104 protein-coding genes and 1 riboswitch (2 of these 105 cut by a window edge) are annotated in these 113195 nt (G+C 66.3%); of the genes, 42 read left to right on the top strand and 62 right to left on the bottom strand.

The window, feature by feature from the left end; all coding sequences use genetic code 11:
* Positions 1-994 carry the 3' portion of a glycosyltransferase gene (locus AC5P9F_RS13120; RefSeq protein WP_164225689.1) on the top strand. Its footprint begins 305 nt before the window's first position, so the window shows 994 of its 1299 coding nt (coding positions 306-1299); its start codon lies off the left edge, out of view; the stop codon is at positions 992-994.
* A 22-nt stretch (positions 995-1016) separates the two neighbouring features.
* Here the strand turns inward: AC5P9F_RS13120 and AC5P9F_RS13115 are convergent, their stop codons facing one another.
* From AC5P9F_RS13115 to AC5P9F_RS13080, 8 genes are all read right to left on the bottom strand, one after another.
* Positions 1017-1649 (bottom strand): CoA transferase subunit B, encoded by a 633-nt coding sequence (locus AC5P9F_RS13115; protein WP_100438857.1) that lies wholly within the window; start codon positions 1647-1649, stop codon positions 1017-1019.
* 1 nt (position 1650) lies between these two features.
* Positions 1651-2382: a CoA transferase subunit A gene (locus AC5P9F_RS13110; RefSeq protein WP_005407996.1), complete on the bottom strand. Its 732-nt coding sequence runs from the start codon at positions 2380-2382 to the stop codon at positions 1651-1653.
* A 96-nt stretch (positions 2383-2478) separates the two neighbouring features.
* The gene (locus AC5P9F_RS13105; protein ID WP_164225688.1) at positions 2479-3684 is read right to left on the bottom strand and encodes a hypothetical protein; all 1206 of its coding nucleotides are present in this window, start codon (positions 3682-3684) and stop codon (positions 2479-2481) included.
* Positions 3659-4084 carry a hypothetical protein gene (locus AC5P9F_RS13100; protein ID WP_088430849.1) on the bottom strand — a complete coding sequence of 142 codons (426 nt, stop codon included), beginning with the start codon at positions 4082-4084 and terminating at the stop codon, positions 3659-3661. The genes AC5P9F_RS13105 and AC5P9F_RS13100 overlap by 26 nt, the downstream gene beginning before the upstream one ends.
* 51 nt (positions 4085-4135) lie before the next feature.
* Positions 4136-4735, bottom strand: coding sequence for a hypothetical protein (locus AC5P9F_RS13095; RefSeq protein ID WP_005407993.1), 600 nt, complete (start codon positions 4733-4735; stop codon positions 4136-4138).
* Positions 4732-5136, bottom strand: coding sequence for a GtrA family protein (locus tag AC5P9F_RS13090; RefSeq protein WP_100438856.1), 405 nt, complete (start codon positions 5134-5136; stop codon positions 4732-4734). The genes AC5P9F_RS13095 and AC5P9F_RS13090 overlap by 4 nt, the downstream gene beginning before the upstream one ends.
* Positions 5114-6058: a glycosyltransferase gene (locus AC5P9F_RS13085; protein ID WP_111173909.1), complete on the bottom strand. Its 945-nt coding sequence runs from the start codon at positions 6056-6058 to the stop codon at positions 5114-5116. The genes AC5P9F_RS13090 and AC5P9F_RS13085 overlap by 23 nt, the downstream gene beginning before the upstream one ends.
* A 10-nt stretch (positions 6059-6068) precedes the next feature.
* A complete protein-coding gene (locus AC5P9F_RS13080; RefSeq protein ID WP_231914688.1) occupies positions 6069-7130 on the bottom strand; it encodes a UDP-glucuronic acid decarboxylase family protein in 1062 nt (353 codons plus the stop codon).
* Between the two features lie 128 nt (positions 7131-7258).
* Between AC5P9F_RS13080 and AC5P9F_RS13075 the strand changes: the two genes are divergently transcribed.
* The 3 genes from AC5P9F_RS13075 to AC5P9F_RS13065 all read left to right on the top strand — a co-directional run bounded on the left by AC5P9F_RS13075 (position 7259) and on the right by AC5P9F_RS13065 (position 11129).
* Positions 7259-8605, top strand: a complete 1347-nt coding sequence (locus tag AC5P9F_RS13075; protein ID WP_164225687.1) for a phosphohexomutase domain-containing protein — start codon at positions 7259-7261, stop codon at positions 8603-8605.
* A gap of 11 nt (positions 8606-8616) precedes the next feature.
* The gene (locus AC5P9F_RS13070; RefSeq protein ID WP_111197611.1) at positions 8617-10020 is read left to right on the top strand and encodes a mannose-1-phosphate guanylyltransferase/mannose-6-phosphate isomerase; all 1404 of its coding nucleotides are present in this window, start codon (positions 8617-8619) and stop codon (positions 10018-10020) included.
* A 122-nt stretch (positions 10021-10142) separates the two neighbouring features.
* Entirely contained in the window at positions 10143-11129 is a 987-nt protein-coding gene (locus AC5P9F_RS13065; protein WP_111686844.1) for an acyltransferase family protein, read from the top strand.
* A gap of 64 nt (positions 11130-11193) precedes the next feature.
* On the opposite strand, the gene rfbD is transcribed toward AC5P9F_RS13065, so the two are convergent.
* Genes rfbD through AC5P9F_RS13035 form a run of 6 tightly spaced genes read right to left on the bottom strand, consistent with a single transcriptional unit; the run spans position 11194 to position 16003 of the window.
* Complete coding sequence (rfbD, locus tag AC5P9F_RS13060; protein WP_133050801.1) at positions 11194-12111, bottom strand: dTDP-4-dehydrorhamnose reductase; 918 nt, start codon at positions 12109-12111, stop codon at positions 11194-11196.
* On the bottom strand, positions 12108-12665 hold the full coding sequence (gene rfbC / locus AC5P9F_RS13055) for a dTDP-4-dehydrorhamnose 3,5-epimerase (RefSeq protein WP_111197619.1): 558 nt from the start codon (positions 12663-12665) through the stop codon (positions 12108-12110). The genes rfbD and rfbC overlap by 4 nt, the downstream gene beginning before the upstream one ends.
* Entirely contained in the window at positions 12662-13549 is an 888-nt protein-coding gene (rfbA, locus tag AC5P9F_RS13050; RefSeq protein ID WP_111197621.1) for a glucose-1-phosphate thymidylyltransferase RfbA, read from the bottom strand. Before rfbA ends, rfbC begins: the two co-directional genes overlap by 4 nt.
* Positions 13550-13563: 14 nt before the next feature.
* Complete coding sequence (gene rfbB / locus AC5P9F_RS13045; RefSeq protein WP_111197656.1) at positions 13564-14619, bottom strand: dTDP-glucose 4,6-dehydratase; 1056 nt, start codon at positions 14617-14619, stop codon at positions 13564-13566.
* A gap of 51 nt (positions 14620-14670) precedes the next feature.
* Positions 14671-15387, bottom strand: coding sequence for a hypothetical protein (locus AC5P9F_RS13040; protein WP_111197623.1), 717 nt, complete (start codon positions 15385-15387; stop codon positions 14671-14673).
* The gene (locus AC5P9F_RS13035) at positions 15338-16003 is read right to left on the bottom strand and encodes a hypothetical protein (RefSeq protein ID WP_133050802.1); all 666 of its coding nucleotides are present in this window, start codon (positions 16001-16003) and stop codon (positions 15338-15340) included. Before AC5P9F_RS13035 ends, AC5P9F_RS13040 begins: the two co-directional genes overlap by 50 nt.
* A 156-nt stretch (positions 16004-16159) precedes the next feature.
* Here AC5P9F_RS13035 and AC5P9F_RS13030 point away from each other — a divergent pair, with 156 nt between their 5' ends.
* The 6 genes from AC5P9F_RS13030 to wecB all read left to right on the top strand — a co-directional run bounded on the left by AC5P9F_RS13030 (position 16160) and on the right by wecB (position 22884).
* Positions 16160-17587 carry a UbiA family prenyltransferase gene (locus tag AC5P9F_RS13030; protein WP_111197627.1) on the top strand — a complete coding sequence of 476 codons (1428 nt, stop codon included), beginning with the start codon at positions 16160-16162 and terminating at the stop codon, positions 17585-17587.
* 55 nt (positions 17588-17642) lie between these two features.
* The gene (locus AC5P9F_RS13025; RefSeq protein WP_133050804.1) at positions 17643-18017 is read left to right on the top strand and encodes an SMR family transporter; all 375 of its coding nucleotides are present in this window, start codon (positions 17643-17645) and stop codon (positions 18015-18017) included.
* Positions 18018-18166: 149 nt separating this feature from the next.
* Positions 18167-19876, top strand: coding sequence for a hypothetical protein (locus tag AC5P9F_RS13020; RefSeq protein WP_133050805.1), 1710 nt, complete (start codon positions 18167-18169; stop codon positions 19874-19876).
* 120 nt (positions 19877-19996) lie between these two features.
* Positions 19997-20743, top strand: a complete 747-nt coding sequence (locus AC5P9F_RS13015) for an electron transfer flavoprotein subunit beta/FixA family protein (RefSeq protein WP_099529965.1) — start codon at positions 19997-19999, stop codon at positions 20741-20743.
* Complete coding sequence (locus tag AC5P9F_RS13010) at positions 20743-21681, top strand: electron transfer flavoprotein subunit alpha/FixB family protein (RefSeq protein WP_111197638.1); 939 nt, start codon at positions 20743-20745, stop codon at positions 21679-21681. The genes AC5P9F_RS13015 and AC5P9F_RS13010 overlap by 1 nt, the downstream gene beginning before the upstream one ends.
* A gap of 60 nt (positions 21682-21741) precedes the next feature.
* The gene (wecB, locus tag AC5P9F_RS13005) at positions 21742-22884 is read left to right on the top strand and encodes a non-hydrolyzing UDP-N-acetylglucosamine 2-epimerase (protein WP_315974368.1); all 1143 of its coding nucleotides are present in this window, start codon (positions 21742-21744) and stop codon (positions 22882-22884) included.
* Between the two features lie 172 nt (positions 22885-23056).
* On the opposite strand, the gene AC5P9F_RS13000 is transcribed toward wecB, so the two are convergent.
* From AC5P9F_RS13000 to AC5P9F_RS12960, 9 genes are all read right to left on the bottom strand, one after another.
* Entirely contained in the window at positions 23057-24349 is a 1293-nt protein-coding gene (locus tag AC5P9F_RS13000; protein WP_111197643.1) for a glycosyltransferase, read from the bottom strand.
* Positions 24350-24424: 75 nt separating this feature from the next.
* Positions 24425-27583 carry a glycosyltransferase gene (locus AC5P9F_RS12995; protein ID WP_133050806.1) on the bottom strand — a complete coding sequence of 1053 codons (3159 nt, stop codon included), beginning with the start codon at positions 27581-27583 and terminating at the stop codon, positions 24425-24427.
* The gene (locus AC5P9F_RS12990; RefSeq protein ID WP_111197647.1) at positions 27576-28916 is read right to left on the bottom strand and encodes an ABC transporter ATP-binding protein; all 1341 of its coding nucleotides are present in this window, start codon (positions 28914-28916) and stop codon (positions 27576-27578) included. The genes AC5P9F_RS12995 and AC5P9F_RS12990 overlap by 8 nt, the downstream gene beginning before the upstream one ends.
* Positions 28916-29722 (bottom strand): ABC transporter permease, encoded by an 807-nt coding sequence (locus tag AC5P9F_RS12985; RefSeq protein ID WP_133050807.1) that lies wholly within the window; start codon positions 29720-29722, stop codon positions 28916-28918. The genes AC5P9F_RS12990 and AC5P9F_RS12985 overlap by 1 nt, the downstream gene beginning before the upstream one ends.
* Positions 29719-30888 carry a cystathionine gamma-synthase gene (locus tag AC5P9F_RS12980; RefSeq protein WP_164225494.1) on the bottom strand — a complete coding sequence of 390 codons (1170 nt, stop codon included), beginning with the start codon at positions 30886-30888 and terminating at the stop codon, positions 29719-29721. The genes AC5P9F_RS12985 and AC5P9F_RS12980 overlap by 4 nt, the downstream gene beginning before the upstream one ends.
* Positions 30889-31011: 123 nt before the next feature.
* Positions 31012-32382 (bottom strand): pyridoxal-phosphate dependent enzyme, encoded by a 1371-nt coding sequence (locus tag AC5P9F_RS12975; protein ID WP_005407965.1) that lies wholly within the window; start codon positions 32380-32382, stop codon positions 31012-31014.
* A gap of 300 nt (positions 32383-32682) precedes the next feature.
* Positions 32683-32919 carry an HP1242/YdcH family protein gene (locus AC5P9F_RS12970; protein WP_005407964.1) on the bottom strand — a complete coding sequence of 79 codons (237 nt, stop codon included), beginning with the start codon at positions 32917-32919 and terminating at the stop codon, positions 32683-32685.
* A gap of 324 nt (positions 32920-33243) precedes the next feature.
* Positions 33244-34128, bottom strand: coding sequence for an OmpA family protein (locus tag AC5P9F_RS12965; protein WP_005407962.1), 885 nt, complete (start codon positions 34126-34128; stop codon positions 33244-33246).
* Positions 34125-34490: a DUF4398 domain-containing protein gene (locus tag AC5P9F_RS12960; protein ID WP_005407961.1), complete on the bottom strand. Its 366-nt coding sequence runs from the start codon at positions 34488-34490 to the stop codon at positions 34125-34127. The genes AC5P9F_RS12965 and AC5P9F_RS12960 overlap by 4 nt, the downstream gene beginning before the upstream one ends.
* A 121-nt stretch (positions 34491-34611) precedes the next feature.
* On the opposite strand from AC5P9F_RS12960, the gene AC5P9F_RS12955 reads away from it, so the two are divergent.
* The 3 genes from AC5P9F_RS12955 (at position 34612) to AC5P9F_RS12945 (ending at position 38594) form a co-directional block, all read left to right on the top strand.
* A complete protein-coding gene (locus tag AC5P9F_RS12955) occupies positions 34612-35739 on the top strand; it encodes a PilT/PilU family type 4a pilus ATPase (RefSeq protein WP_004141526.1) in 1128 nt (375 codons plus the stop codon).
* Positions 35740-35869: 130 nt separating this feature from the next.
* Positions 35870-37153, top strand: coding sequence for a putative DNA modification/repair radical SAM protein (locus AC5P9F_RS12950; protein WP_012479051.1), 1284 nt, complete (start codon positions 35870-35872; stop codon positions 37151-37153).
* Positions 37134-38594 carry a UdgX family uracil-DNA binding protein gene (locus AC5P9F_RS12945; RefSeq protein WP_099484603.1) on the top strand — a complete coding sequence of 487 codons (1461 nt, stop codon included), beginning with the start codon at positions 37134-37136 and terminating at the stop codon, positions 38592-38594. Before AC5P9F_RS12950 ends, AC5P9F_RS12945 begins: the two co-directional genes overlap by 20 nt.
* Before the next feature lie 44 nt (positions 38595-38638).
* Here AC5P9F_RS12945 and maiA read toward each other — a convergent pair whose 3' ends face one another.
* Positions 38639-39307 (bottom strand): maleylacetoacetate isomerase, encoded by a 669-nt coding sequence (maiA, locus tag AC5P9F_RS12940; RefSeq protein WP_099523666.1) that lies wholly within the window; start codon positions 39305-39307, stop codon positions 38639-38641.
* A 14-nt stretch (positions 39308-39321) separates the two neighbouring features.
* Positions 39322-40311 (bottom strand): fumarylacetoacetate hydrolase family protein, encoded by a 990-nt coding sequence (locus AC5P9F_RS12935; protein ID WP_005407957.1) that lies wholly within the window; start codon positions 40309-40311, stop codon positions 39322-39324.
* A 962-nt stretch (positions 40312-41273) separates the two neighbouring features.
* Here AC5P9F_RS12935 and AC5P9F_RS12930 point away from each other — a divergent pair.
* Entirely contained in the window at positions 41274-42686 is a 1413-nt protein-coding gene (locus AC5P9F_RS12930) for a DEAD/DEAH box helicase (RefSeq protein ID WP_005412154.1), read from the top strand.
* A gap of 565 nt (positions 42687-43251) precedes the next feature.
* On the opposite strand, the gene AC5P9F_RS12925 is transcribed toward AC5P9F_RS12930, so the two are convergent.
* Entirely contained in the window at positions 43252-45846 is a 2595-nt protein-coding gene (locus AC5P9F_RS12925) for a M14 family zinc carboxypeptidase (RefSeq protein ID WP_274850036.1), read from the bottom strand.
* Positions 45847-45920: 74 nt separating this feature from the next.
* Positions 45921-48560, bottom strand: a complete 2640-nt coding sequence (locus AC5P9F_RS12920; RefSeq protein ID WP_024957081.1) for a TonB-dependent receptor plug domain-containing protein — start codon at positions 48558-48560, stop codon at positions 45921-45923.
* A gap of 192 nt (positions 48561-48752) precedes the next feature.
* Here AC5P9F_RS12920 and queD point away from each other — a divergent pair, with 192 nt between their 5' ends.
* Both queD and AC5P9F_RS12910 read left to right on the top strand, forming a co-directional pair.
* Complete coding sequence (queD, locus tag AC5P9F_RS12915) at positions 48753-49115, top strand: 6-carboxytetrahydropterin synthase QueD (RefSeq protein ID WP_005407953.1); 363 nt, start codon at positions 48753-48755, stop codon at positions 49113-49115.
* 117 nt (positions 49116-49232) lie between these two features.
* Positions 49233-49580: a phasin family protein gene (locus tag AC5P9F_RS12910; RefSeq protein WP_005407952.1), complete on the top strand. Its 348-nt coding sequence runs from the start codon at positions 49233-49235 to the stop codon at positions 49578-49580.
* 773 nt (positions 49581-50353) lie between these two features.
* On the opposite strand, the gene asnB is transcribed toward AC5P9F_RS12910, so the two are convergent.
* Positions 50354-52255: an asparagine synthase (glutamine-hydrolyzing) gene (gene asnB / locus AC5P9F_RS12905; protein WP_043033911.1), complete on the bottom strand. Its 1902-nt coding sequence runs from the start codon at positions 52253-52255 to the stop codon at positions 50354-50356.
* Between the two features lie 350 nt (positions 52256-52605).
* Here asnB and AC5P9F_RS12900 point away from each other — a divergent pair, with 350 nt between their 5' ends.
* Both AC5P9F_RS12900 and AC5P9F_RS12895 read left to right on the top strand, forming a co-directional pair.
* Positions 52606-53295: a winged helix-turn-helix domain-containing protein gene (locus tag AC5P9F_RS12900; RefSeq protein WP_005407950.1), complete on the top strand. Its 690-nt coding sequence runs from the start codon at positions 52606-52608 to the stop codon at positions 53293-53295.
* Positions 53292-54638 carry an ATP-binding protein gene (locus AC5P9F_RS12895; protein WP_043033912.1) on the top strand — a complete coding sequence of 449 codons (1347 nt, stop codon included), beginning with the start codon at positions 53292-53294 and terminating at the stop codon, positions 54636-54638. Before AC5P9F_RS12900 ends, AC5P9F_RS12895 begins: the two co-directional genes overlap by 4 nt.
* Here AC5P9F_RS12895 and AC5P9F_RS12890 read toward each other — a convergent pair.
* Positions 54635-56104: a sensor histidine kinase gene (locus AC5P9F_RS12890; protein WP_308679880.1), complete on the bottom strand. Its 1470-nt coding sequence runs from the start codon at positions 56102-56104 to the stop codon at positions 54635-54637. The two genes, AC5P9F_RS12895 and AC5P9F_RS12890, sit on opposite strands and share 4 nt — an antisense overlap.
* Entirely contained in the window at positions 56101-56820 is a 720-nt protein-coding gene (locus AC5P9F_RS12885) for a response regulator transcription factor (protein ID WP_005407947.1), read from the bottom strand. Before AC5P9F_RS12885 ends, AC5P9F_RS12890 begins: the two co-directional genes overlap by 4 nt.
* Before the next feature lie 144 nt (positions 56821-56964).
* On the opposite strand from AC5P9F_RS12885, the gene msrB (AC5P9F_RS12880) reads away from it, so the two are divergent.
* The 4 genes from msrB (AC5P9F_RS12880) (at position 56965) to AC5P9F_RS12865 (ending at position 61765) form a co-directional block, all read left to right on the top strand.
* On the top strand, positions 56965-57540 hold the full coding sequence (msrB, locus tag AC5P9F_RS12880) for a peptide-methionine (R)-S-oxide reductase MsrB (protein ID WP_005407946.1): 576 nt from the start codon (positions 56965-56967) through the stop codon (positions 57538-57540).
* 2 nt (positions 57541-57542) lie between these two features.
* Entirely contained in the window at positions 57543-59309 is a 1767-nt protein-coding gene (locus AC5P9F_RS12875) for a cytochrome c biogenesis protein DipZ (RefSeq protein WP_100438831.1), read from the top strand.
* Between the two features lie 14 nt (positions 59310-59323).
* The gene (gene msrA, locus AC5P9F_RS12870) at positions 59324-60061 is read left to right on the top strand and encodes a peptide-methionine (S)-S-oxide reductase MsrA (RefSeq protein ID WP_099561304.1); all 738 of its coding nucleotides are present in this window, start codon (positions 59324-59326) and stop codon (positions 60059-60061) included.
* Positions 60062-60316: 255 nt separating this feature from the next.
* Positions 60317-61765: an aminotransferase-like domain-containing protein gene (locus tag AC5P9F_RS12865; protein WP_044569479.1), complete on the top strand. Its 1449-nt coding sequence runs from the start codon at positions 60317-60319 to the stop codon at positions 61763-61765.
* Between the two features lie 75 nt (positions 61766-61840).
* On the opposite strand, the gene bioD is transcribed toward AC5P9F_RS12865, so the two are convergent.
* Positions 61841-62524, bottom strand: coding sequence for a dethiobiotin synthase (bioD, locus tag AC5P9F_RS12860; RefSeq protein WP_012479040.1), 684 nt, complete (start codon positions 62522-62524; stop codon positions 61841-61843).
* 68 nt (positions 62525-62592) lie between these two features.
* On the opposite strand from bioD, the gene AC5P9F_RS12855 reads away from it, so the two are divergent.
* Together AC5P9F_RS12855 and AC5P9F_RS12850 are read left to right on the top strand one after the other, a co-directional pair.
* Positions 62593-63075 carry a GAF domain-containing protein gene (locus AC5P9F_RS12855; protein WP_005407940.1) on the top strand — a complete coding sequence of 161 codons (483 nt, stop codon included), beginning with the start codon at positions 62593-62595 and terminating at the stop codon, positions 63073-63075.
* The gene (locus AC5P9F_RS12850; RefSeq protein WP_012479039.1) at positions 63072-63434 is read left to right on the top strand and encodes a TfoX/Sxy family protein; all 363 of its coding nucleotides are present in this window, start codon (positions 63072-63074) and stop codon (positions 63432-63434) included. Before AC5P9F_RS12855 ends, AC5P9F_RS12850 begins: the two co-directional genes overlap by 4 nt.
* 91 nt (positions 63435-63525) lie before the next feature.
* On the opposite strand, the gene AC5P9F_RS12845 is transcribed toward AC5P9F_RS12850, so the two are convergent.
* A complete protein-coding gene (locus tag AC5P9F_RS12845) occupies positions 63526-64104 on the bottom strand; it encodes a histidine phosphatase family protein (protein WP_005407938.1) in 579 nt (192 codons plus the stop codon).
* Between the two features lie 143 nt (positions 64105-64247).
* Positions 64248-64470, top strand: a riboswitch (cobalamin riboswitch).
* Between the two features lie 115 nt (positions 64471-64585).
* Here AC5P9F_RS12845 and btuB point away from each other — a divergent pair.
* Positions 64586-66427 (top strand): TonB-dependent vitamin B12 receptor, encoded by a 1842-nt coding sequence (btuB, locus tag AC5P9F_RS12840; protein WP_012479038.1) that lies wholly within the window; start codon positions 64586-64588, stop codon positions 66425-66427.
* A gap of 100 nt (positions 66428-66527) precedes the next feature.
* On the opposite strand, the gene gph is transcribed toward btuB, so the two are convergent.
* From gph to AC5P9F_RS12825, 3 genes are all read right to left on the bottom strand, one after another.
* Positions 66528-67184: a phosphoglycolate phosphatase gene (gph, locus tag AC5P9F_RS12835; protein WP_024957092.1), complete on the bottom strand. Its 657-nt coding sequence runs from the start codon at positions 67182-67184 to the stop codon at positions 66528-66530.
* A gap of 65 nt (positions 67185-67249) precedes the next feature.
* The gene (locus tag AC5P9F_RS12830) at positions 67250-68041 is read right to left on the bottom strand and encodes a class I SAM-dependent methyltransferase (protein WP_012479036.1); all 792 of its coding nucleotides are present in this window, start codon (positions 68039-68041) and stop codon (positions 67250-67252) included.
* Positions 68038-68967, bottom strand: a complete 930-nt coding sequence (locus AC5P9F_RS12825; protein ID WP_012479035.1) for a LysR family transcriptional regulator — start codon at positions 68965-68967, stop codon at positions 68038-68040. The genes AC5P9F_RS12830 and AC5P9F_RS12825 overlap by 4 nt, the downstream gene beginning before the upstream one ends.
* Positions 68968-69075: 108 nt before the next feature.
* Between AC5P9F_RS12825 and AC5P9F_RS12820 the strand changes: the two genes are divergently transcribed.
* Positions 69076-69714, top strand: coding sequence for an NAD(P)-dependent oxidoreductase (locus AC5P9F_RS12820; protein WP_012479034.1), 639 nt, complete (start codon positions 69076-69078; stop codon positions 69712-69714).
* A gap of 161 nt (positions 69715-69875) precedes the next feature.
* The gene (locus AC5P9F_RS12815) at positions 69876-70787 is read left to right on the top strand and encodes an MBL fold metallo-hydrolase (RefSeq protein ID WP_111189398.1); all 912 of its coding nucleotides are present in this window, start codon (positions 69876-69878) and stop codon (positions 70785-70787) included.
* 313 nt (positions 70788-71100) lie between these two features.
* Here AC5P9F_RS12815 and dinB read toward each other — a convergent pair whose 3' ends face one another.
* A complete protein-coding gene (gene dinB / locus AC5P9F_RS12810; RefSeq protein ID WP_111188501.1) occupies positions 71101-72195 on the bottom strand; it encodes a DNA polymerase IV in 1095 nt (364 codons plus the stop codon).
* A gap of 190 nt (positions 72196-72385) precedes the next feature.
* Here dinB and fabA point away from each other — a divergent pair, with 190 nt between their 5' ends.
* Positions 72386-72901, top strand: coding sequence for a 3-hydroxyacyl-[acyl-carrier-protein] dehydratase FabA (gene fabA, locus AC5P9F_RS12805; RefSeq protein WP_005407930.1), 516 nt, complete (start codon positions 72386-72388; stop codon positions 72899-72901).
* Positions 72901-74109, top strand: coding sequence for a beta-ketoacyl-ACP synthase I (fabB, locus tag AC5P9F_RS12800; protein ID WP_012479031.1), 1209 nt, complete (start codon positions 72901-72903; stop codon positions 74107-74109). Before fabA ends, fabB begins: the two co-directional genes overlap by 1 nt.
* 114 nt (positions 74110-74223) lie before the next feature.
* Here the strand turns inward: fabB and AC5P9F_RS12795 are convergent, their stop codons facing one another.
* From AC5P9F_RS12795 to AC5P9F_RS12785, 3 genes are read right to left on the bottom strand one after another with little or no spacing between them, the layout of a single operon-like run.
* Positions 74224-74907, bottom strand: a complete 684-nt coding sequence (locus AC5P9F_RS12795) for an HAD family hydrolase (protein WP_043033919.1) — start codon at positions 74905-74907, stop codon at positions 74224-74226.
* Entirely contained in the window at positions 74904-75605 is a 702-nt protein-coding gene (locus AC5P9F_RS12790; protein WP_065184145.1) for a pseudouridine synthase, read from the bottom strand. The genes AC5P9F_RS12795 and AC5P9F_RS12790 overlap by 4 nt, the downstream gene beginning before the upstream one ends.
* Complete coding sequence (locus tag AC5P9F_RS12785; protein ID WP_043033920.1) at positions 75602-76666, bottom strand: class I SAM-dependent methyltransferase; 1065 nt, start codon at positions 76664-76666, stop codon at positions 75602-75604. Before AC5P9F_RS12785 ends, AC5P9F_RS12790 begins: the two co-directional genes overlap by 4 nt.
* A gap of 156 nt (positions 76667-76822) precedes the next feature.
* Here AC5P9F_RS12785 and AC5P9F_RS12780 point away from each other — a divergent pair, with 156 nt between their 5' ends.
* Positions 76823-77086: a hypothetical protein gene (locus AC5P9F_RS12780; protein WP_005407925.1), complete on the top strand. Its 264-nt coding sequence runs from the start codon at positions 76823-76825 to the stop codon at positions 77084-77086.
* 82 nt (positions 77087-77168) lie between these two features.
* On the opposite strand, the gene AC5P9F_RS12775 is transcribed toward AC5P9F_RS12780, so the two are convergent.
* Both AC5P9F_RS12775 and AC5P9F_RS12770 read right to left on the bottom strand, forming a co-directional pair.
* On the bottom strand, positions 77169-77459 hold the full coding sequence (locus AC5P9F_RS12775; RefSeq protein WP_024957100.1) for a DUF3247 family protein: 291 nt from the start codon (positions 77457-77459) through the stop codon (positions 77169-77171).
* Between the two features lie 43 nt (positions 77460-77502).
* Positions 77503-79491 carry a hybrid sensor histidine kinase/response regulator gene (locus AC5P9F_RS12770; protein WP_049442177.1) on the bottom strand — a complete coding sequence of 663 codons (1989 nt, stop codon included), beginning with the start codon at positions 79489-79491 and terminating at the stop codon, positions 77503-77505.
* Positions 79492-79735: 244 nt separating this feature from the next.
* Between AC5P9F_RS12770 and AC5P9F_RS12765 the strand changes: the two genes are divergently transcribed.
* Positions 79736-80299, top strand: coding sequence for a DUF3016 domain-containing protein (locus AC5P9F_RS12765; RefSeq protein ID WP_012479027.1), 564 nt, complete (start codon positions 79736-79738; stop codon positions 80297-80299).
* Positions 80300-80480: 181 nt separating this feature from the next.
* On the opposite strand, the gene alr is transcribed toward AC5P9F_RS12765, so the two are convergent.
* A complete protein-coding gene (gene alr, locus AC5P9F_RS12760) occupies positions 80481-81548 on the bottom strand; it encodes an alanine racemase (protein ID WP_099524723.1) in 1068 nt (355 codons plus the stop codon).
* Positions 81527-82831, bottom strand: a complete 1305-nt coding sequence (locus tag AC5P9F_RS12755; protein WP_005412127.1) for a D-amino acid dehydrogenase — start codon at positions 82829-82831, stop codon at positions 81527-81529. Before AC5P9F_RS12755 ends, alr begins: the two co-directional genes overlap by 22 nt.
* A gap of 149 nt (positions 82832-82980) precedes the next feature.
* On the opposite strand from AC5P9F_RS12755, the gene AC5P9F_RS12750 reads away from it, so the two are divergent.
* Entirely contained in the window at positions 82981-83460 is a 480-nt protein-coding gene (locus AC5P9F_RS12750) for an Lrp/AsnC ligand binding domain-containing protein (RefSeq protein WP_005407919.1), read from the top strand.
* A gap of 114 nt (positions 83461-83574) precedes the next feature.
* Here AC5P9F_RS12750 and AC5P9F_RS12745 read toward each other — a convergent pair whose 3' ends face one another.
* Both AC5P9F_RS12745 and AC5P9F_RS12740 read right to left on the bottom strand, forming a co-directional pair.
* Positions 83575-83751 (bottom strand): hypothetical protein, encoded by a 177-nt coding sequence (locus AC5P9F_RS12745; RefSeq protein WP_033833709.1) that lies wholly within the window; start codon positions 83749-83751, stop codon positions 83575-83577.
* Positions 83752-83895: 144 nt separating this feature from the next.
* Complete coding sequence (locus tag AC5P9F_RS12740) at positions 83896-84273, bottom strand: hypothetical protein (RefSeq protein ID WP_044569474.1); 378 nt, start codon at positions 84271-84273, stop codon at positions 83896-83898.
* Positions 84274-84413: 140 nt separating this feature from the next.
* Here AC5P9F_RS12740 and msrB (AC5P9F_RS12735) point away from each other — a divergent pair, with 140 nt between their 5' ends.
* The 5 genes from msrB (AC5P9F_RS12735) (at position 84414) to AC5P9F_RS12715 (ending at position 87693) form a co-directional block, all read left to right on the top strand.
* Positions 84414-84881: a peptide-methionine (R)-S-oxide reductase MsrB gene (gene msrB, locus AC5P9F_RS12735; protein WP_005412124.1), complete on the top strand. Its 468-nt coding sequence runs from the start codon at positions 84414-84416 to the stop codon at positions 84879-84881.
* 91 nt (positions 84882-84972) lie between these two features.
* Complete coding sequence (motA, locus tag AC5P9F_RS12730; protein WP_005407915.1) at positions 84973-85827, top strand: flagellar motor stator protein MotA; 855 nt, start codon at positions 84973-84975, stop codon at positions 85825-85827.
* A 3-nt stretch (positions 85828-85830) separates the two neighbouring features.
* Positions 85831-86769, top strand: coding sequence for a flagellar motor protein MotB (motB, locus tag AC5P9F_RS12725; protein WP_005412123.1), 939 nt, complete (start codon positions 85831-85833; stop codon positions 86767-86769).
* 128 nt (positions 86770-86897) lie between these two features.
* The gene (locus tag AC5P9F_RS12720; protein ID WP_274850034.1) at positions 86898-87404 is read left to right on the top strand and encodes a hypothetical protein; all 507 of its coding nucleotides are present in this window, start codon (positions 86898-86900) and stop codon (positions 87402-87404) included.
* 13 nt (positions 87405-87417) lie between these two features.
* Positions 87418-87693, top strand: coding sequence for a DUF4031 domain-containing protein (locus tag AC5P9F_RS12715; RefSeq protein WP_005412122.1), 276 nt, complete (start codon positions 87418-87420; stop codon positions 87691-87693).
* A 219-nt stretch (positions 87694-87912) separates the two neighbouring features.
* On the opposite strand, the gene AC5P9F_RS12710 is transcribed toward AC5P9F_RS12715, so the two are convergent.
* Entirely contained in the window at positions 87913-88455 is a 543-nt protein-coding gene (locus tag AC5P9F_RS12710) for a DUF6630 family protein (RefSeq protein ID WP_005407911.1), read from the bottom strand.
* 90 nt (positions 88456-88545) lie between these two features.
* On the opposite strand from AC5P9F_RS12710, the gene AC5P9F_RS12705 reads away from it, so the two are divergent.
* Positions 88546-88794 (top strand): DUF3297 family protein, encoded by a 249-nt coding sequence (locus AC5P9F_RS12705; RefSeq protein ID WP_005415112.1) that lies wholly within the window; start codon positions 88546-88548, stop codon positions 88792-88794.
* Positions 88795-88893: 99 nt separating this feature from the next.
* Here the strand turns inward: AC5P9F_RS12705 and AC5P9F_RS12700 are convergent, their stop codons facing one another.
* From AC5P9F_RS12700 to AC5P9F_RS12690, 3 genes are all read right to left on the bottom strand, one after another.
* Entirely contained in the window at positions 88894-90543 is a 1650-nt protein-coding gene (locus tag AC5P9F_RS12700; RefSeq protein WP_005407909.1) for a Na+/H+ antiporter, read from the bottom strand.
* 117 nt (positions 90544-90660) lie between these two features.
* Positions 90661-91449 (bottom strand): dioxygenase family protein, encoded by a 789-nt coding sequence (locus AC5P9F_RS12695; protein ID WP_005407908.1) that lies wholly within the window; start codon positions 91447-91449, stop codon positions 90661-90663.
* Positions 91450-91480: 31 nt separating this feature from the next.
* Entirely contained in the window at positions 91481-91891 is a 411-nt protein-coding gene (locus tag AC5P9F_RS12690; protein ID WP_005407907.1) for a DoxX family protein, read from the bottom strand.
* A 96-nt stretch (positions 91892-91987) separates the two neighbouring features.
* On the opposite strand from AC5P9F_RS12690, the gene AC5P9F_RS12685 reads away from it, so the two are divergent.
* A complete protein-coding gene (locus AC5P9F_RS12685; RefSeq protein WP_043033928.1) occupies positions 91988-92869 on the top strand; it encodes a LysR family transcriptional regulator in 882 nt (293 codons plus the stop codon).
* Between the two features lie 94 nt (positions 92870-92963).
* Here the strand turns inward: AC5P9F_RS12685 and AC5P9F_RS12680 are convergent, their stop codons facing one another.
* Complete coding sequence (locus tag AC5P9F_RS12680; protein ID WP_061201496.1) at positions 92964-96026, bottom strand: bifunctional diguanylate cyclase/phosphodiesterase; 3063 nt, start codon at positions 96024-96026, stop codon at positions 92964-92966.
* 176 nt (positions 96027-96202) lie between these two features.
* On the opposite strand from AC5P9F_RS12680, the gene AC5P9F_RS12675 reads away from it, so the two are divergent.
* Positions 96203-98314: a M13 family metallopeptidase gene (locus tag AC5P9F_RS12675; protein ID WP_005407904.1), complete on the top strand. Its 2112-nt coding sequence runs from the start codon at positions 96203-96205 to the stop codon at positions 98312-98314.
* A gap of 150 nt (positions 98315-98464) precedes the next feature.
* Here the strand turns inward: AC5P9F_RS12675 and AC5P9F_RS12670 are convergent, their stop codons facing one another.
* Both AC5P9F_RS12670 and AC5P9F_RS12665 read right to left on the bottom strand, forming a co-directional pair.
* Entirely contained in the window at positions 98465-99637 is a 1173-nt protein-coding gene (locus tag AC5P9F_RS12670; protein WP_043033929.1) for an MFS transporter, read from the bottom strand.
* On the bottom strand, positions 99634-100845 hold the full coding sequence (locus AC5P9F_RS12665; RefSeq protein ID WP_043033930.1) for an MFS transporter: 1212 nt from the start codon (positions 100843-100845) through the stop codon (positions 99634-99636). Before AC5P9F_RS12665 ends, AC5P9F_RS12670 begins: the two co-directional genes overlap by 4 nt.
* 133 nt (positions 100846-100978) lie before the next feature.
* Between AC5P9F_RS12665 and AC5P9F_RS12660 the strand changes: the two genes are divergently transcribed.
* Positions 100979-101566: a TetR/AcrR family transcriptional regulator gene (locus tag AC5P9F_RS12660; RefSeq protein WP_005407901.1), complete on the top strand. Its 588-nt coding sequence runs from the start codon at positions 100979-100981 to the stop codon at positions 101564-101566.
* A gap of 178 nt (positions 101567-101744) precedes the next feature.
* On the opposite strand, the gene AC5P9F_RS12655 is transcribed toward AC5P9F_RS12660, so the two are convergent.
* Positions 101745-102674, bottom strand: coding sequence for an oxygenase MpaB family protein (locus AC5P9F_RS12655; RefSeq protein WP_043033931.1), 930 nt, complete (start codon positions 102672-102674; stop codon positions 101745-101747).
* 309 nt (positions 102675-102983) lie between these two features.
* Between AC5P9F_RS12655 and AC5P9F_RS12650 the strand changes: the two genes are divergently transcribed.
* Positions 102984-103598 carry a hypothetical protein gene (locus AC5P9F_RS12650; RefSeq protein ID WP_005407899.1) on the top strand — a complete coding sequence of 205 codons (615 nt, stop codon included), beginning with the start codon at positions 102984-102986 and terminating at the stop codon, positions 103596-103598.
* Between the two features lie 39 nt (positions 103599-103637).
* On the opposite strand, the gene AC5P9F_RS12645 is transcribed toward AC5P9F_RS12650, so the two are convergent.
* From AC5P9F_RS12645 to AC5P9F_RS12605, 9 genes are all read right to left on the bottom strand, one after another.
* Positions 103638-103982, bottom strand: a complete 345-nt coding sequence (locus tag AC5P9F_RS12645) for a hypothetical protein (RefSeq protein WP_043033932.1) — start codon at positions 103980-103982, stop codon at positions 103638-103640.
* Between the two features lie 34 nt (positions 103983-104016).
* The gene (locus AC5P9F_RS12640) at positions 104017-104787 is read right to left on the bottom strand and encodes a LytR/AlgR family response regulator transcription factor (RefSeq protein ID WP_043033933.1); all 771 of its coding nucleotides are present in this window, start codon (positions 104785-104787) and stop codon (positions 104017-104019) included.
* A complete protein-coding gene (locus AC5P9F_RS12635; protein WP_043033934.1) occupies positions 104777-106036 on the bottom strand; it encodes a sensor histidine kinase in 1260 nt (419 codons plus the stop codon). The genes AC5P9F_RS12640 and AC5P9F_RS12635 overlap by 11 nt, the downstream gene beginning before the upstream one ends.
* A 212-nt stretch (positions 106037-106248) precedes the next feature.
* Positions 106249-107898 carry a M28 family metallopeptidase gene (locus AC5P9F_RS12630; RefSeq protein ID WP_043033935.1) on the bottom strand — a complete coding sequence of 550 codons (1650 nt, stop codon included), beginning with the start codon at positions 107896-107898 and terminating at the stop codon, positions 106249-106251.
* Between the two features lie 342 nt (positions 107899-108240).
* The gene (locus AC5P9F_RS12625; protein ID WP_032966398.1) at positions 108241-109887 is read right to left on the bottom strand and encodes a CsgG/HfaB family protein; all 1647 of its coding nucleotides are present in this window, start codon (positions 109885-109887) and stop codon (positions 108241-108243) included.
* A 16-nt stretch (positions 109888-109903) separates the two neighbouring features.
* Entirely contained in the window at positions 109904-110581 is a 678-nt protein-coding gene (locus AC5P9F_RS12620) for a hypothetical protein (protein WP_049395636.1), read from the bottom strand.
* Positions 110582-110678: 97 nt separating this feature from the next.
* Complete coding sequence (locus AC5P9F_RS12615) at positions 110679-111779, bottom strand: hypothetical protein (protein WP_005407892.1); 1101 nt, start codon at positions 111777-111779, stop codon at positions 110679-110681.
* Positions 111770-112966, bottom strand: coding sequence for a hypothetical protein (locus AC5P9F_RS12610; RefSeq protein ID WP_100443128.1), 1197 nt, complete (start codon positions 112964-112966; stop codon positions 111770-111772). Before AC5P9F_RS12610 ends, AC5P9F_RS12615 begins: the two co-directional genes overlap by 10 nt.
* Positions 112967-113073: 107 nt before the next feature.
* Positions 113074-113195, bottom strand: partial view of an RNA polymerase sigma factor gene (locus AC5P9F_RS12605; protein ID WP_049395632.1) — the 3' portion only. It continues 1141 nt past the right edge of the window; 122 of the gene's 1263 nt are visible here — the last part of the coding sequence; its start codon lies off the right edge, out of view — the gene reads right to left on this strand; the stop codon is at positions 113074-113076.

The raw sequence follows: 113195 nt of genomic DNA, 5'->3' as shown, positions 1-113195 counted from the left end.
GCTGGGATGGCAACCGGTGTTCATGCCGGACAATGGTGTCATCAGTGCCGAAAGTCGCGCTTTCCTCGACACACTGGGCGTGGACCTGATCGGCATCGCAGGCAGCCCCCGTCTCGACCAGTGGCTGCGTGTGCACGGCCAGCAGCTGCGTGCCACCTTGCTCAGCCGCCACCATGTGGCGGCAGCCCACATCGGGCTGATCCGCGATTACGCCGTCGGCAAGGTGATCTTCGACACCGTGGACCTGCACCATGTGCGTGAGCAGCGTGCTGCGGACCTGCGCCAAGACCCGGACCTGCAGCGTCAGGCCGCACGCACGCGGCAAAGCGAGTTCGCCCTGATCAACGCCAGCGACACGACGCTGGTGGTCAGCCAGACCGAGCTGGAGATGCTGCAGGCGCAACTGCCCGGCAGCGACATCCGGCTGCTGTCCAACATCCATGACGTGCACGGCGGCAAACGCAGTTTCGGGGACACCGCTGACCTGTACTTCGTGGGGGGCTATGCCCATCAGCCCAACCAGGAAGCGCTGGAATGGCTGGTCGGCGAGATCCATCCCCGCATCCGTGCGCAGCGCCCGGAGATCGTCCTGCACCTGATCGGAGAGATTCCGGAAGACGTGGCGGCGCGCTACGCCGGCAACGGCGTCATCGTCCACGGCCACGTGGCATCACTGCAGCCCTTCCTGTCGCGTTGCAGGATCGCGCTCGCCCCGCTGCTCTCCGGTGCAGGCGTGAAAGGCAAGGTCAATGAGGCCATGAGCCACGGTGTTCCGGTGGTGGCCACGCCCATTGCTGCCGAAGGCATGTTCCTGATCGACGGTCAGAATGCACTGATCGCGGCAGATACCGAGGCGTTCAGCAACGCCGTCCTGCGCCTGTACTCGAATGAGGCGTTGTGGTCCCACATCTCCGAACAGGGCTACCACAACATCCGCGAGCACTTCTCCAGCGATGCAGCGCGCAGGAGTCTGGAAGCACTCCTGCGCGACTGATCACTCCGGCGCGAACGCCGATTCAACCTCGGGCGAACGCCACGCCGGTTTTTTCCTTCAGTTCGTCATCGCTGACACCCGGCGCCGCTTCTACCAGCACCAGACCAGCATCGGTGACGTCAAACACGGCCAGGTCGGTGATGATGCGGTCGACCACGCCGACGCCGGTCAGCGGCAGCGTGCATTCGGCCAGGATCTTGTGCTCGCCGTTCTTGGCGGTGTGCTCCATCAGCACCACCACGCGCTGCACCCCGGCCACCAGGTCCATCGCGCCGCCCATGCCCTTGACCATCTTGCCGGGCACCATCCAGTTGGCCAGGTCGCCCTTGTCGGTGACCTGCATGGCACCGAGGATGGCCAGGTTGACGTGGCCACCGCGGATCATCGCGAAGCTGTCGTGGCTGCCGAAATAGCTGGCACCGGCACGCGCGGTGACGGTCTGCTTGCCGGCATTGATCAGGTCCGCGTCGATTTCGGCTTCGGTCGGGAACGGGCCGATACCGAGCAGGCCGTTCTCCGACTGCAGCCACACGTCCACGCCTTCAGGGATGTGGTTGGCGACCAGGGTCGGCAGGCCGATGCCCAGGTTCACGTACGCTCCATCGGTCAGTTCGCGGGCGGCGCGTGCCGCCATCTCGTCACGGGTCCACGCCATGTCAGTTGCCCTCCGCGCGGATGGTGCGCTGTTCGATGCGTTTTTCAGGATGTGCGTTGTGCACGATGCGGTGCACGTAGATGCCCGGCAGGTGCACCTGGTCCGGATCGATGGCGCCAACCGGCACGATCTCCTCGACCTCGGCGATGCAGACCTTGCCGGCCATCGCACAGGCCGGGTTGAAATTCCGAGCGGTCTTGCGGAACACCAGGTTGCCGGCCCCGTCGGCCTTCCACGCCTTGACCAGCGCCACGTCGGCGCGCAGCGCGGTTTCCATCACGTAGTGCTTGCCGTCGAACTCGCGGGTTTCCTTGCCCTCGGCCACCACAGTGCCGTAGCCGGTGGCAGTGAAGAACGCCGGGATGCCTGCACCGCCGGCACGCAGGCGTTCGGCCAGGGTGCCTTGCGGGTTGAATTCCAGCTCGAGCTCGCCGGCCAGGAACTGCCGCTCGAACTCCTTGTTCTCACCCACGTAGGACGAGATCATCTTCTTGATCTGCCGGGTTTCCAGCAGTTGGCCGAGGCCGAAACCATCAACGCCGGCATTGTTGGAGATCACGGTCAGGCCCTTGGCACCACTGTCGCGCAGCGCGGCGATCAATGCCTCGGGAATGCCACACAGGCCGAAGCCGCCCACGGCCAGCGTCTGGCCATCGGCGACCACCCCTTGCAGGGCCTCCGCCGCACTGGCGAAGCGCTTGCTGCGCTTGCCGGTGGAAGTCACGTGTTCCATTTCTACAGCCCCACACGGGAAGAATGAGCGCATTCTAGCGCTACGACCGCATACGGCTGGGATGCGCCGCAGCATGACGCCACGGCGCGTTGCGCCTCAGCGCGTGCCCGGGATCTTCGCGGTGGCGCGATGTTCCAGCGCCAGCAACACCGCAAACCCCAGCAGCAGTGTCACCGGCATGCGGACACGGTCGACACTGGTGCGCAGGTGCCAGTCCAGGTCATGCGGCGTCCCCAGGTAGACCAGGAACAGCACCGCTGCGTACGCCAGCGCCGCCAGCACGGCGGCCGATGCCGCCGGAACCCGCAGCACCGGACGCCAGAGCACCGCCAGCACCAGCAGCGGCACCAGCACCCACACATCCAGCAGCAGGCGCCCGACGATCGGCTTGGCACCGCCCTCGCTGCCAAGCCGCGCCAACAGCTGCGCCTTCATGTCGCTTCCCGCCAGGTCATTGGCAACCCCTGCCTGCCCGACGGCCAGCTTCCATGCCAGCAGTGGCAGCAGGGCCACAACCGCGGCCAGGAGGATGCGCCAGCCCAGGCGACGCTCACGCAGCACGCCTTCGCCCAGCACCACGGCCGTCAACAGAGCCGCAAGCACCGCACCCTCGTTCTTCAACATCGACAGCACGGCCACCAGCAGGGTGAATGCGACCAGCTCTCGACCACCACCATGCTTCCCGGACATGCGGTGACGCACCGCTGTCGCCACGGTAGCGACGGCATAGACCGCCACCAGCGGATCCATGTAGCCGTTGATCAGCATGTCACGCCCCAGGCGCAGCAGCAGCACTGCGAACAGCACCCCGCACCAGCGCCATCGGAAACTCGGGGCAATCAGCAGCAGTGCCGGCAGCAGCAGCAGCGATGCCACCGCCTTGGGCAGCAGTTCGTTCCAGTGCCCGGCCAAACCTGCTGCACTGGCCATCAACAACGGAGCCAGTGCGGGATAGTCGTTGTGGCTCCACGGCGCGTAATCATCCAGCTGGGCGTACAACGTGCCCTCCAGGTAGATCCGCTTGGCATGGAAGAGCCAGATCGAACGCGGGTCCCAGCCATCGGTGGGGCTTCCCAGCGCGATCAACACCAGCACCAGAACGGCCAGGACCAGAGGCGCGGTACGCAGGTCACGCACGGCTGGCAGGGCGAGCAGCGCGCTGAGCACGACCGTGCCGAATGCCACCTGCGCCGGCCAGCCCGCCAGGCCTACGGCGGCCAGGCCATAGCAGACAAGAATGGAGACCAGCATGGCCAGCGCCGCACGGCGCCCTGGTTCAGCGGCAGTCGGCAAGAACGACATCTCCGCTCCTCCCCTGGACGTGGCACTGGTCAACCAGCGGATCACCGGCCCTCAGCAGGCGCTGTGGGGTATCGGTATCGCTGAACCGGACCGGATACAGCGCCTCCCACATGCGTTGCTGGATCAAGGGATCGTCCTTCAGCCCCTGCCCGAGCGAAAGCAGCGAAGGCGCGATCGGCTGCGCGCGCACCAGATCACGTGCATCCACCACCTCACGTGGTACGGATGCGTCGAATCCCGCGTCCTCAGCGAAGGCCTGGCGCAGCAGCGACGTCTGATAGTCCGATCGCTTGGCGACCGATACGAGGGAAGCGCCCAACAGCAGCACCAGGATCCCGGCAATCGCCAGATCCCGGCGCGTAGTGCGCAGGGGGGAAGAGGTGGGGGTCATGTCATCCATGAAACGTTTCAAGGAACCAACGGAAAAACCAATGCGCCAGCAGCACCCAGGCTATTGGCAACGGTAGTCGGACGGCATCCGGCTGTCGCGGAAAGGATCAGTGAGCGCATCGGTGTACTGCCCCATCAGCAGGCGGTGGGTCGGCAGCAGGTTCTGCCGGTAGAAGCGGCCGAACGATGCGAGGCGCTCGCCGCGCGCGGTCAACCGCACACAACCATCATGGATCTGCACGGTTCCGGACTGCAGCTGCTCGGTCAGGCGCACTTCCACCAGGTGATGCTCGCGGACGTACTCTTCAGTGAACACCTGGCGGAACGCGTCTTCGCGTATCCCACCGCCACGCTGTTGCAGTTTCTCCAGGATGTAGAAGGACAGCGAGCGGTCGATGACGGTCGGGACCGAGATCGCGAACACGTAGCCTCCCAGCAACCAGATGGCGGCCAGCTGGATCAGCTCGAGGCGGCTGAAATCCCTGAACCACTTCAATGCATACAGGCCCGCAAACACCACCACCACTGCGATCACCGCGTCGAGGATGCTGGCATACAGCACCACGTTCACGCGGAACTGGCGCATGTGGACGTAGTAGACCAGCAGCAGGGCGGCAATGAATGCAAGGGTTGCCAGCGCGGCACGCAGATATTTGTTCATTTGAACACCAGGAACTTGTTGGCGACGAAGCTGACGGCCATCTGCATTCCGGTCGCCAGCACGAACCCTGCGCGGTAGTCCAGGCCCCATCGATCGGCCCAGACGTACATCACCAGCGCATGCAGGACGGCGATCGCGGCGTAGATCAGCAGGAACAGCGAGCCCTGCCGCGCCAGGCTGCCCTGCCTGCCATGGAAAACGAAGTAGCGGCTGCCGAGGAACGACACAGTGATGCCAAAGACCGCTGCAATCGCGTTGGCCATCGCGGCCAGCGGGACGTGCAGCACCTCGATGTTGAAGTGCAGCACTCCATAGTGCACCGCGGTGGCGACCAGGCCATTGATCACGTAGCGGACGGCCTGTCCGCCCAGCGCATCCTTAGCCACTGCGACGGCCGGCATGCAGGACCTCGTCAACGAATTCGCGATAGCTGCCCACGCTCATGACGCCACCGCCGCGCATCATCCCCGACAACATCAGGATGATCAGCGTCAGTGCCGCGGTCTGCAGGAACACCAGCACCAGGATGCCGAATGCCAGCGAGAACCAGCCCTGTGATGCAAAGCCCAGCATCTTCAGCCCGGTGGCGACGATGCCGCCGATGATCGACAGTGCCGCCACCATGGTGCAGGCGATGCCCACGCGTACCAGCACATCCTCGGCAAACACCATCAGTGCACGGAATCCGTGCAGGGCCAGGCCGACGAAGTTCATCTTGCTGCGGCCGGCATAGCGCGGACCACGATCCAGCGCACAGGTCTGCACGCGCAGCTTCGAGCCCAGCACGCAGGCGGCAACGTGGATCCACAGCTCCTGCATCGATGCCAACCGGCGCACCGCCGGCATCTTCGCCGCCATGAAGTTGCCGAAGCTGATCTGGCGCCCGCTGAGCAGCGAGAACAGCAGCTTGTAGACGATGTAGAACGACTTGAACTTCAGCGATTCGACCCGGCTGCGACGGCTGGCCACCACCACGTCGACATCGGCCGATTCCAGGCCCGCCACCAGCTCGGTGATGCTCTCCGGCGTATCCTCGCCATCGGAATCCATCACCACGACAATGTCATTGCCATCGAAGTGCTCGGCCACATAGCCCAGGCCGATGGCGATCGCACGCTGATGCCCGACATTGCGACGCAGGCGGATCACCACGCCCTCCAGCCCCGAAGCCTCAATGGCGCTGATCGGCAATGGCTGCCGCACCGAGCCGTCGTCCACGGCCACCACATAGGTGTCCGGACCCTGGGTGCGGGCGAGCTCGACGAAAAGCTTCGAGGAGGCTTCCAGGTCCTCGTAGACCGGCATCACCACGATCTTGCGCATCGTCGCCACCTCAGGCCTGCAAGCGATGGCGGAAATAGGCGATGGTCTCCTTCAGGCCGTCCTCCAGGCCGACCTTGGGCTCCCAGCCCAGATCCGCTTTGGCCAGGCTGATATCCGGCTGGCGTTGGCGTGGATCATCCGAGGGGAGCGGACGGTACTCGATCTTCGACGCGCCGCCGACCAGACGGAGCACGGTCTCGGCCAGTTCCAGCATGGTGTACTCGGACGGATTGCCGATATTGATCGGACCGGTGAGATCAGCCGGCGAGTCCATCAGCCGCAACATGCCCTCGATCAGGTCATCGACATAGCAGAAGCTGCGCGTCTGGCTGCCATCGCCATAGATGGTGATCGGCTCGCCCTTCAGCGCCTGCACGATGAAGTTGCTGACCACCCGGCCGTCATTGGGATGCATGCGCGGACCATACGTGTTGAAGATGCGCATGACCTTGATCTCCAACTGGTGCTGGCGCCAGTAGTCGAAGAACAGCGTTTCGGCGCAACGCTTGCCCTCGTCATAGCAGCTGCGGATGCCGATCGGGTTGACCCGGCCCCAGTAGCCTTCCACCTGCGGGTGGATTTCCGGATCGCCGTACACCTCGCTGGTGCTGGCCTGCAGGATGCGCGCGCGCAGGCGCTTGGCCAGGCCGAGCATATTGATCGCCCCATGCACGCTGGTCTTGGTGGTCTGCACCGGGTCCTGCTGGTAGTGGATCGGTGACGCCGGGCAGGCCAGGTTGAAGATCCGGTCCACTTCCACATAGAGCGGGAACGTCACGTCATGGCGCATGAGCTCGAACCGTGGGTGGCCCAGCAGCCCATCCACGTTCGCCTTGCTGCCGGTGTAGAAGTTGTCCACGCAGAGGACGTCATGGCCGCCCGCGATGAGCCGATCGCACAGATGCGACCCAAGGAAGCCCGCGCCTCCGGTCACCAGCACGCGTTTCTGATCGTGAGTGAATTTCAAAGCAAACCTCGATCCTTCTGGAACAGCAGGCCAATTGGCGATGGCCACGCGGGCCATGTCCTCGGTCGTCAGCGCGCAATTGTATGCGAACTGCCTGCTGGCCATGGCCCATGGACGGGGAATCGGCCGGCCCCACTCCCACCCAACGCTATTGGCCGGGCGCCCCTGGCTCACCGGCCGTTTGCAGACCCTCCCGCTATAATCGGGTTTCTCTATCCGGATGGACTGGTTCGATGCCCCTGCCCGCCTTCAAGGCCTATGACATCCGTGGCCGCGTGCCCGAGGAACTGAACGAAGACCTGGCCCGCCGCATTGGTCTTGCACTGGCCGCCCAGCTCGCACCGGGCCCGGTGGTGCTGGGCCATGACGTGCGCCTGACCAGCCCGGCGCTGCAGGACGCACTGGCGGCCGGCCTGCGCGGCACCGGCCGGGAAGTGATCGACATCGGCCTGTGCGGCACCGAGGAGGTCTATTTCCAGACCGACCACCTGGGTGCGGCCGGCGGCGTGATGGTGACCGCCAGCCACAACCCGATGGACTACAACGGCATGAAGCTGGTGAAGGAGAACGCGCGGCCGATCAGTTCGGATACCGGCCTGTTCGCGATCTCCGATGCGGTCGCCGCCGACACCGCCGAGGCCCAGCCGCCGCGTGCCGGCCAGGTCGCCCAGCATGACAAGAGCGCCTACATCCAGCACCTGCTGAGCTACGTCGATGCCAGCAAACTGAAGCCGCTGAAGCTGGTGGTCAATGCCGGCAATGGCGGCGCCGGCGCCATCGTCGACCTGCTGGCACCGCACCTGCCGTTCGAGTTCATCCGCATCTGCCACGAGCCGGACGGCAGCTTCCCTAACGGCATTCCCAACCCGCTGCTGCCGGAGAACCGCGCCGCCACCGCCGACGCAGTGCGCGAACACGGTGCCGACTTCGGCATCGCCTGGGACGGTGACTTCGACCGTTGCTTCTTCTTCGACCACAGCGGCCGCTTCATCGAGGGCTACTACCTGGTCGGCCTGCTGGCCAAGGCGATCCTGGCGCGCCATCCCGGCGGCAGGATCGTGCATGACCCGCGCCTGGTCTGGAACACTGTGGACATGGTCGAGCAGGCCGGCGGTGTCGCGGTGCAGTGCAAGAGCGGGCATGCGTTCATCAAGGAAAAGATGCGGGCCGAGGATGCCGTGTATGGCGGCGAGATGAGCGCCCATCACTACTTCCGCGAATTCGCCTACGCCGACTCCGGGATGATTCCGTGGCTGCTGATCGCCCAGCTGGTCTCCGAAAGTGGCCGTTCGCTGGCCGACTGGGTGGAAGACCGGATGGCCGCCTATCCGTGCAGCGGCGAGATCAACTTCAAGGTGGACGATGCCAAGGCCACAGTGGCGCGCGTGATGGAGCACTTCGCGGCGCAATCGCCCAGGCTGGACCACACCGATGGCATCAGTGCCGACTTCGGCGACTGGCGCTTCAACCTGCGCAGCTCCAACACCGAACCGCTGCTGCGCTTGAACGTCGAAGCGCGCGGTGACGCTGCGTTGATGCAGGCGCGCACCGACGAAATTTCCCGTCTGATCCAGCAGTAACCGAGGCCCGCATGAGCAGCATCCAGCCCGTCATCCTGTCCGGCGGATCCGGTACCCGCCTGTGGCCGCTTTCGCGCGAGGCCTACCCGAAGCAGTTCCTGCCACTGGCCGGCGAGCTGACGATGCTGCAGGCCACCTGGCAACGCGTCGCCCCACTGGCGGCGCGTGGCCCGCTGGTGATTGCCAACGAGGAACACCGCTTCGTTGCCGCCGAACAGCTGCAGCAGGTCGGCACCGAACCGGCCGCGATCATCCTTGAACCGGTGGGCCGCAATACCGCACCGGCCATCGCCGTGGCTGCGCTGGAAGCCACCCGGGACGGCGCCGACGCGCTGCTGCTGGTGCTGCCCTCCGATCATGTGATCACCGACGAGGTGGCCTTCCGCAACGCGGTGCAGGCCGCCGCCAGTGCCGCTGAAGCCGGCAAGCTGGTCACGTTCGGCATCGTGCCGACCGGCCCGGAAACCGGCTACGGCTATATCAAGACTGCCAACGGCCAGGGCCTGCGTGCCGTCGAACGCTTCGTCGAAAAGCCCGACCTGGAGACCGCCACCGGCTACGTCAGCAGCGGCCAGTACTACTGGAACAGCGGCATGTTCCTGTTCAAGGCGTCGCGTTACCTGCAGGAGCTGGAGCGCTTCCAGCCGGAAATGCTGGCCCGCAGCCGCCAGGCCTGGCAGCAGGCGCGCCGCGATGCCGACTTCACCCGCCTGGACAGGGATGCCTTCACGGCGGTGCCGTCGGACTCGATCGACTACGCGGTGATGGAGAAGACTGCCGATGCAGTCGTGATCCCGCTGGATGCCGGTTGGAACGACGTCGGTTCGTGGACCGCGCTGCGCGATGTCTCGCAGCAGGACGGCGACGGCAACGCCCATCAGGGCGATGTGATCGCCATCGACTGCCGCAACACCTATGCCTATGCGCAGCGCCTGGTGGCCATGGTCGGCCTCGATGACGTGATCGTGGTCGAGACCGACGATGCGGTGCTGGTCGGCAAGGCCGACCGCATGCAGGAGGTCAAGACGATAGTGGCGAAGCTGAAGGCTGAAGGCCGCAGCGAAGCCACCTGGCACCGCAAAGTGTATCGCCCCTGGGGCGCCTACGATTCGATCGACAACGGCGAGCGTTTCCAGGTCAAGCGGATCACGGTCAAGCCCGGCGGTACGCTCAGCCTGCAGATGCATCACCACCGCGCCGAGCACTGGATCGTGGTCAGCGGCACCGCCGAAGTGACCCGTGGCAGCGAGGTGATCCTGCTCAGCGAGAACCAGAGCACCTACATCCCGCTGGGCGTGACCCACCGCCTGCGCAACCCGGGCAAACTGCCGCTGGAACTGATTGAAGTACAGTCGGGCAGTTACCTGGGCGAGGATGACATCGTGCGCTTCGAAGATACCTACGGGCGGAGTTGACCGGTTTTCCAGGGAACTACAGCGGCAGAACTGCTGGAAGATGCCAGCATCTGCCGCGTTTGTGTTTGATCAAGGTTCACCTATGATATTGCCCTCGGCCGAGCGGCCAAGGGGCAATACGAATGAACAAGGCTGGCACACTGCAATCACTTCAGGCGCTCCGAGGCGTGGGTGCCGTCGCGGTGGTGATCTACCATGCGCTGTCGATACACCCGTTCCTGAATTTCCGGGCGGGTGCCGCGGGCGTCGACCTGTTCTTCGTCATCAGCGGTATCGTCATGTGCCTTTCGCTGAGGCCAGAGACCACCGCACTGGACTTCATGAAGCGCCGGGTGATTCGTGTTGTGCCCATGTATTGGATTGCGACGACGCTGGCAGCAGCGTACTTCTACATTCGCTATCCGGACATTCCACCTTCCACCATACACATCGTGCGTTCCTACCTGTTCGCGCCGCCGCCCGAAGGCTTCGGTATGCCCGTCCTTTACCCGGGGTGGACGCTGAACTTCGAAATGTTCTTCTACGCGGTGTTGTCCGTGATGCTTGTAACCAGGCGCATGGCGATTCCGCTGGCCGCCTGCCTCCTGGTCGTTCTCAGCAGTGTCGGGAGCGTCATCCCCTCGCTCAGCAAGATCTATTACTTCAATCCAATCATCCTGGAGTTTGCAGCGGGCATGGTGATCGGCCTGGCCATCAAAGCAGGTTATCGACCCAGGCTGATGGAAGGCAGCGTCTACCTGATCGGCGCACTGGTCCTGATCGTGGTGCACAATCACTACCGCTCGGAGGGCGTCCTTCCCTGGCTGCTGCCCAGCATTCTGCTGATTGTCGGCTCGCTTGCATTTGAGACATCGAAGGTCGTCACGCATCGCTTCACGCAGTTGATCGGCGAAGCCAGCTACTCGATCTATCTGTTCCACGCACTGGCCATCTGGCTCACCACCTGGATCTGGCGTGGGACGCCGCAGGCTGGGGCGGTTCTGTTTGCAATCGCGCTCTCGGTAGTAATGGGTGTGGCCGCGTACTACACCCTCGAAAAGCCCCTGCTAAACCTGATGCTTCGCCGCAGGAAGTCCAGCGCGAAGAAGTCGCTGGAAGGCCACGCCTGAGCCCGGGATGGGGCAGCGACTACCGACCGTCCAGGACCGCTGCGAGCCCCATGCTGCCTGCCACTCAGGAGGGGCAAGCGGTATGCGACCGTTGCAGCTCCACCATCACCCGCTTCAGGCCGTCCTGCCATTCCGGCAACTCGATGCCGAAATCCTGCTGCAGCCTGCGGTTGTCCAGCACCGACCAGGCCGGGCGCTGGGCCGGGGTCGGATACGCCGAGCTGGGAATCGCCTCGACGACGGGCACCTTCGGCAATACGCCGGTGGCCAGTGCCTCGGCAAAGATCGCCTCGGCAAAGCCGTGCCAGCTGGTCTGGCCGCTGGCGGTCAGGTGCCAGGTGCCCGACAGATGGCGCGGATGCTGCAGCGCCTGCACGGTGACGTCGGCGATCAGCGCCGCCGGCGTGGGCGTCCCGATCTGGTCGTCCACCACCCGCACCTGATCGCGCTCGGCGCCAACGCGGAGCATGGTGCGCAGGAAGTTCGTGCCATGCGCGGCATACACCCACGCCGTACGGAAGATCAGATGGCGTCCTCCCGCGGCACGCACTGCGTCCTCGCCATCGCGCTTGCTGGTGCCGTAGACCCCCAGCGGGGCTGTCGGCGCATCCTCACGGTAAGGTGTGGTGCCCTGGCCATCGAACACGTAGTCGGTGGAGTAATGCACGAACGGCACACCCTTCGCCGCGCACCAGCGTGCGATCACACCTGGCGCCTGCGCATTGGCCGCAAAGGCCGCGTCGACCTCCTGTTCGGCACGATCGACCGCCGTATAGGCGGCCGCGTTGACCACGATCGATGGCTGCAGACGGTCGAGCAATGCAGGCAGGCTGTCGGGCTCGGCGAAATCAGCGGTTTCACAGGCACGGCCATCGGGCAGCACGCCGCTACGGGTGGTCACCGCCACGTTGCCCAGCGGCGCCAGCGCGCGCAGCAGCTCCTGGCCAAGCTGGCCGTTGCCGCCGAACAGCAGGACGGTCATGGCACGTAGACCGGCAGGCGATCTTCGGCGATGTCGCTCAGGAAGGGCGCATGCTCGTCCTTCGCCGACAGGATCGGGCTGCCCAGCGGCCAGTCCACGCCGATGTCCGCATCATTCCAGCGCACGCCGGCATCGAAATCCTTGAGGTACACCTCGGTGCACAGGTAGCTGAACACCGCGCGCTCGGACAGCACCGCAAAGCCATGGGCGAAGCCTTCCGGAATCCAGAACTGCCTCCTGTTCTCCGCGCTGAGCATGACCGCCGCCCACCGGCCGAAGCTCGGCGAACCGCGGCGGATGTCCACGGCAACGTCATAGACCTCGCCCTCGAGCACGCTCACCAGCTTGCCCTGCGGGCGCGGCCACTGGTAATGCAGGCCGCGCAGCACGCCCTGTGCGGAGGTCGAGACGTTGCTCTGCACGAAGCGGTCCGGCAGCCCCTGCGCGGCGAAACGCTCGGCATTCCAGGTCTCGAAGAAGCAGCCACGGGCATCGCCGAACACCGCCGGCTCGATCACCACGCAGCCGGGCAGATCGGTTTCAATCACTTTCACGGAACCACTCCACGCAGGGCGAGCTTGTGCAGGTACTGGCCATAGCCATTCTTGATCAGCGGTGCAGCCAATGCCTCCAACTGCGCAGCGTCGATCCAGCCCTTGCCGAACGCGATCTCCTCCGGGCAACACACCTGCAGGCCCTGCCGGGTCTGGATGGTCTCGATGAAGTTGGATGCTTCCAACAGTGACTGGTGGGTGCCGGTGTCGAGCCAGGCATAGCCACGTCCCAGCGGCTCGAGGTGCAGGCGCCCCTGCTCCAGGTATCGGCGGTTGAGATCGGTGATCTCCAGCTCGCCGCGGGCCGAGGGCTTCAGCTCGGCAGCGTAGTCACAGGCGTGGGAATCATAGAAATACAGGCCGGTCACCGCGTAGTTCGAGCGCGGATTCAGCGGCTTCTCGACAAGGCCGACCACCTTGCCACTGCCGTCGAATTCGGCCACGCCGTAACGCTCGGGGTCGTTGACCCAGTAACCGAACACCGTCGCTCCCTGATCGCGCGCATCGGCACGCCGCAGCATTTCGCTCAGCCCGTGGCCGTGGAAGATGTTGTCCCCCAGCACCAGGCAGCTCGGCTTGCCGGCAACGAAATCGCGGCCGATCAGGTAGGCCTGGGCCAGGCCATCGGGGCTGGGCTGCACGGCATACTGGATGTCCATGCCCCACTGCGAACCATCGCCCAGCAGTTGCCGGAACAGCACCTGTTCGTGCGGAGTGTTGATGATCAGCACCTCACGGATGCCCGCCAGCATCAGCACGCTGAGCGGGTAGTAGATCATCGGCTTGTCATACACCGGCAGCAGCTGCTTGCTGACACCCTGGGTGATCGGGTACAGCCGGGTGCCGGAACCACCGGCGAGAATGATGCCCTTGCGCTGGGTCATGTCGTCTCCTGGACTCAGGCCGCCGTACCGATGCGCTGCAGGCGATAGCTGCCATCCAGCACCCCGTTGACCCAGGCCTGGTTGTCCAGGTACCAGTCAACGGTGCGGGTGATGCCCTGCTCGAAGGTGTAGGCCGGCTCCCAGCCCAGGTCGTTCTTCAGCTTGGACGCATCGATCGCATAGCGGCGGTCATGTCCGGGGCGGTCGGCCACGTGGGTGATCTGGCTGCTGCGCGGCTGGCCGTCTGCACGCGGGCGACGCTGGTCCAGCAGCGCGCAGATCGCGTGCACCACCTCGATGTTCTGCCTCTCCGAATTGCCGCCCACGTTGTAGGTCTCGCCCACCTTGCCGTTGGCCAGCACGGTGCGGATCGCTTCGCAGTGATCGGACACGAACAGCCAGTCGCGTACCTGCCTGCCGTCGCCGTACACCGGCAACGGCTCGCCGGCCAGCGCCTTGGCGATCACCAGCGGGATCAGCTTCTCGGGGAAGTGGTACGGGCCATAGTTGTTTGAGCAATGGGTGGTCAGCACCGGCAGCCCATACGTGTGGTGGAAAGCGCGGACCAGGTGGTCCGAAGCTGCCTTCGACGCCGAGTACGGTGAATTCGGTGCGTACTGCGAGGTTTCGCTGAACGAGCCGGTCTCACCGAGGGTGCCGTACACCTCGTCGGTGGACACGTGCAGGAAGCGGAAGGCGGTCGCCTGCGTGGCCGGCAGCGCCTTCCAGTAATCGCGCACCGCCTCCAGCAGGCCCAGGGTGCCGACCACGTTGGTCTGGATGAAGGCACCCGGGCCATCGATGGAACGGTCGACATGACTTTCCGCGGCGAAGTTCAGCACCGCCTCCGGCTGGTGCTCGGCCAGCAGCCGGCTGACCAGGGCGCGGTCACCGATATCCCCCTGCACGAATACATGGCGGGCATCACCCTCCAGGCTGGACAGGGTCTTCAGGTTGCCGGCATAGGACAGGATATCGAGGTTGACGATCTTCACCCCTCGGGCAACCGCCTCAAGGACAAAATTGCCGCCGATGAAACCGGCACCGCCGGTGACGAGCCAGGTAGGCACCATCCACTCTCCAGGTTCAGGGGACGCGCGCGTCCGGACCCGGCAGCGCTCTCAGGAGGTAGAGGATACCTTCCCGAAGCCGGCTCCTGCGTGACCGGCCCCTGCCCGGATCGCAGTCCCGCTGCCACTGGATCGTCCACCTGCCAGGATCAACATCGCCGGAACAAGCGGAATCAGGTAGCGGCCCTGCCCCTCGAACAAGGCGATGGACAGCGCGCCCAGCACCACCGTGCCCAGCGCCATCAACTGGGTCAGCGTGAGCTGCTGCACCTGTGGCAGCAGCTGCAACGCCCCAAACACCGCAAGAAGTACCAACATGAGGTTCAGCCCTCCGACAAGCCATTCGAGCCAGCGGGGCGCACCTCCGAAATCGATGAGCGGCCAGTACATCAGCGTCGCCGGATCAAGGCTGGTTTCCAGTCGCAGCATGGCCAGGTGCAGCGCCTGCCCAGGATGCTGGCGCATCCAGCCCAACGCCACGGAACGTGCGACACCGTCTGCAGCAGGCGTCCACTGCAGGATCTTGGCATCCTCATCGCCCTCGCTGAAGAACGACATGGGAACCCCAGCCTCGCCCTGGAAGCGTTGCCGGTCATGATCAGACAATGGCACCTGACTCAGCGGCATCCAGTTCCCGGTCTGATTCAGCGCGTTGTTGTTGACCAACAGCACGTACCCGCTGTTGGCACTTACCGGGACGACACGATCGAACAGCCGCTCATTGCGCATGATCCAGGGCAGCAGGAGAACCACGAACGCAACCAGCATCACCAGGCAGCTCCGCATCCGGCTTCAGCCCCCCCCTGCCCAGCAGGACACCGATCACCAACCCGACAGGCAGCGGCAGCAGTTGCGGGCGATTCAATGCGACCAGAGCCAGGACAATGCCAAGCAGCGCTGGCATTGCGGCACGCATCGGCAGTGTCGTCAGCGCAAAAGCGAGGACCGCCAGGAATATGGCAAGCGTTTCGGTACCCAGCAACCCCGTATAGGCCACCAGCGCTGGATGGAAAGCCAGCACCTCCAGGCTGGCCATTTGCCATCCTGGACGCATGCCCGTCCTGAGGCAGGCCCAGGCCCAGAGCGCCAGAGTTGACGCCGACAGGAGCAGATTCAATGCCTTGGCCGCGATGATATGCACGCCGAACAACGACAGCCATGCGCCCAACAGACCGGGATACAGCGGTGGCTGCGAGATGAATGGGGCACCCGATACCGAGAGTCCGCTCCCGTTCGCGACATTCGTTGCCACCTCCATATACCGGGCAAAATCCGAAATTGGCACGACCGGAACAACCACCAGAAACACCACGCGCAGGAGAACACCTGCGACACAAAGCAGCGTCAGGCTGGCGGACAAAGACGGACGGAGGACGGGTGACATGCTAGAGCTGGGCTGGCGCCGCACAAGCGGCGGTATGGAGGGCGGGTCGTCAGGCAACAGGCCCGCCCGTGTTGGCTGCGACACCAGCAGCTATACTTTGGCGCGAGTTCAGGCACTCCCGAGCCTGAAGCATACAGGGAACCCGGCGGATTTCGAATGCAACGAACTGATCACGCGCTTTGCGTAGACCTGGATGGCACTTTGTTGCGATCGGACCTGCTGTACGAGTCGCTTCTGACCCTGCTGGCCGGCAATCCCCTGTACGTTTTCCTGCTGCCGTTCTGGCTGCTCCGGGGCAAGGCCGCACTCAAGCGCGAGATCGCATCCCGGGTCACTTTGCCAGTGGAATGGCTCCCGTACGATGAGCGGGTGCTCGATTTGCTGCGGACCACTCAACAGAGACCCCGCGTGCTTTGCTCGGCATCCGATCAGCGTCTGGTAGAGGCCATCGCGCTGCACCTGGGACTGTTCGACGAGGTCATGGCCAGCGATGGGCGGCGAAATCTCGCCGGTCCCCACAAGGCCGAGGCGCTGAACGCTCGCTTTGGCGCGGGCGGCTACGATTACATAGGCAATGCCAAGGTGGATCTGCACGTCTGGAAGCACGCTGAAGGTGCCTACGTCACAAACGCGGGCAACAGCCTCGCTACGGCGGCAGCCGGGGTCACCACGGTCCTTGGCCATTGGCCCGACCAGGGCGGCGGCCTGCGCAGCTGGATCAAAGCCCTGCGGATCTATCAGTGGGCGAAGAATCTTCTTGTACTCGTCCCGCTGCTGACCGCACATCGCTTCTTCGATCCGACATCACTGTTTGAGGCAGCGGTTGCCTTCTTCGCTTTCGGGCTGTGTGCATCAGGTGTTTACCTGCTCAACGACCTGCTCGATCTCACCCCGGATCGGCAGCACGCGCGCAAGCGCAAGCGCCCCTTCGCAGCCGGCGATCTGCCTCTGCTGCATGGCCTGCTGGCGGCTCCGCTGCTGACCCTGGCCGGATTCGCCCTGGCGCTGTGGAACAGCCCGGCATTCGCACTGGTACTGCTGGTTTACTACGTGATGACCCTGATGTATTCGTTTGTTCTCAAACGAATCGTAATGATCGACGTGGTCATGCTTGCCGCGCTCTATACCATTCGCATCATCGGCGGTGCGGTCGCCATAGGCGCCGAACTGTCGTTCTGGCTGCTGGCTTTCTCCATGTTCATTTTCCTCAGCCTCGCATTGGTCAAGCGCTACACCGAGTTGGCCGTGATGTCCGGCTCGGGAAAGCAGAAAGTCGCGGGGCGTGGCTACGATGTATCGGATCTACCGTTGATCCAGTCTCTTGGAGCTGCGGCTGGCTACATCGGCATTCTGGTGTTTGCCCTCTACATCAACAGTCCTGACAGCTTGGAGCTGTATCGCAATCCGCGTGTCCTGTGGCTCCTTTGTCCGGTCCTGCTGTACTGGATCAGCCGGGTCTGGATCATCGCCCATCGCGGCGGTATGCATGACGATCCAATCGTGTTCGCTGCGCGGGATCGTGTCAGCCTGATCGTTGCGCTGGTTTCGATCCTCATCGTCGCTGGCGCCACGATCGCCTGGTAATCGAAAGTCGTCTGTCACGCCCGTTCTTCAATTCAGCTCCCACCGGACACGAAGCATGTACCTGGCCTACATCCCCGCCATCCTGCTTTCCGTTGCACTCAATGCAACCGCGCAGATCCTGCTTCGCCAGGGCATGGCCAAGCTGGCGCTGGTTACCGGCGACGGACTGCTTCCTCTGGCGCTGAGCGGAATCAGGATCGTGTTGAATCCTTGGGTATTCTCAGGGCTGTCGTGCTTTGCGGCGAGCCTCGTGCTCTGGATGTACGTGCTGTCCAAGGTACAGGTCAGCTTCGCCTATCCATTCAACAGCGTCGGCTACGTCATTGTTGTCGCAGCGGCGTACTTTTTCTTCCGCGAGCCAATCAGCGCCATGAAGCTCGCGGGCGTCGGACTGATCTGTCTCGGCGTTTTCCTCGTCACCAGGAGCTGATTCTGCGACCTGCCGGAGCATTTGCTTTGGCTGCCCCTCCTCGCCCAGCATTCCATGGGCAGGCCGCAGAAAACGGCTCCCGCACGACGTATCACCGCTCTACCGATCGCGATTGCGGGTGATGCCGCGTCAACAAGCCAGAGATCACAGTGAACATGCAGAATCAGAACACTGCCACCCAGACCGGGGTGGTCATGGGCATCGACGCGCAGAGCCTCTCCGCAAGCATTGTCGGATTGATCCTGACGATCGTGGGAGCCAAGGCAATCGCCGTCTACTTTGCCGCTCCCATCATGTTGTTTCTGCTTCCGGCCGCCGTATTGATCGGCATGTACATGTGCAAGCCAGCACGTGGCCGGACGACATCCGTCGCCATTGCAACTGCATTGCTCATTGCTGCAGCACTAGTCTCGAACGGGATTCCCGATCCAACCTGGGACGGGAACATGTACCACAAGGTGGCAATGGTCGCCCTGCATGACGGATGGAATCCCTGGAGCTTCCCTGAACTCAGCGACTGGATGAAAACCCAAACCGGCTTGGAATACAGCAACTCGGTGTGGGATAGCAACATCGCTGATTCCTGGATCAGCCACTACCCGAATGCGTCATGGCTGTTTGGTGCCGCCATGATGGATTACGGTTTCGGCTGGGAATCTGCAAAGGCGATTAGCCTGCTGCTGGCTGTAGCCGTCACTTTCTACAGCGTATCCGTATTCCGCCAATGGATCACTTCAACTTGGATGAGCGGCCTGCTGGCTGCTGCTGTCGTGCTCTGCCAGCCTCTGCTGGCACAGGCCGGCACCAACTATGTTGATGGCATGACGTACGCGCTGTGCGCACTGATTCTTCTTGCCTTGCTTGATCGCAATCGCGGCTCCGCGGTCAGGACAGTAGTCTGGTGCAGCCTGATCCTGTTGGCCGGACTCAAGTTCACCGGCGCGCTGTATGGGGCCCTGCTCGCAGTTCCCTTTGTCCTGGTCTTCCGCCCGCGCATCCGCGAGATGGCAATCTGGGGGGTCATCGGCATCGGTATTCTTTCCCATCCCTACCTGAATCACGTGGTTTCCGGCCTGCCTGTTGGCTACCCAGTAACTTCAGGCGACCAGATCCTGGCCGGGCAGGCGGAAAAGGCGATGCTTGCCCAGTCGCGCCCGCACTCGTTGATGACCTCCCTTCTTTCGAAAGCATCGAACAGCCTTGAGATGCCAGGCCTGAAGGTTCCCGGCACGATCCATTCGGGCGAGATCCTCATTTCGGGTTCTCCCGATACCCGCTATTCTGGATTCGGTCCCCTGTTCTCGCTTGCGTTGCTGCTTGGCCTGGTCGCCAGCATCGCTGCGACCATTGAAGCGTGGCGCCAACGGGATCTGCGCGCCATCTGGCGTTTGCTGGCCTGCATCGCATATGTGCTCGTGTTGACATTGATCCACGCAGCGCCTTGGTGGGCTCGCTACGTGCCCTTCCTCCAGTTCGGCCTGGTGATCGCGCTCCTGGTCGGAATGCGTGCACGCGCGGGTTGGATCAGGGGGTTCGCCGTTGCCGGATGCTTCGTCCTGCTCGTCAACGGTCTGCTCGTCGGCGTGGGTATTGGCGGCTATCTGGGCCGCCTTTCCGTGAAGCAGGGGTTGGCCACGGATCGGCAGATCGTGCATCGCCATGCCCGTGGCGAAAGCGTAATCATCCGATCCCCCAGCTTCATCGCCTTCCCTGCCATCTATCACGGTCGCGAGAATCTCGGCCTTGAGCGGATCGAGTACATCCCCGTTACCCTTGATCAGCTCAACTGCGGTGGCCACGAGGAACTGGGCACCTGGATTGGGCTGGCGAAGTTCTGCCGTGGAGACAAGGCCCCCTGACCCCTCCATACGCATTCGCATGGTCCATCAAGGCCAGTTAGAATCGGGGTCCCACCCCCCGAACCGGTTGCTGTTCCAGGACCGGATGTTCTCCCTGTTTAGTGAAGGACCCCGTACCAGATGAAAATCCTCGTCGCGTACAAGCGCGTGGTGGACTACAACGTCCGCATTCAGGTCAAGCCGGACGGTTCCGGCGTGGTCACCGACGGCGTCAAGCTGTCCCCCAACCCCTTCGATGAAATCGCGCTGGAAGAAGCCCTGCGCCTGCGCGACAAAGGCATCGCCACGGAAGTGGTGGTCGCCACCATCGCCCCGGCCGACGCCCAGGCGCACCTGCGCAACGGCCTGGCCATGGGCGCCAACCGCGCCATCCACGTGGTGACCGACCAGGCCATCCAGCCGCTGACCGCCTCGCGCACCCTGCTGAAGCTGATCGAGAAGGAACAGCCGGACCTGGTGATCCTGGGCAAGCAGGCCATCGACGACGACGCCAACCAGACCGGCCAGATGCTGGCCACGCTGTGGGGCCGTCCGCAGGCGACCTTCGCCAGCAAGCTTGAGATCGCCGACGGCAAGGCTACGGTGACCCGTGAAGTCGACGCCGGCCTGGAAACGCTGGAAGTGGACCTGCCGGCGGTGGTCACCACCGACCTGCGCCTGAACGAGCCACGCTTCATCAAGCTGCCGGACATCATGAAGGCCAAGGCCAAGCCGCTGGAGACCCTGCAGCTGGCCGACCTCGGCGTTGAAGCCGCCGACACCTTCAAGACCACCCAGTACGCTGCTCCGTCCAAGCGCAACAAGGGTGTGATGGTCAAGGACGCGGCCGAACTGGTGGCCGCACTCAAGCAGAAGGGGCTGCTGTAATGAGCAAGATTCTCGTCATCGCCGAACACCACGAAGGCAAGCTCAACGCCGCCACCGCCAAGACCGTCAGCGCCGCCGCCGCCATCAGCGGTGCCAGCATCGACGTGGTGGTGCTGGCCGCCGATCCGGCTGCCGTCGCCGCTGAAGCCGCGAAGATCAGTGGCGTCTCCAAGGTCCTGACCGTGGCCAACGCCGCCAACGCGCAGGCCATCGCCCAGGTGCTGGCACCGCAGATCGCGCAGCTGGCCAAGGGCTACACCCACGTGTTCGGCCCGTCGACCACCTTCGGCAAGGACCTGATGCCGTGCGTGGCCGCCCTGCTCGGCGTCAACCAGGTCTCCGACCTGATGACCGTCGAAGGCAGCCACACCTTCAAGCGTCCGATCTACGCCGGCAACGCGATCATCACCGTGGAAGCCCCGGCCGACAAGATCGTGGTCGCCACCGTGCGCGCCGCGTCGTGGCCGGAAGCCGCCCAGGGCGGTAGTGCCGCCGTTGAAACGGCCAGCATCGACGCCGCGCTGCCGACCCACACCCGCTTCATCGGCCTGGCCGCCGGTGCCAGCGACCGCCCGGACCTGCAGAGCGCCAAGCGCGTGGTCTCCGGTGGCCGTGGTGTCGGTTCGGAAGAGAACTTCAAAGTCATCTTCCAGCTGGCCGACAAGCTGGGTGCCGCCGTCGGTGCCTCGCGTGCGGCGGTCGATGCCGGCTACGTTCCCAGCGACCTGCAGGTCGGCCAGACCGGCAAGATCATCGCGCCGGAACTGTATGTGGCCGTCGGCATCAGCGGTGCCATCCAGCACCTGACCGGCATCAAGGATGCCGGCACCATCGTCGCGATCAACAAGGACGGCGACGCGCCGATCTTCGAGATCGCCGACATCGGCCTGGTGGGAGATCTGTTCGCGATCCTGCCGGAGCTGGAAAAGGCACTTTGACGTGCACCTGCCGCTGGCTCCGGCCAGCGGCACTGTCCCTCTGAATCCAAGCAGGTAATCGTGAGTACTCCCTACAAGAAGGTAATGGTTGTTTTCGGCACCCGCCCGGAAGCCATCAAGATGGCCCCGGTAGTGGAAGCGCTGAAGGCCCGGCCTGAGATCGAGACAATTGTCGCGGTTACCGCGCAGCATCGGCAGATGCTCGATCAGGTCATGGACCTGTTCGGTATCACGCCGGACGTCGACCTCAACGTGATGGAACCTGGCCAGGCCCTGGCGGGCCTGTTCGCCAAGATCCTGACCGGCATGACCGCGGTGATCGCCGAGCACAAGCCTGACCTGGTGCTGGTGCATGGTGATACCAGCACCACGCTGGCCAGTGCGCTGGCCGCCTTCTACAACCGCGTAGCCGTAGGCCATGTGGAAGCGGGCCTGCGCACCGGTGACATCTATGCACCGTGGCCCGAAGAGGCCAATCGCCGCCTGACCGGGCCGCTGACCCGCCTGCATTTTGCACCGACCACCCGCTCGCGTGACAACCTGCTGGCCGAAGGCACTTCGAGCAGCGATGTCCACGTGACCGGCAACACCGTGATCGATGCCCTGCTCACTGTCGCCGACAAGCTGAAGCACGACACCGCGCTGATTGAATCGATGCGGGCCCGCTTCCCGTTCCTCGACGCCTCCAAGCGCCTGGTGCTGGTGACCGGCCATCGCCGCGAGAACTTCGGCAGCGGCTTCGAGAGCATCTGCGAGGCGCTGAAGGTGCTGGCCGCTCGCGGCGATACGCAGATTGTCTATCCGGTCCACCTCAATCCGAACGTGCAGGGACCGGTCAACCGGATCCTCGCCGATGCCCCGGGCGTGTTCCTGATCGAGCCGCAGGATTACCTGCCGTTCGTGTACCTGATGACCCAGTCGACGCTGATCATCACCGACTCCGGTGGCGTGCAGGAAGAGGCGCCGTCGCTGGGCAAGCCGGTGCTGGTGATGCGCGACACCACCGAACGCCCGGAAGCCGTTGATGCGGGCACAGTGCGGCTGGTGGGCACCGATGCCCAGCGCATTGTCGAGGAAGCCAATACGTTGCTCGACGACAGCCTGGCATACCAGCAGATGTCACGAGCGCACAACCCATATGGCGATGGCCTGGCCAGCAAGCGCATCGCAGACATCATCTGCGGAGCTGCATCGCAGTCCTAAGCGAGCCCCCAATCGCTGCGCAATCCTTGATTGCGCAGCGATGTTGCACGGACGCCGATCATCGATCGCGCCTTGAGCGCCCACGGCAGCCTCGCACTGAAACTCGCGACCATGGTGATGCCGACATGCAAACGAGCATTCCCGTGGCCGCCCGTGCCGCTGGCGGCCGGATCTAGCGGCCAGCGTGGGTGCAAACGTCCCGTTGGACACTGGTACAGACAGCACTCAGTTGCTGCCCGAGACTACGCCAGCTGTACTTCTCGAACGAGTCGGCGCCAACAACAAGGCCATCTTCCAGCTTGGCTTGCTTCTTCATGGATATGAGGTCACCGAGCAAGCTGGCTATATCCGAAGCACACGCATCCACGACGTAACCGCAACGCTCGGCGGAGATAAGCGCCGCCGCGGCATCCCCCGCATCCGAACGGATATGTAGGATGGGCCGTCCACTTCCCATGTACTCGAGCACCTTGCCAGGCACTTGGGTCATTCCGGCGTTCCCGATGCTGACCAGCAGATCCGCCCCCCTCTGCAACCGCAGCGCATCCGCATGCGGCAGGGCACCCAGCCATGAGCAGTTGCCGCGGCCGCCATCCAGGAACTCCTGTACATGGCGAGGAAGCTCCGGTGCCGCCATCACAAGCGCGCACTCCTGGACCTGCGCAACCGCACGCAGCAGCGGCATTGGATCGCGGAAGGGATAGAAGCGCCCGGTATAGACCAGGCGCAGCACATTGTCTTCGACTCGTTCCTCATCAGCCGCGCCGGGTTGCGGATCGAAACCCTGCGGGATGACGTGCAGTTCTGCGGTAGCGCCATGCCGCTCCTCGAAAAGCCTTGCAGTCGCGGCCGATGTCAAAACCACTGCAGCGGATTGCTGGCACAACTCGCGCTCAAGACGCAAGGCGCGCGCGTGCCAACGCCGCGTGGTGTAGGTAGCAAGAATCGGATCCCCCAACTCAGAGACCAATGCCACCCCGGTTTCGCCGGCAAATCGCATCGCTGCCATTACCCCAGCCGCCGGCTCATGCGATCCGATGATCAGATCCGGCACGCCCGCACGCGCGACAAGCGCGCGCGCGCGCCGCAACGCGCCCTTCACCCAAAGCGATCGCGAATCCGGGAACAGCAACAGATCGGTCATTCTCCGGATGGAATGGATGCACTTCCCCTTCCAGTTCAGCCCCTTGTGTGCACGAACCGGAGCACTCGCCTGCGGGCTGGCGATCTGCTCTGCCCGCCCCTGCTTCAACCGGACGACGAGACCGTCGATGCCACCAGGATTGACCCGGTGTACTGCAACACCATCAAGCAGTTCGAATGGTAGCGCGGACGTCGGCCCCATCGCAGTGATGACATCCACCTCATGGCCACAGGCCACCAGTTCCCGCATCAAGCGGGAAACACGAAGTGCCTGCGGCGCATCCGAAGGAAGAAACTCATAGCTGAATACAAGAATGCGCATTGTTGCTTCCGACACCAACCACGTCGACCTGCGGCAATGACCCGCCAACCCGCTCAGGATTGGCGGCGCCAGGAATCACCCATGAAGCGGGACATTGAAGAAGTAGTTCGGGCGATGCGCCCACTTTTCCTTGAAGTAGCGCGAATTTTTCAGGAACAACGCGGCGTAGCTCTCGGAACCGGCGCTGGCCGCGGTGGTCTGATGGGGCTGGTGCCGAAGCCCCTGCAGATCGCGATAGGCCAGATAGTACCCAGCATTCAGTACACCAAAGGAAATATCCGTATCCTCGAAGCAGGTCGGATCGTATGCCTCATCGAAACCACCTACCGCATCGAAGGTCACCCTGCGCAGAAACATCCCGCCGGAGCCCAAGTAGGCGATGTCGGTCCTGTAACCCAGCTCACGATACTCGGGCGTAAGCGTTGCGCGGGCCGGAAGATAATCAGCAATAGGCCCCCCCACGCTTTCAGTTCCGCCACTGAACCAACCAGCGGCCCATCCAACCGCGCCGATACGGGAGTTGCCCGCCAGAATCGACAATGCCTCCTCAAAGGTGCCACGGCTCGTCAACCACTGATCCGAATCGAAGAAGGCAATCATCGACCCGCTCGCATGCTGCACGCCCAGGTTGCGGCCGGAGCTGCATCCGTTCTTCGAGTTCCTGACCACCAGCACGTCGGGGAACAGGGATTCAACCAGCTCGGCGCCACCATCGGTGCTGGCATTGTCGACAACAATGATCTCCCGGAGATAGTCCTGGCCATGGAGCCTGAGGCTGGAAATGCAGCGCTCGATGATCCGGGCATTGTTGTGGATCAACACAATCGCACTGGTGTCCTTGCCAAACTGACGCGGAGGCACGATCGCATCGGCACGGGCCGCCCAGGAATTTCTCATCAGGAAGCTGTCCACCTTGGCGGGGTCTGCCCGCAGTTCGGTCGCGCACAGCTCTGCGAAATGCTGTCCGTCGCGAGCAACGAACACGTTCGGGTAGCCGTCCAGTTCCGGGAGCGCATTGGCGATAACCGGAACCCCCATGGCAAGGTACTCGAATACCTTGATCGGAGACACCGCATCGGAAATATGACCTGGAATGAATGGCAGCAATGCCGCGTCGCAGTGACGAAGATAGGCGGGCAGCTCATCGATGTTCTTGCCCCCGAGGAAGTGAACATTCGGGGCCACCGTTCGACCAGCAGGCGCATCACCGATCAGATAGATATTGGCAGCCGGCCCGACGCGGCTCGCCGCCAGGCTGATGGCATCCCAATCGAACCATTCGCCGTAGAGAGAGCCAAAGTAAAGCAAAGAACGCTTGTCCGGGTCGATCTCTGCCGGCCGGGCGTATTCCTTGTAGGAATCGAAAATACGTTCATTTGCAGCATTGGGCAGATAGAGCGCGTCGCTTCGCCCGGCGACTACAAGCTTGTCCCTCAGTACTTTGGCGGTACCAACAACCACTTCGCTTTCAGTGATGTATCGCGACATCACCGCCTCATCAAACCAATCCCCGCCCAGGGAGCTGTCCCAGGCATCGATCAGCTCGAAAACGCGCCGTCCCCCCACTTCGCCGAAATGATCGAAGTACGGCATGAAGCCCTTGTGCGGCATCTCAAACACAGCTACGTCGTTGGGTGAAATCTCACCCACCACGTCCTTGAAAGAAATCCTGTCCAGGAAGAGATGGGTCAAGCCGTCAGTCGTGAACGTACTTTCGACCGGAGCCCCCCCCTCCCATTTGCGGTAGGCATACACGTATGTCACGCGCTCACCGCGCTCAAGCAGAACACGGGTCAGCTGGGCCGCACGCTGTCCGCCACCGATGTCGTCGAACGGCACACCGGTAAAGACGAAGATCCGACGATCCGCCTTCATTGCAGGATTCAGATCGTCCAGCGTCTTCTTGACCTCCACCAATTCAGACCGGAGGTGATCAAAACGACCATGCGATCCCTGCAGGCTGGTTGATATCGGCAGCTCGGGCGCGTCAGCCTGGCCACGGAACCTGGCCATCACCCTTCGCAGCGGGCCGGTAAGCCGCCAGCTCTTGCTGGTACGGATCTGCTCTATCTGTCGAGCCAACTCATCGCGTTGTGCGGTGATATCAGACGCATACGACGAAAGGTCCTTGGCAAGATCGGCCGCACGGCGGATCGATGCACGGGTGTGTGCAACGTCTGCACCGGTATCGACCAGCTGAGCTCGCGACTCCGCCGAGGCGCCCTGCTTCGGCAGGGTCTCAGGAACCGGCAAATCAGGGGTCTTCGACTCAACAATCGGCAGTTCCGGTTCAGATGCCGGCGGCTCCGGTTCAGGCGCCGGCTCATGGACTGCCGCCACCGGCTGGTGGGCCAAAGCCTCCGCCTTGGATACCGCTTCCTGCAGAGCTTCAACTTCCAGGCTCAATCGATCCCGCTCTTCGATCCTGGCCATGGCGACGCTCTTCTCGTAGCTGACGCGCCCCTCAAGCTCGGCGATCATGAGACGCTGCTGCACCGACTGCTGACGTTCCTGGATCAGTGCGTTGATGAGCGCAGCCTCCCCTTCGTTCTGAACGTCCGGGCGCAAAGCTACCGGTGCGGCGATGTGCCCCAGCTTGAGCCTGGTCGCGAGTGGCGCATCGTTGCGAAGATAGACCAGCAGAATCTGCTTTCCGGCCCATTCCGTTTCAGGAATTGAAGAACCATCTACGATTCGATGATATGCGAGGAAGAAATCGCCATCGAGACGGAACGGAATGTTGCCAGCCTCGAAGGTATAGAAATGCTCCTCGATCCTCAGGTATTCCTCATATGGGATCAACAGAATGACACCCATCTTCGCGACGCTCGACACCGCGTCGAGCATTTTCCACGGCGTGTGGAAATGCTCCAACGTGTTGGAGCTGAAGACAAAATCCCACTGCCGGTCGACATCTGCGTCAGCGACATCGAAGCACTGGAAATCAATATTCGGGTAGTGGAGTGTGGCGTCCTCAATGGCTGCAGGCGAGAAGTCACAGCCACTCACGACCGCGCCGTCAATGGACTGGGCCAGCACATCGGTTCCATCGCCGAGCGCACAACCCCAATCGAGAAGGGTCAGCCGGTCCGACGCAAGTGACCATTTCAGCCAGTCAGGCAGGAGACCGACACCCAGGCGTGCAAAAAAACGGCTCTGCTCCCTGCCACGCCGTTCGGCCCAGTTTTCCTTGAAACGCTCGTCCCAATATTCCTTGTCATTCACATCAGACATTTGTGAATTTCTCCTGCTTGACTGTAATGGTTGCCGGGATATTGAAGACCCCGAAGCGCCGGACCCGACTGGTGACCGCGAAGTAATGTGCTCCTTCGACGTACTCGAAGTACTGGATCGCTTCGATGGTTCGATCTTCCAAAGCGAGTACCAGGAGGTACTTGCCCTCGGTCAAGCGATTCACGAATTCAAAGCCGACCTCGACCTCGCCAGCACGGCCGGAGAACAGCATCGGATTCTCATCGTGGGTCGACACCACGAACAAGTCGGTACCCCGCAGATCTTTTACCGACATCGACAGCGCCACATTGGCCGGGTCAACCTGTTCGGGCAGACGGATTCTTATCCGCACCCGAAGCGTATCGCCATACTCGACCACCTTGGCGATTCTTCCATCGACACCCTCGAATGACCATGAGGGAATTGACCCGACATTCGAGCCCCAATGGCTGATCGGCGCCAACCGGGTCTCGCCTGGAAGCAAGCCTGGTGCCAGATCCTGCGCAGCGGCTTCAACGGGCGGCGCAATCCCCTGATCCACCGGTTCGAGCTGCGGGTCGCTTTGAGTCTCTGCGGAAACCGGCGCTACCGACTCATCGGTATCTTCGAACATCTTCTCCATGTAGCGCGATGTCACACCAAAGACATCGCCAAGAGCAACCATCTTGCCGGAATCAAGCCAAAGGGCACGATCGCAGAGCGTTCGCACGATACCTACGTCATGACTTACGAAGAGCAGCGTGCAGCCTCTCTCTCGCAGTGACCTGATCCGCTTGATGCACTTGGCAGAGAATCTCGCATCACCGACGGCAAGAGCTTCGTCCACGATGAGGATCTCCGGATCGACATGCGATGCAACTGCGAATGCAAGCCGCACGAACATTCCGCTCGAGTACGTCTTGACCGGCTCCTCCAGGAATCGGCCAATCTCCGCGAAAGATACGATTTCATCAAAGCGTGCTTCAGTTTCCGCTCGCGTCAGCCCGAGCAACGCGGAGTTCATGAACACGTTGTCCCGACCTGTGAACTCCGGATCGAAGCCAGCCCCCAGTTCAAGCAAGCTGGCGATTCGCCCGCGGGTGCTTACCGTGCCTTCGCTTGGCTCGATGACACCACAGACCAGCTGCAGCAGGGTGCTCTTGCCACTGCCGTTGCGGCCAATGATGCCGACGGATTCTCCGCGATCCACGGAAAAATTGAGATTGCGAAGCGCCCAGAACTGATCGGTAGCGGGTGGCTTTCGATTGAAAAATTTCGCTCGGAACTGCGCTCCCGGTGAAGGCTTCAACGGATAGGCTTTTCCAAGTCCCTCAGCAGAAAGAACGAATGACATCAGATTGCGTCCGCGAAGCCAGATCTCATCCGGCGGAAGAACAGATAGCCAAGCGTCATGACGACCGCTGCAATGAGAAGATGAAGAGGGTAATGCAACAGATCCAGTTTTTCTGGCCACAACAGCAGCGCACGCGAAGACTCGATGGCGTAGCTCAAAGGATTGAACTGCATTACCTGCCTCAGGACCGGAGGAACGCTGGCCATCGGATAGAAGATCGGCGACAGAAACATCAATGCAATGTTGAACGTTCCAACAACCTGGTCAGTGTCGCGGAAGTACGCGCCCAAGGTGGCCAGGATCCAGCAGATTCCCAGCGTGATCATCATCAAGGGCAGCCAGACAAGGGGCAGCAGAAGCACTGCATATGGCAAGGCGCCCTTGATGCAGATGTAGAACACAACCCAAACCAGCAGCGCGATCATCGCGTGATAGGCGGCACTTCCCAGCGAAACCCCTGGAAGAATGGCGAGCGGGAAAACGGCCTTCTTCACCAGGTTGGAATGGGATCGCATCGAGGAGGCAGCCGATGCGAAAGATTCCGTGATGAACAGGTAAGGAATCTTCCCCAGGAACAGGATCAGGACATAGTCCCAAGGACTGGCGATCGACGGCCACCGCGGTTGAAAGATCAATCCAAACACAACGGTATAAATGCCGATCATCATCACCGGCTGGATGATTGCCCACAACATCCCGCCTGCCGTTGATTTGTAGCGCCGTTCAATATCACGCCGAACCATCTGGCTGTAGAGATAGTAGAGCTGTGAGTACCGTCCAGCTGCCGGAGAAGCCTGGGTGCTCACAGCGCCCTCTCCAAATCCACCTGCAGATCCCCCAGATCCTCCACCCCCACGCTCAGCCTTACCAGCGCATCGCTGATACCCAGCTGTTCCCGCCGCGCGACCGGAATCGAGGCATGCGTCATCACCGCCGGATGGTTCACCAGGCTCTCCACACCGCCCAGCGACTCGGCCAGGGTGAACAGCTCGGTCTTCTCGCAGAAGCGCTTGGCCGCCTCGAAACCGCCCTTGAGCACGATCGAGACGATGCCGCCGTAGCCGGCCATCTGCCTGCCCGCCAGCTCATGCTGCGGGTGCGACGGCAGGCCCGGGTAGATCACCTTCTCCACCGCGGGGTGCTTGTCCAGCCACTGGGCCAGGGCCAGTGCGTTGGCGCAGTGCGCCTTCATGCGCAGCGGCAGGGTCTTCAGGCCACGCAGGGCCAGGAAGCTGTCGAACGGGCCCTGCACGCCACCCACCGAGTTCTGCAGGAAGGCCATCTGCTCGGCCAGTTCGGCGTTGTCGCCGACCACGACCATGCCGCCGACCATGTCCGAGTGACCGTTGAGGTACTTGGTGGCCGAATGCAGGACCAGGTCCGCACCCAGCTCCAGCGGACGCTGCAGCATCGGCGAGGCGAAGGTGTTGTCGACCACCACGATCAGGCCATGGCGCTTGGCGATGGCGGCCACCGCGGCGATGTCGACGATCTTCAGCATCGGATTGGTCGGGGTCTCGATCCACACCATCTTCGTCTTCGGCGTGATCGAGGCTTCGAATGCCGCCAGATCGGTCAGGTCGACGAAGCTGAAATCCAGCCCGGCGGTGCGGCGACGCACGCGCTCGAACAGGCGGAAGCTGCCGCCATAGATATCGTCCATCGCCACCACGTGGCTGCCGGCATCCAGCAGTTCAATCACGGTCGAGCTGGCCGCCATGCCCGAGGCGAAGGCAAAGCCACGTGTACCGCCTTCCAGCGACGCCACGCAACGCTCATAGGCGAAGCGGGTCGGGTTGTGGGTACGCGAGTACTCGAAGCCCTGGTGCTCGCCCGGGCTGGACTGCGCATAGGTCGAGGTGGCGTAGATCGGCGGCATCACCGCGCCGGTGCTGGGGTCGGGCGATTGGCCGCCGTGGATGGCCAGCGTGGCCAGGGCCAGGGCGCGATCCTGGGAAGTAGCGTTGGACATGTTCTTTCCTGAGGGGCGCCGACACGCGGCGCCATCGAAGGTGCGGAAGTCTACCAGCGCGGCCTTAACGACCTTTGACGCGGATAAACCGGGATTCAGCAGCGAACGTCTGCGATCAACGGCTTACTGCACGCGACGGCGCAGATAGTTCAGCAGGTCGATACGGGTGATCAGGCCCAGGAAAGCGTTGCCGTCCATCACGATCGCCACCTGGCCGCGGTCGAACACCGGCAGCAGCGCCTCGATCGGTGACTTCACGTCCAGCCGGTCCAGCTTGCTGACCATCGCCGTGGCGACGGTGTCGCGGAAGCGCGCTTCGTCACCATAGACGTGCAGCAGCACGTCGCTTTCGTCGACGATGCCGACCAGCTGGTCACCGTCCATCACCGGCAGCTGCGACACGTCGTACAGCTTCATGCGCTGGTAGGCGGTGGTGAGCAGGTCGTTCGGGCCGATCACCACGGTGTCGCGCTGGCCGTACGGGCGCAGGATCAGGTCGCGCAGGTCACCGTGCTGCGGGCGCTCCAGGAAGCCGTTGTCCAGCATCCAGTAGTCGTTGTACATCTTCGACAGGTACTTGTTGCCGGTATCGCAGACCAGTACCAGCACCTTCTTCGGCGTGGTCTGCTCCTTGCAGTACTTCAGCGCAGCGGCCAGCAGGGTGCCGGTGGACGAGCCACCGAGGATGCCTTCCTTGCCCAACAGCTCGCGCGCGGTGTGGAAGCTCTCGGCATCGCTGATGGCGTAAGCCTTCTTGACGCGGCTGAAGTCGGAGATCGACGGTAGGAAGTCCTCGCCGATGCCCTCCACCAGCCAGCTGCCCGACTTGTCGTTGAGCACGCCGTCATTGATGTATTCGGCCAGGATCGAGCCGACCGGATCGGCCAGCACCAGCTCGGTCTTCGGCGACAGCTTGGCGAAGGCACGCGACAGGCCGGTCATGGTGCCGGAGCTGCCGCAGCCGAACACGATGGCGTCGAGGTCGCCGCCCATCTGCTCCAGGATCTCCGGGCCGGTACCGAATTCATGCGCGGCCGGGTTGTCCGGGTTGCCGAACTGGTTGATGAAGTAGGCGCCCGGGGTCTGCTCGGCGATGGTCTTGGCCAGGTCCTGGTAGTACTCCGGATGGCCCTTGGCCACGTCCGAGCGGGTCAGGCGGACTTCGGCGCCCATCGCCTTCAGGTTGAAGATCTTCTCGCGGCTCATCTTGTCGGGAACGACCAGGATCAGCTTGTAACCCTTCTGCTGCGCGACCAAAGCCAGGCCCAGCCCGGTGTTGCCGGCGGTACCCTCGACCAGGGTCGCACCCGGCTTCAGGTCGCCGCGCTGCTCCGCCGCCTCGATCATCGACAGGCCGATGCGATCCTTGATCGATCCACCCGGGTTGGCGCTTTCGAGCTTCAGGTAGAGCTCGCAGACGCCGGTGTCCAGGCGCTGGGCCTTGACGATCGGGGTCTGGCCGATGAGTTCGAGGACGGAAGAATGAATGGGCATTCGGAGGACTTTCGGTTCGCGCCGCAGGGGGCCGGACCGATGATTATCCGTCGGATGGCGATGAATGTCAGGTCGGCGCGGAGACGGGCCGCAAGCCCGCAGAAAGAGATGCGGACGGCCCCGGATCGACGAGGAGACCGGTACCGCCCGCATCGGTGAGTTGTGCCTGCAGGCCAAGGCACCACCGCCTGTGGTGCCTTGGCGCGGCCGCCTCATCGGCGGTGCCGCGATGCCGGGGCAGGAGCGCCCGGCGGGGCCATCGATGGCCGGGTCACGCCGTTCCGGGCGTGACGGGGTGCGTCAAAGCGTGGGGGACGTCGTTGGGAGCGGTGTTTCGTACATTCGCAGAAGTCGTTGCTTGGCCAGCAGCTTCTCGCGCTTCATGCGACCCAGGGTGACATCATCGATCGGGAGTACACCCAACTCCGCGTCCATGCACTTCTTGTTCAACTTGCGGTGCTGGTCATGGAGCGCCCTGAACTCCGGATCACGCGCGCGACGTGCGTCGATCTCGCTCTGGGGCTGATCTTCAAACATGATGGACCTCCTTCGACAGATACACGAACGCCCCGGCCGCAAGGCACGGGGCGTTGTTCATGGAGGAGCGCCGGTCGATGGCCACCTGGACGCCTGCAACGACCTGCGGCACTGGCCTGCGCACGTCGATCTGCTGCGGTTCGCGCCCTGCTTGCATCGGCCCGGCCCTCCCATCGTCCGGTCCGCGGCATTGCGTCCCGGACGATTGACCCTACGCCTGCTCAAGGCGGGGTACAAGACCCCTGCGGCAAAAAGACCGAACCCCGCCGGGGCGGGGTTCAGGCTGAATGCTCATCACAACGAAAAACAAACAATATCAAGCAATTACGGGGCGATGATGACCTCGGCTGAACGTGCCTGGGTGGAGGCCGCCTTCTTGCCGGCAAGCTGGATCCGGTTGCTCGCGACACCCGCCGCAACCAGGGCATCGCGCAAGGCCTCGGCACGCTTCTGGCCTACGCCGTTGGCACTGTCGTAAGCCTCGATGCGCAGGCGGCCCTTCTTGCCGATGTTCAGGTATTCGGCCAACGCCTTGGCCTGGTTACGGGCGCCGCCGGACAGGCTGGAGGCGCCAGCGGCAAACGCATCGCCACGGAAGGTGAAGACCTCGCCGCGGCCATCGAACTTCGAGCCCGGCAGCTTCTGACCGGACACCAGCTCGGCTTCCTCGCGGGCCAGCTTGGCGGCGTTCTGCTGGGCGGCGCTGAGGCGCTGCTGCTGCTTGCCGGCGACGCTGGTCAGGGCGTTCTCGGCGTCCTGGCGGGCCAGGGTCTCGGCCTCGGCGGCCTGGCGCAGGCGTTCAGCCTCCTCGGCCTGCATCTGTGCCTGCATGCGCAGCTGTTCGGCCTCCTGGCGGGCACGCGCGGCATCGCGGCGGCTGGCCTCGATCAGCAGGTCGCTGCGGGTCCGCTCCAGGCGGTCGACCTCGCGGGCGGCCAGCGCGGTACGCACGGCCGTCTCGGCGATCTCCACCCGGCGCTCGGCCAGGTAGGTGGCCAGCTCCTGGTCGCGGCGCTTGGCCTTGTCCAGGGTGGCGATGGCCTGCTGGGCCTGCATGCGCTCGAAGGCGCCCAGCTCAGCGGTATCCGGGTTGGCCTGGATGGCCATCAGGCGCTGGCTCAGCTGCGCCACCATCGGGTTGTCGGCGGCCACGGCCAGGGTCGGCAGCGCCAGCAGCGCGGCCAGGGTTGCGGCAGTCATCGGCTTCACCGGCGATCCTCCCCGGTCGACAGCTGGCGTTGCAGCTGGTTGACCTCGTTGCGGCGCAGCTGCAGCTGCGCGGTCACGGTGGCTTCCTCGCTGCGCACGCGGGCCAGGTCGGCATCGGCGGCGGCACGCAGGGCCATGGCTGGGGCATTCTTGCGCTCGCGGCGGTCGCCGGCGGCGCGCTGGGCCTGCTCCAGCCCCTGCCGGGCCAGCCCGATCAGGTCCGGGGCGTACTGGTCGGCATCGGCCTGGGTGGCCTTGTCGACCGCCTGCCGGGCCTGGGCCAGTTCCATCGCGCCATCCTGCGCCCAGGCGGGGGCAGACAGTGCGAATGCAAACGCCATCACATACAGGCTGTGGCGCATTCGTGCGAAGCTAAGTCGTTTCATTGGGGAGGCCGTACCGGTTGTCGGTTCACGGCCATTGTCGTCAAGCCGACACCGTGCTGGCAACGGGCGTCGGCCGTTTCGTTGGGGAAAATTCGCAATGGATATCGGCTACTTCCTGAAGCTGATGACCGAAAAGAACGCTTCGGACATGTTTCTGACCACCGGGGCACCGGTCTACATCAAGATCGAGGGGAAGCTCTATCCGCTGGGCAACACCGGCCTGCCGCCGGGCATGGTCAAGAAGATCGCCTACTCGCTGATGGACGAAGGCCAGGTGCCGCAGTTCGAGCGCGAGCTGGAACTCAACATGGCCATCGCCCTGCCCGATGCCGGTCGCTTCCGCGTCAATGTGTTCAAGCAGCGCGGCGAAGTGGGCATGGTCATCCGTGCCATCCGCAGCCGGATTCCGAGCATCGAGGAGCTGAACCTGCCGCAGGTGCTGAAGGACGTCATCATGACCCCGCGCGGGCTGGTACTGGTGGTGGGGTCCACCGGTTCCGGCAAGTCCACCTCGCTGGCGTCGATGATCGACCACCGCAACAGCACCACCACCGGTCACATCCTCACCATCGAAGACCCGATCGAGTACCTGCACAAGCACAAGATGTCGATCGTCAACCAGCGCGAGGTCGGGCTGGATACCCATGCCTTCCACAACGCGCTGAAGAACGCGATGCGTGAAGCGCCGGACGTGATCCTGATCGGTGAAATCCTGGATGCGGAGACGATGGAGGCGGCGATCGCCTTTGCCGAAACCGGCCACCTGTGCCTGGCCACCCTGCACTCCAACAACGCCGACCAGACCATCGAGCGCATCCTCAACTTCTTCCCGGAAAGCGCGCACAAGAACGTGCTGATGAACCTGGCGCTGAACCTGCGTGCGGTGATCAGCCAGCGCCTGGTGAAGAACAAGGAAGGCCGTCGCCTGCCGGCCACCGAAGTGCTGCTCAACACGCCGATGATCCGCGACCTGCTGCGTCGCGGCCAGGTGCACGAGATCAAGGCGGCGATGGAAGCATCGCTGGAAGAGGGCATGGAGAGTTTCGACCAGTGCCTGTTCCGGCTGGCCAAGGCCGGCACCATCGAGCAGGAGGAAGCGCTGCGCGCGGCCGACTCGCGCGATGGCCTGGCGCTGAAGTTCCGCCTGTCCGAAGGCAGCAGCGGCGAGCATGACCCGTACGCGGATTTCTCGGCCGGCGCACCCAGCATCACCCACGGCTTCTGACCGCACGAAAAAGGGGACGCAGGGGATTAAGTCGTATATGCACTTACGACTTGATCCCCTCCGTCCCCTTTTCCTGAAGAATTCAGGGGCCGTCTCATCCAATGAGACCCCTCATCCGTAGGTTTCCTCAATGGAAACCATCCGCAAGCTGGCCATTCTGGCCGATGCCGCCAAATACGACGCCTCCTGCGCCTCCAGCGGCTCGGGCAAGCGCGATTCGCGCGCCAGCGGCGGTATCGGCAGCACCGAGGGCATGGGCATCTGCCACAGCTATACGCCCGATGGCCGCTGCGTATCGCTGCTGAAGATCCTGCTGACCAACTTCTGCGTCTACGACTGCGCCTATTGCGTCAATCGCGTGTCCAGCAATGTGCCACGCGCGCGCTTCAGCGTGGACGAGGTGGTCACGCTCACCCTGGACTTCTACAAGCGCAACTACATCGAGGGCCTGTTCCTCTCCAGCGGCATCATCCGCAATGCGGACTACACCATGGAGCAGATGGTGGAGGTGGCCCGGCAACTGCGCGAAGAACACCGCTACGCCGGCTACATCCACCTCAAGACCATTCCCGAGGCCTCGCCGGAACTGCTGGCCAGCGCCGGGCGTTACGCCGACCGCCTGTCGATCAACGTCGAACTGCCGACCGAAGCCGGGCTGAGCGCCTTGGCGCCGGAGAAGACGGTGCATTCGATACGCGGCGCGATGGGCGAACTGCGTTGGCGCATCGAGGAAGCCAAGGAGGCGCGCAAGGCCCCCGCAGCGGTGGCGCCGACGGCCAGCCGCAGCGCACGCCCGCGCCCTCCCCGTTTCGCCCCGGCCGGGCAGAGCACGCAGATGATCGTCGGCGCGGATGGGGCCAACGACCAGCAGATCCTGGCCAGCGCCGACAGCCTGTACGGCAGTTACCGGATGCGCCGGGTCTACTACTCCGCGTTCAGCCCGATTCCCGATGCCAGCCGGCAGCTGCCGCTGCAGCCCCCACCCCTGCAACGCGAGCACCGGCTGTACCAGGCCGACTGGCTGTTGCGCTTCTATGGCTACGGCGTGGACGAGATCACCGACACCACCCAGGGCGGAATGCTCGATCTGGATATCGACCCGAAGATGGCCTGGGCGATCCGCCATCCCGAACGCTTCCCGGTCGATCTGAACCGTGCACCGAAGGAAATGCTGCTGCGGGTGCCCGGCCTGGGCGTGCGCAATGCAGACCGGGTGCTGATGGCGCGCCGGCACGGGCGCCTGCGCGTGGCGGACATCGCCCGCCTGAAGGCGCCGATGAGCAAACTGCTACCGTTCGTGCTGTTGGCCGACCATCACCCGCGCAAGGCACTGGATGACCCGGCCGCGCTGCGAGCACAACTGGCCCCGCCGCCGCGCCAGGGATCACTGTTCGATGCACCGCCGGCAGCCTGACGCGCCGCGCTGGTCGCAGCGGGTGGATCCGCCGTGGTCGCTGCAGGCCTGGCGCGACGGCGCGCGTGATGCGCTGCTGCGGGGCGTGCGGCCCGAGCAATTGGACTGGCTCGAAGGCGGCGAGGCTTCGCTGCTGGATGCGCCGCCGGTGCAGCAGGCACCGGTGGCGGCACAGGCAAGCGTTCCCGGCGTCCCGCGCGAATTCCTGGAACTGGCCGACACCTGCCTGTGCCATGGCGAACCGCAGCGCCTGTCACTGCTGTACCGGCTGCTGTGGCGGATCACCCATGGCGAACGCGCGGTGCTGACCAATCCCGCCGATGCCGATGTGCTGCGTGCGATGACATTGGCCCAGGCCGTCCGCCGTGACACGCACAAGATGAAGGCATTCGTGCGCTTCCGCGAGGTGCCTGGCCAACCTGATGCGTTCATCGCCTGGTTCGAGCCACAGCACCACATCGTCGACCGGGTTGCGCCGTTCTTCGCACGCCGCTTCACCGGCATGCGCTGGGCGATCCTCACTCCTTCGCGCAGCGTGGCGTGGGATGGACAGGCGCTGACCTTCGGCCCCGGCGCACGCCGCGAGGACGCCCCGGCCGAGGATGCGCGCGAGGCCCTGTGGCAGACCTATTACGCCAGCATCTTCAATCCGGCCCGGCTCAACACCCGGATGATGATGCAGGAGATGCCGGCCAGATACTGGCGCCACCTGCCCGAGGCGCAGCTGCTGCCGCGCCTGGTGCGCGATGCGGGCGATCGCGTGCAGGAAATGCATGACCGGCCCGCGCAGGCACCCCAGCGCAGGATTCCCATGCGTGGGGACGCTGCGGCAGCGCGCCCAGATACCGCCAGCCTGCAGACGCTGCGACGGCAGGCCAGCGCCTGCCGCCAGTGCCCGCTGTGGGAGACCGCCACACAGACGGTGTTCGGCCAGGGGCCGGCCGATGCGCGGGTGATGGTGATCGGCGAGCAGCCTGGCGATACCGAGGATCTGCGCGGCCAGCCGTTCGCCGGCCCTGCCGGCCAGTTGCTGGACCGCGCATTGGCCGAGCTGGGAATCGATCGCGCCACGCTGTACCTGACCAACGCGGTGAAGCACTTCCACCATGAGCGGCGCGGCAAGGTAAGGCTGCACAAGCGGCCGGAAAGCCGCCACATCCAGGCCTGCCGGCCGTGGCTGATGGGCGAGATTGCGCGCGTGCGGCCGCAGCTCATCGTCTGCCTGGGCGCAACCGCGGCAGCCTCGGTATTTGGCCGTGATTTCAATCTGTCGCGCGACCGTGGACGCTGGCACACGCTGGAGGAAGGCACCCGCGGCTACGCCACCGTGCACCCGGCGTGGGTGCTGCGGCAAGGCGATGGCGCGCGCCGCGAACGGGCCTATGCACTGTTCCGCGATGATCTCGCGCAACTGCTGCAAAAAGGGGACGGAGGGGATTAAGTCGTGAATGCACTTGCGACCTGATCCCCTCCGTCCCTCTACTTTCAGGCTGCGTCGGGCTGGTTTTCCGGGCGCGCGCGGTCGAAGGCGTCCAGCGCCTGACAGGCGGCCTCGATGCGGCGAAGGGTCGGGTACGGCGCAAGGTCCAGGCCGAAACGATGGGCGTTGTACAGCTGCGGCAGCAGGCAGAGGTCGGCCAGCCCGGGGCGGTCACCGTGGCAGAAGGTGCCGGTGTCACGGCTGTTGGCCAGCATCGCCTCCATTGCCGCGAAGCCCTCGGCCATCCAGTGCAGGGTCCACTGCATACGGGCGTCGGCCGGCAGCTGCAGGTCGCGCTCCAGGTACTGCATCACCCGCAGGTTGTTGATCGGGTGGATGTCGCAGGCCACCAGCTGGGCCAGTGCCCGCACCCGCGCACGGCCGGCGGCATCGGCCGGCAGCAGCGGCACCTGCGGGAAGCGCTCGTCCAGGTACTCGACGATCGCCAGCGACTGCGTCAGCGCATGCCCTTCGTGCAGCAGCGTCGGCACCAGCTGCTGCGGATTGAGCCTGCGATAGGCGTCCAGGTGTTGTTCGCCGCCGTCGCGCACCAGATGCACCGGCCGCGCCTCCCAGGCCAGGCCCTTCAGCTCCAGACCGATGCGCACGCGGTAGGCGGCGCTGGATCGCCAGTAGGTGTACAGCACGATGCCGTCGTCGACCGGAATCTCCATGGCCGCCTCCATGCTCAGGGCTTGGCGGCCTGTTCGATGCGCTGCTCGATCGCACCGAAGATGCTGTTACCGGCGGCATCGAGCATCTCGATGCGGACCACGTCGCCGAACGACATGAACGGCGTGCTCGGCTTGCCGTCGCGCAGGGTTTCGACCACGCGCTGCTCGGCGAAGCACGAGGCACCCTTGCTGGTGTCTTCATTGGCGATGGTGCCCGAGCCGACGATGGTGCCGGCGCCCAACGGACGGGTCTTGGCCGCATGCGCGACCAACTGGGCGAAATTGAACTGCATGTCCACGCCCGCTTCCGGTGCACCGAACCACTTGCCGTTGATGTGGGTCAGCAGCGGCAGGTGCACCTTGCTGTCCTGCCACGCAACGCCCAATTCGTCGGGGGTGACGAACACCGGCGACAGCGCCGAGCGCGGCTTGGACTGCAGGAAGCCGAAGCCCTTGGCCAGCTCGCCCGGAATCAGGTTGCGCAGCGACACATCGTTGACCAGGCCGACCAGCTGGATGTGGCCCGCCGCCTGTTCCGGGGTGGCCGCCATCGGCACGTCGTCGGTGATCACCACGATCTCCGCTTCCAGGTCGATACCGTACTCCTCGCTGACCACCTTGACCGCATCGCGCGGGCCGTAGAAGCCGGCGCTGGTGGCCTGGTACATCAGCGGATCGGTGTAGAAGCTCTCCGGCACCTCGGCGCCACGGGCGCGGCGCACGCGCTCGACGTGCGGCAGGTAGGCACTGCCGTCGACGAATTCATAGGCGCGCGGCATCGGCGCGGCCAGGGCCTGCGGGTCGAGGTCGAACACACCGTCGGCGTCGCCGGCATTGAGCGATTCGTACAGGGCGTTCAGGCGCGGCGCGATATGGCTCCAGTCTTCCAGGGCCTGCTGCAGGGTGGCGGCAATGCCGGTGGCGCGCACGCCGTGGCGCAGGTCACGCGAGACGACGATCAGGGTGCCGTCGCGGCCGCCTTCCTTCAAAGAACCAAGCTTCATGGGTGGGTGTCCGGAGTCGAGAGCAAACAAGTTTCAAGTGTAATCAAATCTGCGGCGACGCCAAGCTGCAGCGCGGCATCGGCCCACCCTACCGTAGTGGGGGGTTCGGCAGGGCTTGCAGCCCTGCACCTGCTTCAAGCCAAGGCAACAGCAACAGCGGGCATTCCGTGGGATGGCGGGGCACTGTGGGTTTGCGGGGACGCCGTAAACCCGTCCATGGGGGCTTGGTCGCGGCATCCATGCCGCTCACACCCCGCAAACCCAAAGTACCCCGCCTTCGACAGTAGGCCGGTGGCCAGTAGATCCACGCCATGCGTGGATGAAATCTGTCAGATATCGAATGAAATTCCGGGGTCAGATCCGTTCTCCTGCGGAGAACGGATCTGACCCCATGCCATTCCGACAGATCGCAGGAAACTGTCGAAGGCGGGGTGGGTCCGGTGGCAGGGGCGTGAGCCGCATGGGCCCGAGGCATGCCTCGGGCGGGTTGGGCAGGACGCCCAACCCCGGTCTTGCCGTGTGCGCAGGACTGCGCACACGAGCAAGCGGCGACCGAGCTTACATGGACGTACTTGCAGCGCCCCCTGCCACCGGACCCACCCCGCCTCCCACAGGAACCCGGCCTTTGACGTTGCTTCAGCCTCTGCGGGTGCAGGGCGCAGCCCTGCAGAGAGAACCCCTACCTGAACAGGTCTTTTTGCGTGAAGTCTCAAACATCGTTTAGACTTGCGCGGTCTGCAGCGGCCGTCCGTTTCCCTCCGGGATCGCCGGCGACCTGGGTCCGCCCTCTTCGCCCGCCCCCACTCCGACGCCGTTCGTCACGCATTCCAGCCTGCGCTTCGTGCCGGCTGCACCCAATTCTCGCAGCGCGGTTCACGGGAACGCTCCGAGTCAGCCGATCAGTTTGATCTGCCCCCGTCTGTCCGTTCGGACAGGCGTTTCTTGTACTTGGAGCAAACTCAATGTCTTTTGAATCGCTGGGCCTGGCGCCCTTCCTGCTGCGTGCGCTTGCCGAGCAGGGCTACGAAAACCCGACCCCGATCCAGCAGCAGGCGATCCCGCTGGCACTGGCCGGTCGTGACCTGCTGGCCGGCGCACAGACCGGCACCGGCAAGACCGCCGCCTTCGGCCTGCCGCTGCTGCAGCACCTGGGCACCGCCTCGCAGGAAGTGCGCAGCGGCCCGCGCAAGCCGCGCGCGCTGATCCTGGCCCCGACCCGCGAACTGGCCACCCAGGTGCACGACAGCCTGCGCGGCTACAGCAAGTACCTGCGCATTCCCAGCGCCTGTATCTACGGCGGCGTCGGCATGGGCAACCAGCTGGACATCCTGCGCCGTGGCGTGGACCTGCTGGTGGCCTGCCCGGGCCGCCTGATCGACCACCTGGAGCGTCGCAGCATCGACCTGTCCGGCATTGAACTGCTGGTGCTGGACGAAGCCGACCGCATGCTCGACATGGGCTTCCTGCCGTCGATCAAGCGCATCCTGGCCAAGCTGCCGAAGCAGAACCGGCAGACCCTGCTGTTCTCGGCCACCTTCGAGGACAACATCCGCCAGCTGGCGCTGGAGTTCATGCGCAACCCGGAACAGATCCAGGTGACGCCGAAGAACACCGTGGCCGAAACCATCACCCACCGCGTGCACCCGGTCGATGCCGGTCGCAAGCGCGACCTGCTGCTGCACCTGCTGGCGCAGGACAGCCGCGAGCAGACCCTGGTGTTCGCCCGCACCAAGCACGGCAGCGACAAGCTGGCCTCGTTCCTGGAAAAGTCGGGCATCAAGACCGCGGCGATCCACGGCAACAAGAGCCAGGGGCAGCGCCTGCGTGCACTGGGTGACTTCAAGGCCGGCCGCGTGACCGTGCTGGTGGCGACCGATATCGCTGCGCGCGGCATTGACATCAACGAGCTGCCGAAGGTGATCAACTTCGACCTGCCGATGGTGGCCGAGGACTACGTGCACCGCATCGGCCGTACCGGCCGCAACGGCGCGACCGGCCAGGCGATTTCGCTGGTGGCACAGGATGAAGTGAAGCTGCTGCGTGCGATCGTGCGCCTGCTGGGCCGCGACATGGACATCCGCGATGTACCGGGCTTTGAGCTGCAGGTGCCGATCCGCTGGGGCAACAGTGCGCCGGGCAAGGCCGAGCACGATACCGGCGAGCGCGCACCGCGCAAGAGCCATGCGCGCCGTCCGCACGGTGATGCGCCGCGCCACGCGCACGCAGGCCCGAAGAAGGCCGGCGGTGGCCGCCGCGAAGGCGGTGGCAATGGCCAGCAGCGTGCAGGCGCCGGCCAGGGCCAGCGCCGTGGCGGTGGTGGCAATGGTGGCGGCCGTGGTCGTGGCCAGGGTGGCGGCGGTGGTCGCGCTGGCTGATCCCAGCTGACATCGAGGGTGCTTCCCGCTGCGCGGGGGCTATCGAGGGACGGCGCTGACGCGCCGTCCTTTTTTGTTGCGGGCTACCGGGTGATAAAGCACGCGGTGGCAGTACCGAGGGCGAATGGGCATGGGGGCAGCGCAGAACACGCTGTAAATACGTCCATGTAAGCTCGATGGCGCCATCCATGGCGCCAACGGTTCTGCGCTGCCCCCATGCCCATCCGCTTCAAGCATTGCCTGCGCCTTCTTCTCCCGCCGGGTAGCCGGGAGAAGAAAGATCAAATTCAAATTCAAATTCAAATTCAAACTCAAATTCAAAGGCAAAAGCCGAAGTCGCAATTCCTGGCTTTGCTTTTGCTTTTGCTTTTGTATTTGCCCTTGCTCCCGCCTTGGGGTCTGATGCGTCCGCGCCCGCAGGAAACTGTCATGGGAGGCAGGGGGCCTCAGCCAGGACCGTTGGCGCCAAGGATGGCGCCATCGAGCCCCCATGGATGGGTTTACGGCGTGTCCTGGCTGAGGCCCCCTGCCTCCCAAGCACAACAGAAACTCGGCGCCAAACACCTCAACCCCGCGCTTTCGCCGGATTCACCAGATTCCCGAAGAAGATCGCGTTGATCAGCAGTCGGTCCGTTCCGTGCCAGTACTTGCGGTGTGCCGGGTCATCGGCAAACAGCACCACGTTGCCCTGCCCCTGCGCCGACACCAGCAGCCATGCACTGCCTGCCACCCGCGTGCGGTTACGCTCGGACAGGTAGCCGTTCACCCGCGGCGGCGTGTCGATGCGCACCACCGTGGAGAACGGGTTCGCGCTCGGCTGCAGCGTCCCCGTGTTCTCCTTGTTGATCGCCAGCTGCCGGCGCGGCACGCCGAATGCCAGCGGATGGCTGGTATCCACGTCGGCACTGAGAATGTTGCCGCTGACCCGCTCGATCGCGGCAATGTCGCGCTGATCGCCGAACGCACGGCGGCTTTCGTCAGCAGCGTCTTCTTCCTTGCCGAGCTTTTCGCCGTCGGCCAGCTTCTGCTCGATCGCCCACTTCGAGGCACTGCCGTAGGTCACCAGTGAACCTCCGGCCTGCACCCAGCGCTTCAGTGCAGCCACCGCCGTGGCATCGACGCCCGTGTAGGTGCCACCGGACAGCACGATCGTGGTGTAGCGGTCCAGCGGTACCTTGCCCAGCTGCTGCGGATCCAGCTTGCTGGCTGGCAACTGCAGCTGCTGGTCGAGCAGGAACCACGCCGATCCGATTTCGGTGGCGGCCACGCCCTCGCCCATCACCAGTGCCACCGCAGGCTTGCGCAGCGCCTTGACGCCGTCACTGCCGAGGTCGATGCCTTCGCGGCTCCGGCCGCTGGACAGCGCGTGGACCTGTACGCCCGCCTCGCGCGCGGCCGATGTCACTGTCTCGAGCAGCGCCGCGCCCTGCAGCGATTGCCCGGCAACCGGAATGACCAGGCTGCCGGCGGCGAAGCTGATGTCGCCCTGCGCGGTCGCGGTGGTGAACGGCTGGAATGCCGCGCGTGCATTCACGCCCTTGCCCTGCAGCGCGGCCAGCACGCGCCCGGCGTTGTAGTTGCGCCAGTCGATGGCGTAGGCGAATCCGGCCTCGCCGCCCAGTACCGCGCCCTGCTCCACCGGCAGCGCGGCCACGCGTGCGCCGCCTTCGATACGGCTGCGGCTGCCCGCAAAGGCCACGCCGTAGGCCGGTGCGATCGCATAGCTGGTGCTGCCGTAGAACACATCACCCTTGATCGGCGGCGTCTCGGCAAAGATCGAATGCACCAGGCGGAACTGCGCCTGCTGCACCGGCATCACGTAGGCGCTGCCGGCATCGAAGCGCTGCCCATCGACAGTGACTGCACGGTCCAGTGCGCGCACCTCGATCCGGTGCAGCAGCAGCAGTTCCAGCAGGCGACGGGTCAGGGCCGGGTCATGCGCATCGCCGAACACGAAGCTCTTCACCGGCTGCTGCGCAGCCTGCTTCAGCGCGCTCTGGAAGAACTGCTTCTGCAGGTCGAACAGGCCGCTGCGCTCGGCCACTGCGCCACGCACCGTGCCCAGCCCGGTGGCGACCTGGTTGCGGATGGTGAACGGGAACGTCAGCAGGCCATTCACCGATTCCTGCACGCGGCCGCGCGAGCTGGCCTGCTCGACGGTAACGCCGACAGCGCCATGGAAGTCCGGATAGGTGGAACCGTACACCGGCGAGAAGTTGTCGAAATTCTCGCCGGTGTAGTACAGCGACCCCAGCGCATCCAGCGCCTGCGCGTGGTACTTGGCGAGGGTCTTGTTGAATTCATACGACGCCGCCGGAATCAGCGGGCTGTGCATGCTCTTCGGCGAGGGCTCGAAGTAGTAGGTGCTGTCCTTGCCCATTTCGTGGAAGTCGATCTGCACGTTCGGGTACCACTGGTGGAACACCTCCACCTTCGGCCGTGAGTCCTGCTGGGTCAGGGCCAGCCAGTCGCGGTTGAGATCGGTGAAGTAGTGATTGGTACGACCCTGCGGGAACGGCTCGACGTGTTCCTTGTCGGCGGGGTCGGCAGAAGCTGGGTCGGACGCCCAGGCGTTGTGCCAGTTGGCAGCACGGTCACGACCATCCGGATTCTGCGCCGGATCGAACAGCACCACCGCCTGCTGCAGCCATTGCTGGGTTTCTGCGCTGCGGTTGGCCACCAGGTAGTACGCCGTCAGCATCGCTGCCTCGGCACTGGAGGTCTCGTTGCCGTGGACGCTGTTGCCCAGCCACACCACCACCGGGCTGTCACCGGCGGCGCTGCGCGGCTGCGCCGGATCGGCCAGGGTCGCGTGCTGCTGGCGGATCTGTTCCAGCCGCGCATGATTACCTGCAGCGGTGACGGTGGCGATCAACAGCGGGCGGCCTTCATAGCTGCGGCCGATCTCGCGCACGCTGATCTTGTCCGAGCGTTTCGCCAGTTCCTGGAAGTATGCCACCAGCTGGTCGTGCCGGGTGTAACGGCTGCCGATCGGGTAGCCGAGGAACTGCTCCGGCGTCGGCACCGCTGCATCGAACGCCGCCGCGTTGGTGACCTGCGGAAAGAAGTACGCGCTCTGTGCCTGCGCCGGCTGCGGCGAGGACAGTGCGGTGGCGGCGGCAAGCAGCAACGGAAGAACGGCACGGCGATGCAAGGACACGGTGACTCCCCTGGAACACAACGGCAGACGATCGCGCGGCCGGTCCCCTCAGGTGACCGGCCGCGGCGGATGGATCAGAAGCGGTAATCGAAGCCCAGCGTGAAGTAGCGGCCACGCAGGTCGTACTGGCTGAAGTCGTACGGCGCGCGGATGCCCGGGAACGAGGCGTCGTACGGCGGCGTCTTGTCGGCCAGGTTCTGCACCTTGGCATACACGGTCAGCTTGTCGATGCCGGTGTAGGCCAGGTACAGGTCGTACTGGCTGTAGCTGCCGACGCGCTGCTGCACGGCTTTGGCGGCGGTGCTGGCCTCCTGGCGGTAGCTGCTGGTGTAGTACCAGGTCACGGCTGCGTTGAAATCACCGTACTTCCAGTCCAGCGTGGTGGTGGCCTTGTCCTTGGGCAGGGTCGCGCCCAGGTTGCTGCCGGCGTAGTCGACCAGCGGCCCACCGACCACGGTCGGGCGACGGTAGTCGCGCACGTGGGTGTAGGCCGAGGACACGGTGAAGTCACCCAGTGCCGCGGTCGGGATGCGCTGGCGCAGCTCGACATCGATGCCCGAGGTCTTCAGCTCGCTCAGGTTCTGGTAGCGGTTGTAGACCGCCTGCAGCTTGCCGCGCTCATCGCGCTGCACGGCGCCGGCCACGTTGTCGTTGACCAGGGTCTGGGTGTTGTTGGTGCCGACCAGGTTGTCCAGCTGGATGCGGTAGTAGTCCACGCTCAGGTTGGTGTTGGCCCACGGCGACAGCACCACACCGAAGTTGACGCTCCTGGTGCGCTCCGGCTTCAGTTCGTTGTTGCCGACGGTGAAGAAGGTGGGGTTCTGGCGCGAGCCCGGCACGTCCGGATCACGCGGGTCGACCACGCTGCCGTAGGCGATGCTGGTGCTGTTGGAGTTTTCCGACAGTGACGGTGCCCGGAAGCCCTTGGACGCCGAGGCGCGCACCAGCAGGACGTCGAGCGGCTGCCAGCGCAGGCCGATCTTCGGCGAGAACGCATCGCCGAAGTCGTCGTAATGGTCGGCACGCGCAGCGGCGGACAGCTCCAGCGTCGAGGCCAGCGGCACGTTCACTTCGGCGTAGGCGGCACTGACCTGGCGCTTGCCGTGTACTTCAGCAATGGCCGGGCGCACCTGCAGGCCGGCATCGATCTGCCACGGATTGTTGGAGTCGAGCTTTTCGCGGCGCCACTCGGCACCCGCAGCGAAGCCGATCTCGCCGGCCCAGGTATGGCCCAGGCTGCCGGAAATCTTCGCATCGATACCCTGCAGCTTGGATTCGGCCGGACGCAGCGTGGCGATGTTGATCGAATCGCGCACCGACTGCGGCGTGGCCGCCGGGTTGAGCAGGTTGTAGCTGCCCGTGGCCAGCGCGTCGGCCAGCGCCCAGCGGTTGGCGAAGCCACCGGACACGCTCTCGCGCTCGCTGCTGCGTGCACCGAACGCGGCCACTTCCCAGTCCCACGACGCGGTGGTGCCACGCAGGCCGAACACGCCGCGGTAGGCAGTGGAACGGTTGGTCTTGATCGTGCCGCCCAGGTCGAAGAAGGTGTACTCGATCGGGATCGCGCGGCCGTACGGGTTGTACGGATTGTTGGCCGGCAGCAGCGACGACACCGGCTCTGCCAGGCCGCTATTCGCGTTCAGTGCGAAGCGGCCGCTCTCCAGGGTGAAGAACGGGCTGCTGCCGAACCACGCGGCACTCTTGATCTGGCTGTACAGCACTTCGCCGAACGCTTCGACGTTGTCGTTCAGGCGGAAGGTACCGTTGGCGTAGGCCTGGTAGCGCTTGGTCGAGGGGATCAGCGTGGTGAACGGTGCCTGGTTGAAGCCGCAGGTGTCGCCGGCCAGGCCGTCGATCGGTGCGCTGGCGACGCGGGTGGTGCCGGTCGGGCAGTTACCGTTGGCATCGAGCATCGGCACCGAGACGCCGTTGACCAGGTAGCGCGCGCCCTTGGCCGACCAGCCGTTCCAGCGGCCACCCGGCTTGTCGGTGTAGATGCCGCTCCTGGTCAGGTTGCGCTCGTCCTGGTCCAGGCGCTCACGGTTGTACCCCTGCAGGCTGAAGAGGATGTTGTAGCCATCGGTGTCGAGATCACCGAGGCCGCCGACGAACTTCAGGTTCTGCTCGTGCAGGCCGCCCTGGTCGGCACCGCCGAAGCTGCCGCCGATCTCGGCGCCTTCGAAGTTCTGCCGGGTGATGATGTTGACCACGCCGGCCACGGCGTCGGAGCCGTACACCGCCGAGGCGCCGTCCTTGAGCACCTCAATGCGCTCGACCGCGACCAGCGGCAGCGCATTGAGATCGACGAAGGTGTCGGACAGACCGCCGGCCGGGAAGCCGTAGTTGGCCAGGCGACGGCCGTTGAGCAGCACCAGCGTGTTTTTCTGCGACAGGCCACGCAGGCCGATGCCCGCCGAGCCGGACGCCCAACCATTGTTGGTGGTTTCGTTGCTGGCGTTGCCGGTGTTGGCCGAGATCGAACGCAGTACATCGGCCACGGTGGCCTTGCCGGTCTGTTCCAACTGTTGGCGGCCGATCACCTGCACCGGGTTGGAGGCCTCGGTATCGGTGCGCTTGATGTTGGAACCGGTGACGCGCACGGCGGCCAGGGTACTGGCTTCGCCACTGGCATCGGCGGAGGTTTCGGCGGCGGCGGACAAAGGCGCGGCCAGAGCGACGGCCAGGGCCGCCACGAGCAGGGTGTGCTTGGGCATGACGATGTGGGGGAGGTGGAAAGGGCGACGTAGTTCCGCAGTAGTCCATGCCTGGCCGGGATCCGGCCAATAACATCTCTTCATACGGATATAAGAGAAACTATCATCTCTTCATCCGGATGGAAAGAGTTACTTCACGAAAGCCCAACATCCGCTCAGGATGGCCGGCCACCTGCGGCGTACAATCGCGCCATGGAAATCTTCAAAGTCTTCATGCTCGAGGCGGCGCACCGCCTCCCCAACGTGCCGCCGGGGCACAAGTGCGCGCGCCTGCATGGCCACTCGTTCCGGGTGGAACTGAAGGTCGAGGGCGAGCCGGGGGCGCAGACCGGCTGGATCATGGATTTCGGCGACGTGAAGGCGGCCTTCCAGCCGATCTACGACCGCCTGGACCATCACTACCTCAATGACATCCCCGGCCTGGAGAACCCGACCAGCGAGAACCTGGCGGTGTGGATCTGGAACGAACTCAAGCCCAGCCTGCCGGCGCTGAGCGAGATCACCGTGCACGAAACCTGCACCTCCGGCTGCCGCTACCGCGGCCCGACGGCCTGATCAACCCATTGATCTGAAAGGTGTTTCAAAGGCGCCTGGGGCGCCTTTGTTATTTTTGTTGCATTGCCGCATCAACGGCGTATGCTGCAATGCATCAAGCCACTCCCTGATGCCCCCATGGCCGCCGCCTTCAGCGATCGCTTCAGTGATGCCACCCGCCAGCTCGCAGCCGCAGCAACCCGCGCGAACCGGTTGGCGTTGGAGAACGCGGAAAGCATGTTCGGCGTGCAGCTGAAGGCGATGGAGCGCAACCTGACCGCGACCGGCGGCTGGTTGGGGGAACTGGCCCGTAGTGACGACACGGCCGGGATGCTCAACAAGGGCGCACAGCTGTGGCAGGACAACCTGCAGCGGCTGGGCCAGGCCCAGCAGGACGTGGTCGGTCTCGGCCTGCAGGCCGGCAAGGCCTGGTCCGAACTGGTGCAGGGCTACAACGAATCAACGGCGGACGCGAACAACCACTGACGCGACGCAACGCTCATTGCGTGGGTCCCTCCCCCCACGCAATCCGGACCCGGCAGATCCCTCCCTCTGCCGGGTCTTTTTTTTGCCTGGCGTCTGCATTGAAGAGCGCTTCCTCGTCTGGATTCGCCGCGAACTGAAGGGCCCCGCCGGGACAGGCAGGGGCCTGGGCAAATGTCCCCCGGCGCCGGCCGTTGGCCGTCACCTCCTCCTTTACTTTGCCCAAACCCCTGCCCGCCCCGACGAGGCTCGGCGTGCGGTGAGGAAAGCGCAGCACGCGCGGCCGCCTTTCAAGGAAGCGCCGACAAACTCCGAACGCCGGGCGGATGCCCTTGCGTACGAAGTAAAGGGGGAGGTGACGGCCAACGGCCGGCGCCGGAGGACATTCGTACGCAAGGGCATCCGCCCGGCGCCACGCAGAATGAATCCGCCACACGCGTGTCTTCGTCCCGATTCCCCGCGAACTGACGGGCCCCGCCGAGACAAGCAGGGGCCTGGGCAAATGTCCCCCGGCGCCGGCCGTTGGCCGTCCCCTCCTCCTTTACTTTGCCCAACCCCCTGCCCGCCCCGACGAGGCTCGGCTTGCGGTGGGTAAGGCTGCGAACAATCTGCCTTCAATGAGGCGCCGACGAACTCCGAACGCAGGGCGGATGCCCTTGCGTACGAAGTAAAGGGGGAGGTGACGGCCAACGGCCGGCGCCGGAGGACATTCGTACGCAAGGGCATCCGCCCGGCGCCACGCAGATTGAACCCGCCGCACGCGATGCAGGAACGGCTCAGCGCCCGCGAGCACCGTGCCAGTGCTGGTGCCACGCCTGGAACATCAGCACGTTCCACAGGTGCGTGTGCCACTTGCGTTCGCCACGCAGGAACGCTTCCCAGATGCCGCGCACGCGTGCCGCATCGAAGCAGCCCTGGTTGCGCAGCAGCTGCGGGTCCAGCAGTGCCTCCGCCCAGTCGCGCAGCGGGCCCGCCAACCAGCGCGCCATCGGCGGTCCGAAGCCGCGCTTGGGGCGATACACCAGCGGCTCGGGCAGGTAGCGCGCGAGCAGGTGCTTGAGGATCCGCTTGTGCTCCCCATCGTGGTACTTCAGGTGCTGCGGCAGGCGCCAGGCCAACCGCACCACCTCCATGTCCAGCAGCGGCGCGCGCGTCTCCACGCCCGCCGCCATGCCCGCACGATCGACCTTGGCGAGGATGCCCTCCGCCAGATCCATGCGGAAATCCAGCAGCTGGATGCGGGCCTCGGCCGGCAGCGCCGTGTCCTGCTGCTGGAAGATCGTCATCGGCTCGCGTGCACCCAGCACCACCTGCGCCGGCTGCCGCCAGCGCGTCACGCGCTGCAGGTAGTGACCTTCCACGTCGTTGGCGGCGACTTCCGCCACCAGTGCGCGCCAGCCGCCCAGGCGGCCGCGCTCGACATTCATGCGGTTGCCGCTGCGCCGCGCCAGATCACGCACCCAGTCCGGCAGGCCACCGCACAGGCGCGCATTGCGCAGCGCGCGGCCATAGCTGGGGTGGCCGAAGAACAGTTCATCGCCACCGTCGCCGGTGAGGGCCACCGGCTTGCGCGCGCCCAGCAGTTCACTGGCCAGCAGGGTCGGCAGCTGCGAGGCATCGGCGAACGGTTCGCACCAGACCTGCGGCAGCCGCTGCAGCAGATCCAGGCCCTGACGCGCATCCATGCGGTGCAGGTGGTGTTGCACGCCCAGATGCCGCGCGACCTGCGAGGCCCAATCGCTCTCGTCATGGCCGGGATCGTCGAAGCCAACCGTCCACGCTTCGATCGGAAGCGTCGACTGTGCCTGCATCATCGCCGTCACCAGCGAGGAATCGGTGCCGCCGGACAGGAACGCACCGCAGGCCAGCGGGGAATGCATGCGTGCGGCGATGGCCTTCTGCAACGCAGTTTCCAGCTGGTCGGTCGCCTGCTCCAGGCTCGGCGCCGGCAGCAGCGGTTCCTGCAGTGCGCTCTGCATCGCATCGCGTGCGCACCAGTAGCGTGAACCACCCTGTGCGGCCTGGCTGGAGCCGCCAGCCGCATGGTCATTCAGATCGATGCGCAGCATCGCGCCTGCCACCAGCTTGTGGATGCCACGGTAGATGGTGTGCGGTGCCGGCACGTAGTCATGGCGCAGCAGCAGGCTCAGCGCATCCTGGTCGATGCTCGGGGCGAAACCGGCAAAGGCCTGGAGTGCCTTCATTTCCGAGGCGAACAGGAACCGGCCCTGGTACCAGCCGTAGTACAGCGGCCGCTCGCCAACCGGGTCGCGGGCCAGCCACAGTTCGCGCGACTCGCGGTCCCATACGCTGAAACCGAACGCGCCCTCGATGCGGGAAAGCGCCCGTTCCACGCCCCATTCGATGATCGCCTGCAGCAGCAGCCGCGCATCGCTGCAGCTGCGTGGCAGATCGCGCAGCTGCGACTGCAGGTCGGCCCGGTTGTACAACCGGCCATCCAGGCACAGCACGTAACGGCCACAGTCCGAACTCAGGGGCTGCAACGGCGTATCGGTTGGCGCCCGGCAGTGGCCCAGCGCCAGGCCGGCCTCGGCATCGGTCCAGTAGCCGATGCGCCCCCGGCCGCGCTGCTGCAGGGCGCGCAGCATTGGCGCCAGCTGCTGCAGCAGGTGTTCGTCCTCGGCGGGCGGCAGCCAGGCCCCGACCACGCCGCTCATCGGGCACCTCCGCAGCGGCAGCGGCGGGACGGGTTCAGCAGGCAGGCGGCGGCGGGCGACATGGGAGCGACACGCGGAGCGGAGGAGACTCCATGCTCGGCCCGCCCCCGGCCCTGCGTCAGTCGCATTGCTGTCAGCGATGGTCACCGTGCGTATCACGAAGGTAACGTTTTGTAACAGCATCAGGCTATGCTGGACGCCAAGTTGTTGCCAGGCCTGAGGCCCGGCCCGTGCGCCAGCAACCCCGGCTGAATGGCGCCCGCCCCCGGGACCCGGGCGGCCCGAAGGCTGGGATAGCATCGCCGCGCTCGTGCCGTGGCGGTACGTGTGCGTCCACGGAGGCCTTGAAAATGCTGGATATCGTACTGGTCGAAGACGATGCCCGCCTGGGTACGATGGTCAGCGACTATCTGCAGCGGCATGGCTACCAGGTGGCCCACGAGCGCAGCGGTGAGCGTGCGGTGGCCCGGATCCTGGCCGACAAGCCCGCCCTGGTCCTGCTCGATGTCGGCCTGCCCGACCAGGATGGTTTCGAAGTGTGTCGGCAGATCCGCCCCCACTATGACGGCATCATCTGCGTGCTGACCGCCCGCACCGACAACATCGACCAGGTGCTGGGACTGGAACTGGGCGCCGATGATTACATCGGCAAGCCGATCGAACCACGGGTGCTGCTGGCCCGCCTGCGCGCCCACCTGCGCCGCCACCGCCGGGTCGAACCACGCGACGGCAGCCTCCGCTTCGGCGAGCTGAGCATCGACCCGTCCACCCGCAACGTGCACCTGCAGGGCGCGCTGCTGGAGCTCACCACTGCCGAGTTCGACCTGCTGTTCCTGCTGGCCAGCAATGCCGGCCAGATCCTGGACCGCGATGCGCTGCTGCGCGGCCTGCGCGGGATCGCCTTCGACGGCCTGGACCGTTCGATCGATGCACGCATCTCGCGCCTGCGCCGCAAGCTGGGCGACAACCCTGAACAACCGGAGCGGATCAAGACCGTGCGTGGCCGCGGCTACCTGTTCAGCCGCTCGGCATGGGGATGAAGCGCACGCCCTCGGCGATGCGCGGCCACGCCTTCCACTTCCTGCGCTACGGCATCGGCTTCCTGGTCGCCCACCTGCTACTGATCGTGCTGGGCCTGTGGGCCTGGGATGCGCTGCTGGAAGACCGCACCGAAGCCGGACTGCTGGCCGAGATGCGCGGTACCCATGCCCTGCTGCAGCACCGCTTCGCCGAAACCCCGCGCGAGCAGTGGCCGACGCTGGCGCGCGAACTGGACGCCGACTTCGCCTATGCCCTGCGCATGGTGCCGTTGGCAGAGGCGATGAAGGCGCTGCCGGCCAGCCAGCGCCCCCCCTTCAGCAACGGCCGGGTGCAGATCGACCTGGAGCACATGCGCAGCCTGCAGCGGATCGGCGACAGCGACTACGCGGTGATGCTCGGGCCGTTGGACGAAGCGCTGCCTGACGAGGGCTGGCAGGACAGCGAAGTGTCAGGCGTGGCGATCCTGCTGCTGATCCTGATGGTGGCCGTGGCGCTGCCGATGTACGTGATGGTCTACCGCCTGTGGCGCGACGTCTCGCAGCTGGCCCAGGCCGCCCGGCAGATGCGCGACGGCCAGCTGGATACCCGCGCGCCGCGCGCCGGAACCGCGCTGGTGCGGCCGCTGGCCAATGCCTTCAATCACATGGCCGAGCAGCTGCAGCAGCTGCTGGAAAGCCAGCGCGTGCTGGCCCAGGCGGTGGCGCACGAAGTCCGCACGCCGCTGGCGCGGATGCGTTTCGGCCTGGCCGACCTGGAGGACACCGCGCTGGACGAGATCCAGCGTGATGCCTTGGGCGGCCTGCGCACTGATGTCGATCGGCTGCAGCACCTCACCGATGCCGGCGTCGAGTACGCCGCGCTCGGCCGCTGCCATCAGCTGACCCGCCAGCGCCTGCAGCTGGCGGCACTGGTACGTGGCGTGGTGGCCCAGTTCGCACCGCTGCCGATGCCGGTACAGCAGGTGCTGTCGCCGGCGGGCCTGGTCAACGTCAACCGGCACATGCTGGAACTGGCACTGCGCAACCTGCTCGGCAATGCCCTGCGCTATGCGCGGCGGCAGATCCGTATCGCCAGCACGGTCAACGACGGCTGGCTGTGCCTGCAGGTGGAGGACGATGGCCCCGGCATCGCACCCGAACTGCGCGGCCAGGTGCTGCAACCCTATGTGCGGCTGGATCCGGGTAGCCCCGGTTTCGGCCTCGGACTGGCGCTGGTGCAGGTGGTGGCCGACAAGCATGGCGGCCAGGTCGAAGTAACCGATTCGGAGCTGGGTGGTGCCTGCATCCGACTGCACCTGCCGTTGGAAAGCGGCGCTGCCGTGGAGTGCGATGCGGCCTGCTAGACCGCTGGTTCCGCACGCGGCAACGCAAACGCGAACAACGCGCCGCGCTCGCTGTCACGCAGTTCGATGCGACGGCCGTGCAACTGCACGATGCGCTGCACGATCAGCAGGCCCAACCCGCCGTTCTCTCCACGTCGCGCGCCCAGCGCGGCCGGTGCCTGGAACAGCTGCGTGCGCAGTGCAGGGGCAACACCAGGTCCATCATCGGCCACGCTCACCTCCACGCTGTCCGGCGTCGCGCGCAGGCACACCTCGATCCGCCCACCGTCGGGCGCATGCCGCAGCGCGTTGTCGAGCAGGTTGGTCAGCACCCGCTCGACCAGGCCCAGATCGGCGCGCACCAGCGGCAGGCCGGGCGGGAAGTCCGCGTGCAGGTACTGGTTGCGAGCCTGCGCCGCCAGCTCGAATTTCTGCAGCACGTCCTGCAGCAGCTCCGGCAATGCGAACACCTCCCACTCCAGGCGCACTTCGCCATGTTCCAGCCGCGCCAGCTCGAACAGCGCACGCGCCAGCCGGCCAACCTTGGCGCTCTGCGCCAGCGCGATACCGAGGTAGCGGCGGCGCTCGTCCGGCGACAGCGTGGCGTCTTTCAGCGCCAGCGTTTCCAGATAGCCGTGCAGCGATGACAACGGCGTGCGCAGGTCGTGCGAGATGTTGGCGACCAGCTCGCGGCGCTGCAGGTCCTGCTGGCGCAGCTGCTGCCACTGCTCGCCCAGCCGCTGCGCCATCTGCGCGTGTGCGTGTTCGAGGATCACCAGCTCGTCGCGCTCACCGGGACGCAGCGGCTCCGGCGGCGGCAACGGCGTGGGTGCGTCGATGTCGAAGGCCTGGATGCGCCGGGTCAGCCGCCGCAGCGGGCGCGTCACCCAGTAGAAGGCCACCAGCCCGGCCAGCAGGCCCAGGCTGCCGACCAGCATCACCGACCACAGCGTGGTGTTCCACTGGCTGCCGGCGGCAAGGTCGTCGGACAGCATCTGACGGTGTTCGCCGACCAGCACCACGTACACATAACCGGCCTGGCGACCCTGCACGATCAGCGGCGCGGCACTGAACACCTTGCGGCCGTCCGTGCTGCGCGGGTCATCGCCCAGGATCGGCAACGGCGCACCGGCCAGCAGCCGGCGCAGCGGTGCCACGTCCACCCGGTTGCGCACCAGATGGCCTGTCGGCGCATCGTGGCCGAGGATGCGGCCCTGGTCGTCCAGCAGGTAGACCTCGACGCTGGGGTTGACCGCCATCAGCTGGCCGAACAGCGCGCGCACGGCGGCATCACGCATGCCGCTGGTGTCCATCAGTTCGCTGCGCTGGGCAATGTGCTTGGCCAGGCCCAGCGACAACCGCTGCACCACTTCCTGCTCGTGGCGGGTGTTGGCGCGCATCTGCAGCGCCAGCAATGCCATGCAGCACATCAGCATCAGCGCAGCGATCACCGCCGCCAGCTTCTGCCACAGGTTCGGCTTGATCATGCCGCCGCCCCGGCAGGATCGACCAGCTTGTAGCCACGGCCCCACACCGTCAGCAACCGCCGTGGATTGGCCGGGTCCGGCTCGATCTTGCTGCGCAGGCGATTGATGTGGGTGTTGACCGTGTGCTCGTAGCCATCGTGCTGGTAGCCCCAGACCTGGTTGAGCAGTTCCATGCGCGCGAACACCTGGTCCGGATGACGGGCGAAGAACAGCAGCAGGTCGAACTCGCGCGGGGTCAGCTCCAGTGCGTTGCCATCCACTGAGGCGGTACGCGCGACCGGGTCCAGCTGCAGGCCGCCCAGCTCGATCGCGCCGGCATCGATGCGCGCGCTCTGCGCCATCGCCTCGGCCCGGCGCAGCAATGCGCGCACCCGTGCCACCAGTTCCGGCATCGAGAAGGGCTTGGCCAGGTAATCATCCGCCCCCAGTTCCAGGCCGACGATGCGCTGCGTTTCGCTGCCTCGCGCGCTGATGATGATGATCGGCACATAGCGCGCCATCGCGCGTGCACGCTGGCACACCTGCAAGCCGTCCACGCCGGGCAGCATCACGTCCAGCACCAGCGCATCCCATGGCCCTTCCTGCTCGAGCAGGCGCAGGCCGGCATCGCCGCTGGCGGCATGGGCGACGTCGTAGCCCTCATCGCCCAGATGCATGCGCAGCAGGTCGGCGATGTGGGCATCGTCTTCAACGATCAGCACGCGTTTGGTGGACATCGGCAGCTCGGGGCCAGTGGGGAGGCTGGCTGCATTGTGGCGCGGGATGGACGCCGATACCTCACGAAAAATTGAATCCTGCGTGAGGATTCGTTGACCCGGGCGGGCGCAGCATGGCCCCGTCGCCCCTTCCCGGAGTCCGCCATGTCCCTTACCCGACGCCATCTGCTGGGCCTGGGCGGTGTTGCCACCGCCGCCGGCCTGCTCGGCCTGGGGGCCTGCAGCCGTGCCGCCCCGGCCGCCGCTGAAGCGCGCCCGTCGCGACAGTTCGAGGTCATGCGCAGCGATGCCGACTGGCGCCAGCGCCTGACCCCGGCGCAGTACGCAGTGCTGCGCCAGCAGGCGACCGAGCGCCCGTACAGCAGCCCGCTCAACAAGGAACACCGGCAGGGCACGTTTGCCTGCGCCGGCTGTGCGCTGCCGCTGTTCTCCTCCTCCACCAAGTTCGAGAGCGGCACCGGCTGGCCCAGCTTCTGGGCGCCGCTGCACAACGCCATCGGCGAAGACCGCGACGTCACCTTCGGCATGCTGCGGGTGGAGGTGCACTGCCGCCGCTGCGGTGGCCACCTCGGCCATGTGTTCAACGACGGGCCTCGCCCAACCGGACTTCGCTACTGCATGAACGGCGCGGCGATGGTGTTCGTTCCCGGTGCCGCTGAGGGCGGTACTGCCGATGGCTGGCGGGTGCCGGTCGGTTCTTCCCCTGCTTCCGGAGCCTGACGATGCTGCTGTTGCTGCTTGCCTACCTGGGGGGCGCGCTGACCCTGCTCAGTCCCTGCATCCTGCCGGTGCTGCCGTTCGTGTTCGCGCGTGCCGACCGCCCCTTCCTGCGCAGCACGCTGCCGCTGCTGCTGGGCATGGCACTCACCTTCACCGTGGTCGCCAGCCTGGCTGCGGTGGGCAGCCAATGGGTGGCACAGGCCAACCAGGTCGGACGCTGGATCGCCCTGCTGCTGATGGCGCTGTTCGCACTGGCATTGCTCTGGCCACGACTGGCCGACCACCTGCTGGCGCCGTTCCAGCGCGTGGGTGCCCGCTTGAGCGCGCGTGCCGATGCGGCCGACGCAGCGGGGCGTGGCGGTGCGTGGACCTCGCTGCTGATCGGCATCGCCACCGGCCTGCTGTGGGCACCCTGCGCCGGGCCGATCCTCGGCCTGGTGCTGACCGGTGCCGCGCTGCACGGGGCCAGCGCCGGCACCAGCACGCTGCTGCTGGCCTACGCGCTGGGCGCAATTACCGCACTGGCGCTGGCGGTATGGGTAGGTGGCCGCGTGTTCCGCGCGCTGCAGGCGCGGCTCGGCCTCGGCGATGTGCTGCGCAAGGTACTGGGCGTGGCCGCACTGCTGGCGGTGGTGGCGATCGGCCTGGGCTGGGATACCGGCCTGCTGACCCGGCTGTCTACGGTCAGCACCGCGCGCATCGAGCAGGGCCTGCTGGATGCCGTTCCCGGTGCGCAGCCGGCAGCACCGTCGATGATGATGGCGGGCCCCGATGCGAATGCCAATGCACCGCTGCCAGTGGAAGGCACCCTGCCCGCGCTGGATGGTGCCACCGGCTGGCTCAACAGCCCACCGCTGACGGCCCAGCAGTTGCGCGGCAAGGTGGTACTGGTCGATTTCTGGACGTACTCCTGCATCAACTGCCTGCGCGCGATGCCGTTCGTGCACGAATGGGAACGCCGCTACCGCTACCACGGCCTGGTAGTGGTCGGCGTGCACACGCCGGAGTTCGCCTTCGAGCGTGACCCGCGCAACGTCATGAAGGCGGTGCAGCAGCTGAAGGTTGAGTACCCGGTGGCGCTGGACAACCAGTACACGATCTGGCGCGCGTTCAACAACCGCTACTGGCCGGCGCAGTACTTCGTCGATGCGCAGGGCAACATCCGCGGCCACCAGTTCGGCGAGGGCAACTATGCGCGCTCGGAACAGGTGATCCGTCGCTTGCTGACCGAGGCCGGCCAGACGAACCTGCCGCCGCCGGCCGATCCGGCCGCCGCCGATCTGAAGGGCGTGGCTGCGCAGGCCGACATGGGCAATCTGCGCTCGCCGGAAACCTATCTGGGCCACGCCCGTGCCGAGCAGTTCGCCTCGCCCGGTGGGCAGCGCAGCGACACCGCGTTCGACTACACGTTGCCGGCCAGCCTGGCGTTGAACCAGTGGGGCCTGTCCGGACGCTGGACCGTTACCGACGAGGCTGCGCAGCTGCAGCAGGCCGGTGGCCGCATCGCCTTCCAGTTCCATGCGCGCGACCTGCACCTGGTGCTGGCACCGGGCCAGGAAGGAAAGCCGGTGCGCTTCCGCGTCCTGCTGGATGGCAAGCCATTGCCCGCCACCGATGCCGGCACTGATGTCGGCGCCGATGGCAGCGGCGTGGTCGACGAGCACCGCCTCTACCAGCTGGTGCGCCAACGCGGCACGGTCAGCCCGCACCGCTTCGAGATCGAATTCCTCGATGCGGGCGTGCAGGCCTATGCCTTCACCTTCGGTTGAACCGGGAGGACACGATGAAATTCTCCTTTGAACAGGGCATTGCCGCTGGCGTTGCCGGACTGGTGGCCACGGCACTCATCGCCGGCGTGCTGCTCGTTGACCATGGCGCCATCGCGGCACCGGTCGAAGCCAGCGCGCAGACCGGCGCGCTGCCAGCACCCAGCGGCGATGCCGCGTTCCGCGATGACGCCACCCACGCCAGCGTGGTGTTCGCCGGCGGTTGCTTCTGGGGCGTGCAGGGCGTGTTCCAGCATGTCAAAGGCGTGAGTAATGCGGTGTCCGGCTACATCGGTGGCAGCGCTGCCAATGCCCGCTATGAGCGGGTCAGCAGCGGTCAGACCGGTCATGCCGAAGCGGTGAAGGTCGACTACGACCCACGCCAGGTCAGCTATGGGCAGTTGATGCAGGTGTTCTTCTCGGTGGTGCACGACCCGACCCAGCTCAACCGTCAGGGGCCCGACCACGGCAGCCAGTACCGGTCGGCGATCTTCACTGACGACGCCCGCCAGCAGGCGGCCAGCCGCGCCTACATCGCCCAGCTCGGCCAGGCCGGCAGCTTCCGCGCGCCGATCGTCACCCAGCTGGTCAGCGGCCAGCGCTTCTACCCGGCCGAGAGCTACCACCAGAATTACATGACCAACTACCCGCAGGCCGCCTACATCCGCTACTACGACGCGCCAAAGCTGGCCGCGCTGGGCAGGCAGTTCCCGGGGCTGTACCGGCGCGATGCGGTGCTGGTGCCGATGCGCTGACGGCATTTCCATGGGGCCGGCTGGCGCTCGGTGACGCTCCTGCCAATGCGGTAACGCCCCGGGTAGTGCCGGCCGCTGGCCGGCTCCTGCGGTTCCAGGGATTGCCGGCCAGCGGCCGGCACTACCAAAAAAAGACGCACGGCCATCCAGCCGTGCGCTTGGAAAGTACCGGCCGTGCCCCGATCAGGCCCGGCCGACAACGACATGCTAGGCTCGCCGTCATCATGGGTACAGCACCAGATGGCGGGAAACTCGATGGATACAGATGATCAGAGCGCAATGATCCCCCCCCGCTACCAACGGCTGTCCGACGAACTGGCCGAGGCCATCCATGGCGGCCGGCTTCCGGTAGGCAGCCGCCTGCCTTCGCTGCGGCAGATGGCCCTGCAGCGCCGGCTCAGCCTGAACACGGTGATCGCCGCCTACCGCCAGCTGGAAGACGCTGGTCTGGTCATTCCGCGGCCCAAGGCCGGCTTCGAGGTCGCGCCGCGGCTGTCGGTGCCGGAACGTTCGCTGCGCGACACACCGTCTGCGCCCACCGCGCCGCTGCAGCAGGTACTGATGGCCCGCGTGCTGGAAGCACAGCGCCGCCCCGGCGTGATCGACCTGGCCTTTGCCGGCCCGCGCGGTCGCCAGTTCTACCCCGGAGCGCAGCTGGCCAAGCACACGGCGCAGGTACTGCGCCATGGCCAGCAGACCGTGGAAACCTACGCTCGCCCCAACGGCTCGCCACGGCTGCTGGCGCAGATCGTGCGCCGCGGCCCGCGCATGGGCCTGCATACCCACAGCGAACGCCTGCTGCTGACCCACGGTGCGATGGAAGGGCTGCAGCTGGCGCTACGCGCGGTCACCCAGCCCGGTAATGCGGTCGGCATCGAGGCGCCGTCCTACTTCAACCTCTACCCGTTGCTGGCCAACCTCGGCCTGCAGGCCATCGAACTGCCCACCCATCCGCAGCTCGGCCTGGATGTGGATGCGCTGGACGCGCTGCTGGAGCACACGCCGCTGGCCGCACTGGTGGTGATGCCGACCGTGCACAACCCGCTCGGCTGCACCATGCCGACCGCCGCCAAGCAACGCCTGGCCGAACTGGTCAACGCACGCCAGCTGCCGCTGATCGAAGATGCGGTGTATGCCGAGCTGCAGTTCTGCGAACCGCCGGCACCGCTCCTGAAGGCCTTCGATCGCGATGGCTGGGTGATGGTGGTCGGCGGCTTTTCCAAGACGCTGGCGCCGGATTACCGCATCGGCTGGCTCGATGGCGGCCGCTTCGCCGAGCGCATCGCGCTGCTGAAATTCCAGTCCACCGGCGGCGAGCCGCAGCTGCTTGGCGACGCGGTGGCGGCGTATCTGGAGGCCGGCAGCTACGAGCACCACCTGCATCGCATGCGCCGGCTGTACCGCGAACAGGTGGGACGGCTGCGCCAGCTGGTGGCCGAGCACTTCCCGGCCGGCACCCGCGCCACCGAACCGCAGGGTGGCTTCCTGCTGTGGCTGGAACTGCCGGGCGTGGACACGCGCGAGCTGTTCGAGCGAGCGCTGCAGGAGGACATCGTGTTCATGCCCGGCCAGGTCTATTCACGCGGCGCGCGGTATCGCCATTGCCTGCGGCTGTCGTGCTGCCAGACGCTGGATGCACGCTTCATCGGCGCGGTGGAGCGGTTGGGTGCGATCGCGCGGGAGCTGGCGGCCGCAGCACGGTAGTGCCGGGCGCTGGCCGGCAACTGCACGCAGGTGGATACATCGAGGTTGCCGGCCAGCGGCCGGCACTACCCCAGGTCAATCGAGCAGATGCGTGCTCAGGATCTGGCCATCCGCGCCCGGCAGATGTGGCAGCCGCCCCCAGCACGGCATCGGCAGGCGCTGCTGCAGCGTTGCGATGTTCTCATCCTGGCGCTGCATCGCCGGGTCGATGTGGTTGCCGATCCAGCCCAGGCACTCCACGCCGCTGGCCTGCAGCGACTGCGCGGTCAGACGCGCGTGGTTGACACAGCCCAGCCGCATGCCCACCACCAGCAACACCGGCAACCGCAATGCGCGCACCAGGTCGAGCTGGTCGAGCGTGGCCGAGACTGGTGCCAGCCAACCGCCAACACCCTCCACCACCACGACATCGGCCTGCGCACGCAGCCGCTCGAACGCTGCCACGATCGGCGCCAGCTCCACCTGCACGCCGTCCTCGGCAGCGGCCAGCTCCGGTGCCAGCGGCTGGCGCAACGCATACGGGTTCAGATCGGCATAGTCCGGTACCGGCCAGCTGGCCGCCTGCAGCGCCAATGCGTCTTCGTTGCGCAGGCCCCGGCCCAGGTCTTCGCTGCCGCTGGCCACCGGCTTCATCCCCACCGCACGCAGGCCACGCCGGCGCAGCACATGCAGCAGCGCGGTGCTGGCCGCGGTCTTGCCGATCTCGGTATCGGTACCGGTGACGAACAGGGCGGGCGGCAGCGTGGCGGGCATCGGCATCGACGGGCTCCAACAGGGCAACAGTGTGTGCATTATCGCTGGCCCGGCACGCTTGCTAGACTGCTGGCATGTTCGCAAATGCCTCGCTCACCGGCAGCAAGCCGGAACAATACGCCCAGCTGCTGGAACAGGCCCGTGGCCTGGTCTACGCCGAGTCCGACCGCATCGCCAACGCGGCCAACCTCTCGGCCCTGGTCTACCACGCCCTGCCCGACCTGAACTGGGTGGGCTTCTACCTGTACGACGGCAAGGAACTGGTGGTCGGCCCGTTCCAGGGCCTGCCGGCCTGCGTGCGCATCCCGCTGGACAAGGGCGTGTGCGGTGCTGCCGCCAGCCAGCGCGTGACCCAGCGCGTAGAGGACGTCGACGCCTTCCCCGGCCACATCGCCTGCGATTCGGCCTCGCGCTCGGAACTGGTGGTGCCGCTGCTGCGCGGCGATGAACTGATCGGCGTGTTCGACATCGACAGCCCGAAGGTCGGCCGCTTCGATGCCGACGACCAGGCTGGCCTGGAAGCCATCGCCCGCGTGTTCGTCGAGGCGCTGGGATGAGCGCACCGAAGCTGCGCAACATCGGCCCGAAAAGTGCGGCGTGGCTGCGCCAGGTCGGCCTGCGCAGCCGCGACGACCTGGTTGCGATCGGAGCCGTCGGCGCCTTCGTCAAGGTCAAGCGCGCCGGCTTCAAGCCCAGCCTGAACCTGCTGTACTCGCTGGAAGGCGCGTTGCTGGACTGCCATTGGCAGGAGCTGAGCGAGCCACAGCGTGAAGCACTGGTGCAGGATTACGAAGCACGCATCGCTGCGCATCCGCTGAAGGCAGCCGGCCCGGCGTCGGGCCCGGTGCATGAGCAGCGCTTCGATGCCGACGATGACGCTGAGGACAGCGTGCCCGGGGGCGCGGACGAGGATTGAGGCCTCCGCGTTCCTGGGGATGCCGGCCAGCGGCCGGCACTACCAGTGTGATGCGGGATCGGTAGCGCCGGGCCATGCCCGGCGAGTGCGCTCAGGGCTGCTGCAGCTCCAGCAGCTCACCCACCAGCCCGATCTCGCCGCGCTCCAGCCACACCCGCAGGCGCGTGCCGTGGTCGATACGCAGCGCCCAGCACAGCGACATCGGCAGGCCGCAGACCTGCGACAGCACCATGCGCAACGGGCCGCCATGGCTGACCACCAGCGTCGGCACCGGATCGTCATCATCGAGCAGGCGATCCAGCGCGCGCGCGATGCGTCGCTCGAAGTGGCCCCAGCTCTCGCCATTGGGCGGCGGGAACGCGTGCGGGTCGGCATGGAAGGCCGCCAGTGCATCCTCCGGCAAGTCGAACAGCGACCGCCCGTCCCAATCGCCGAAGTCCAGCTCTTCCCATTCCTCGTCCGCTTCCACGTCCAGCCCACGCGGCGTGGCCAGGGCCATCGCCGTATGCAGCGCGCGCAACCGCGGTGAACTGATCACCCGCTCCCAGCGCTGCCCGGCATAGGCCTCGACCAGCTCCTGCGGCAGCCCGGCCAGCTGCGGTGGGTCGCTGCGGCCATCAAGGAACTCGTCACGGCCATTGCCGGCATGGCGGACCAGGTCGAGGATCATGCGCGCGTCCCGGACGGGCGACGCAGGTACAGCGGAAAACGGGCGGACATCGGCAACGGCACCACGGGATCGAGCAACCATTCTAAAGGCACAGCAAAGGCAGTCGCGCAGGCGCGACGCAACGGGACGGCCTGCGATGCCGTAGACTGCGCGCACTTCCAGGTGACCTGCGGCCATGGCCGGCAGGTTGAAACGGGAAGCCGGTGACGCGTGATTCCACGCCAGGCCGGCGCTGCCCCCGCAACGGTAAGCACGTCAGTTCCAGGCAACACCGCCACTGTGCCGCAGGCATGGGAAGGCGCCTGGACGGTGGCCTCGCGCCACCCGGCGGCAAGCCCGGAGACCGGCCCGGAAGCCTCAGGTCGCGATGCGGTGGGCATGGCGCTGGATGACCGTGGCGTGCGCTGCGGCATCGGCGCACGCCTGCCTTCGCGGCTCCTCCCCTTCGCCACGCGGGCGTGCGTGGCACCCGGAGTCCCCCATGAAGCTGCAGTCCCGAATGCTGTCCCTGGCCGTGCTGGCCGCCCTGCCCGCGCTGGCCCAGGCCGCCAATGACACCACCGCGCTCGACCAGATCCTGGTCACTGCCACCCGCACCCCGATCGCCCTGCAGGACAGCATCGCGCCGGCGCAGGTGATCGACCGCGCCCAGATCGAATCCAGCCAGGCCACTTCGCTGCAGGAACTGCTGCGCGGTCGCGCCGGCATCAACCTGGCCAATGCCGGCGGCCTCGGCAAGCAGAGCTCGCTGTTCCTGCGCGGTACCAATTCCGGCCACACCGTAGTGCTGGTGGACGGCGTGCGCATCAACAGCGCCGACCTCGGCCTGGCCATGTACCAGGACCTGCCGCTGGCGCAGATCGAGCGCGTGGAAATCGTGCGCGGCCCGCAGTCGAGCCTGTACGGCGCCGACGCCATCGGTGGCGTGATCCAGATCTTCACCCGCCGCAACCAGGGTGATTTCGCCCCGCACTTCCAGCTTGGCGGTGGCAGCAACGGCCTGCGTGAAGCCAGCGGTGGCATTGGCGGCGGTACCGAACGCGGCTGGTTCGGTGCGGATATCGCCTACCAGCATTCCGACGGCATCGATGCCTGCCGCGGCTCGGCCACGCTGTTCGCCGGCTGCTTCGCCGACGAGCCCGACCGCGACGGTTACCGCAACCTGTCCAAGAGCCTGCGCGGTGGCTACACCTTCAACGACCAGTGGAACGTGGAAGGCAGCGCCCTGCGCGCCGACGGCAGGAACCATTACGACGGTTACTACAACTATTCGGAAACCCGCCAGCAGGTGCTGGCCGGCAAGGTGCGCTACACCCCGTCCGAGCGCCTGGCATTCACCGCCAACGTCGGCCGCAGTGACAACGAGTCGGACAACTTCGGCGACTTCGGTGCACGTGGCAGCGCACAGACCCACCGCGACAGCGCCTCCCTGCAGGGCGATTTCGGCGTGGCCGAGGGCCAGCTGCTGAGCGCAGGCGTGGACTGGAGCGAAGACAACCTGGATGGCAGCAGCGCGGGTTACCTGGTCGACAGCCGCCGCAACACCGGCGTGTTCGTGCAGTACCAGGGCCGCTTCGGCCGCCACCAGCTGCAGGCCAGCGCACGCAACGACGACAACCAGCAGTTCGGCAACCACGCCACCGGCAGCGTTGGCTGGGCGATGGAGCTGGGCCACGGCCTGCGCCTCAACGCCAGCTATGGCACGGCGTTCAAGGCACCGACCTTCAGCGATCTGTACGACCCGTGGAGCGGCGTGCCGACGTTGAAGCCGGAGAAATCCAAGAGTGCCAACCTGGGCGTTTCGCAGCAGGGCCAGGGCTGGCACTGGGGCCTGGATGTGTATGAAACCCGCATCGATGATCTGATCACCTACGATGCGGCGACCTTCAAGATGCAGCAGGTGGAGAAGGCCCGCATCCGCGGTGCCGAACTGACCGGCGGCGTGCTGCTGGCCGGCTTCGACATCAACGCGCAGCTGAGCTACACCGACCCGCGCAACCGCACCGGCGGCAGCACCCAGTTCGACAACTGGCTGCCACGCCGCGCGCAGCAGACCGCGCGCCTGGACATCGACCGTCGCTTCGGCGATTTCCGCGCAGGCCTGACCGTGCAGGGTGCCGGCAAGCGCTACGACGATGCCGCCAACGCGGTGAAGGTGGGCGGCTACGGCACGCTGGACCTGCGCGCTGAGTACGCACTGACGCCATCGTGGTCGCTGCTGGCACGTGCCGCCAACGTCTTCGACCGTCGCTACGAAACGGTGGCATGGTTCAACCAGCCCGGCCGCGAGTACCAGTTGAGCGTGCGTTACCAGCCGAAGTGAGCGCAACGTTCATGGTAGTGCCGGCCACTGGCCGGCAACATCATGACCTTCGGCAACGCATTCCGGGTTGCCGGCCAGCGGCCGGCACTACCCCTCTGCTTCAGCCCCGCAACCCCGGCAGTTCACGCAGGTCGTCGATCACCGCCACCGCATGCGCGGTGGCCAGGTCCAGGCCGCGCGGATAGCCGTAGCGCACCAGCGCGATCGGCATGCCGGCCTCTTCGGCGGCGCGGTAGTCGGTCAACGAATCACCCACCATCAGGCAGGACTCCACCGGCAGCCCGAAGTGCGCGGCGATGTGCCGCAGTGGCTCGCCACTGGGCTTGCGCTGCGGCAGCGAATCCCCCCCCAGTACCAGCGCGAATGCATCACCGATACCCAGGTGCTGCAGCAGCGGCGGCACCAGTGCTTCGGGCTTGTTGGTGCAGATCGCCAGCGGCACGTTGCGCGCACGCAGTTGCGCCAGCGCTTCGCCCACGCCGTCGAACAGTCGCGGGCTGCGCAGCAGGCACTCACGGTAGTGCACCATGAACACCGGCATCACCTCGGCCAGGTCCACCTCGCGGCCGGCGGCCTGCACCGCCTGTTCGACCAGACGACGCACACCGTCGCCGATCCAGCCCAGAACCGTGGCTTCCGGCACGCGCGCCAGGCCGATGTCTTCCAGCGTGCGGTTCAGTGCTTCGGCAATATCGGCAGCGCTGTCGACCAGCGTGCCATCGAGGTCGAACACGACCAGCGGATAGGGATACGACAAGGGAACGGCACCTGTGCGACGTGGGGCCGTCCATTGTACGCCGCTGGTTTTTGCACCGATCCGCCTCAGCCGATCCGGCGCGCGCGGGTAGCCAGGAAGGTGGGCAGATAGCGGTCGATCAGGAAGCGCGGCTGCGGCTGCCAGTCTTCCATGAAGCGATCGATGACGAAGCCGGCATCGAGCTGGCCACCGATCAGTTCGGTCAGGCTGTGGCCGAAGGTCAGCGCATCGCCCCGCGCCAGTTTCGCCTCGCGCTCGGCCGGTGGCAGGTCTTCCAGATCCGAATAGGGAATGGCGTACTGCGGTCGGATCAGGCCCTGTGCATCCAGCTGCGGATCGCGTGCACCGACGAACAGCACCGGGTTGTAGAAGCTGGCCATCAGCATGCCATCACGCGCCAGCACGCGGCGGCATTCGGTCCACACCGGCCGGACGTCGGGCACGTACAGGTTGGAGATCGGGTGGAACACCACATCGAAGCTGTCGTTGGCGAAGGCGTGCAGATCGCGCATGTCGCCCTGCACCGTGCGCAGTTGCAGGCCATCACGCGCCGCCACCTGACGATCCTGCTCGAGCTGGCCATCGGACAGATCGAACACGGTCACCTCCGCCCCGGCCGCCGCCAGCACCGGGGCCTGCTGGCCACCGCCCGAGGCCAGGCAGAGGATGCGGCGGCCGCGCACATCCCCCAGCCAGTCCAGCGGCAGGGCGCGAGGCGTCAGGTGCACCTGCCAACGTCCTTCGCGCGCGGCGGCAACGGTTGAACTTTCCACCGGGCGCGACCATTCGCGCACTTCACTGGCCTGGCGGTCCCAGGCAGCACGGTTGTGGTCGATCAAGGCCTGTCCGTGGTTCATGTGTTCTCCTTGCCCGGTGGGCGCCAATCCAGATCCTGGAAGGCCGGGCTGGCGAAACACTCGGCCAGGAAGTCCAGGAATCGCCGCATGATAGCGGGCTGCTGGCGCCGTGATGCGTACACGGCATGAATGCCGAGTTCGTCCAGACTGAACTCGGGCAACAACTCGATCAGCTCGCCACTGCGCAGCAGTGGCGCCACCTGGTAGGTCGGCAGCATCGCGATGCCGGCGCCCGCACGCACCGCTTCCAGCAACAGCGAGGCTTCGTTGGCGCTGATGTTGCCGCCCACCGCCACCGACAGCGAACGGCCATCGCGGTGCAGCTGCCACAGGCTCTTGCCCACGTAGTGATGGGTCAGGCAGTTGTGCGCGGCCAGGTGTTCCGGGGCGGTAGGCGTACCGCGCGCCTGCAGGTACGACGGCGTCGCGCACAGCACCGAGCGGCAGGTGGCCAGCCGTCGTGCGATCAGGCTGGGATCGATCTGGCGGGCGATGCGCACCGCAAGGTCCACCCGCTCTTCCACCAGGTTCACCATGCGGTCGACCAGCAGCAGCTCGATGCGCGCCGCCGGATGGCGTGCGACAAAAGCGGCCACCGCACGCGCCAGGTGGCTCTGCCCGAACGACACGCTGGCGGTCACCCGCAGCGTGCCATGCGGTTCGGGATCGTCGCTGGCCAGCTCGCCCTGCAGTTCCTCGCCGATGGCCAGCATCTGCCGGAAGCGCGCCAGCGCCGCCTCGCCCGGGCCGGTCAGGCTGACCCGGCGCGTGGTCCGGTGCAGCAGGCGCGCGCCCAGCCAAGCCTCGACCTCGGCCAGGTAGCGGCTGACCATCGCCCGCGACATGTCCAGCACCTCGGCGGCGGCGGTGAGGCTGCCGCGCTCGGCCACCTCGACGAATACGGTCATGGCGGTCAGTCGGTCCATATGCTCGATCCATGCAACAAACAAGCGCGTTATACGCTGTTTTTCGAGCGACTGCAGCGGCCTAGAGTGGCCCCATTCCCACCCCACACCGCCCCACGGAGTCCTGCCATGAAGATCGCCCTCGTTGGTTCCACCGGCAACATCGGCCGCCAGATCGCCCGCCACGCGCTGGCCAACGGCCACGAACTCACCGTCATCGTGCGCAGCGCGCAGGATCTTCCGGCCGAACTGGCCGGTGCCCATCCGGTGATCGCCTCGCTGGATGACCAGGATGCCCTGGTCGCCGCCATCGCCGGCCACGACGTGCTGGCCAGCGCCTATGGCCCGCGTCCGGGCGATGACATCGGCCGCGTCGGCGAAGTGGCCGCGCAGCTGGCCGCCGCCGCGCGCAAGGCCGGCGTACCGCGCCTGGTGGTGGTCGGTGGCGCCGGCAGCCTGGAAGTCGCGCCGGGCGTGCAGCTGGTCGATACCCCCAACTTCCCGGAGGCCTACAAGCCGTACGCGCTGGCCCATCGTGAAGCCTTCAATCGCCTGCAGGCGGTGGACGACCTGGACTGGACCTTCTTCTCGCCGGCCGCCGAAATCGGCCCGGGCGAAGAGCGCGGCCAGTACCGCGTGCAGCCCAAGGCCTTCCTCGCTGATGCCAGCGGCCACAGCCGCATCAGCTACGCCGACTACGGCGCCGCGTTCGTCGCCGAGCTGGAAGCGCAGCAGTACCCGAAGCAGATCATCACGGCCGCGTACTGATCATGGCGTCCGCCGGGCATGGCCCGGCGCTACCCAGCTGTAGAGCCGAAGGCAACGGCAGGAGCCGTTGCCAGCGTCGCTTGCGACGGCCCGCAGGGGCCCGGGCAAGGACGCCCGGCATAGCCCACGTTCGGCTCCCCATTCGACACAAGGAATTTCCAATGCGCACCGCTGCCCTGCTGCTTCCCCTCGCCCTGGCCGCCAGCTTCACCAGTGCGCCGCTGCTGGCCGCACCGGCCACCGCGGCGCCCGCGGCAGCGACAAAATCCCAGCTGCACCTGCAGACCTTCCATCCCGGTCCGCAGGCGATGTTCTCGGTGTCCTCGGTGCTGATCGAAGGCCGCCGCGATGCGATCCTGGTCAACGCGCAGTTCGGCGCCAGCGATGCGCGCAAGCTGGTCGAGCTGATCCGCGCCAGCGGCAAGCAGCTGACAACGATCTACATCAGCCACGGTGATCCGGACTACTACTTCGGCCTGGCTACCCTGCAGGACGCGTTCCCGCAGGCACGCATCGTCGCCACTGCGCAGACCGTTGCCCACATCCAGCAGACCCAGGCCGGCAAGCTGGCCTACTGGGGGCCGAAGATGGGTGCCGACGTGCCGTCGCGCATCGTGGTGCCGCAGGTGCTGGATGGCGATGCCCTGCAGCTGGAAGGCCAGCGCCTGCCGCTGATCGGCCTGGATGGCCCGGCCCCGGACCGCACGGTGCTGTGGGTGCCGTCGCTGCGCGCGATCGTCGGCGGCATTCCGGTGGTGGCCGGTGAACACGTGTGGATGGCCGACACGCAGACGCCGAAGTCGCATGCCGACTGGCTGCAGACCCTGCAGCGGTTGCAGGCGCTGAAGCCGAAGGTGGTGGTGCCGGGGCATTACGCGCCGGGTGCCGCACTGGATGCCAGCGCGCTGGTGTTCACGGCGGACTACATCCGCGCGTTCGATGCCGAGACGGCAAAGGCCAAGGACAGTGCGGCGCTGGTGAAGGCGATGCAGGCGCGCTATCCGAAGCTGGCGGGCGTGGCGTCGCTGGAACTGAGTGCGAAGGTGGCCAAGGGCGAGATGCAGTGGCCGTGAGGTAGGGAGTTTTCTTTTTGCAGGGCTGCGCCCTGCACCCGCTCAATGCAACGGCAACAGCCGAAGCAACGGCAGAAGCTGGTTTCCTGAGGGTGGGCGGGGGGGGTCCGGTTGCGGGGGACGCCGTCAATCCGTCCATGGAGGCTCGGTCGCGCCATCCATGGCGCTCACGCCCCCGCAACCGGACCCACCCCGCCTTCGACAGTTTCCTGCTGCTGATGGAACCTGCTGCTGTTGGTGGGTGCCGACCGTTGGTCGGCACGGGGTCGGATCCCGTTGCTGCGCAACGGGCTCTGACCCCACTGTTTGATGATTAGGTATCTGTGGGATTGATCATGTCGTGCTCGAACAATTCCCCCTGCACCACCGCCTCCTTTTCGCGGAAGCCACCAAGGCCGACGCCGACCAGGCGGTAGCGCGTCTCGGCCGGCAGATCGACCCTCGCGCGCAGCGACAGGGCGATGTCACGCAGTTCTTCCATCGATTCCGGCGGGCGCTCCGGGGTGAAGCTGCGGGTGAGGATGCGGAACTGCGCGGTCTTCAGTTTCAGCACCACGGTGTGGCCGATGCGCTCGGTCTTGCGCGTGGCGTTCCAGGTCTTCCCGGCCAGCTGCACGATCGCCTCGGTCAGGTCTTCCAGCAGCAGGTCTTCGGCGAAGGTGTCCTCCGAGGAGATCGACTGCACCTGCTGGTCCGGTTCCACCGGCCGCTCGTCGATGCCACGTGCGCGGTTGTACAGGCTGCGGCCGAAGCTGCCGAATGCCTCTTCCAGATCGATCAAGGCCCACTGCCGCAGGTCGCCGCAGGTGACGATGCCGCGCGCGGCCAGCTTGCCTTCCATGACCTTGCCGACACCGGGCACGCGGTTCACCGGCAGCGGCGCCAGGAACGCATCCACGCGCTGCGGTGGAATCACGAACTGGCCGTCGGGCTTGCGCCAGTCCGAGGCGATCTTGGCCAGGAACTTGTTCGGCGCGATCCCGGCTGAAGCAGTCAGGTTCGTTTCCTCGCGGATCTGCGCGCGGATGGTGCGGGCGATGTCGGTGGCCAGTTCAATGCCACTCTTCGGCTCGGTCACGTCCAGATAGGCCTCGTCCAGCGACAGCGGCTCGACCAGGTCGGTATGGCGCAGGAAGATCGCGCGTACCTGCTGTGACACCGCCTTGTAACGCGCGAAGTCCGGCGGCACGAAGATCGCGTCCGGGCACAGGCGCTCGGCACGCACGGCGGGCATCGCCGAACGCACGCCGAACACGCGCGCCTCGTAGGACGCCGCACACACCACCGAGCGGGCGCCACGCCATGCCACGACCACCGGCTTGCCGCGCAGTGACGGATCGTCGCGCTGCTCCACCGACGCGTAGAACGCGTCCATGTCAACGTGGATGATCTTGCGCAGTCGGGTCATGTCAGGTGGGAAAGGCGGGGCCGGGCCGGGTGGGCCACACGCCGAAGTATGGTCGTTGCACATCAACAGGATGCGCGTATTCCCTTGAAAACACTACGGTTGCGTACGGTTGAAATGTTTGATCGGCGCAGTTTCCACGGGCATTCTCGGGCGCTTGTTTCCCTGTTCTTCGCTTCCAGGATTGTGCTTCATGACCCGTCTCCACGCGTTCAACCGCGAACAGCTGCTGGCCAGCGCACGCGGTGAACTGTTCGGCACCGCTGCCGGCCGTCTGCCCAACGACCCGATGCTGATGTTCGACCGCATCACCGACATCCGCGAGGACGGCGGACCGCATGGCAAAGGCATGGTACGCGCCGAACTGGATATCCGCCCGGACCTGTGGTTCTTCGGCTGCCATTTCATTGGCGACCCGGTGATGCCCGGCTGCCTGGGCCTGGACGCCATGTGGCAGCTGACCGGCTTCTTCCTGACCTGGCTGGGCGCCCCCGGCAAGGGCCGCGCGCTGGGCTGTGGCGAAGTGAAGTTCACCGGCCAGGTGCTGCCTGAGGCCAAGCTGGTGCGCTACGAGATCGACATCAGCCGCGTCATCAACCGCAAGCTGGTGATGGCCCAGTCGGACGCCCGCATGTACGTGGATGACCGCGAAATCTACAGCGCGCGCGACCTGCGCGTCGGCCTGTTCACCGAAACCGGGAGCTTCTGATGCGTCGCGTCGTCATCACCGGCATGGGCATCACGTCCTGCCTCGGCAATGATCTGGATACCGTTTCGGCCGCGCTGCGCGAAGGGCGCTCGGGCATCACCGCCCTGGCCGACCACGCCGAAGCGGGCCTGCGCAGCCAGGTCGGCGGTCGTGTCGACCTCGATCTGGAGGCACTGATCGACCGCAAGCAGAAGCGCTTCATGAGCGATGCGGCAGCCTTCGCCTATCTGGCCATGCGCGATGCCATCGCCGATGCCGGGCTCAGCGCCGAGCAGGTCAGCAGCCTGCGCACCGGCCTGATCGCCGGTTCCGGTGGCGGCTCCAGCGAATGGCAGATCGGCGCGGTCGACCTGCTGCGCGAACGTGGCGTGCGCAAGGTCGGCCCGTACATGGTGCCGCGCACGATGTGCTCGACGGTCTCGGCCTGCCTGGCCACGGCCTACCAGATCAAGGGCGTCAGCTATTCGCTGTCGGCCGCCTGCGCGACCTCGGCGCACTGCATCGGCGCGGCCGCGGACATGATCCGCCATGGCGCGCAGGACATCATGTTCGCCGGTGGCGGTGAAGACCTGCACTGGTCGATGAGCGTGATGTTCGATGCGATGGGCGCGCTGTCGACCAGCTTCAACGAAACCCCGGCCAGCGCCTCGCGTCCGTACGACAAGGACCGCGACGGCTTCGTCATCGCCGGTGGTGGCGGCATGCTGGTGCTGGAGGACTACGACCACGCCGTTGCGCGCGGCGCGCACATCCACGCCGAACTGATCGGCTATGGCGTGACCTCCGACGGCGCCGACATGGTCGCTCCGTCCGGCGAAGGCGCGGTGCGCTGCATGAAGATGGCGCTGCAGGGCGTCGATCGCCCGCTGGACTACCTCAACACCCACGGCACCTCCACGCCGCTGGGCGACGTCACCGAGCTCAATGCGATCCGCGAAGTGTTCGGCGATGCGGTGCCGCCGCTGTCCTCGACCAAGGCGCTGTCCGGCCATTCGCTCGGTGCGGCGAGCGTGCACGAGGCGATCTACTGCCTGCTGATGATGCGCGATGGCTTCGTTGCCGGTTCGGCCAACATCGGCGAGCTGGACCCGAAGGTGGAGAGCTTCCCGATCCTGCGCGAAAGCCGCGAGCAGAAGCTGGATACGGTGATGTCCAACAGCTTCGGCTTCGGTGGCACCAACGCCGCGCTGGTGTTCGGGCGGGTGTGAGGGGCAGGTGTGCCGACCAACGGTCGGCACCCACCAGGGCAGTAAAGAGTGCCAACCAAGGTTGGCACCCACCAACGCAGTAAAGAGTGCCGACCAACGGTCGGCACCTACCGGTTACCTCGGCAACAACGGCAGCAGGAGCGCGTGCGCGTCCACCAGCGAGCCGACGATGCGGTGGCCCAGTGCGCGTAGTTCTTCGTCAGGATGCACCAGGTCAGGCACCTGGATCACGGTCATGCCGGCCGCCAGCGCCGCACGCGTACCGGCCGGTGAGTCTTCCAGCGCCAGGCAGCGTTCCGGCGCCTGGCCCAGCCGCTGCGCGGCCAGCAGGTAGATATCCGGCGCCGGCTTCGGCCGCGCGACGTCGCCACTGGTGATCACCGCATCGAAATACGGCAGCAGGCCGGCAGCGGCCAGCTTGCGGTTGGCGCGCGGCTGCCGCGTGGTGGTCGCCACCGCGCGCGGAACCGCATGCGCCTTCAGCAGTTGCAGCAGCTCCAGGATGCCCGGCCGCAACGGCAGGCCGGTCTGCGTGCGTGCTTCATACAGGTCGTGGCAGCGCGCGGCCACCGCCTCGATCACGCTGTCCTCGATGCCCTGCGCACGCAGCAGCGCGTGCGTGTCACGGTCACCGAGGCCGACCATGCGCAGGAACACCGCCTCGTCCAGGCCCAGTCCGAACTCGTCGGCGGCCTGGCTCCAGCAGGCCAGCGAAACCCGCTCGCTGTCGATCATCAGGCCGTCCATGTCGAAGATGACGGCGTCGGGGAGGAACGGCAGCGCAGCGATGGTGGTCATGGAGCGAACAGCGTATCCAGGTCGGTGGAGGTGAGCTGCCGCCATTGCCCCTCGTCCAGCCCCTGCAGGTCCAGCCCGCCGACGCGGCTGCGGTGCAGGGCCTGCACGTGGTTGCCGGTGGCGGCGAACATGCGGCGTACCTGATGGTAGCGGCCTTCGTGCAGCACCAGGCGCGCGCGACGCGCATCCAGCACTTCCAGTTCAGCCGGCAGCAGGGGCGTCTTCTCGGACTCCAGCATCAGCGTCCCGCTGGCGAACAGCGCTACCTCGTCGCCGCGCAGGTCGCCGCTCAACTCGACCTCATAGACTTTCGGCAGCTTCGACTTCGGCGAGATGATCCGGTGCAGCAGGCCGCCATCGTCGGTCAGCAGCAGCAGGCCACTGGTCTCGCGGTCGAGGCGGCCCACCGTGGACAGCACCGGATCGCGATCGCGGAAGCGCGGCGGCAGCAGATCGTAGATCAGGCGGCCGGTGTCCTTGGTCGAGCAGGTGTAGCCGGCCGGCTTGTGCAGCGCGATCGACAGGCCCACCGGCGGGTCCAGCGGCTCGCCGTCGACACGGATCGCCTCGTGCGGCACCTGGTCGTCGGCATACAGCACCTCGCCGTCGGCGTCGGTGACGCGGCCTTCGCGGAACATCCACTGCACCTGCTTGCGGCTGCCATAGCCCAGGTTGGCGATGAGCTTGACCAGCTTCACTTGCCCTTCCCCTTCACCGCTTCCACCAGCTTGAAGCCATCACGCTCGGCGATCACGCGCACCGCGCCAAAGCTCTCGTTGAGCGTGTACTCGTACGGCAGGTGGCGGTTGGCCACTACGTACAGGCGTCCGCCCGGGCGCAACGCCTGCGCGGCCACGGCGATGAAGCGCTGGCCGATGTCCGGGCGATCGGCGCGCGACGGCGTGTGGAACGGCGGGTTGCTGATGATGACGTCGTAGCCCGGTTCGATACCCGCGGTGACGTCCTGCCACAGGAAGCGCAGCGGCAGCGGGCGCGGCGGCGGCGCCAGATTGAGTTCGGCCAGTGCCAGCGCGCGCTGCTCGGCTTCGTACAGGTCCAGCGCGGTGATCTTCGGGCAGCGTTCCAGCAGCTCGCGCGACAGGTAGCCGTAGCCCGCGCCGAGGTCGGCGGCACGCCCGGCCAGGTCGGCCGGCAGGTGTTCGGCCAACAGCGCCGACGCCGGGTCGATGCGATCCCAGGCGAACACGCCCGGGCGGCTGAGGAAACGGCCCCCGACAATCGGGCGCACTGCATCCAGCGCCGACCAGCGCTTGGCCAGGTCGGCGTCGTGCTGGCCCTGCATCGGCGCGGTCCAGTACACGCGGCAGTGATTCTTGGTCAGGCTGCCGCCGAGGCCGGTCAGCTGCTTGAGGTCACCCTCGCCCGAGCGTGCGCCTTCGTTGTTGGACTGGCAGGCAACGATGCGGCCGCCGTCGGCGACCAGCGCCAGCGCGCGGGCGAACAGCGCGCGGGCTTCTTCACGCTGGCGCGGCGGCAGCACCAGCACCAGCGGGTGGCGGCCCTTGCCGGCCACATCATCCAGCTGGCCGCTGACGGTCCAGCCGGCGGCCTGCTGCAGCGGCTGCGCGAACGGGGCGAAGCTCTGCTCGCAATGCACCTCGCGGTTGCCGGCCACTTCGCGCAGCGGCCAGCCGTCGCGGGCCCGCAGGAAAGCCACGGGGCCTTCCGGCCAGCGCAGAGCGCCTTGGGAGAACGGCAGGAACAGGGTCTGCAGGGGGGCGTCGTCGCTGGAGGCCATCGGCGCGGGTACTTCAAGCGTGAGGGCCGTCCATTGTACCGGCTTGACCGGGTCGGCCCCGGCAGCCGCTTTGCGAAACCCGAACGGGGCCTTGATCTGCCAGCAACATTGGAACGTTCAGGGTAGAGGCTCCCCCGGAAACCCAGGAGAACCTGCATGCGAGCCTTGTTCGTCGGTGGCGTGGTCGACAACAGTGAAATGGACCTGGAAGGCAGCCATCCGCCCGTGCATTACCCCGAGGACACCGGCGGCGGCCACTCGCGCTACCGGCTGCACCAGGTCGGTCATGGTGCCGACGGCAGCGTGGCCTATGCGGTGTATGGCGCGCCGGACCTGGCCGATGACGAGGTGGCGAGGGTTGCGGAGGAGCGGGCGTATGCACGCCGGTTCGAGGCGACGCCGACCCTGTTCGAGCACTGAGCGCAGCAGCCACGCATGGCGTGGCTCTACTGCAACCTCTGGTAGATCCACGCCAAGCGGGGATGGGCCCGGCAGGTTGCCGTCAAACCCTCGGCGGCAACCTGCGGATGCTGGCGATCTCGTCCAACCACACATGGTGCTGCTGCACCGGCGTGTCGTAGTCATCCAGGCGCAGCTGGCCGTTGCTGCCTTCATCGCCAGCGACGTTGCGGTATTGCTGCACGGTTGGCCTCACGGCCACCGTGCCGAGCAGGCGGCGGCCATCGTGCAGAATCAGTTCCACCTGCGTTTCGCCATCCAGCTGCGGCAGCAGGGCTTCCAGGCGCGCGATCTGCGCCGGATCGGTGTGGATACGTGGAGCTATACGGGACATCGGCGACCTCCTGATTGCAGGGTCGCCGATCGGCCGTGAATGTTCAGTGCAGCGCGCTGTCCGCGCGCGGCACCTGCACCTTGCGTACGGCAGCCACCAGCTGCGCCACCGAGTACGGCTTGGCGACATGCTCCTGGAAGCCCGACGCCAGCGCGCGGCGGCGGTCATCGGCACGCGCCAGTGCAGTCACCGCCACCGCAGGCAAGGTTGCCGCGTCCACGCCCATGTCCTCGCGCAAGGTGCGCACCAGCCCATAGCCATCCATGCCCGGCATGCCGATGTCGGTCAGCATCACGTGGTACTGCAGATGGCCGGTGTCGGCCAGCAGTGCCAGTGCCTCGCCGGCCGAGCTGGCCGCCGACACGCTGGCGCCCTGCTCTTCCAGCATGCGCCGCAGGTACTCCAGCACCTCCGGCTGGTCTTCCACCGCCAGCACATGCATGCCCCGCAGCGGATACGGTTCGACGATCACCGGCTCCAGGATCGGCCCGCTGATGACTTCGCGCAGCGGCCGGCGCTCGGCATCCGGCAGGTGCTGGGGCAGGCGCACGGTGAACGTGGCGCCGTGGCCATGGCCTTCGCTGGCGGCGGCGACGGTGCCGCCGTGCAGTTCGACCAGCTGCTGCACGATCGCCAGGCCCAGGCCGAGGCCGCCATGGCGGCGCGTGGTGGTGCCATCGGCCTGGCGGAAGCGGCTGAACAGGTGGTTGAGGAACTCCGGTGCGATGCCATCGCCGGTATCGCGCACCGTAATCACCCAGTGGGTGCCGTCGGCTTGCAGCTGAACGTCGATGCGGCCCTCGGCCGGGGTGAACTTGATCGCATTCGAGAGCAGGTTCCAGAACACCTGCTGCAGGCGCGTGGCATCGCCCAATACCAGGCTGGGCTGCTCGGGCAGCTGCAGGTTCACGTCCAGCGCCTTGCCTTCGGCCACCAGTTCCTGCGCGCCGATGGCTTCGCCAAGCAGCGTGCGCAGGTCCAGCACTTCCACCTCCAGCTGTACCTTGCCCAGCAGCATGCTGCTGAGGTCGAGCATGTCCGAGATCAGCCGCTTCTGCGCACCGGCGCTGTTGGCGATCACGTTCAGGCCCTTGTACAGCGGGCTGGTGTTGTCCACGCGCTGCAGCAGCAGCTCGCTCCAACCGAGGATGGTGGTCAGCGGCGTGCGCAGCTCGTGCGACAGCGTGGCCAGGAACTCGTCCTTCAGCCGCGCCATGTTCTCGGCGGCGCTGCGCGCGGCGCGCTCGGACTGCAGCAGTTCCTCGCGTGCCAGTTCGATCTCGCGGCGCTCGGTCACGTCCGGACTGCTGCCAGCCAGGCCGATGAAGCGGCCCATGCGCGAGAAGCGCGGCCGCGCGTTCATCTCCAGCCAGCGCCACTGGCCGTCGGCGCGCCGCGCACGTACCAGCGCATGCATCGAACGCTGCGCCTTCAATGCTTCCTGCAGCTCGTACTCGAATACGGACGCATCGTCTGGATGTACCAGGCCGCGCCAGACATCTTCCGGAACGCGCGTTTCGTCGCCACCGAAAAACTCGCTGAAGGCGCTGTTGACGAAGCGGGCATGGCCGCGCTCGTCGAGCACCCATACCGGCATCGGCAGGCCATCGGCCAGTGCGCTGAAGCGGGCTTCGCTTTCGCCCAGCTCCACTTCCATCTGCTTGCGCGCGGTGATGTCGAAGAACAGGATGCCGACCTTGTCTTCGCCCGGACGACCAACGCGCACCGCATCAACCGCGAACGAGCGGCCCAGGGCGCGCGCTTCCATCTCGAACTGGGCGGGGCGACCACTGCGGGCCACTTCACCGTAGATGCGGAACCAGTCTTCCTCGTGGTTCGGTTCCAACGCACTCATGCGCTGACCGCGTGCGTCCTTCAGGCCGGTATGGCGCTCGAAGGCGTCGTTGACCTCGATGAAACGATAGTCCACCGCGCGGTCGCCTTCGAACAGCACCTGGATCACGCAGAAACCGGCGTTGATGCGCTCAAGCACGCCATGATGCAGGTCGGGTTCGGGCGCCGGCACCATCATCGGTGGGCGCTCCACTAGGGGCGGCAGTGTGGACAAGGGCGTCTGGACGGGCCGGATTGGAGACACAGCATGTTCCAGAGAGCGTATTCACAGCGTCAAGCGCCGTCAGTCAGGGTTGACGACGATGAATTGGCGGTAACCCCCCTTGCATACGCCGCAGCCGGCCATTGCAGTGACCCGGCCACAGGATCACACTCGATCCGTGATCAACATCGTCCCCAGCGCGGGGACGCAGGAGACCGTCATGAAACGCGCACTCGTGATTGCCCTGCTGGCAGGCGCCCTGGTGGTGAGCGGCGCCAACGCTGCAGCGCGCAACGTAACCGGTAGGGACGCGCCGCGTGCGTTGCAGGCCAATGGCCCGGTCAGCGTGAAATGGGAGGATCCGGCCACGTTCACCGAGATCCGCCAGAGCACCAACCGCTTCGAGGCCGAACGCGGTGACTGGGTACAGCAGCTGGCCCGCTACCTGCAGACCACCGCTGCCAAGCCGCTGCAGCCTGGGCAGACCCTCGATGTCACCCTGGTGGACATCAAGCGTGCCGGTGACTACGAGCCGTGGCACGGCCCGCGTGCGCGCGACATCCGCGTGATGCGTGATATCTACCCGCCCCGCATCACCCTGCAGTACACGTTGAAGGACGCCGACGGCCGTATTGTGAGCGAAGGCGACGCCCGCCTGAGCGACTCCGGCTACCTGCAGGGCAGTGGGTTGCTGACCAACAGCGATCCGCTGCGCTACGAGAAGCGCCTGATTGATGACTGGGTGAAGCGCCAGCTGGCCAGCCAGGCCACCGCTGCGCGCTAGGCCCCTCGGTAGGTGTCGACCCTGGTCGACACGCATTAGCCGACCAAGGTCGGCCGCTACCGGAGCCGCGCAGGGCGACCGCTGCGTGCCAGGCCCCCCGGTAGGTGTCGACCCTGGTCGACACGCATTACAGGGCGCCGACCGAGGTCGGCCGCCACCGAAGCCGAGCGTGGGCTCGGCGCTACACGTATACCTTCGCCACGCGCTTGACCGCGCACGGCAGCTGGTACGCGCTCACGCCGCAGCGCGGCGCCAGTTCCGCCAACGTCGGCGCACTGCCCCACAGTTCCACCACGCTGCCCACCGCGGCCTGCGGATGCGCCGTCAGGTCCACCGTCAGCATGTCCATCGACACGCGCCCGATCAGTGCGCCGGGCTGGCCATCGATCAATACCGGCGTGCCATTCGGGGCGAACTGCGGATAACCGTCGGCATAGCCCAGTGCAACCACACCCACGCGGGTGCGCGCCTTGGCCACGAAGCGCGCGCCATAACCCACCGGCTCACCCGCTTCGATCCAGCGTTCGGCGATCACTTTCGACTGCATCGTCATCACCGGGCGCAGGCGCTCGGTCAGCGTGGTGTCGTCCGGCAGCGGGTTTGCGCCATACAGCATCAGGCCCGGGCGCACCCAGTCGCTGCGCACGTCCGGCCAGCCCAGCAGCGCCGGCGAATTGCACACGCTGGTCTCGCCGTGCAGGCCGTCGATGGCGCGCGCGAAGGTCGCCGCCTGCTCGTGGGTGCGTTCGCTGTCCAGCTCGTCGGCGCGCGCCAGGTGGGTCATCAGCACGATGCGCTCGACCTGCGGCAGCGCTGACAGGCGCGCGTGCGCCGCGCGGAAGCTGTCCACGTCCAGGCCGAGGCGATGCATGCCGCTGTCCAGCTTCAGCCACACCGTCAACGGGCGCGGGCTGTCGAAGGCGGCGACGGCCTCCAGCTGCCACGGCGAACCCACGGCGAACCAGAAATCATGCTCGGCCACCAACGCCATGTCGCTGGGTTCGAAGATGCCTTCCAGCAGCAGGATCGGCGCATGGATGCCGGCCTGGCGCAGTTCCAGCGCCTCTTCGATGGTGGCCACGCCGAAGCCATCGGCCTCGCCTTCCAGCGCCTGCGCACAGCGCACCGCGCCATGCCCATAGGCATCGGCCTTGATGATCGCCAAGGCCTTGCCACCGCCCAGTTCACGGGCGAGCCGGTAATTGCTGCGCAGGGCGCCCAGATCGATCAGCGCGCGGGCAGGACGCATGTGCGGTTCTCTTGTTGCGGCGCGTGACCGTACTGGCCGTAGCGGAAAATATCCAGGCCTTCGGTGCTGATCTGCGGCTGGCGCGCGCTCATCAGGTCAGCCAGGTAGCGGCCCGAGCCGCAGGCCATGGTCCAGCCCAGGGTGCCGTGGCCGGTGTTGAGGTACAGGTTGCGGAACGGCGTGGCGCCGATCACCGGCGTACCGTCCGGCGTGGCCGGGCGCAGGCCGGTCCAGAACTGCGCGCGCGACAGGTCGCCGCCCTTCGGGTAGAGGTCGCTGACCACCAGCTCCAGGGTCTCGCGGCGTCGCTGCGACAGCGACAGGTCGAAGCCGGCCACTTCGGCCATGCCACCGACGCGGATGCGGTCGTCGAAGCGGGTGACCGCCACCTTGTAGCTCTCATCGAGGATGGTCGAGGTCGGTGCCATCGCCGGATCGGTGATCGGCAGGGTCAGCGAGTAGCCCTTCAGCGGGTACACCGGCAGGCGCATGCCCAATGGTGCGACCAGCGCCGGCGAATAGCTGCCGAGCGCGACCACGAAGCGGTCGGCGGTTTCCAGCTTGCCGTCGATGCGCACGCCGGTGATGCGGTCGCCATCGAACTCCAGGCCGGTGATGTCCTGGTCGAAGCGGAACTCGACACCGGCATCCACGCACATCTGCGCCAGGCGGCGGGTGAACAGCTGGCAGTCGCCGGTCTGATCACGCGGCAGGCGCAGCGCGCCGACCAGGCCATCGACATGGGCCAGGGCCGGTTCGGCCTGGATGATGCCGGCGCGGTCCAGCACCTCGTACGGCACGCCGTACTGGGCCAGGATCTCGATGTCCTGCGCCGAGGCATCCAGCTGCTGCTGGGTGCGGAACAACTGGGTGGTGCCCAGGTCGCGGCCTTCGAATTCGATGCCGATCTGCGCACGCAGCTCGTTCAGGCAGTCCCGGCTGTATTCGGACATGCGCACCATGCGCGCCTTGTTGATCGCGTAGCGCTCATGGGTACAGTTGCGCAGCATCTGCCACAGCCAACGGTACTGGGCCAGGTCCATGCCCGGCTTGATCGCCAGCGGTGCGTGCTTCTCGAACAGCCAGCCGATCGCCTTCTTCGGCACGCCCGGGGCCGCCCACGGCGAGGTGTAGCCGAACGACAGCTGGCCGGCATTGGCGAAGCTGGTTTCCAGCGCCGGTCCGGGTTGGCGGTCGATGACCGTGACTTCAAACCCGGCCTGTCGCAGGTACCAAGCACTGGTGGTGCCGATCACGCCGCTGCCGAGAACTAGGACTCGCATGGGACTTCTCCAACCCGATCATTCCCTGCACTGGAGCGCACAGGGACCATAATTGGGGAAGTATAGACAGCCATTCCCAGTTGATTTGCCTGTTTTGAAATCAACCGGCAGGATGTTCTCCTGCAATTCATTCCCCAAGGTTGACGACCATGGCCACCCGTACCCGCGAACTGGACAAGATCGACCGCAAGATCCTGCGCATCCTGCAGGCCGAGGGCCGTATTTCCTTCACCGAACTGGGCGAGCGGGTCGGCCTGTCGACCACGCCGTGCACGGAGCGCGTGCGCCGGTTGGAGCGCGAAGGGGTGATCACCGGCTACCACGCCCACCTCGACCCGGCCGCAGTGAAGGCCAGCCTGCTGGTGTTCGTGGAAATCAGCCTGGCCTACAAGTCCGGCGACATTTTCGAGGAGTTCCGGCGCGCGGCGCTGAAGCTGCCCAACGTGCTGGAGTGCCATCTGGTGTCGGGCGACTTCGATTACCTGCTGAAAGCGCGGATCAGCGAAATGGCCTCCTACCGCAAGCTGCTCGGCAGCACGTTGCTGACACTGCCGCACGTGCGCGAGTCGAAAAGCTACATCGTGATGGAAGAAGTGAAGGAAACACTGAGCTTGCCGATTCCGGATTGAGGCTGGGGAAGCGGTTGGGGTCAGAGCCCGCCGCGCGGGATCCGACCCCGATCGCGGGATCAGGCAAGGGGTCGGATCCCGCACAGCGGGCTCTGACCCCGACCATGGTGACAGTCAACGCTGCTGTGGATGTTTCTGCGAGCGCTGTTCCTGCTGCTTGCCGCCCTTGTGCGGCTGCTGCGGGTCCATCTGCTGTTGCTGTTGCTGCTGCGGGTTGCGGCCCTGCGGTTCCTTGCCGGGATGACGGTTCTGCTGGTTTTTCATGATCGCGATCCAGTGGACAAAGGACATGCGGCGGCGAAATGCCGGCGCACGGTCACGTTGGTCCCGGAACGGTTAATCGCAGGCGAAAAAGCAGTGATCTGCAGCAGGTTGTTTTCGTGCGTTCAGCCCGCACGGCGCACAGCCGCTGCCCACCTGGATTGGCATTGGAGGTCAGCGCTTGATCTGCTGGCCATCGCCGGCCGGCACGCTGTCGTAATAGCGGCCGGTGCGCGAGTCGAACACGCGGTTCGGGCCGGCCGGGCGCACCCCGGGAACGATGCGGCCATTGCGGTCATAGACCTTGTCGGCAGGCTTCGGGACCGGCGCCGGCGCGACCTGGGCCGGACCGGTGGACTTGATCGGCTGCGTCGGCTGTGGCGAGGGCAGTACCTGCGGCTGCGGGCGCGCGGCCTGTGGTGGCGGCACCACCGGCTGCGGTGCCACGGTGGTCGCACTACGGGTGGCGGTCGGGCTCGACGATGTCGGTACCTGGGCCTGCGCGACCAAGGGCAGCAGGGCCATCAACAGCAGGGAAAGGGTCGATTTCATGGCACGCCCCGGCGTGGTTCGCATTCACCATGCGCCAGCGCCTGTGTGCCGCCCATGAACGGCCATCACACTTGCAAGCGGGCGCCAGCACCCCCACGTTTTCCGGCATCCCCAGGCCATCGACCCCACGGAGCGCCGCCATGACCGCCTTCGATCTGACGCCCCCCACTGCCACCCAGACCGAGGCGCTGGTTGCCGGTCTCAGCAGCGAGGAACGCCGCGTGCTGCTGCAGCACGGCACCGAGGCGCCGTTCTGCGGGGTATTCCTCGACAACAAGCGCGAGGGCGTCTATTGCTGCCGCCTGTGCGCGCTGCCGCTGTTCCGCTCCAGCACCAAGTTCGATTCCGGTACTGGCTGGCCCAGCTTCTTCGCTCCGTTCGATCCGGCGCACGTGCGCGAGATCCGCGATACCAGCCACGGCATGGTGCGCACCGAGATCACCTGTGCGCGCTGCGGCAGCCACCTCGGCCACGTATTCCCGGACGGTCCGCCGCCCACCTACGAGCGCCACTGCCTGAACTCCGTCTCACTTTCGTTCACCGGCAATGGCGAGCCCTGGCCCGACCCGTTGCAGCGCGGCGGCGCAGAAAGCGGTGTGGCGGGCTGAAACACCCCGCTGACCGATTTCACAGAATTCCCTCTTCAGAAAACCGGGCGACGGGCCGACAAGGAGATATCCCCTCTCCTTGCGTCGCCCCATGCTCATCATCGTTGGATTCCTGGTCGTCATCATCAGCGTGATCGGGGGCTACCTCGGTGCCCACGGCCGCCTGGGTGCCCTCTGGCAGCCCTACGAGCTGGTCATCATCGGCGGCGCGGCGCTCGGCGCCTTCCTGGTCGGTACCCCGGCCAAGACCGTCAAGCAGACCCTGCAGGCCATGGTGGGCGTGTTCAAGGGCCCGCGCTACAAGCAGCAGGACTACATCGATGTGCTCAGCCTGCTCTATGAACTGCTCAACAAGGCGCGCCGCGAAGGCTTCATGGCACTGGAAGACCATGTCGAGCGCCCAGCCGAGAGCGCCTTGTTCGGCAACTACCCCAAGGTGCAGGCCGACCATCACCTGATCGACTTCATCACCGACTGCCTGCGCCTGATGATCGGCAGCAACATCGAGCCGCACGAGCTGGAACCGCTGCTGGAACTGGAGCTGGAAAAGCATCACGCCGAAGCCATGGCGCCGTCGCAGGTGCTGACCAAGGTCGCCGACGGATTGCCCGGTTTCGGCATCGTGGCGGCGGTGCTGGGCATCGTCATCACCATGGGCTCGATCGGCGGCGACATCGTCGAAGTGGGCGGCCATGTGGCCGGTGCGCTGGTCGGTACCTTCCTCGGCATCCTGCTGGGCTACGGCTTCGTCGGCCCGATGGCGGCGGCGATGGAAGCCCGCGCCGAACAGGACAGCCGCATCTACGAATCGGTCAAGACCGCCCTGCTGGCCTGCCTGCGCGGCTACAACCCGAAGATCGCGCTGGAGTTTGCCCGCAAGACGCTGCCGTCGAACGTGCGCCCGGCCTTCTCCGATTTCGAGCAGCACCTGAAGACGGTCAAGTAAGCCATGGCCGAGAACAAGCCCACCGTCATCGTCCGCCGGGTCAAGAAGGCCGGCCACGCCGCCCACCACGGCGGCTCGTGGAAGGTGGCCTACGCCGACTTCGTGACCGCGATGATGGCGTTCTTCCTGGTGCTGTGGCTGATGGCCACCACCAACAAGAACGACCGTGCGGCCATTTCCGAGTACTTCCGCAACCCCAGCCCGCTGAGTGGGCAGAACGCCACGCCGGCGCCCGGCATGGCCGGCCCGGGCGGCGCCAGCACCTCGATGATCAAGCTGGGCGGTGCCACCGACATCTCGCGCGGCAACAGCAACGATCCCTTCCAGAACCAGAAGGAGGCCGTGCCGCAGCCGGTGGACCAGCAGCAGCGCGACAAGCAGCAGCTGGAAGCGCTGATGAAGGAACTGCAGGAGGCGATCAGCAGGAGCCAGGCGCTGGAGCCGTTCAAGGACCAGCTGCTGCTGGACCTGACCCCGGAAGGCCTGCGCATCCAGATCGTGGACAAGCAGAACCGGCCCATGTTCGACCTTGGCAGCGCCACGCTGAAGCCGTACACGCAGCAGATCCTGCACGAACTGGCCGAGTACCTGAACCATGTGCCGAACCGGATCAGCCTGACCGGCCACACCGACATCACCGCCTATTCGGCCGCACGCGGCTATGGCAACTGGGAACTGAGCGCCGATCGTGCCAACGCCGCACGGCGCGCACTGGTGGACGGCGGCCTGGAGGACAGCAAGATCACCCGCGTGGTCGGCCTGTCCTCGTCGGTGCTGTTCGACAAGACCGACCCGCAGAACCCGATCAACCGCCGCATCAGCATCGTGGTGATGACCAAGGCCGCCGAGGAGGCCGCCCTGGCCGGTGCCGGCCCGCAGGTGGGGCTGTCGGCGCCCACCGCCGACCCGGACGTGCAGGCCGCGCCGGGGCCGGCAAAGTAAACGGCAGGTGCGGGCCCTGGTCCGCACATCCGTGAAAAGCGTGCGGACCAGGGCCCGCACGCACCAGGGGCATCACCCGGCGCACCCGCTACAATGGCGGTCTTTCCGTTTCCAGGTAATCCCACCCCATGTCCCAGAACTCCAAGGCCAAGCGCGACAAGCGCAAGAAGCAGCAGGCCAAGCGCCCGTTCCTGCGCCTGAACGCACAGCAGCAGGTGCAGAACCATGCCGTGCTGACCAACGAAGACGGCCAGGTGGTCGCGGCCATCGGCCTGCAGGGCCGTGAGTGGCTGCTGGCCATCGGCGGCCAGACCATGGGCAACGCCGAGAACCCGGTGCCGATGCTGGCCATGCTCAAGCACCTGGCCAACGTGCAGGAGAAGGAAGGCCGCAAGGTCAACCTGGAGTACTCCGAACTGCTGCAGAAGCTGCTGGACACCCTGGCGGCCGAATCCGAGCAGACCGCCGACGAGTACCTGGACAAGCTGGTCGCCGAGTTCGAAGGCGTCGACGCTGCTGAAGGCGAGGAAGGCGAAGCCGCCGAGGGCAACGTGGTCGAAGAAGCCGCTGCCGAGGCCGCTCCGGCCGCTCCGGCCGCTCCGGCCGCTGACAGCGACAGCAAGCCGCAGGCCTGAACCGGCCGCGGCGGTGACGGTCTACGTCGATGACGCGGTGCATCCCTGGCGCGGACAGCGCTGGGCGCACCTGATGGCCGACACCCTGGCCGAGCTGCACGCGATGGCGGCGCAGCTCGGCATTCCCCCGCGGGCCTTCCAGAACAAGGCCAGCGGTGCCCACTACGATGTCACTTCCGAGCTGCGCGCACAGGCGATCGCGCTCGGTGCGCGGGCGATCTCACGGCACACCGACCGTGAACTGGTCAAAACGGTGATTGCCAACGCCAGGGCGCAGTACCGGCCGTAGGCCACGTCGCGGGTTCGCCGGACACCAACCGGCACCGACCGGGTAGAGTCGACTGTCAGTCGACTATCGCGCGCAGCGCGGGGTTCTCGCGGCCGGATGGGAGAGCAGTCGACCAACAGTCGACTCTACTCCGTCGGGTCGTCCCCAGCGGATCAACCCATCAGGCCGCACCCAGCAGATCGTGCCCGCCGGGTCGTGCCGGGCGGATCGGCCCATCGCTCAGAACGGGTCGCTGCCCAGCCGGATTTCCACGTTGAGCAGCGAGCACAGCGCCAGCATTGCGTCGTCGTCGCGGGTCAGCGCCATCACGCCGGTGAAGCCGTCGCTGCCGGCATCCACGCTCCACAGCGTGTAGTTGTGCTCGCGCAGGCGGTCGAAGGCGGTGGACATCAGCTGCACGCCGTCCAGGTCTTCGGCGAAGTCCTCGTCATCCAGGTCGCCGCCCCAGTCCAGCTGCAGGTTGAAACGCGCCGACAGCTCGTTCACCGCCGACTGCAGCGATTCCAGGTCGTCGCGTTCCACCTCGAAACCGGACTGCCAGGCGATGGCCGTGAACAGTGCCGGCAGCCAGTCGCTGTCCGCTTCCAGCGGCTGCCCGTCCTCGGCCAGGTGCTCGCGCCAGCGGTTGAACTGCTGCAGGGCCAGTTCCTCGTCGCCCGGGTTGATCAGCACCAGCAGGTTCCAGACCCGTGCCTCGAAGCCATCTTCGTCGAAGTCGTGGATGTCTTCCTCGAAGTCGAAATAGTCGCTGTTGTCGGGCATGGCGGAACTTCCTCTGGGGCAGGCCGGCATTCTACGGTTTATCCTGTGCCGCTGAAGCCGGCCTTGGTGGCCGTCACTGTGAATGAAGCGATGAGCGATACCCCTCCCGACCACCTGGCGATCAACCCGGCCAGCCCCTTCCATGATGCGCAGGCGCTGGAGCGCGGCGTCGGCGTGCGTTTCAACGACGTCGAGCGTGACAACGTCGAGGAATACTCGGTCAGCGAAGGCTGGATCCGCGTGCAGGCCGGCAAGGCCCGCGACCGCCGCGGCAACCCGATGACCATCAAGGTCAAGGGCAAGGTCGAGGTGTATTTCCTGGACCAGAAGCCGGAATAAGCACGGCTCCCGGATCCTGGGGTCAGATCCCTTTCCTGCGGAAAGGGATCTGACCCCGATCAACGCGGACCAAGGTCCGCACCCACCCGGGGTACACGGTCATTCGCGCTTGCGCGATTCCAGCAGGTCCAGGTTGCGGATCAGGCGCCGCGAGATCTCATCGGAGATCACCCCGCGCCGGGTCAACCGGAACAGCTCCTCGCGCTCGGCATTGAGGCCGGCGCTGCGCAGCTGGCGGTAGCCCATTTCCATGCGCCGTACCTTCTCCGGGTCCACGTCGGGCCCATCACTGTCGCGCTCCAGGTGGCGCTGGTAGAGCAGGCTCACCCGCGAGGCGGCGTCGTTGTACAGCTGCACGTTCTCGGTGTTCTGGTTCATCACCAGCTGCTGGCGCATGCGCTCGACCCCGGCCAGCGCGGCCTTCGACGACAGCCGGCGTGCCAGGTCCTCTTCCTTGCGCTCGCCCGAGTCAGCCGGCAGCTGCAGGCCCTTCAGCAGCTGTGGCAGCGCGATGCTGGCGCCCAGCAGCGAGAACAGGATCACCGATGCGGCCAGGAAGATCACCAGGTCACGCGCCGGGAACGCACTGCCGTCGGGCAGGAACAGCGGCAGGGTCAACACACCGGCCAGGGTGATCGCACCGCGCACGCCGGCCACCGAGGTCGCCACCACGATGCGCCAGTTCGGTGCCTCGCCCCGCTCCAGGCCGCGACGGCGCGCGCGCAGCAGGTTCCAGCGCAGCGACAACCACACCCACAACAGGCGCAGCACGACCAGTGCCAGATTGATCACCACCACATACACCAGCAGCCACCACGCACTCTGGTGGCCGGTCTCGTTCATGGTGGTGGTGGCGCGTTCGACGATGCCCGGCAGCTGCTCGCCCAGCAGCACAAACATGATGCCGTTGAAGCTGAACTGCAGCATGTTCCAGACCCCGGCGCGCTGCACGCGCATGCTGCCGGAGACGCGACCGGTCAGCTCGACATAGCTCATCGCGATACCGGCGGCGACCGCGGCGAGGATACCCGAGGCATGGATCTCTTCGGCCAGCAGGTAGGCCGCGAACGGAATGAGCAGGTTGACCAGCATCGCCGCGCCGGGCTCCTCGCCAAAGCGGCGCCACAGCCAGCGCTGGAAGGTGGACACACCCAGCGTCACCGCCACGCCCACCGCCAATCCCGCCACCGCCACCCACACGAAGGTCAGCGAGGCCGTGGCCAGCGAGAAGGTGCCGGTCATCACCGCCGCCACCGCGAAGCGGAAGCAGACCAGGCCCGAGGCATCGTTCAGCAGCGACTCGCCTTCCAGGATGTGCATCAGGCGCTTGGGAATCGGCGCCTTCGAAGCAATCGCGCCCACCGCCACCGGGTCGGTCGGCGAGACGATGGCCGCCAGCGCGAAGCACACCGCCAGCGGCATCACCGGAATCAACCAGTGGATCAGGAAGCCGGCGCCGATGACGGTGAACACCACCAGGCCGAACGCCAGTTCGAGGATCGCGCCCTTGTCGCGGAACAGGCCCTGCTTGGGGATGCGCCAGCCATCGAGGAACAGCAGTGGCGGCAGGAACAGCAGGAAGAACACTTCCGGCTCCAGCGCGTGGCCGCGGTTGAACACCCCGGCGATGACCGCACCCAGGCCGATCTGCACCAGCGGCAGCGGCAACGAGAACGGCAGGACGCGAACCAGGTAGCCGCTGGCGACAACGGCCACCAGCATCGCCAGGACGACTTCAATGGTATGCATGCTTCTTCCAGGAAGCGGCGCGTGGGGAGGCTTGGAGGCCAGCGCCGGAAACCCGGAAAAAACTACCACATGCGGCCATGGCCGCGACGGCCGGGGCCGCCGCGCGTCAGCCCCGGCTCATGCCCCGTCGAAGCGGTACAGATCCATGGCGAGGAAGCCGGCATCGATGCCGGCATCGATGCGACGCGCACCGAAACCGCCCTCGCCGGCCGCGCCCATTGCAAAGAACAGCGGCAGCAGGTGCTCGTCGGTCGGGTGCGCGCGTTCGGCGAACGGCGCCTGCCGGCGGTAATCCAGCAGGGCCTGGCGGTCATCGGCGGCCAGGCGCTGCTCCACCCATTCGATGAAGGGCCGCACGTACGGCGCTTCCTTGCCGTCCTGGTAGTCGCCCCAGTCGTGCAGGTTGTGGGTGATGCTGCCGGAGCCGACCAGCAGCACGCCCTGTTCGCGCAGCGGCGCCAGCGCACGGCCCAGCGCGAACTGATGCTCGGGGCCGAGCAGCGGCTGGATCGACACCGGCACCACCGGGATGTCCGCCTGAGGGCGCAACAGCCGCAGCGGTACCCACGCGCCGTGGTCGAGGCCACGCTGCGGGTCGATGGCCACTGGCAGGCCTGCGGCGGCGATGCGGCCGGCCACTTCTTCGGCCAGTGCCGGATCACCCGGTGCCGGGTACTGCAGTTCAAACAGCGCGCGCGGGAAGCCACCGAAGTCGTGGATGGTCGGCGGCTGTGGATGCGCGCCAACCAGCGGCTGCCGGCCCAGCCAGTGCGCCGAAGCCATCACGATGGCGCGCGGCGTCGGCAGATCGCGCGCCAGCTCGGCCAGGCGCACGCCAACCTGGCCCGGCTGCAGGGCAGTCATCGGCGAACCATGGGAGATGTACAGCGAAGGCAGGCGGGACATGGAATTCTCCAGTTGCAGGGTCAGGCGGCGATCAGCGCGAACGCAGGGTCCACTTGCCATCGCCGAGCAGGAACAGCACCACCAGCGCCAATGCCCAGAACGCCGGGTATTCCCAGCCGCCGCCGGCATTGGCGAAACCGAAGCCGTTGGCGCCGTGCACGGTGACGATGGTGCCCAGCAGCAGCGGCACGCCGACCAGGCCCACCCAGCGTGCGTAGATGCCCAGCAGCAGCGCGACGGTGATCACCAGCTCGACGCCGATGGTGAGGTAGCCGAGCACACCGGGCAGGCCCAAAGACTCGAAGAACGCCGCCGTACCGGCCGGGGTGAACACCAGCAGCTTGGTCAGTGCGTGGACCAGGAACAGCACGCCCAGAGCCAGGCGCAGCAGGGTGGCGCCATACGGCGCCAGCGGCGAAACAGGAGCGGTCGTGGTGTGCATGGCAAAGCACCTTGAAGGGAGTGGGCACAGGTTATTGCGCCTTCACGGGCCGATAAATACGATCGTTTGACCGTATTTATTTCACAAGGCGCAACAATGGACACCCTCGAAGCGATGCGCGTGTTCGTGGCGGTGGTCGAGCGCAACGGCTTCAGTGCCGCCGCCCAGGCCCTGGACATGTCCACCGCCGGCGTCACGCGCCAGGTCGCGGCGCTTGAAAAGCGCCTGTCCACCCGCCTGCTCCACCGCACCACGCGCCGGGTCAGCCCGACCAGTGCCGGCGCCGCCTACTACGCCCAGTGCGTGCGCCTGCTGGCCGAATTCGACGCGCTGGAGGCCAGTATCGGCGCGCAGGCGCTGGAGCCTTCGGGCACGCTGCGCATCAACGCACCGGTGAGCTGGGGCATTGCCCGCCTCGGCCCGCTGCTGGCCAGCTATCGCCAGCGCTTCCCGCAGGTGGAGCTGGACCTGGCGCTGTCCGACCGGCTGGTGGACATGGTCGAGGAAGGCTACGACGTGGCCATCCGCATCACCCGCGAGCCCGGTCCCACGCTGATCGCGCGCCGCCTGGGCGAATCGAGGGTGAGCCTGTGTGCCGCGCCGGCCTACCTGGCCGCACACGGCACCCCGCAGACCCCGCAGGAGCTGCAGGCACACGCATGCCTGAGCTACAGCTACTGGGCCGCAGGCAACAACTGGCCGCTGCAGGGGCCCGGCGGTGAAGTGAAGGTGTCGGTAAGCAGCCTGCTGCACGCCAACAACGGCGACGTGCTGCGCGAAGCGGCGATCGCCGGCATGGGCGTGATCCTGCAACCGGACTTCCTGCTGGAAGACGCACTGGCCGATGGCCGTCTGGTGCGCGTCCTGCCCGAGTGGGAGGCCGCGCCGATCGGCATCTTCGCGGTCTACACCAGCCGCAGCCACCTGGCACCGAAGGTGCGCAGCTTCATCGACCACCTGGTGGAAACCGGGGTGTAGCCGAGCCTGGCGTTTGCGGTAGTGCCGGCCGCTGGCCGGCAATCAGACACCTCCCGGTCCTGGGCGAATGCCGGCCAGCGGCCGGCACTACCACTTAGGCGGCGACCTCATCCAGCGCGTCGATGATCCGTTCCAGCGGTGCCGGCCGTCCCAGCAGGTAGCCCTGCACCTGGTCACAGCCGTGCGCAGCCAGCCAGTCCAGCTGTCCCGGCGTCTCCACGCCTTCGGCGATGATGGTCAGGCCCATGCTGTGGCCCAGCGACAGCAGTGCGCGGCAGATCGAGGCGTTGCGTGGATTGGTTTCCACGTCCGCCACGAAGCTGCGGTCGATCTTCAGGATGTCCAGCGGCAGGTGCTGCAGGTAGGACATGCTGGAATAGCCGGTGCCGAAGTCATCCAGCGACACGCTGATGCCCTGCTCGTGCAGGCGCTGCATGGTCTGCATCGCCTGCCCCGGCTTGCGCATCAGGCTGCTCTCGGTCAGTTCCACATGCAGCGCACCCCGCGCCAAACCGAACTCCTGCTGGGCGCGGGTGAACTCGGCCACCAGGTCGCTGTTGAAGAACTGCACGGCCGAGACGTTGACCGCAATCGGCAGTTCGCCCCACCCGGCCTCGACCAACCGCCGCTGCGCCTTCGCTGCCGCTCGGATCACCCAGCGGCCAAGTGCCAGGATCAGCCCGGTGTCCTCGCACAGCTGGATGAACTCATTGGGCGGAATGAAGCTGCCATCAGCCTGCGGCCAGCGCAGCAATGCCTCCAATGCCGCCGGGCTGCCATCGCTGGCATGCCGGATCGGCTGGAAGTACAGCTGGAACTCGTTGTCGATGGCCGCATGGATGCGCCCGGCCAGGCGCAACCGGTCGGCCAGCCGCGTGGTCACCGCTGCGTCGAACCAGACCACCACATTGCCCTCGGCACGCGCCGCGTGCGCCGCCTGCGCGGCCATGCCGATCACCTGTTCGGCGCTGTGGCCGTCACCGGCCACATGCACCGCCACGCCGATGCGCGGCTCGAACTGGTGCAGTGAATCCTTGCCGCGCATCGGCGCCGACACGATCTGCAGCAGGTCGTCCAGCACGCGCTGGGTATCGTGCTCCGAACCGATGGCGAACACGAAGTCCTCCGCCGGCTGGAACGCCAGCGTGCCGCAGCGTGCGCCCAACCCGCCCAAGCGGGTCGCCATCGACTGCAGCACCGCATCACCGATCTCACGGCCCAGCGTATCGGCCACCAGCTGCAGTCCGCGCAGTTGCACGAAGGCGATGGTATAGCCCTCGCCCTGCTCATCCAGCTGGTCGGTCAATGCACGCACGTTGAGCAGGCCGGTGGCCGGGTTGTGCCGTGCCTGGTAGGCCAGGTCGCGTTCGTAGGCCAGCCGTTCGCTCACATCCTCGGCCAGCACCAGGCACGCGGGCTGTCCGTCGAAATCGAGTTTGGACAGGTGTGCGCGCACTTCGAACACGCTGCCGTCCTTGCGCCGGTGCAGGCGCACGGTTGCGTCGGGGGGATCGCCCACCTGCGCGCGCTGGATGGCACCACGCACCTCGTCCCAGCCTTCGCGCGGGCGGATGTCGAGGATGCTCATCGCCAGGAACTCTTCGCGGCTGTAGCCGTACTGGCGCACCGCCGCGTCATTGACCTCGATGAAGCGCAGCGTGTCCGGGTCGAACACCCAGAATGGCGCCGGGTTGCGGTCGAACAGCAGGCGGAAGCGGCGTTCCACTTCGCTCATCTGCTCGCGCGCCTGGTAGCGTTCGCTCAGGTCGGTCAACGCGCCGATCATGCGTCGTTCGCTGTCGGCCACCTCCACCCGCTGTCCGCGCGCGCCCACCCAGCGCACTTCACCACCGGGCAGCACCAGGCGGAACACCTGGTCGAGCACTGCGCCGCCGGCAAAGGCCTGGTCGAAAGCCTGCTGCAGGCGCGCGGCATCATCGCGATGCACGCGAGCGAAGAAGTCGGCTACCGGCAGCGCATCGGTCTGCACGCCGAAGATCTCGCGCGCCAGGGGGGACCAGCGCAGCAGCGCGGCGTCCTCATCCACGTACCACGTGCAGACACGCCCGACCTGATGGGCCAGACGCAGCTCGGCATGGCCCGCCTTCAGTTCCTCGGCCATCGCCTGCTGGCTGCGGGTACTGCGGCGCACCGCATACAGCAGCACCAGCAGCACCACGATGTAGGCCAGCACGATCGCCACCGATGCCTGCAGGTACGGCCACCAGGGTGCCAGCACGTCCTCATCGGCCAGGCCGATCTGCACCGCCAGCGGGCTGCGGTCGAGCGTACTGATGGTCGTGATGCGCGGCACACCATCGACCACGCCGGGCAGGCTGCCGAGCTCGACCACTGCCTGCTTGCCGAGCAGGTCACGCCGCGGCAGGTCGTAGCGGCGACCGACCGTGCCATGCGGATCGGGCACGCGCGCCAGCATGTAACCCTCGGCGTCGGTGATCGAGACCAGCCCGTTGGGACCAACATCCAGGCCGCCGGCGATGCGCTGCAGTTCACCACAGCGCAGCCGCGCCAACAGCCAGCGTTCACCGGCCATCGGCAGTGCCAGCGGCACCACCCAGTCGCCATCGCTGGCCCGCTGCGGCGGGCCGATGTACAGGGCACTGCCCTGCCCCCGGCGCAGCGGGTCGGTCCACAGCGGCAGCTGCAGGTCGCCGCGCCCGGCGGTCAGCGCGCGCCCGTGGCGGTCCAGCACCACGATGCTGTGCAGTTCAGCGTGGCGGCGCAGCACGCCACCGATGGCCGCATCCAGCAGTACCGGGGCCTGTGACGGCACGCTGCGGAACAACTCACCGGCATCGCCGGCGATGCCGGTCATCGCCCGCTCCAGATTGCGCAGTTCCAGCGCCAGCAGGCGCTCGCTCCCCACCGCCAGCGCCCGGCTCTGCCGCTGCGCCGCCTCCAGGCGGCGGTGATGGTCGTTGGCCAGCATGGTGGCCAATCCGGCCACCAGCAACAGGCCCAGCAGCACGCCGCCCCAGGTGATGGCGCGCAACGGACGGGCCAACGCCCGCTTCAACGCGGGCATCGGTCGATCTTCCTTGTGCAGTCGGCTGGCTTCATGCGCGAACGAATCCTCCACATCCCCGACCTCAACGGCCGGCGGACGCCATTCTTGACGCCTGACCCCGTCCTGCATGGCCACCTCCCCGTGTCCGCGCAGGGCTCCAGGGCCCAGCATGCACCACCCCGGTGACGGCGTGAAGATCGCTTCAGCGCGTTCAGCCAGATCCTGCACAGGACCGGCCAGCCACAGGGACGGCCAGCCGGGCTGCGGCGGATTAGACTTGGGGTTTTCCGCTGCAAGAGAAGTCCATGTCCAAGCTGCGCCGTCCCACCCTGGCACTGGCCATCGTTGCCAGCCTGTCCCTGGCTGCCTGCGACCGTCCGGCCGATCCGGCCGCTGGCACCGCCAAGCCCGCCGAGGCTGCACCCGCTGCCGCCAAGCCGATGCTGGGCAGCTTCGGCTTCGATGCCAGCGGCATGGACCGCAGCATCGCGGCCGGCGATGACTTCTTCGGCTTCGCCAACGGCACCTGGGTGAAGAACACCGAGATTCCGGCCGACCGTTCGCGCTTCGGCAGCTTCAACGTCATCGCTGAAAAGACCCTGGCCGACACCCGCGCCATCCTCGAGGGTGCGGCCGGCAATGCGCAGGCCAGCGGTGACGACAAGCTGATCGGCGACTACTACGCCGCCTACATGGACGAAGCCGGCATCGAGCAGCATGGCATCGCCCCGGTGCAGCCGCAGCTGAAGGCCATCGAGACCATCGCCGACAAGGCCGGCCTGGCACGTGCCCTCGGCGGCGAGATGCGCGCCGACGTCGACCTGCTCAATGCCACCAACTTCTACACCGACCGCCTGTTCGGCCTGTGGGTCTCGGTCGACATGCTGCAGCCGGACCGCACCGCGCCGTACCTCGTGCAGGGCGGCCTGGGCATGCCCGACCGCGACTTCTACCTGGGCGGCGGCCGCATGGCCGAACTGCGCAAGCAGTACCAGGGCTACATCGCGCAGATGCTGCAGCTGGCCGGCGTGGCCGACCCGGCCGGCAAGGCACAGCGCATCCTTGCGCTGGAGACGAAGATCGCGCAGGCGCATGCCACCCAGGAAGAAACCAACGACGTGACCAAGGGTGCCAATCCGTGGACCCAGGCCGATTTCAACGCCAAGGCACCGGGCATGGACTGGAACGCCTTCCTTGATGCGGCCGCGCTGGGCGAGCAGCAGGACTTCATCGTGTGGCAGCCCAAGGCCGTGGCCGGCCTGTCCAGGCTGGTCGCCACCGAGCCGCTGGAGGTGTGGAAGGACTACCTGGCCTTCCACGCGCTGGACCGAGCCGCCGCCTACCTGCCGAAGAAGTTCGCCGACGCCCGCTTCGCCTTCCATGGCACCGCGCTGAGCGGCACGCCGCAGCAGAGCGACCGCTGGAAGCGCGCCGTGGATGATGCCAACCACGCTGTCGGCGAGGCCATCGGCAAGCGCTATGTCGAGAAGCACTTCGACGCCAGGACCAAGGAGCGTGCGGACGAAATGGCGAAGAACATCATCGCCGCCTTCGCCAAGCGCATTGACGCACTGTCGTGGATGTCGCCGCAGACCAAGGCGCATGCCAAGGCCAAGGTCGCCGGCCTGACCGTGGGGATGGGCTACCCGGAGAAGTGGCGTGATTACACCGGCCTGGAGATCCGCCGCGATGACGCGCTCGGCAACGCACAGCGCGCCGAGCTGTTCGAATACCAGCGCAACATCGCCAAGCTGGGCAAGCCGGTCGACCACAGTGAGTGGGCGATGCTGCCGCAGACCATCAATGCGATGAACGTGCCGCTGGAAAACCGCCTGGTGTTCCCGGCCGCGATCCTGCAGCCGCCGTTCTTCGACGGTGCCGCCGACGACGCGGTGAACTATGGTGCGATCGGCGCGGTGATCGGCCATGAGATCAGCCACGGCTTCGATAACGCCGGCGCGCTGTTCGACGAGACCGGCAAGCTGCACAACTGGTGGACCGCCGAGGACCTGAAGCAGTTCAACGCCGCCGGTGATGCGCTGGCCGCGCAGTTCAGCAGCTACGAACCGTTCCCGGGCGTGCATGTGAACGGCAAGCTGACCCTGGGCGAGAACATCGCCGACGTGGCCGGCCTGGGCACTGCCTACGATGCCTACCAGCTGTCGCTGCAGGGCAAGCCGGGCCAGACCCTGGAAGGCTTCACGCCGGACCAGCGCTTCTTCCTGGGCTTCGCCCAGGCGTGGCGCAGCAAGAGCCGCGAGCAGGCGCTGCGCAACTCGCTGCTGACCGATGTGCATGCGCCAGGCCAGTTCCGCGCACTCACCGTGCGCAACATCGACGCCTGGTATCCGGCGTTCGAAGTAAAGGAAGGCCAGAAGCTGTACCTGGCCCCGGACAAGCGGGTCAAGGTGTGGTGATGTAACCGGAACGGGCGCCGCGAGGCGCCCGTTTCATTTCCCGGTAGCTGCCAACCTCGGTTGGCGAATGCCCCGCTCGGGTGGATGCCGACGTTGGTCGGCATATCTACAGGTCTACAGGACTACAAGCCATCCACGCATGGCGTGGATCTACCGGCGCGTTGTGGCAATCACCAGCGTGGCGACCATGGCAAGCCCGGCCGCGGCCCACAGATTCGCATGCAGGCCCACGCCATCCAGCAGCCGTCCACCGCCCCACGCGCCCATTGCGATGCCGATATTGAACACACCGACATACAGCGCGGTGGCGATCTCCACCGCGTGCGGGACTGCCTTCATCATCCAGCTCATCAGGCCGACCGACACGCCGCCATAGGCCAGGCCCCACAGCAACAGCACCACAATGCCGCCGGAGGGTGTGCCGCCCAGCCACAGGAACAACAACGGCGTCAGCAGCAGGCCGCAAGAGATCGCCAGCAGCATGCCGCGCGGGTGACGAGCGGCCAGTGGTCCGGCGATGAAGTTGCCCGCGATGCCCGCCATGCCATAGGCGAACAGCAGCGCGCCGATCCAAGCGGCATCCACGCCCGATCGCAGGGTCAGCAACGGGCGTACATAGGTGAACGCAATGAAGTGACCTGCTACCAGCAGCAGCGTCAGGCATAGGCCGCGCTGCAGGCCACGGTGGCCGAGCAGCTGCACGAACTGCGCCGGGCGCACCGACGCCACCACCGGCAACGCGGGAACCACCCACAGTTGCAGCAGCATCACCGCCGCACTGAACAGCGCCATCGCTGCGAACGCGAAGCGCCAGCCCAGGGCGTCGCCGATCAGTGCACCCAGCGGCACCCCCAGAACCGATGCTGCGGCCACGCCCCCGAAGATGATCGAGGTGGCCAGGCCGATGCGATGCGCCGGCACCAGGCGTGCTGCCAGCCCACCAGCGATGGCCCAGATCCCGCCCATGCAGAACCCCACCAGTACGCGCGCGGCCAGCAGCCAGCCGATGCCGGGTGCCAGCGCCGAAGCAACGTTAGCGACCAGCAGCAGCCCCAGCAGCACGCACAGGATGCGGCGACGATCGATGCCACCGGCTGCGATCACCACCAGCGGTGCGAACACTGCCGCCAGCAGGGCCGGCAGCGAGATCATCAGGCCGGCGGTGCCGGTGGACGCGCCGAGATCTTCGGCGACAGGGGTCAGCAGGCCCACCGGCAGCATTTCGGTGGTGACCACCGAGAAGGTGGCGAGGCCAACCGCAGAAACCGCCCACCACGGATGGCGATGCACCGGCGTGGCATGCGCAGGCGATGAAGCGCTCACGGGATGATGCCTTCAGGGGTGGATGCGGCAACCGGGCGCAAGGCACGTCGCGCGAGAACGGCCAACAGCAGCACGCCCCCGCCTGCCACCAGTGCAACGACAAAGCCGCTACGCACGCCCCCCGCATCGACGCTCTGCCCGGACAGCGCCGCGCCCAGCGCCACGCCGATGTTCAATCCGGCCAGCAGCCAGGTCATGCCCTCGGTCAGGCGCGATTCGGGTACGCGTTGTTCGACCAGCGACATCGCCACGATCATCGTCGGCGCGAAGAACACCCCGGCCAGCAACACCGCCACGGCCAGCCCGGGCAGGCTGCCGACCCATGGCAGCGGCAGGGTGGTCATCGAGGTAGCTGCTGCACCGAGCAGCAACAGGCGCCGCAACGGCGCCTGCAGCTTCAGTGCCCCGAACAGCAGGCCCGCCGCGCAGCTGCCCAGCGCATAGGCCGACAGCACCACGCTGGCGGCAAGCGGCTGCCCCCGCTGTTCGGCGAAGGCCACGCTGGTGATGTCGACCGTACCGACAATCACGCCCATCGCCAGCATCAGCAACGCCAGCAGGCGGATCTCCGTGTGCCGCAGCAGCGAGCCCGAGGGAGTTGCACCTTCGTGCTGCTGCAGCGGCGGCTCGGTGCCCCGCTGCAGCACCAATGCGGCGACGCCGACCACCAGCAACAGGGCGGCCGCCAGTACGCCGGCCTGTGGCCATACCGCCACCGACAGCCCCACTGACAACGGTGGACCGACGATGAAGGTCACCTCATCGAACACGGTCTCCAGCGAATACGCGGTCTGCAGCTGCGGGCGACCGCGATGGATCGCAGTCCAGCGTGCGCGCACCATTGCGGACACGCTGGGCATGCATCCAGCCAGCATGGCGGCGACGAAAAGCGCCCAGTCTGGCGCAGCCAGCAGCGTGCACGCGAGCAGCAGCAACAACCCTGCCGCACTGGCCGCAGTAGCCCATGGCAGCACCCTGCCCTGCCCGCGCCGGTCGACCCAGCGCGATAACTGTGGCGACAGCAGCGCGTAGGTCAGCACGAAGGTGGCCGACACCGCACCGGCCAAGGCATAGCTGCCGCGCAGCTGCGACAGCAGTGTGATGATGCCGATGCCGGTCATCGGCAGCGGCACGCGGGCCAGCAGGCCGGCCAGGGCGAGGCCGGCGGTGCCAGGGGCGGCGAACAGGTCGCGGTAGGGGGTGGCCATCGGGATCTCCAGGGCAGCGGCTTGCCTGGCGCTACCGGCGCCACGACAATACATACAGAGCGTATGAATAAGAGCCTACATTCATACGCGTCGTATGTAAATAATCATGCACTGCGTATGTAAGGAGTTCCGGATGGTCCGTCGCACCCGCGCCGAGATGGAAGAAACCCGTGCCAGCCTGCTGGCCACCGCCCGCCGCGTATTCAGCGAGCATGGCTATGCGGCCACCTCGATGGATGACCTGACCGCCCAGGCCGGCCTGACCCGGGGTGCGCTCTACCACCACTTCGGCGACAAGAAGGGCCTGCTGGCCGCGGTGGTCGCCCAGCTCGATGCCGAGACCGACCTGCGCCTGCAGGCGATCAGCGATGGCGCGGATGATGCCTGGGACGGTTTCGTACAGCGCTGCCGTGCCTATCTGGAGATGGCGCTGGAGCCGGAGATCCAGCGCATCGTGCTGCGTGACGCGCGCGCGGTGCTGGGTGGCGCCTCACCGGAATCGCAGCGCCACTGCGTCCACTCGATGCAGCGCCTGATCGAACAGTTGATCGCGCAGGGCGTAGCGATGCCGGTGGATGCGCAGGCGCTGGCATCGCTGATCTACGGCAGCCTGGCCGAGGCCGCGTTCTGGATCGCCGAGGGCGAGGATGGCGACGCGCGCCTGCGGCAGGCGACGACGGCGCTGGAAATGCTGTTGCGTGGATTGAAGTCGGCCGGGTGAGGCCCATCCACGCATGGCGTGGATCTACTGCGGCATCCGGTCTGGTAGAGGCCAACCTTGGTTGGCCCTTCTGCGGCATCGCGCGCAACGCGTGCCAACCAGAACCATGGCATCAGTAGATCCACGCCATGCGTGGATGAAGCTTTATCGCGCAACGCGTGCCGACCAAGATTGGCACCTACCGGGGAACGGTGGGCCACTCGCGCAGCACCGACACCGGCACGCCCATGCGCGCACAGGCGCGGCTGGCGAGGCCATCGGGCAGCGCACGGCGGAACAGCGGCGCCATGCCCTGCATCAACTTCGCTGAAGCGGCCGCCTGCGCACGCTGGCGGCCGCTGCGTTCAAGCATGCCTTCGGCCCAGTCCGGCAGCAGTGCCGCACCGGCGCCAAGGAACACCTCGCGCGACAGCCCCGGCACCGGTACCGGCAGGCGCACGCCGGACAACACCTCCAGCACTTCACGCGAGCGCTCGTCCACACGCAGCTCCGGTTGCCGCGCGCAGAAGTACGCTGCAACCTCGGCTTCACTGCGCGGCACATCCACCGCACCCAGTGCTTCGGCCACGCGGCGGTACTCGTCGTAGTAGCGGTCGGCGATGTGCGCCGGCACCTCGCGCCCGTAGCGACGAAAGCCCTGCAGGAAACCAAACGCCTCAGTCACGTGCACCCATGTCAGCAGTTGTGGATCGTCCGCCGCGTAGGGCTCGCCCTGCGCGGTCTGGCCACGGATCTGTGCATGGATGCGGCGCACCTTGGCCACCAGCGCCTCTACCTCCCCGCTGGGTGCATAGCTGGTACCGGCGACAAACGCAGTGGTGCGACGCAGGCGACCCACCAGGTCATGACGGAAATTGGAGTGGTCGTAGACCCCGGCCAGCGCGCGCGGATGCAGGGTCTGCAGCATCAGCGCACACAGGCCCCCGGCCAGCATCGAGGGGAACTCCGCGTGCAGGCGCCAGGTCACGCTGTCAGGTCCAAACCAGCCCGGGTCACCCAGCGGCTGGTCGTAATCGATGCCGCTCTGGCCACGCGGGAAGGCCTCCAGTACCCAGCGCCGGATCGGCGCGGTGACGGGGCGGGAGAGTCGCTGCAGCAGAGCCGGCATCACAGGTCCAGGAAAAGCGAAAGGGTGGCCGCGAGTTGCGCGGTCGGCCCCGATTCTGGGCGATCACGACGCCGGCGGCGAGTCTTCGCACTCAGCCACGGTTTCATGTGCGGCCGCAGCACATTTCACCCTGCGACATCCTGTCGCAGGCTCCGGCCTCGATGCTGCGATGCAGCAACATTCACCGATTCAGAGAAGGCCCTTACGCGGCTTGGCATTGCGCCCATTGCACGGCTCGCTGGAAGTGCTAGAACTGGACCCGCCACACCGTCCAATGCTGATCGACGCACGTTCCACAAGGAGCCAGCCATGATTGCTTTGTTCAAGGGTTTGGGAATTCTGCTTCGCGACAACGAGCTCTACAGCAGCCCGTTCGATAAACAGGTTGCGCATTGGCGCAATCTCAGCGAGCAGCAGATCCGCGATGAAGTAGCAGTGCTGGCCCAGGCCAAGTGCCAATGGCTGATCGCCTCGATCGTCGGCTGGCAGGCAGCCTCGCTGCTGATTCTTGGCCTGATCGCCAACTACCTGTGGCGTGACGACTTCCATATCACGTTCACCCGCGTGGTAGTCGTGTTCGGCTCGTGGGTCTCGATCCTGTTCGTGATCTGGTTCATGGCCAACATGTTCGATCAGCAGGCCGGTTTCGAGCGCTGGATGAAGGCGTTCAACAGTCGCGCACGCATCAGCTCCAAGGCCGACAGCGTCGAGCACGTGGCCGAGGCCCTGGAACTGGCCGAGCATTACCCGGAAGTGCTCGATTACAAGCAGGCGGTCACCGCCAAGCGCGAGCTGCGCCACGAGGACATCCGCATCATGACCGAGATCGGGCGCATGAAGCAGCACTCCGAACTGGTCGGCCGCCTCAACCACGTGGGCGAGAACGAGCACCACCACGACCTGACACTGCAGCCTGCCTACTGACCCTTCAGGGAAGCGGGGGGACCCACAATGCCACCGTGATCACTCACGGTGGCATTGTTCTTTCCGATCCTCGCTGACGCACTGGGCGAAGCCCTTCGGCAGGTCCCTGAACTCCTGGGTGGTGCCGACCGCCAACGCGAACGACCGTATCGGCGCTTTCGCACACGCGGCGTCAGGACGACAGGCCGGGTCCAGCAGCAGGTAATGGCACTGACCGCTGCGGCTGGCCATGCACTCAAAACGCGCCACGCCGTCCACTACCGTGCGCTTGCTGTACAGCGTGTCCACGCCATTGGCAGTGGTGCGGGTGATCGCGGTTTCGGTGGACTTCTGGCAACCGGCAAGCGCCAGTGCAGCGAGGCCTGCAAGCAGGAAAAGACGCATGCAATGCTCCTGGTAGCGGAAAGGTGCGGTGCGGCTACATGCCGCGGAACAGGCTCATGAATGGTTGGCTGACCACCAGTGTTTCCGTCCGGCCCCGCAGCCGCAGCACACCGCGCCCGGTATCGTCGCGGCTGACCGCCGCCACAGCCTTCATGTTGACAATGGTCGAGCGGTGGATCTGGCGGAAGTGCTGCGGGTCGAGTACTTCCAGCAGTTCGCGCAATGGTGTGCGCAACAGGCTCTCGCCGGCAGCGGTGACCACGGTGGTGTACTTGTTGTCGGCACGGAAGTAGGCGACATCTTCCAGCATGATCAGCTGCGTCTCGCGGCCGTTGCTGGCGGTGATCCAGGCCAGCGGCGGGCGCTCGGCAGCACCCTGCGATGGCCCCAGCCGCTGCAGCAGGCGTTCAAGCGCGGCGTCATCCTGGCGTGTCGATGGCAGCCGCGACAGGATGCGCTCACGCGTCGCCAGCAGGCGTTCGTCACTGACCGGCTTCAGAAGGTAATCCATCGCGCCCTGCTCGAACGCGTCGATGGCGTACTGGTCATAGGCGGTGACGAACACCACCTGGGTACGCGGGCTCAGCTCGGACAGCGAGCGCGCAACTTCGATGCCACTGATGCCGGGCATGCGGATGTCGAGGAACGCGATGTCCGGCTGCGTCTCGGCCAGTTGCTCCAGCGCACTGGCGCCGTCCTCGCACTCGGCCACCAGCTTCAGCTCCGGCCACAACCGGCGCAGCTGTTCCACCAGTGACTGCCGCAGCAGTTCCTCGTCTTCGGCAATGAGGGCTTCAAGCGGCATGGCTGCGCTCCTTTTGTGTCTGCGGCAAGGTCATGGTCGCGGCCACACCGCTGGGGAAGTTGGCAACGATCGCCACGCCGGCCTGCTCGCCACAGGTCAGGCGCAGGCGTTCGCGCAGGTTCTTCAGGCCGATGCCGGTGCCGCTGGTGCCCTGGCCGAAGCCGAGCCCGTCGTCGGCGACGGTCACGGTCACATGGTCATCGAAGCCACGCGCCAGGATCCAGATCGTGCCACCGCCGGGCTTGGGCTCCAGGCCATGCTTGATCGCGTTCTCCACCAGCGTCTGCAGTGCCATCGCCGGCAGGTGCACGCCATGCAGCTCATTCGGTACCTGCACTTCCACCGCCAACCGTGCGCCCATGCGGATGCGCAGGATCTCCAGGTAGGCGCGCGTGCGTTCCAGCTCCACCCCCAGCGTCGACACCGACTCGTCCACCTGCGGCAACGAGCTGCGCAGGTACTGGATAAGGTGGCCCAGCATCTGCTCGGCACGTGCCGGGTCGGTGCGGGTCAGCACCTGCGCGTTGGCCAGCGTGTTGTACAGGAAGTGCGGCTCCACCTGCGCATGCAGCAGGTTCAAGCGCGCGACCGACAGTTCCTTTTCCACCTGGGTCTGTTCGGCGGCGGCCTGCTCATCGCGGCGCTGGTCGGCCACGCGGCGGCTGATCGCGCGGGTAACCGCTTCGGCGTTCTCGAAGTTGCTGCCCTCATCCAGCGCCAGCAGATCGGCCCACCAGCCGGCATCCGGTTCGAACAGCAGAGTGACGGTACTGGTGCCCTGCCCCGGCGTGACCGTCGCCAGCACGCTGTTGCGCTTGATCGCCAGCCGCGCCGGCAGGTTCCAGCGCGACGGCTGGCGGCCATTCCAGAGGTCCACCCGGCGCACGTAGGCGCGCACCTGCAGGCTGCCGGCCGAGCTTTCCACGTCTTCCACGCGCGGAAGTTCGGCAATCGCCGCTTCCACCACGGCATAGGCCTGGCCGGCATCCATCGGCAGTTCCACCTGGCGGCGCTGGCGCCCGGACAACGTGGTCGAATCCAATCGGCCGGCCACCAGCCAGACCCGGCGCACGTGGGTAATCGCGCTGCCCAGCGCGGAGATCATCAGGAACATCGCCAGCAGGCCGAACACCCAGCCCGGGCCATCGTTCATGCCGCTGAAGATGCCGCTCCAGACCATGCCGGCGACAACCAGCGCGGCGGCCCAGGCCAGCAGGTGGCGGATCAGGAGAGAGAGGCTGGCGAACACGGCGGCGCCTTGGAGGAAGGGGGTGAGCCGAGCATAGTGCGGCCCGCCGGGCAAACAAGCGGGCTGCGACGAAGGCGGGAAAAGCGGGGATGGAAAGCCATCTGGTAGTGCCGGCCGCTGGCCGGCTCCCCACTATCTCCGCATGCATCACAGGGATGCCGGCCAGCGGCCGGCACTACCCGGGAGGCGCCGGGCGAACCCGGCGCATGCCCTTACTTGCGCTGGTCGGCGCTGGCGTCACGCACGGCGCGGAACGATTCGTCCTTGCTCCAGTTCGGCCAGCTGCGCGTGTTGGCCAGCTGGTTGCCGAGCGTGTACAGCACTTCCAGGTCGCGGGCGGCACCGGCGAACACCCAGTCCGGCTGCCATTCGTCGCCCTGCTGGTGGTAGCGCTTGGCGGTGTAGTCCTCGGAGGCCTTCTTGCCTGCGGCCACCCCGCCGTCCACCCAGTCCTGGCCGGCCGACCACGACAGTGCCGGAACGCCACGCTTGGCGAATGGGAAGTGATCGGAGCGGAAGAACAGGCCGGCTTCCGGCTTCGGGTCCGGGGTGTAGCGGATATCCCAGCCCTTGGCCACGTCCTTCAGCTGGTCCAGCAGCTCGAAACGCGCGGCACCGTAGATGCCGAAGTCACGCGACGGCCCGAACGGCGCCATGCCGTCCATGTTGATCACCGCCACGGTCTTTTCCAGCGGATACAGCGGATGGGTGGCGTAGTACTCCGAACCCAGCAGGCCCTTTTCCTCGGCGGTGACCGCCAGGAACAGCACTGACCTCTCTGGACGCTTGGCCTTGGCGAAGCCACGGGCCAGTTCGATCAGCGAGGCGGTGCCACTGGCGTTGTCCAGTGCGCCATTGAAGATGCGGTCGCCACGTGCGTCGGGCTCGCCCACGCCGATGTGGTCCCAGTGCGCGCTGTAGACGATGGTCTCGTCCGGGTGGCGGCTGCCTTCCAGGCGTGCGGCCACGTTGTGCGAGGTGATCACTTCGGTCTTCACCGCATACTTCGCGTCCAGGCTGGCGCCGCTCAGCACCACCGGGGTGAAGTCGCGCTGCTGCGCCTTCTTCTTCAGCGCCTCGAAGTCCTGCCCGGCCGAGCGGAACAGCTCCACGGCCAGGTCGCGCTGGATCCAGCCTTCCAGCAGCGGGTGGCTGTCGGCCGGGTTGTCGCGCACCACGTCGAACATGGTGTTGGTGTTGGAGCCGGCCACGGTGGCCCAGCCATACGACGCCGGTGCGGTCTCGTGCACGATCAGCACGCCCAGCGCACCCTGTCGGGCGCCTTCTTCGTACTTGTAGGTCCAACGGCCGTAGTAGGTCATGCCCTTGCCGTCGAAGTCACCCTGGCCGGTCTCGAAGTCCGGGTCGTTGATCAGCACGACGGCGATCTTGCCCTTCAGGTCCACGCCCTTGAAGTCGTCCCAGTTGCGCTCCGGGGCCTTCACGCCGTAACCGAGGAACACCAGCGGGGCCTTGCTGATGTCGACGTTGCTGGCCCCGTTCATGGCGGCGCGCACGGCAATCTGCTTGCCCTGTTCCAGCGGCAGGGTCTTGCCGCCCTGGTGCAATGCCAACTGCGGCGCGCCGACGATGTCGCCCTTGCGCAGCGGCACGGCCTGGGTCCACAGGCGCTTGCCGTCCTTGAGGTCACCGCCCGGCTGCAGGCCGGCGTCGGCGAACTGCTTGCTGAGGAAGGCGATGGTCTTTTCTTCGCCGGCGGTAGCCGGGGAGCGGCCTTCGTAGGCGTCGGAGGCCAGTTCCTTGACGTCGGCGGAGATCCGCGCGCCATCGAATTTCGGGGTGGCCGCCATCAGTGCGCTCGACACCGACAGGGCCAGCAGGCCCAGTGCTACTCGTTTCATTGCTCTCTCCAGCAGGAAATCCTTCTGGAGTGTAATGGGATTCGGCAGGGCTGCGCCCTGCACCTGCCGATGCCAGGGCAACAGCAACAGCAGAAGCAGGCATTCGGTGGGATGGCGGGGTGGGTCCGGTTGCGGGGGACGCCGTAGACCCGTCCTTGGGGGCTTGGCCGCGGCATCCATGCCGCGGACACCCCCGCAACCGGACCCACCCCGCCTTCGACAGCTTCCCGGTGCTGTTGGTAGGTGTCGACCTTGGTCGACACGCATGGAAAACACGAAGGGGTCAGATCCCTTTCCCGGCGGGAAAGGGCTCTGACCCCATCGGTGTGTTGCTTGAGCCTGTTACCAGTTCGGGTCTTCGGCCGGCGCGGCAGCGGGCTTGGGCTTCGGCTTGGCGGCCGGGCGTGCGGCAGCTGCGGGAGCGGCCGAGGCAGTCGCACCTGCGGCGGCGGCGGCCGGCTTGCTGCCCAGCTTCTGGCGCAGTTCGATCTGGCCCGGGCGGAAACCGCCGCGCATCGCGTCGACGCCGTCTTCGATGGTGCCGTACGAGGTCTGTGCGGCCACGCGGTCGATGCGGATGGTGCAGCACGGGTGTTCGCTGCGGCCCAGCGAGCGGCCGGTCTGCGGGTCCTTCAGTTCTTCGCCCAGGCGCACGGCCTGCCAGCGCTGGCCGGCCTGCACGGTGTCACCGCCCTGGCTCAGCACCACCTGGTCACCGTCCACCGAGACCACCGACACCGGAAACAGCGTGGTGACGATGCTGGTGCCGATCTGGCCCGACAGCGATTCCATCATCGCCGCGGCCATGTTGCGGCCGTTGACCACGCGCGGCAGGGTGCTGGGGCCGGTCGAGGCCAGCTGGTGGTCGAAGCTGTCGGACATCACCACCTGGCCGGTAGTGGCGTTGATCAGGCGCAGGGTGATGCGGCCGCCACCGGAGTACGAGGTCACCTGGCGGTCGGACATGCGCAGGTTGCGCACGCTGCGCGGGTACTCGAAGCGTTCGATGGTCGGTATCAGGATCAGATCGGTCGCCAGCTGCTGGCCCACGCGCGCGGTGTCCTGCAGGCGCACGTTGCCGCTGTTGATGTGGTCGATCTCGGCCTGCAGTTCGTCGCCGAACTCGCGGTCCAGCACGATGAAGCGCTGGGTCTGGGTCAGCGTGTCGGACAGGCGCGCACGGATCGCGTCGGCCACTTCATCGGCATCCACGCGGCCATCGCCTACGGCGTAGCTGCCGGCCTTGGTGCGCGGCAGTGCAACCACGATCTTCGGCTTGCCCTGCTCGTCCGGTGCGCGGTACTGGGCGATCTGTGCACGCACGCGCACCTTCCAGTAGCTGCGCATGCTGCGGTGGGTCACGTCGGAATCGAACGAGCTTGCACCACGCTTGGCATCGACGCTGACCTTCTCGTCGTAGCTTTCCCTGACGCTGGCCGAGGCCGAACCGCTCTTGGCCGAGGCTTCGCCGGACGCATTGGCCGACGCCGAGCCCTTGAAGCTCCAGCCTTCATCGCTGGCGCGCACGCGGGCGATGGTTTCCTCGTCCAGCTGCCGCACTTCATCCTGCGACAGGATTTCATAGCCCAGCACCGCGCCCTGCGAGCCGGCGATCATCTGCTGGGTGAACGCGTCGGCGCGGATATCGCCGACGTGTTCGCCATCCACATCCACATGCAGGCCTGCGCGCAGGCCCTGCATCTGGCTGGCCACGCGTACGCCGTTGACCTGCGCCACGGCCGACTGCAGCGCCGCCAGCACCGCCAGTTCCGGGGTGCTGCCGATGCCGTCGGCTTCGCGCGCGACCTGGGTGGTGCCGCCGAAATCCGGCGTGCCACGCAGGGGCGCTGCTTCCACTGGCGCATTGCTGGCCAGTGCACTGGTTGCCTTGTCCTTGGCGGGCGCGGCGGCCGGGGTGTCCTGCTTGCCGCAGGCTGCAAGCAGCGCGGCGGCCAGGCCCAGGCCGATCAAACGGGTTGTCATACGCATGGAGATTCGCCTCGGATCAGATCGAGTCGAGCATCGAGTCGGCGTTGGACGGCACCTTCACCTTGCTCTTCCTGGCGAAGGTCACGGCCGACTTGGTCGAACCGTACAGGCCCTGGATGAAGCCCGGCGATTCCTTGGCCACCCATGCGCCCGCTGCCAGCTTGCGGCCAACGGTGGCCAGCTGGGTCGCGCCCAGGTTCTTCATGCCGGCGGTGAAGCTGCTGGCTTCGCCGCCCAGCTTCTGTGCTTCGGCTGCCGACGCCAGCAGCGAGACCAGGCCTTCGGCGTAGTGCTGCTTGGATTCAGCGTTCAGTTCCGGCTGAGCGGCCTGGCGCTCGTTGATCGCGGCCTGCGCAGCTTCGCTGACCGACACCGACTTCTTCATCGCATCGACGCTGACCGAACCCGACGACAGCGCCTGGCGCTCGGCTTCCAGCAGCTGCACCTGCTCGGCCAGGCCGAAGGCGCGGGCGAACGAAGTCTGGGCCTGCAGCGAGTGCGACTGCGAGCTGACGAAACGACGCACCAGCGCTTCCTGCGAGGCTTCATCCGGAGCGGCGGCGCTGGAGGCGCTGCTGCTGGAGGTGCCGGTGGCGGCACCGGCCAGGTCCTTCAGCTTGCCCAGGCCCGCGTGGGCCGGCATCGACAGGGTGGCGGCAGCGATGGCCACGACAAGAGCGGTATTGCGGATCATATGAGTGTCCTTTGGGAGAGACGGCCGCGAAGCGGCACGTGGGAATCGGTAACCCCAGCGCGATGCCGAGCGAGCTCGGCACCCACCGGGTGGCGGATCAGCGGACTGCCTTGACGTTCAGTTCGTTGATCATCTGCTGGGCGGCCTTCTCGGCAGCCAGCTGCAGGGCATTGGTACGGGCCACGGTTTCATTCGGGCCGGTGCCGGAGAACTGCACCGGGCCCACCGACGACACGGTGCGCGGGAAACGACCGGTCACGTCCAGCACCTTGCCGGTGACCGTGACGAACACGCGGGTGTTGCCGCTGGCCGGATCGCGGTCGCGCATGCCGACGTCGAGGGTACCGACGGCGATGTAGGGGATGTTGGCCGCACGGATGCCGTTGGCGGTATCGCGCAGGGTGGCGGCAGACAGGTCGTTGCCGGTGCTGAAGTCCTTGCGGATGCGCTCGATGCTCAGCAGGCCGCGCGATTCGCCTTCCACGTACTCGGCTTCAACCACTTCGTAGCCGGCGGCGCTGAAGGCACCGGTCATCGCGGTGTTCACTTCAGCGGCGTTGGCCACCTTCCAGCTGATGTTGTCGCTGCGCTGGGTGGTGCTGCCACCGCTGGTGACCGACACCGAGCCGTTCTGGTTGATGCTGCCGTTGGTGCTGACCGAGTTGCCACGGAAGCTGTCGCCTTCACGGGTGTTCTCGCTGTAGCTGCTGCTGGCGTCGACGCGGCGGTATTCCTTGTCCTGGAACGACTGCACGGTGTCCTGCGAGCGTGCCATGAACAGGAAGGTCAGCAGCGAACGCTGCGCGGCGGTAGCACCGGCCACGGCCGAACCTGCGTCCAGCTTGGTCTGCAGCAGCGTGGTGTTGATCTCGGCGCGGACAGTGACGGTGTAGGTCTTGGCCTTCTTGTCTTCGGTGTCCGACAGCGGCACGGCACTGAGCACATAACGGTCGATCTCGCCGATGAACTCGGCGCGGCGGGCTTCGAACAGGCGCAGCTTGGCCGCACCGGTTTCAGCGATGTACGCCTCCAGTGCATTGACCTTGGCCTTGTTCAGGGCCTGGGCGCGGGTGTCGGCGCTCAGGCGCAGGCCGTAGCTGGCCGAACCGGTACCGCGCGAACTCGCGGTCTGCGCGGCGACCGGCGAGGCCACCACCAGCGCGATGAGGATGAGCAGGATGGTACGCATCAACGACATGACTTGATCAACTCCTGGAGGGCTTGGGTCTGCTGCTGCAACGGGCGTCCGCCCGGCTTCTGTTCGTCCAGCCATGCGCGCGAATCGGCACGCTTGGCGGCGGCGCCGGCGAAGGCATCGAAGCCGGCCAGCAGGGTTTCGTAGCTGGCCGACCACTGGTCGACCTGCCACTGCGTGACCGGCACCACCTTGGTGGCGCCCTTGCGCAGCGGCTGTTCGAAATAGACCTTGCCGGAGAAGGGCTCGGTCACTTTGGCGGTGAAGAACGCGCCGAACAGCATCGTCTTCATCGCCGGGGTTTCATTGATGACGCCGTTCTTCAGCGCATCGACCTGCATAGTGATGACGTAGTCCGGCTCGGGGATCTTCAACTGGTAGACCTTGCCGTCGGCAAAGCGGGCGGCCATCGCACCACCGATCGCCTGGCCCGAGGCCGGCGGCAGCAGGCCGACGCCGGTATTGGACGACAGCGTCTTGGACAGTTCATGGGCCAGCGTGGCGCGCAGCGGGGTTTCCCACTTCGGGTCGGGCAGCTTGGCGCGGACCGCGTCGGACAGGGTTACGCCACCGACCTGCAGGCGACGCACGGCGGCATCGGGCAGCTTGGCCTGGGCGAGACTGGCGGCCAGCACCTGCGACAGGCTGGTATCGGCGCTGCCGTACAGCAGATCGGCGACGATCGCGTCGATATCGTCGTTGTCCGGCCGATAGTCCTGCACGTCGATGCGCTGCAGGGTCAGCGGATAGGACGCGATCACCTGGCGCTCGCGGAAATCGAAGAACAGTGCCTGCAGGGCCACTTCCACCAGCACTTTGTACTGGTTGCCGATCGGCTCGACCGAGACCAGTTCGCGGTCCAGTGCGGCGGCCAGCACCGTCGCGCTGGTGGTGCCGTCGAGCATCGCCACCGGCTGGTCGATCAGCTCCAGGTTCGCCGGCGGCCGGCGCTTGAGCGCCTGCGCCAGGGTCTGGTTCAGCGGGATCAGGCCGCGCTTTTCCAGCACGGCATGCGCATGCGGCGTGGTCGCCTGCACGGCAGCGGCATCCGCGGTATAGGCAAAACCGGCCCAGTAGGCCTGCTGCGATTTGTCAGCCGCCTGCGCGGCCATCGGCCACACGGCCAGGCACAGGGCACAGGCAAGCAGGCGCGCAAAAGCGCGCGATGCGCTCTTCGTCCTTGAATACATCCAACCGCTCCTCGGTCAATACGCACGGAATGCGGACGCTGATGCGTCCGCTGGGCGCGAAACATAGCCGCTCAGGCGCCTGCCGACAAGTGCTGCGTTCGTCGCAGTCACTCCTGGGGCGGCAGTCCGGCCCGTTGGCGCAGCAGGCCCCGCTCCGCCTGGTTCTGGCTGAGTCTGGCGGCTTCGGCAAAAGCCTGACGCGCGTCGAGGTCGCGCCCCAGCGCCTGTA

Source organism: Stenotrophomonas sp. YJH_SMC_4 (genome assembly GCF_059371575.1).
Note: the sequence above shows the minus strand (reverse complement) of the source record. Positions and strands in the feature narration are given on the sequence as shown.

Coding starts and splice junctions, on each gene's coding strand:
- AC5P9F_RS13115 (WP_100438857.1), bottom strand. CDS start 1,649: ATGGCGTGGACCCGTGACGAGATGGCGGCACGCGCCGCCCGCGAACTG.
- AC5P9F_RS13110 (WP_005407996.1), bottom strand. CDS start 2,382: ATGGAACACGTGACTTCCACCGGCAAGCGCAGCAAGCGCTTCGCCAGT.
- AC5P9F_RS13105 (WP_164225688.1), bottom strand. CDS start 3,684: ATGTCGTTCTTGCCGACTGCCGCTGAACCAGGGCGCCGTGCGGCGCTG.
- AC5P9F_RS13100 (WP_088430849.1), bottom strand. CDS start 4,084: ATGGATGACATGACCCCCACCTCTTCCCCCCTGCGCACTACGCGCCGG.
- AC5P9F_RS13095 (WP_005407993.1), bottom strand. CDS start 4,735: ATGAACAAATATCTGCGTGCCGCGCTGGCAACCCTTGCATTCATTGCC.
- AC5P9F_RS13090 (WP_100438856.1), bottom strand. CDS start 5,136: ATGCCGGCCGTCGCAGTGGCTAAGGATGCGCTGGGCGGACAGGCCGTC.
- AC5P9F_RS13085 (WP_111173909.1), bottom strand. CDS start 6,058: ATGCGCAAGATCGTGGTGATGCCGGTCTACGAGGACCTGGAAGCCTCC.
- AC5P9F_RS13080 (WP_231914688.1), bottom strand. CDS start 7,130: ATGGCCAGCAGGCAGTTCGCATACAATTGCGCGCTGACGACCGAGGAC.
- AC5P9F_RS13075 (WP_164225687.1), top strand. CDS start 7,259: ATGCCCCTGCCCGCCTTCAAGGCCTATGACATCCGTGGCCGCGTGCCC.
- AC5P9F_RS13070 (WP_111197611.1), top strand. CDS start 8,617: ATGAGCAGCATCCAGCCCGTCATCCTGTCCGGCGGATCCGGTACCCGC.
- AC5P9F_RS13065 (WP_111686844.1), top strand. CDS start 10,143: ATGAACAAGGCTGGCACACTGCAATCACTTCAGGCGCTCCGAGGCGTG.
- rfbD (WP_133050801.1), bottom strand. CDS start 12,111: ATGACCGTCCTGCTGTTCGGCGGCAACGGCCAGCTTGGCCAGGAGCTG.
- rfbA (WP_111197621.1), bottom strand. CDS start 13,549: ATGACCCAGCGCAAGGGCATCATTCTCGCCGGTGGTTCCGGCACCCGG.
- AC5P9F_RS13040 (WP_111197623.1), bottom strand. CDS start 15,387: ATGCTGGTTGCGTTCGTGGTTCTCCTGCTGCCCTGGATCATGCGCAAT.
- AC5P9F_RS13035 (WP_133050802.1), bottom strand. CDS start 16,003: ATGTCACCCGTCCTCCGTCCGTCTTTGTCCGCCAGCCTGACGCTGCTT.
- AC5P9F_RS13030 (WP_111197627.1), top strand. CDS start 16,160: ATGCAACGAACTGATCACGCGCTTTGCGTAGACCTGGATGGCACTTTG.
- AC5P9F_RS13025 (WP_133050804.1), top strand. CDS start 17,643: ATGTACCTGGCCTACATCCCCGCCATCCTGCTTTCCGTTGCACTCAAT.
- AC5P9F_RS13015 (WP_099529965.1), top strand. CDS start 19,997: ATGAAAATCCTCGTCGCGTACAAGCGCGTGGTGGACTACAACGTCCGC.
- AC5P9F_RS13010 (WP_111197638.1), top strand. CDS start 20,743: ATGAGCAAGATTCTCGTCATCGCCGAACACCACGAAGGCAAGCTCAAC.
- AC5P9F_RS13000 (WP_111197643.1), bottom strand. CDS start 24,349: ATGCGCATTCTTGTATTCAGCTATGAGTTTCTTCCTTCGGATGCGCCG.
- AC5P9F_RS12995 (WP_133050806.1), bottom strand. CDS start 27,583: ATGTCTGATGTGAATGACAAGGAATATTGGGACGAGCGTTTCAAGGAA.
- AC5P9F_RS12990 (WP_111197647.1), bottom strand. CDS start 28,916: ATGTCATTCGTTCTTTCTGCTGAGGGACTTGGAAAAGCCTATCCGTTG.
- AC5P9F_RS12980 (WP_164225494.1), bottom strand. CDS start 30,888: ATGTCCAACGCTACTTCCCAGGATCGCGCCCTGGCCCTGGCCACGCTG.
- AC5P9F_RS12975 (WP_005407965.1), bottom strand. CDS start 32,382: ATGCCCATTCATTCTTCCGTCCTCGAACTCATCGGCCAGACCCCGATC.
- AC5P9F_RS12970 (WP_005407964.1), bottom strand. CDS start 32,919: ATGTTTGAAGATCAGCCCCAGAGCGAGATCGACGCACGTCGCGCGCGT.
- AC5P9F_RS12960 (WP_005407961.1), bottom strand. CDS start 34,490: ATGCGCCACAGCCTGTATGTGATGGCGTTTGCATTCGCACTGTCTGCC.
- AC5P9F_RS12955 (WP_004141526.1), top strand. CDS start 34,612: ATGGATATCGGCTACTTCCTGAAGCTGATGACCGAAAAGAACGCTTCG.
- AC5P9F_RS12950 (WP_012479051.1), top strand. CDS start 35,870: ATGGAAACCATCCGCAAGCTGGCCATTCTGGCCGATGCCGCCAAATAC.
- AC5P9F_RS12945 (WP_099484603.1), top strand. CDS start 37,134: ATGCACCGCCGGCAGCCTGACGCGCCGCGCTGGTCGCAGCGGGTGGAT.
- maiA (WP_099523666.1), bottom strand. CDS start 39,307: ATGGAGATTCCGGTCGACGACGGCATCGTGCTGTACACCTACTGGCGA.
- AC5P9F_RS12935 (WP_005407957.1), bottom strand. CDS start 40,311: ATGAAGCTTGGTTCTTTGAAGGAAGGCGGCCGCGACGGCACCCTGATC.
- AC5P9F_RS12930 (WP_005412154.1), top strand. CDS start 41,274: ATGTCTTTTGAATCGCTGGGCCTGGCGCCCTTCCTGCTGCGTGCGCTT.
- AC5P9F_RS12920 (WP_024957081.1), bottom strand. CDS start 48,560: ATGCCCAAGCACACCCTGCTCGTGGCGGCCCTGGCCGTCGCTCTGGCC.
- queD (WP_005407953.1), top strand. CDS start 48,753: ATGGAAATCTTCAAAGTCTTCATGCTCGAGGCGGCGCACCGCCTCCCC.
- AC5P9F_RS12910 (WP_005407952.1), top strand. CDS start 49,233: ATGGCCGCCGCCTTCAGCGATCGCTTCAGTGATGCCACCCGCCAGCTC.
- asnB (WP_043033911.1), bottom strand. CDS start 52,255: ATGAGCGGCGTGGTCGGGGCCTGGCTGCCGCCCGCCGAGGACGAACAC.
- AC5P9F_RS12900 (WP_005407950.1), top strand. CDS start 52,606: ATGCTGGATATCGTACTGGTCGAAGACGATGCCCGCCTGGGTACGATG.
- AC5P9F_RS12895 (WP_043033912.1), top strand. CDS start 53,292: ATGAAGCGCACGCCCTCGGCGATGCGCGGCCACGCCTTCCACTTCCTG.
- AC5P9F_RS12890 (WP_308679880.1), bottom strand. CDS start 56,104: ATGATCAAGCCGAACCTGTGGCAGAAGCTGGCGGCGGTGATCGCTGCG.
- AC5P9F_RS12885 (WP_005407947.1), bottom strand. CDS start 56,820: ATGTCCACCAAACGCGTGCTGATCGTTGAAGACGATGCCCACATCGCC.
- msrB (WP_005407946.1), top strand. CDS start 56,965: ATGTCCCTTACCCGACGCCATCTGCTGGGCCTGGGCGGTGTTGCCACC.
- AC5P9F_RS12875 (WP_100438831.1), top strand. CDS start 57,543: ATGCTGCTGTTGCTGCTTGCCTACCTGGGGGGCGCGCTGACCCTGCTC.
- msrA (WP_099561304.1), top strand. CDS start 59,324: ATGAAATTCTCCTTTGAACAGGGCATTGCCGCTGGCGTTGCCGGACTG.
- AC5P9F_RS12865 (WP_044569479.1), top strand. CDS start 60,317: ATGGATACAGATGATCAGAGCGCAATGATCCCCCCCCGCTACCAACGG.
- bioD (WP_012479040.1), bottom strand. CDS start 62,524: ATGCCGATGCCCGCCACGCTGCCGCCCGCCCTGTTCGTCACCGGTACC.
- AC5P9F_RS12855 (WP_005407940.1), top strand. CDS start 62,593: ATGTTCGCAAATGCCTCGCTCACCGGCAGCAAGCCGGAACAATACGCC.
- AC5P9F_RS12850 (WP_012479039.1), top strand. CDS start 63,072: ATGAGCGCACCGAAGCTGCGCAACATCGGCCCGAAAAGTGCGGCGTGG.
- AC5P9F_RS12845 (WP_005407938.1), bottom strand. CDS start 64,104: ATGATCCTCGACCTGGTCCGCCATGCCGGCAATGGCCGTGACGAGTTC.
- btuB (WP_012479038.1), top strand. CDS start 64,586: ATGAAGCTGCAGTCCCGAATGCTGTCCCTGGCCGTGCTGGCCGCCCTG.
- AC5P9F_RS12830 (WP_012479036.1), bottom strand. CDS start 68,041: ATGAACCACGGACAGGCCTTGATCGACCACAACCGTGCTGCCTGGGAC.
- AC5P9F_RS12825 (WP_012479035.1), bottom strand. CDS start 68,967: ATGGACCGACTGACCGCCATGACCGTATTCGTCGAGGTGGCCGAGCGC.
- AC5P9F_RS12820 (WP_012479034.1), top strand. CDS start 69,076: ATGAAGATCGCCCTCGTTGGTTCCACCGGCAACATCGGCCGCCAGATC.
- AC5P9F_RS12815 (WP_111189398.1), top strand. CDS start 69,876: ATGCGCACCGCTGCCCTGCTGCTTCCCCTCGCCCTGGCCGCCAGCTTC.
- dinB (WP_111188501.1), bottom strand. CDS start 72,195: ATGACCCGACTGCGCAAGATCATCCACGTTGACATGGACGCGTTCTAC.
- fabA (WP_005407930.1), top strand. CDS start 72,386: ATGACCCGTCTCCACGCGTTCAACCGCGAACAGCTGCTGGCCAGCGCA.
- fabB (WP_012479031.1), top strand. CDS start 72,901: ATGCGTCGCGTCGTCATCACCGGCATGGGCATCACGTCCTGCCTCGGC.
- AC5P9F_RS12795 (WP_043033919.1), bottom strand. CDS start 74,907: ATGACCACCATCGCTGCGCTGCCGTTCCTCCCCGACGCCGTCATCTTC.
- AC5P9F_RS12785 (WP_043033920.1), bottom strand. CDS start 76,666: ATGGCCTCCAGCGACGACGCCCCCCTGCAGACCCTGTTCCTGCCGTTC.
- AC5P9F_RS12780 (WP_005407925.1), top strand. CDS start 76,823: ATGCGAGCCTTGTTCGTCGGTGGCGTGGTCGACAACAGTGAAATGGAC.
- AC5P9F_RS12775 (WP_024957100.1), bottom strand. CDS start 77,459: ATGTCCCGTATAGCTCCACGTATCCACACCGATCCGGCGCAGATCGCG.
- AC5P9F_RS12770 (WP_049442177.1), bottom strand. CDS start 79,491: ATGATGGTGCCGGCGCCCGAACCCGACCTGCATCATGGCGTGCTTGAG.
- AC5P9F_RS12765 (WP_012479027.1), top strand. CDS start 79,736: ATGAAACGCGCACTCGTGATTGCCCTGCTGGCAGGCGCCCTGGTGGTG.
- alr (WP_099524723.1), bottom strand. CDS start 81,548: ATGCGTCCTGCCCGCGCGCTGATCGATCTGGGCGCCCTGCGCAGCAAT.
- AC5P9F_RS12755 (WP_005412127.1), bottom strand. CDS start 82,831: ATGCGAGTCCTAGTTCTCGGCAGCGGCGTGATCGGCACCACCAGTGCT.
- AC5P9F_RS12750 (WP_005407919.1), top strand. CDS start 82,981: ATGGCCACCCGTACCCGCGAACTGGACAAGATCGACCGCAAGATCCTG.
- AC5P9F_RS12745 (WP_033833709.1), bottom strand. CDS start 83,751: ATGTCCTTTGTCCACTGGATCGCGATCATGAAAAACCAGCAGAACCGT.
- AC5P9F_RS12740 (WP_044569474.1), bottom strand. CDS start 84,273: ATGAAATCGACCCTTTCCCTGCTGTTGATGGCCCTGCTGCCCTTGGTC.
- msrB (WP_005412124.1), top strand. CDS start 84,414: ATGACCGCCTTCGATCTGACGCCCCCCACTGCCACCCAGACCGAGGCG.
- motA (WP_005407915.1), top strand. CDS start 84,973: ATGCTCATCATCGTTGGATTCCTGGTCGTCATCATCAGCGTGATCGGG.
- motB (WP_005412123.1), top strand. CDS start 85,831: ATGGCCGAGAACAAGCCCACCGTCATCGTCCGCCGGGTCAAGAAGGCC.
- AC5P9F_RS12720 (WP_274850034.1), top strand. CDS start 86,898: ATGTCCCAGAACTCCAAGGCCAAGCGCGACAAGCGCAAGAAGCAGCAG.
- AC5P9F_RS12710 (WP_005407911.1), bottom strand. CDS start 88,455: ATGCCCGACAACAGCGACTATTTCGACTTCGAGGAAGACATCCACGAC.
- AC5P9F_RS12705 (WP_005415112.1), top strand. CDS start 88,546: ATGAGCGATACCCCTCCCGACCACCTGGCGATCAACCCGGCCAGCCCC.
- AC5P9F_RS12700 (WP_005407909.1), bottom strand. CDS start 90,543: ATGCATACCATTGAAGTCGTCCTGGCGATGCTGGTGGCCGTTGTCGCC.
- AC5P9F_RS12695 (WP_005407908.1), bottom strand. CDS start 91,449: ATGTCCCGCCTGCCTTCGCTGTACATCTCCCATGGTTCGCCGATGACT.
- AC5P9F_RS12690 (WP_005407907.1), bottom strand. CDS start 91,891: ATGCACACCACGACCGCTCCTGTTTCGCCGCTGGCGCCGTATGGCGCC.
- AC5P9F_RS12685 (WP_043033928.1), top strand. CDS start 91,988: ATGGACACCCTCGAAGCGATGCGCGTGTTCGTGGCGGTGGTCGAGCGC.
- AC5P9F_RS12680 (WP_061201496.1), bottom strand. CDS start 96,026: ATGCAGGACGGGGTCAGGCGTCAAGAATGGCGTCCGCCGGCCGTTGAG.
- AC5P9F_RS12675 (WP_005407904.1), top strand. CDS start 96,203: ATGTCCAAGCTGCGCCGTCCCACCCTGGCACTGGCCATCGTTGCCAGC.
- AC5P9F_RS12665 (WP_043033930.1), bottom strand. CDS start 100,845: ATGGCCACCCCCTACCGCGACCTGTTCGCCGCCCCTGGCACCGCCGGC.
- AC5P9F_RS12660 (WP_005407901.1), top strand. CDS start 100,979: ATGGTCCGTCGCACCCGCGCCGAGATGGAAGAAACCCGTGCCAGCCTG.
- AC5P9F_RS12655 (WP_043033931.1), bottom strand. CDS start 102,674: ATGCCGGCTCTGCTGCAGCGACTCTCCCGCCCCGTCACCGCGCCGATC.
- AC5P9F_RS12650 (WP_005407899.1), top strand. CDS start 102,984: ATGATTGCTTTGTTCAAGGGTTTGGGAATTCTGCTTCGCGACAACGAG.
- AC5P9F_RS12645 (WP_043033932.1), bottom strand. CDS start 103,982: ATGCGTCTTTTCCTGCTTGCAGGCCTCGCTGCACTGGCGCTTGCCGGT.
- AC5P9F_RS12640 (WP_043033933.1), bottom strand. CDS start 104,787: ATGCCGCTTGAAGCCCTCATTGCCGAAGACGAGGAACTGCTGCGGCAG.
- AC5P9F_RS12630 (WP_043033935.1), bottom strand. CDS start 107,898: ATGAAACGAGTAGCACTGGGCCTGCTGGCCCTGTCGGTGTCGAGCGCA.
- AC5P9F_RS12625 (WP_032966398.1), bottom strand. CDS start 109,887: ATGCGTATGACAACCCGTTTGATCGGCCTGGGCCTGGCCGCCGCGCTG.
- AC5P9F_RS12620 (WP_049395636.1), bottom strand. CDS start 110,581: ATGATCCGCAATACCGCTCTTGTCGTGGCCATCGCTGCCGCCACCCTG.
- AC5P9F_RS12615 (WP_005407892.1), bottom strand. CDS start 111,779: ATGTCGTTGATGCGTACCATCCTGCTCATCCTCATCGCGCTGGTGGTG.
- AC5P9F_RS12610 (WP_100443128.1), bottom strand. CDS start 112,966: ATGTATTCAAGGACGAAGAGCGCATCGCGCGCTTTTGCGCGCCTGCTT.